113 protein-coding genes, 1 tRNA gene and 1 other RNA gene (2 of these 115 cut by a window edge) are annotated in these 111556 nt (G+C 62.3%); 59 read left to right on the forward strand and 56 right to left on the reverse strand.

The features are described from left to right. The 9 genes from BM151_RS03665 to ssrA all read right to left on the reverse strand — a co-directional run. On the reverse strand, window positions 1-91 hold the start of the coding sequence (locus tag BM151_RS03665) for a hypothetical protein (protein WP_090057474.1). 233 nt of this gene lie to the left of the window's left edge; the window shows 91 of its 324 coding nt (coding positions 1-91); its start codon is at window positions 89-91; its stop codon lies beyond the left edge, outside the window. Window positions 92-305: 214 nt separating this feature from the next. After that, window positions 306-1091 carry a hypothetical protein gene (locus BM151_RS03670; protein ID WP_143093028.1) on the reverse strand — a complete coding sequence of 262 codons (786 nt, stop codon included), beginning with the start codon at window positions 1089-1091 and terminating at the stop codon, window positions 306-308. A gap of 236 nt (window positions 1092-1327) precedes the next feature. After that, entirely contained in the window at window positions 1328-2719 is a 1392-nt protein-coding gene (gene fumC, locus BM151_RS03675; protein ID WP_090057479.1) for a class II fumarate hydratase, read from the reverse strand. 134 nt (window positions 2720-2853) lie between these two features. Continuing rightward, a complete protein-coding gene (locus BM151_RS03680; protein ID WP_090057483.1) occupies window positions 2854-3411 on the reverse strand; it encodes a class I SAM-dependent methyltransferase in 558 nt (185 codons plus the stop codon). Window positions 3412-3616: 205 nt separating this feature from the next. After that, a complete protein-coding gene (locus tag BM151_RS03685; protein WP_090057488.1) occupies window positions 3617-4273 on the reverse strand; it encodes a VPLPA-CTERM sorting domain-containing protein in 657 nt (218 codons plus the stop codon). Between the two features lie 94 nt (window positions 4274-4367). After that, a complete protein-coding gene (locus BM151_RS03690) occupies window positions 4368-4859 on the reverse strand; it encodes an SspB family protein (protein ID WP_090057491.1) in 492 nt (163 codons plus the stop codon). Between the two features lie 78 nt (window positions 4860-4937). After that, the gene (gene chrA / locus BM151_RS03695; protein ID WP_090057496.1) at window positions 4938-6188 is read right to left on the reverse strand and encodes a chromate efflux transporter; all 1251 of its coding nucleotides are present in this window, start codon (window positions 6186-6188) and stop codon (window positions 4938-4940) included. A gap of 80 nt (window positions 6189-6268) precedes the next feature. Continuing rightward, window positions 6269-6694: a nuclear transport factor 2 family protein gene (locus BM151_RS03700; RefSeq protein WP_177213014.1), complete on the reverse strand. Its 426-nt coding sequence runs from the start codon at window positions 6692-6694 to the stop codon at window positions 6269-6271. A gap of 338 nt (window positions 6695-7032) precedes the next feature. Continuing rightward, window positions 7033-7410: a transfer-messenger RNA gene (ssrA, locus tag BM151_RS03705) on the reverse strand. Between the two features lie 205 nt (window positions 7411-7615). Between ssrA and BM151_RS03710 the strand changes: the two genes are divergently transcribed. Together BM151_RS03710 and BM151_RS03715 are read left to right on the forward strand one after the other, a co-directional pair. Beyond that, the gene (locus BM151_RS03710) at window positions 7616-7867 is read left to right on the forward strand and encodes a hypothetical protein (RefSeq protein ID WP_090057505.1); all 252 of its coding nucleotides are present in this window, start codon (window positions 7616-7618) and stop codon (window positions 7865-7867) included. 39 nt (window positions 7868-7906) lie between these two features. Beyond that, window positions 7907-8995, forward strand: coding sequence for a radical SAM protein (locus BM151_RS03715; RefSeq protein ID WP_090057508.1), 1089 nt, complete (start codon window positions 7907-7909; stop codon window positions 8993-8995). Window positions 8996-9067: 72 nt separating this feature from the next. On the opposite strand, the gene BM151_RS03720 is transcribed toward BM151_RS03715, so the two are convergent. After that, complete coding sequence (locus BM151_RS03720) at window positions 9068-10108, reverse strand: extracellular solute-binding protein (RefSeq protein WP_090057510.1); 1041 nt, start codon at window positions 10106-10108, stop codon at window positions 9068-9070. A 203-nt stretch (window positions 10109-10311) separates the two neighbouring features. Beyond that, the gene (locus tag BM151_RS03725; protein WP_090057514.1) at window positions 10312-11070 is read right to left on the reverse strand and encodes a FadR/GntR family transcriptional regulator; all 759 of its coding nucleotides are present in this window, start codon (window positions 11068-11070) and stop codon (window positions 10312-10314) included. Between the two features lie 133 nt (window positions 11071-11203). On the opposite strand from BM151_RS03725, the gene BM151_RS03730 reads away from it, so the two are divergent. Continuing rightward, entirely contained in the window at window positions 11204-12196 is a 993-nt protein-coding gene (locus BM151_RS03730) for an oxidoreductase (protein WP_090057517.1), read from the forward strand. Between the two features lie 97 nt (window positions 12197-12293). Here the strand turns inward: BM151_RS03730 and BM151_RS03735 are convergent, their stop codons facing one another. Continuing rightward, window positions 12294-13490: a multidrug effflux MFS transporter gene (locus BM151_RS03735; protein WP_090057522.1), complete on the reverse strand. Its 1197-nt coding sequence runs from the start codon at window positions 13488-13490 to the stop codon at window positions 12294-12296. 172 nt (window positions 13491-13662) lie between these two features. Between BM151_RS03735 and BM151_RS03740 the strand changes: the two genes are divergently transcribed. Next, window positions 13663-14484 (forward strand): sulfite exporter TauE/SafE family protein, encoded by an 822-nt coding sequence (locus BM151_RS03740; protein ID WP_090057526.1) that lies wholly within the window; start codon window positions 13663-13665, stop codon window positions 14482-14484. 107 nt (window positions 14485-14591) lie between these two features. Here the strand turns inward: BM151_RS03740 and BM151_RS21385 are convergent, their stop codons facing one another. The 4 genes from BM151_RS21385 to ccmI form a co-directional block, all read right to left on the reverse strand. Further along, on the reverse strand, window positions 14592-15062 hold the full coding sequence (locus BM151_RS21385) for a hypothetical protein (protein WP_218151319.1): 471 nt from the start codon (window positions 15060-15062) through the stop codon (window positions 14592-14594). 146 nt (window positions 15063-15208) lie between these two features. Continuing rightward, complete coding sequence (locus BM151_RS03745) at window positions 15209-15478, reverse strand: DUF1289 domain-containing protein (RefSeq protein WP_090057531.1); 270 nt, start codon at window positions 15476-15478, stop codon at window positions 15209-15211. Window position 15479: 1 nt separating this feature from the next. Next, complete coding sequence (ruvX, locus tag BM151_RS03750; protein WP_090057536.1) at window positions 15480-15953, reverse strand: Holliday junction resolvase RuvX; 474 nt, start codon at window positions 15951-15953, stop codon at window positions 15480-15482. Next, entirely contained in the window at window positions 15953-17188 is a 1236-nt protein-coding gene (ccmI, locus tag BM151_RS03755; RefSeq protein ID WP_090057540.1) for a c-type cytochrome biogenesis protein CcmI, read from the reverse strand. Before ccmI ends, ruvX begins: the two co-directional genes overlap by 1 nt. A 304-nt stretch (window positions 17189-17492) precedes the next feature. Here ccmI and BM151_RS03760 point away from each other — a divergent pair, with 304 nt between their 5' ends. From BM151_RS03760 to rarD, 4 genes are all read left to right on the forward strand, one after another. Further along, window positions 17493-18092, forward strand: coding sequence for a superoxide dismutase (locus tag BM151_RS03760; protein ID WP_090057544.1), 600 nt, complete (start codon window positions 17493-17495; stop codon window positions 18090-18092). 280 nt (window positions 18093-18372) lie between these two features. Next, on the forward strand, window positions 18373-18828 hold the full coding sequence (locus BM151_RS03765; RefSeq protein ID WP_090057548.1) for a host attachment family protein: 456 nt from the start codon (window positions 18373-18375) through the stop codon (window positions 18826-18828). Between the two features lie 105 nt (window positions 18829-18933). Continuing rightward, window positions 18934-20160 carry an amidohydrolase gene (locus BM151_RS03770; RefSeq protein ID WP_090057552.1) on the forward strand — a complete coding sequence of 409 codons (1227 nt, stop codon included), beginning with the start codon at window positions 18934-18936 and terminating at the stop codon, window positions 20158-20160. Between the two features lie 66 nt (window positions 20161-20226). Next, window positions 20227-21141, forward strand: coding sequence for an EamA family transporter RarD (gene rarD, locus BM151_RS03775; RefSeq protein WP_090057557.1), 915 nt, complete (start codon window positions 20227-20229; stop codon window positions 21139-21141). Here rarD and BM151_RS03780 read toward each other — a convergent pair. Further along, on the reverse strand, window positions 21138-21779 hold the full coding sequence (locus tag BM151_RS03780) for a pentapeptide repeat-containing protein (protein ID WP_090057561.1): 642 nt from the start codon (window positions 21777-21779) through the stop codon (window positions 21138-21140). The genes rarD and BM151_RS03780 overlap by 4 nt on opposite strands. Window positions 21780-21820: 41 nt before the next feature. Continuing rightward, window positions 21821-22402: an LOG family protein gene (locus BM151_RS03785; RefSeq protein WP_090057565.1), complete on the reverse strand. Its 582-nt coding sequence runs from the start codon at window positions 22400-22402 to the stop codon at window positions 21821-21823. A 107-nt stretch (window positions 22403-22509) separates the two neighbouring features. On the opposite strand from BM151_RS03785, the gene BM151_RS21755 reads away from it, so the two are divergent. From BM151_RS21755 to BM151_RS03815, 6 genes are all read left to right on the forward strand, one after another. Continuing rightward, a complete protein-coding gene (locus BM151_RS21755; protein ID WP_090057569.1) occupies window positions 22510-23976 on the forward strand; it encodes a LysM peptidoglycan-binding domain-containing protein in 1467 nt (488 codons plus the stop codon). 261 nt (window positions 23977-24237) lie between these two features. Beyond that, entirely contained in the window at window positions 24238-26070 is a 1833-nt protein-coding gene (locus BM151_RS03795; RefSeq protein ID WP_425429528.1) for an ABCB family ABC transporter ATP-binding protein/permease, read from the forward strand. A gap of 23 nt (window positions 26071-26093) precedes the next feature. Next, complete coding sequence (locus BM151_RS03800; RefSeq protein WP_090057579.1) at window positions 26094-27494, forward strand: cryptochrome/photolyase family protein; 1401 nt, start codon at window positions 26094-26096, stop codon at window positions 27492-27494. Window positions 27495-27616: 122 nt separating this feature from the next. Further along, window positions 27617-28864 carry an SAM-dependent methyltransferase gene (locus BM151_RS03805; RefSeq protein ID WP_090057583.1) on the forward strand — a complete coding sequence of 416 codons (1248 nt, stop codon included), beginning with the start codon at window positions 27617-27619 and terminating at the stop codon, window positions 28862-28864. 5 nt (window positions 28865-28869) lie between these two features. Further along, window positions 28870-29310, forward strand: coding sequence for a TrgA family protein (locus BM151_RS03810; RefSeq protein ID WP_090057587.1), 441 nt, complete (start codon window positions 28870-28872; stop codon window positions 29308-29310). A 116-nt stretch (window positions 29311-29426) separates the two neighbouring features. Beyond that, complete coding sequence (locus tag BM151_RS03815) at window positions 29427-30290, forward strand: NUDIX domain-containing protein (protein WP_090057591.1); 864 nt, start codon at window positions 29427-29429, stop codon at window positions 30288-30290. A gap of 273 nt (window positions 30291-30563) precedes the next feature. On the opposite strand, the gene BM151_RS03820 is transcribed toward BM151_RS03815, so the two are convergent. Both BM151_RS03820 and cobA read right to left on the reverse strand, forming a co-directional pair. Further along, entirely contained in the window at window positions 30564-31778 is a 1215-nt protein-coding gene (locus tag BM151_RS03820) for an MFS transporter (RefSeq protein ID WP_090057596.1), read from the reverse strand. Between the two features lie 428 nt (window positions 31779-32206). Further along, window positions 32207-33064, reverse strand: a complete 858-nt coding sequence (gene cobA / locus BM151_RS03825; RefSeq protein ID WP_090057601.1) for a uroporphyrinogen-III C-methyltransferase — start codon at window positions 33062-33064, stop codon at window positions 32207-32209. Window positions 33065-33168: 104 nt separating this feature from the next. Between cobA and BM151_RS03830 the strand changes: the two genes are divergently transcribed. The 5 genes from BM151_RS03830 to BM151_RS03845 all read left to right on the forward strand — a co-directional run bounded on the left by BM151_RS03830 (window position 33169) and on the right by BM151_RS03845 (window position 37254). After that, the gene (locus BM151_RS03830) at window positions 33169-33792 is read left to right on the forward strand and encodes a DNA-3-methyladenine glycosylase family protein (protein WP_090057605.1); all 624 of its coding nucleotides are present in this window, start codon (window positions 33169-33171) and stop codon (window positions 33790-33792) included. Beyond that, on the forward strand, window positions 33792-34460 hold the full coding sequence (locus BM151_RS03835; protein ID WP_090057609.1) for an alpha/beta hydrolase: 669 nt from the start codon (window positions 33792-33794) through the stop codon (window positions 34458-34460). Before BM151_RS03830 ends, BM151_RS03835 begins: the two co-directional genes overlap by 1 nt. A gap of 252 nt (window positions 34461-34712) precedes the next feature. Then, on the forward strand, window positions 34713-34838 hold the full coding sequence (locus tag BM151_RS21925) for a hypothetical protein (protein ID WP_281245284.1): 126 nt from the start codon (window positions 34713-34715) through the stop codon (window positions 34836-34838). A gap of 112 nt (window positions 34839-34950) precedes the next feature. After that, on the forward strand, window positions 34951-36465 hold the full coding sequence (locus BM151_RS03840; protein ID WP_177213015.1) for an ATP-binding cassette domain-containing protein: 1515 nt from the start codon (window positions 34951-34953) through the stop codon (window positions 36463-36465). Window positions 36466-36669: 204 nt separating this feature from the next. After that, complete coding sequence (locus BM151_RS03845) at window positions 36670-37254, forward strand: HNH endonuclease (protein ID WP_090057617.1); 585 nt, start codon at window positions 36670-36672, stop codon at window positions 37252-37254. A gap of 272 nt (window positions 37255-37526) precedes the next feature. Here the strand turns inward: BM151_RS03845 and BM151_RS03850 are convergent, their stop codons facing one another. Continuing rightward, window positions 37527-38507: a radical SAM protein gene (locus tag BM151_RS03850; RefSeq protein ID WP_090057620.1), complete on the reverse strand. Its 981-nt coding sequence runs from the start codon at window positions 38505-38507 to the stop codon at window positions 37527-37529. A gap of 233 nt (window positions 38508-38740) precedes the next feature. Here BM151_RS03850 and zwf point away from each other — a divergent pair, with 233 nt between their 5' ends. From zwf to pgi, 3 genes are all read left to right on the forward strand, one after another. Further along, window positions 38741-40195 carry a glucose-6-phosphate dehydrogenase gene (gene zwf / locus BM151_RS03855; RefSeq protein ID WP_090057625.1) on the forward strand — a complete coding sequence of 485 codons (1455 nt, stop codon included), beginning with the start codon at window positions 38741-38743 and terminating at the stop codon, window positions 40193-40195. After that, entirely contained in the window at window positions 40192-40863 is a 672-nt protein-coding gene (pgl, locus tag BM151_RS03860; protein WP_090057629.1) for a 6-phosphogluconolactonase, read from the forward strand. The genes zwf and pgl overlap by 4 nt, the downstream gene beginning before the upstream one ends. Before the next feature lie 147 nt (window positions 40864-41010). Beyond that, window positions 41011-42633 carry a glucose-6-phosphate isomerase gene (gene pgi, locus BM151_RS03865; RefSeq protein WP_090057634.1) on the forward strand — a complete coding sequence of 541 codons (1623 nt, stop codon included), beginning with the start codon at window positions 41011-41013 and terminating at the stop codon, window positions 42631-42633. A 115-nt stretch (window positions 42634-42748) separates the two neighbouring features. Here pgi and BM151_RS03870 read toward each other — a convergent pair whose 3' ends face one another. Genes BM151_RS03870 through BM151_RS21565 form a run of 3 tightly spaced genes read right to left on the reverse strand, consistent with a single transcriptional unit; the run spans window position 42749 to window position 45400 of the window. Then, window positions 42749-43690 carry a site-specific tyrosine recombinase XerD gene (locus BM151_RS03870; protein ID WP_090057638.1) on the reverse strand — a complete coding sequence of 314 codons (942 nt, stop codon included), beginning with the start codon at window positions 43688-43690 and terminating at the stop codon, window positions 42749-42751. Continuing rightward, the gene (locus BM151_RS03875) at window positions 43687-45258 is read right to left on the reverse strand and encodes a hypothetical protein (protein ID WP_245781086.1); all 1572 of its coding nucleotides are present in this window, start codon (window positions 45256-45258) and stop codon (window positions 43687-43689) included. The genes BM151_RS03870 and BM151_RS03875 overlap by 4 nt, the downstream gene beginning before the upstream one ends. A 4-nt stretch (window positions 45259-45262) precedes the next feature. Next, a complete protein-coding gene (locus BM151_RS21565) occupies window positions 45263-45400 on the reverse strand; it encodes a hypothetical protein (protein WP_177212972.1) in 138 nt (45 codons plus the stop codon). Window positions 45401-45582: 182 nt separating this feature from the next. Here BM151_RS21565 and BM151_RS03880 point away from each other — a divergent pair, with 182 nt between their 5' ends. Both BM151_RS03880 and aroB read left to right on the forward strand, forming a co-directional pair. Further along, window positions 45583-46167: a shikimate kinase gene (locus BM151_RS03880; RefSeq protein ID WP_281245290.1), complete on the forward strand. Its 585-nt coding sequence runs from the start codon at window positions 45583-45585 to the stop codon at window positions 46165-46167. Beyond that, entirely contained in the window at window positions 46164-47294 is a 1131-nt protein-coding gene (gene aroB / locus BM151_RS03885; RefSeq protein WP_090057649.1) for a 3-dehydroquinate synthase, read from the forward strand. Before BM151_RS03880 ends, aroB begins: the two co-directional genes overlap by 4 nt. Before the next feature lie 120 nt (window positions 47295-47414). On the opposite strand, the gene BM151_RS03890 is transcribed toward aroB, so the two are convergent. Both BM151_RS03890 and ssb read right to left on the reverse strand, forming a co-directional pair. After that, complete coding sequence (locus BM151_RS03890) at window positions 47415-47642, reverse strand: hypothetical protein (protein ID WP_090057653.1); 228 nt, start codon at window positions 47640-47642, stop codon at window positions 47415-47417. Window positions 47643-47762: 120 nt separating this feature from the next. Beyond that, window positions 47763-48275 (reverse strand): single-stranded DNA-binding protein, encoded by a 513-nt coding sequence (ssb, locus tag BM151_RS03895; protein ID WP_090057657.1) that lies wholly within the window; start codon window positions 48273-48275, stop codon window positions 47763-47765. Window positions 48276-48533: 258 nt separating this feature from the next. Here ssb and BM151_RS03900 point away from each other — a divergent pair, with 258 nt between their 5' ends. Continuing rightward, the gene (locus BM151_RS03900) at window positions 48534-49136 is read left to right on the forward strand and encodes a lytic transglycosylase domain-containing protein (RefSeq protein WP_090059173.1); all 603 of its coding nucleotides are present in this window, start codon (window positions 48534-48536) and stop codon (window positions 49134-49136) included. Between the two features lie 119 nt (window positions 49137-49255). Next, window positions 49256-49831, forward strand: coding sequence for a hypothetical protein (locus BM151_RS03905; RefSeq protein ID WP_090057660.1), 576 nt, complete (start codon window positions 49256-49258; stop codon window positions 49829-49831). A gap of 26 nt (window positions 49832-49857) precedes the next feature. Here the strand turns inward: BM151_RS03905 and BM151_RS03910 are convergent, their stop codons facing one another. Continuing rightward, the gene (locus BM151_RS03910) at window positions 49858-50811 is read right to left on the reverse strand and encodes a helix-turn-helix domain-containing protein (RefSeq protein ID WP_090057664.1); all 954 of its coding nucleotides are present in this window, start codon (window positions 50809-50811) and stop codon (window positions 49858-49860) included. A gap of 124 nt (window positions 50812-50935) precedes the next feature. After that, on the reverse strand, window positions 50936-51835 hold the full coding sequence (gene miaA / locus BM151_RS03915) for a tRNA (adenosine(37)-N6)-dimethylallyltransferase MiaA (protein ID WP_090059174.1): 900 nt from the start codon (window positions 51833-51835) through the stop codon (window positions 50936-50938). Window positions 51836-51991: 156 nt separating this feature from the next. On the opposite strand from miaA, the gene pyrH reads away from it, so the two are divergent. The 14 genes from pyrH (at window position 51992) to BM151_RS03980 (ending at window position 65290) form a co-directional block, all read left to right on the forward strand. Beyond that, a complete protein-coding gene (gene pyrH / locus BM151_RS03920; protein ID WP_090057669.1) occupies window positions 51992-52729 on the forward strand; it encodes a UMP kinase in 738 nt (245 codons plus the stop codon). A gap of 73 nt (window positions 52730-52802) precedes the next feature. Then, the gene (gene frr / locus BM151_RS03925) at window positions 52803-53363 is read left to right on the forward strand and encodes a ribosome recycling factor (RefSeq protein ID WP_090057672.1); all 561 of its coding nucleotides are present in this window, start codon (window positions 52803-52805) and stop codon (window positions 53361-53363) included. Window positions 53364-53558: 195 nt separating this feature from the next. Beyond that, window positions 53559-54305: an undecaprenyl pyrophosphate synthase gene (locus BM151_RS03930; RefSeq protein WP_245781087.1), complete on the forward strand. Its 747-nt coding sequence runs from the start codon at window positions 53559-53561 to the stop codon at window positions 54303-54305. Further along, entirely contained in the window at window positions 54302-54991 is a 690-nt protein-coding gene (locus BM151_RS03935) for a phosphatidate cytidylyltransferase (RefSeq protein WP_177213016.1), read from the forward strand. The genes BM151_RS03930 and BM151_RS03935 overlap by 4 nt, the downstream gene beginning before the upstream one ends. A 7-nt stretch (window positions 54992-54998) precedes the next feature. Beyond that, complete coding sequence (gene dxr / locus BM151_RS03940; protein WP_090057679.1) at window positions 54999-56162, forward strand: 1-deoxy-D-xylulose-5-phosphate reductoisomerase; 1164 nt, start codon at window positions 54999-55001, stop codon at window positions 56160-56162. A gap of 59 nt (window positions 56163-56221) precedes the next feature. After that, complete coding sequence (rseP, locus tag BM151_RS03945) at window positions 56222-57568, forward strand: RIP metalloprotease RseP (protein WP_090057683.1); 1347 nt, start codon at window positions 56222-56224, stop codon at window positions 57566-57568. A gap of 195 nt (window positions 57569-57763) precedes the next feature. Further along, a complete protein-coding gene (locus BM151_RS21930; RefSeq protein ID WP_281245285.1) occupies window positions 57764-57895 on the forward strand; it encodes a hypothetical protein in 132 nt (43 codons plus the stop codon). Between the two features lie 328 nt (window positions 57896-58223). After that, on the forward strand, window positions 58224-60569 hold the full coding sequence (bamA, locus tag BM151_RS03950; protein ID WP_090057687.1) for an outer membrane protein assembly factor BamA: 2346 nt from the start codon (window positions 58224-58226) through the stop codon (window positions 60567-60569). A 1-nt stretch (window position 60570) separates the two neighbouring features. Further along, on the forward strand, window positions 60571-61272 hold the full coding sequence (locus BM151_RS03955) for an OmpH/Skp family outer membrane protein (RefSeq protein WP_090057690.1): 702 nt from the start codon (window positions 60571-60573) through the stop codon (window positions 61270-61272). A 279-nt stretch (window positions 61273-61551) separates the two neighbouring features. Continuing rightward, entirely contained in the window at window positions 61552-62019 is a 468-nt protein-coding gene (gene fabZ / locus BM151_RS03960) for a 3-hydroxyacyl-ACP dehydratase FabZ (RefSeq protein ID WP_090057695.1), read from the forward strand. Window positions 62020-62053: 34 nt separating this feature from the next. After that, window positions 62054-62866, forward strand: a complete 813-nt coding sequence (lpxA, locus tag BM151_RS03965; protein WP_090057699.1) for an acyl-ACP--UDP-N-acetylglucosamine O-acyltransferase — start codon at window positions 62054-62056, stop codon at window positions 62864-62866. 13 nt (window positions 62867-62879) lie between these two features. After that, on the forward strand, window positions 62880-63662 hold the full coding sequence (locus BM151_RS03970) for an LpxI family protein (RefSeq protein ID WP_090057702.1): 783 nt from the start codon (window positions 62880-62882) through the stop codon (window positions 63660-63662). Continuing rightward, complete coding sequence (lpxB, locus tag BM151_RS03975; RefSeq protein ID WP_245781088.1) at window positions 63659-64807, forward strand: lipid-A-disaccharide synthase; 1149 nt, start codon at window positions 63659-63661, stop codon at window positions 64805-64807. The genes BM151_RS03970 and lpxB overlap by 4 nt, the downstream gene beginning before the upstream one ends. A gap of 96 nt (window positions 64808-64903) precedes the next feature. Next, on the forward strand, window positions 64904-65290 hold the full coding sequence (locus BM151_RS03980) for a hypothetical protein (RefSeq protein ID WP_090057707.1): 387 nt from the start codon (window positions 64904-64906) through the stop codon (window positions 65288-65290). Window positions 65291-65318: 28 nt separating this feature from the next. Here BM151_RS03980 and BM151_RS03985 read toward each other — a convergent pair whose 3' ends face one another. Next, entirely contained in the window at window positions 65319-65693 is a 375-nt protein-coding gene (locus BM151_RS03985) for a lysozyme inhibitor LprI family protein (protein WP_090059179.1), read from the reverse strand. 1 nt (window position 65694) lies between these two features. Further along, window positions 65695-66840, reverse strand: coding sequence for a tRNA 2-thiouridine(34) synthase MnmA (gene mnmA / locus BM151_RS03990; protein ID WP_090057711.1), 1146 nt, complete (start codon window positions 66838-66840; stop codon window positions 65695-65697). 126 nt (window positions 66841-66966) lie between these two features. Between mnmA and sciP the strand changes: the two genes are divergently transcribed. From sciP to BM151_RS04015, 6 genes are all read left to right on the forward strand, one after another. Next, complete coding sequence (gene sciP / locus BM151_RS03995; protein WP_090057715.1) at window positions 66967-67245, forward strand: CtrA inhibitor SciP; 279 nt, start codon at window positions 66967-66969, stop codon at window positions 67243-67245. A 114-nt stretch (window positions 67246-67359) separates the two neighbouring features. Further along, window positions 67360-68079, forward strand: a complete 720-nt coding sequence (gene ctrA, locus BM151_RS04000) for a response regulator transcription factor CtrA (RefSeq protein ID WP_090057720.1) — start codon at window positions 67360-67362, stop codon at window positions 68077-68079. A gap of 205 nt (window positions 68080-68284) precedes the next feature. Further along, complete coding sequence (gene ligA / locus BM151_RS04005; protein WP_090057723.1) at window positions 68285-70429, forward strand: NAD-dependent DNA ligase LigA; 2145 nt, start codon at window positions 68285-68287, stop codon at window positions 70427-70429. A gap of 7 nt (window positions 70430-70436) precedes the next feature. Next, window positions 70437-72530, forward strand: coding sequence for an ATP-dependent DNA helicase RecG (recG, locus tag BM151_RS04010; RefSeq protein ID WP_090057728.1), 2094 nt, complete (start codon window positions 70437-70439; stop codon window positions 72528-72530). 128 nt (window positions 72531-72658) lie between these two features. After that, on the forward strand, window positions 72659-72781 hold the full coding sequence (locus BM151_RS21935; RefSeq protein WP_281245286.1) for a hypothetical protein: 123 nt from the start codon (window positions 72659-72661) through the stop codon (window positions 72779-72781). Between the two features lie 286 nt (window positions 72782-73067). Continuing rightward, window positions 73068-73511 carry a carboxymuconolactone decarboxylase family protein gene (locus BM151_RS04015; protein ID WP_090057735.1) on the forward strand — a complete coding sequence of 148 codons (444 nt, stop codon included), beginning with the start codon at window positions 73068-73070 and terminating at the stop codon, window positions 73509-73511. 133 nt (window positions 73512-73644) lie between these two features. On the opposite strand, the gene BM151_RS04020 is transcribed toward BM151_RS04015, so the two are convergent. Both BM151_RS04020 and BM151_RS04025 read right to left on the reverse strand, forming a co-directional pair. Continuing rightward, window positions 73645-75051: a methyl-accepting chemotaxis protein gene (locus tag BM151_RS04020; RefSeq protein WP_090057740.1), complete on the reverse strand. Its 1407-nt coding sequence runs from the start codon at window positions 75049-75051 to the stop codon at window positions 73645-73647. A gap of 105 nt (window positions 75052-75156) precedes the next feature. After that, window positions 75157-75615, reverse strand: coding sequence for an iron-sulfur cluster assembly scaffold protein (locus BM151_RS04025; RefSeq protein ID WP_245781089.1), 459 nt, complete (start codon window positions 75613-75615; stop codon window positions 75157-75159). A 65-nt stretch (window positions 75616-75680) separates the two neighbouring features. Here BM151_RS04025 and hisI point away from each other — a divergent pair, with 65 nt between their 5' ends. Then, window positions 75681-76040, forward strand: a complete 360-nt coding sequence (gene hisI / locus BM151_RS04030; protein ID WP_090057748.1) for a phosphoribosyl-AMP cyclohydrolase — start codon at window positions 75681-75683, stop codon at window positions 76038-76040. A 4-nt stretch (window positions 76041-76044) separates the two neighbouring features. Here the strand turns inward: hisI and gluQRS are convergent, their stop codons facing one another. The 3 genes from gluQRS to gyrA all read right to left on the reverse strand — a co-directional run bounded on the left by gluQRS (window position 76045) and on the right by gyrA (window position 81128). Next, a complete protein-coding gene (gene gluQRS, locus BM151_RS04035) occupies window positions 76045-76905 on the reverse strand; it encodes a tRNA glutamyl-Q(34) synthetase GluQRS (protein ID WP_090057753.1) in 861 nt (286 codons plus the stop codon). After that, window positions 76905-78251: a methylenetetrahydrofolate--tRNA-(uracil(54)-C(5))-methyltransferase (FADH(2)-oxidizing) TrmFO gene (gene trmFO, locus BM151_RS04040; RefSeq protein WP_090057757.1), complete on the reverse strand. Its 1347-nt coding sequence runs from the start codon at window positions 78249-78251 to the stop codon at window positions 76905-76907. The genes gluQRS and trmFO overlap by 1 nt, the downstream gene beginning before the upstream one ends. Window positions 78252-78371: 120 nt before the next feature. Next, on the reverse strand, window positions 78372-81128 hold the full coding sequence (gene gyrA / locus BM151_RS04045) for a DNA gyrase subunit A (protein WP_090057760.1): 2757 nt from the start codon (window positions 81126-81128) through the stop codon (window positions 78372-78374). Window positions 81129-81362: 234 nt separating this feature from the next. Here gyrA and BM151_RS04050 point away from each other — a divergent pair, with 234 nt between their 5' ends. Next, the gene (locus BM151_RS04050) at window positions 81363-81626 is read left to right on the forward strand and encodes an usg protein (protein WP_090059181.1); all 264 of its coding nucleotides are present in this window, start codon (window positions 81363-81365) and stop codon (window positions 81624-81626) included. Between the two features lie 243 nt (window positions 81627-81869). Here the strand turns inward: BM151_RS04050 and BM151_RS04055 are convergent, their stop codons facing one another. The 3 genes from BM151_RS04055 to BM151_RS04065 all read right to left on the reverse strand — a co-directional run bounded on the left by BM151_RS04055 (window position 81870) and on the right by BM151_RS04065 (window position 83225). Continuing rightward, window positions 81870-82058: a hypothetical protein gene (locus tag BM151_RS04055; RefSeq protein ID WP_090057764.1), complete on the reverse strand. Its 189-nt coding sequence runs from the start codon at window positions 82056-82058 to the stop codon at window positions 81870-81872. Window positions 82059-82143: 85 nt separating this feature from the next. After that, the gene (locus BM151_RS04060; protein ID WP_090057769.1) at window positions 82144-82650 is read right to left on the reverse strand and encodes a disulfide bond formation protein B; all 507 of its coding nucleotides are present in this window, start codon (window positions 82648-82650) and stop codon (window positions 82144-82146) included. Then, the gene (locus BM151_RS04065) at window positions 82647-83225 is read right to left on the reverse strand and encodes a YqaA family protein (protein ID WP_090059182.1); all 579 of its coding nucleotides are present in this window, start codon (window positions 83223-83225) and stop codon (window positions 82647-82649) included. Before BM151_RS04065 ends, BM151_RS04060 begins: the two co-directional genes overlap by 4 nt. A 154-nt stretch (window positions 83226-83379) precedes the next feature. Here BM151_RS04065 and ypfJ point away from each other — a divergent pair, with 154 nt between their 5' ends. Next, window positions 83380-84231, forward strand: coding sequence for a KPN_02809 family neutral zinc metallopeptidase (gene ypfJ / locus BM151_RS04070; RefSeq protein ID WP_090057773.1), 852 nt, complete (start codon window positions 83380-83382; stop codon window positions 84229-84231). A 110-nt stretch (window positions 84232-84341) separates the two neighbouring features. Here ypfJ and tpiA read toward each other — a convergent pair whose 3' ends face one another. From tpiA to BM151_RS04105, 7 genes are all read right to left on the reverse strand, one after another. Next, a complete protein-coding gene (gene tpiA / locus BM151_RS04075; protein WP_090057776.1) occupies window positions 84342-85091 on the reverse strand; it encodes a triose-phosphate isomerase in 750 nt (249 codons plus the stop codon). 190 nt (window positions 85092-85281) lie between these two features. Then, the gene (locus BM151_RS04080; RefSeq protein WP_090057781.1) at window positions 85282-85665 is read right to left on the reverse strand and encodes a GFA family protein; all 384 of its coding nucleotides are present in this window, start codon (window positions 85663-85665) and stop codon (window positions 85282-85284) included. A 53-nt stretch (window positions 85666-85718) separates the two neighbouring features. After that, entirely contained in the window at window positions 85719-86030 is a 312-nt protein-coding gene (locus BM151_RS04085; protein ID WP_090057784.1) for a TfoX/Sxy family protein, read from the reverse strand. Window positions 86031-86045: 15 nt separating this feature from the next. After that, window positions 86046-86408 carry a HesB/IscA family protein gene (locus BM151_RS04090; RefSeq protein WP_090057787.1) on the reverse strand — a complete coding sequence of 121 codons (363 nt, stop codon included), beginning with the start codon at window positions 86406-86408 and terminating at the stop codon, window positions 86046-86048. A 23-nt stretch (window positions 86409-86431) separates the two neighbouring features. Continuing rightward, window positions 86432-87148, reverse strand: coding sequence for a DUF3307 domain-containing protein (locus BM151_RS04095; protein WP_090057790.1), 717 nt, complete (start codon window positions 87146-87148; stop codon window positions 86432-86434). Then, a complete protein-coding gene (locus BM151_RS04100) occupies window positions 87141-87788 on the reverse strand; it encodes a MarR family transcriptional regulator (protein ID WP_090057794.1) in 648 nt (215 codons plus the stop codon). The genes BM151_RS04095 and BM151_RS04100 overlap by 8 nt, the downstream gene beginning before the upstream one ends. A gap of 92 nt (window positions 87789-87880) precedes the next feature. Next, window positions 87881-88738: a LysR family transcriptional regulator gene (locus BM151_RS04105; protein ID WP_090057799.1), complete on the reverse strand. Its 858-nt coding sequence runs from the start codon at window positions 88736-88738 to the stop codon at window positions 87881-87883. A gap of 123 nt (window positions 88739-88861) precedes the next feature. On the opposite strand from BM151_RS04105, the gene BM151_RS04110 reads away from it, so the two are divergent. Next, window positions 88862-89098, forward strand: a complete 237-nt coding sequence (locus tag BM151_RS04110) for a hypothetical protein (protein ID WP_090057803.1) — start codon at window positions 88862-88864, stop codon at window positions 89096-89098. 1 nt (window position 89099) lies between these two features. On the opposite strand, the gene BM151_RS04115 is transcribed toward BM151_RS04110, so the two are convergent. Then, window positions 89100-89474 (reverse strand): SUF system Fe-S cluster assembly protein, encoded by a 375-nt coding sequence (locus BM151_RS04115; RefSeq protein ID WP_090057806.1) that lies wholly within the window; start codon window positions 89472-89474, stop codon window positions 89100-89102. Between the two features lie 174 nt (window positions 89475-89648). Further along, entirely contained in the window at window positions 89649-91061 is a 1413-nt protein-coding gene (gene rimK / locus BM151_RS04120) for a 30S ribosomal protein S6--L-glutamate ligase (RefSeq protein WP_090057810.1), read from the reverse strand. A 283-nt stretch (window positions 91062-91344) separates the two neighbouring features. Between rimK and BM151_RS04125 the strand changes: the two genes are divergently transcribed. Both BM151_RS04125 and BM151_RS04130 read left to right on the forward strand, forming a co-directional pair. Then, window positions 91345-91431, forward strand: a tRNA-Leu gene (locus tag BM151_RS04125). An 844-nt stretch (window positions 91432-92275) separates the two neighbouring features. Then, on the forward strand, window positions 92276-95041 hold the full coding sequence (locus BM151_RS04130) for a Hint domain-containing protein (RefSeq protein ID WP_143093031.1): 2766 nt from the start codon (window positions 92276-92278) through the stop codon (window positions 95039-95041). Window positions 95042-95602: 561 nt separating this feature from the next. Here BM151_RS04130 and BM151_RS04135 read toward each other — a convergent pair. The 7 genes from BM151_RS04135 to BM151_RS04165 form a co-directional block, all read right to left on the reverse strand. Continuing rightward, entirely contained in the window at window positions 95603-96190 is a 588-nt protein-coding gene (locus BM151_RS04135; protein WP_090057815.1) for an NTP transferase domain-containing protein, read from the reverse strand. Window positions 96191-96367: 177 nt separating this feature from the next. Continuing rightward, complete coding sequence (locus BM151_RS04140; RefSeq protein ID WP_090057818.1) at window positions 96368-97696, reverse strand: branched-chain amino acid ABC transporter permease; 1329 nt, start codon at window positions 97694-97696, stop codon at window positions 96368-96370. Further along, a complete protein-coding gene (locus tag BM151_RS04145; protein ID WP_090057823.1) occupies window positions 97693-98703 on the reverse strand; it encodes a branched-chain amino acid ABC transporter permease in 1011 nt (336 codons plus the stop codon). Before BM151_RS04145 ends, BM151_RS04140 begins: the two co-directional genes overlap by 4 nt. After that, window positions 98703-99062 carry a hypothetical protein gene (locus BM151_RS04150; protein ID WP_143093032.1) on the reverse strand — a complete coding sequence of 120 codons (360 nt, stop codon included), beginning with the start codon at window positions 99060-99062 and terminating at the stop codon, window positions 98703-98705. Before BM151_RS04150 ends, BM151_RS04145 begins: the two co-directional genes overlap by 1 nt. 18 nt (window positions 99063-99080) lie before the next feature. Then, a complete protein-coding gene (locus BM151_RS04155) occupies window positions 99081-99788 on the reverse strand; it encodes an ABC transporter ATP-binding protein (protein WP_090057832.1) in 708 nt (235 codons plus the stop codon). Then, window positions 99785-100585, reverse strand: a complete 801-nt coding sequence (locus tag BM151_RS04160) for an ABC transporter ATP-binding protein (protein ID WP_090057837.1) — start codon at window positions 100583-100585, stop codon at window positions 99785-99787. The genes BM151_RS04155 and BM151_RS04160 overlap by 4 nt, the downstream gene beginning before the upstream one ends. A 209-nt stretch (window positions 100586-100794) precedes the next feature. Then, window positions 100795-101970, reverse strand: coding sequence for an ABC transporter substrate-binding protein (locus BM151_RS04165; RefSeq protein ID WP_090057840.1), 1176 nt, complete (start codon window positions 101968-101970; stop codon window positions 100795-100797). 397 nt (window positions 101971-102367) lie between these two features. On the opposite strand from BM151_RS04165, the gene BM151_RS04170 reads away from it, so the two are divergent. Beyond that, window positions 102368-103531 (forward strand): PQQ-dependent sugar dehydrogenase, encoded by a 1164-nt coding sequence (locus BM151_RS04170; protein ID WP_090057844.1) that lies wholly within the window; start codon window positions 102368-102370, stop codon window positions 103529-103531. Window positions 103532-103747: 216 nt separating this feature from the next. After that, window positions 103748-105118, forward strand: a complete 1371-nt coding sequence (locus BM151_RS04175; protein WP_090057849.1) for a class II 3-deoxy-7-phosphoheptulonate synthase — start codon at window positions 103748-103750, stop codon at window positions 105116-105118. A 271-nt stretch (window positions 105119-105389) separates the two neighbouring features. Here the strand turns inward: BM151_RS04175 and BM151_RS04180 are convergent, their stop codons facing one another. Then, the gene (locus tag BM151_RS04180; protein WP_245781090.1) at window positions 105390-106145 is read right to left on the reverse strand and encodes a PAS domain-containing protein; all 756 of its coding nucleotides are present in this window, start codon (window positions 106143-106145) and stop codon (window positions 105390-105392) included. Between the two features lie 757 nt (window positions 106146-106902). Here BM151_RS04180 and gmk point away from each other — a divergent pair. Both gmk and BM151_RS04190 read left to right on the forward strand, forming a co-directional pair. Further along, window positions 106903-107550, forward strand: a complete 648-nt coding sequence (gene gmk, locus BM151_RS04185; protein ID WP_090057853.1) for a guanylate kinase — start codon at window positions 106903-106905, stop codon at window positions 107548-107550. Beyond that, complete coding sequence (locus BM151_RS04190) at window positions 107547-108077, forward strand: gamma carbonic anhydrase family protein (protein ID WP_090057857.1); 531 nt, start codon at window positions 107547-107549, stop codon at window positions 108075-108077. The genes gmk and BM151_RS04190 overlap by 4 nt, the downstream gene beginning before the upstream one ends. A 36-nt stretch (window positions 108078-108113) precedes the next feature. Here BM151_RS04190 and BM151_RS04195 read toward each other — a convergent pair whose 3' ends face one another. Further along, on the reverse strand, window positions 108114-108527 hold the full coding sequence (locus tag BM151_RS04195; RefSeq protein ID WP_090057860.1) for a hypothetical protein: 414 nt from the start codon (window positions 108525-108527) through the stop codon (window positions 108114-108116). Window positions 108528-108761: 234 nt separating this feature from the next. Here BM151_RS04195 and BM151_RS04200 point away from each other — a divergent pair, with 234 nt between their 5' ends. From BM151_RS04200 to pstC, 3 genes are all read left to right on the forward strand, one after another. Continuing rightward, window positions 108762-109829 carry a sensor histidine kinase gene (locus BM151_RS04200; RefSeq protein ID WP_090057864.1) on the forward strand — a complete coding sequence of 356 codons (1068 nt, stop codon included), beginning with the start codon at window positions 108762-108764 and terminating at the stop codon, window positions 109827-109829. A 350-nt stretch (window positions 109830-110179) separates the two neighbouring features. After that, window positions 110180-111211 carry a substrate-binding domain-containing protein gene (locus BM151_RS04205; protein ID WP_090059185.1) on the forward strand — a complete coding sequence of 344 codons (1032 nt, stop codon included), beginning with the start codon at window positions 110180-110182 and terminating at the stop codon, window positions 111209-111211. Between the two features lie 128 nt (window positions 111212-111339). After that, window positions 111340-111556, forward strand: partial view of a phosphate ABC transporter permease subunit PstC gene (gene pstC / locus BM151_RS04210; protein ID WP_090057868.1) — the beginning only. It continues 1250 nt past the right edge of the window; the window shows 217 of its 1467 coding nt (coding positions 1-217); the start codon lies at window positions 111340-111342; its stop codon lies off the right edge, out of view.

The raw sequence follows: 111556 nt of genomic DNA on the forward strand, positions 1-111556 counted from the left end.
CGTCCACGTTGGGGCGCCCCTGAGCCACGGCGGGGACGGCGGTGCCAAGGGAGAGGGCGAAGAAGATCGGGGCTGCGAGATGAGATTTCATTGGGGTCTCCTGTTGTTGTGGAACCTCTCATACGCAAGTCCCGAGGGGCTTCTGTCGCCGTTCTCGCGTCACTTTAATGTGTCGGCTGTCCGGCGTAGGAAAATCGCCTTTTGGACGTAGATCCAAGGGAAGGAGAGGTGGGCAAAGCCGCCACCAAAGGAAAGGCGCCCTTGCGGGCGCCTTTGTTGCTTTACAGGTTTCCCGGATCTTGCGATCAGCCGTGGCCTGCCAGAATGGCAATGCGGATCGATTCCGCGGCCTCGGCCAGAAGATCGGCGTCATGACCGGTGATTGGATCACCGAGGATCGTCGTCACGGCGGTGACGGTCTCGTCGGTGATTTCCACGGTCTTGTCGGAGGCGGTGCCAAGGAAGACGGCCAGCAACGTGTCCAGATCATTGGTCACGCCGGCGTCTGCCAGAGGCGTTTCACCTTCGAGATAGGCGTCGAGCAGGGCAAGGTTCTGCAACGGGCTGTCGATATAGCTGAGATCGTCGAAATGGAGCGACAGCTCTTCGACCATTTCATCCACGCTCAGGTTGTAGAAATCGACGGCCGCGTCGGAGAGCTCGTTCAGGCTTTCCGCAAGTGCACGTTCGAGCACGTGATCGGGCGAGCGGGCGACATTGAGCCGACCGAGTTCGACCTCCGGAATGCCTTCGTTCGACCAGACAGGACCACCGGCGCCTGCGCGGGCATTGCCGCCGCCGGCACGCGGGCCTTGGCCTTCGCTGTCGTCATCGGGCGAGCCCTGACCGCCGCCGCTTTGGCCACCGGTCGAGCCATTATGGCCACTGCCGCCGCTGCCATTGCCTCCGTTACCATTTCCACCATTGCCGCCGTCACCGTTATGACCATCGGCGCCGGATGCGGCGTATGCGGGTGAGATCAGCCCCATGTCGAAATGGACCACCGCACTGCCGGCCAGACCAGCCACCAATGCGAGAACCGACAGGGTCGTGAAAACGTTCTTTCGTGTCAGTGCCGTAAAGTGTGACATTTTCCCCTCCCTTGTTTGAAATGCCAATAACAGAATATTAACCGGATTTTTCGCGGCGGACTTTGATATGGTCCCGGCCTGACAATCGAAAATATGAATTTTTACACGCAAAAGGCGACCCGAAGGCCGCCTTTCGAACTGATGTCTTGATCCGTCTCGGCGCACAGGCGCACAGGAGACCCATCGAAGGGCCAGAGCTTACCCGATGCCTTGATGGCTCTCGATCGGGGCTGGGATCAGTCTTTCGGGCCGATCATCTGCTCCGGGCGTACCACGGCGTCAAAGGTGGCTTCGTCGACAAAGCCCAGTTTGATCGCCTCTTCCTTCAGCGTGGTGCCGTTCTTATGCGCGGTCTTCGCCACTTTGGTGGCGTTGTCATAGCCGATGGTCGGCGCCAGCGCGGTCACCAGCATGAGAGATTCATGCAGAAGTTTCTCGATGCGCGGCTCATTGGCCTGAATGCCCGCCACCATGTTGTCGGTGAAGGCCGAGGCGCTGTTCCCCAGGAGCTGCATCGACTGCAGCACGTTGTAGGACATCATCGGGTTGTAGACGTTCAATTCGAAATGGCCTTGCGAGCCGGCGAAACCGACAGCGGCATCATTGCCCATGACATGGGCACAGACCATGGTCAGCGCTTCGGCCTGGGTCGGGTTGACCTTGCCCGGCATGATCGAGCTGCCCGGTTCGTTTTCCGGCAGGATCAGCTCACCCAGACCACAGCGCGGCCCCGAACCCAGAAGGCGGATGTCGTTGGCGATCTTGAACAGCGAGGCGGCCACGGTCTTCAAGGCGCCGGAGAACATCACCATGGCATCATGGCCGGCCAGAGCTTCGAATTTGTTCGGGGCGGTGACAAACGGCAGGCCGGTGATCTCGGCCATATTCGCGGCGACAGCTTCGGCCCAGCCGGTCTTGGTGTTGAGACCGGTGCCCACGGCCGTGCCGCCCTGGGCCAGCTCGTAGATCGCCGGCAGGCAGTCGTTCACACGTTTGATGCCCATGCGCACCTGATGCGCATAGCCGGAGAATTCCTGGCCGAGCGTGAGCGGCGTCGCGTCCTGGGTGTGGGTGCGGCCGATCTTGATGATGTCCTTGAAGGCCTCGGATTTTTCCTCGAGCTTGGCGGCGAGTTTCTCCAAACCCGGCAGGAGCACGTCGCGCGCCTGCATGGCGATGCCGACATGCATGGCGGTCGGGAAGGTGTCGTTCGAGCTTTGCCCCATGTTGCAGTGATCGTTCGGGTGCACCGGGTCTTTCGAGCCCATGGTGCCGCCGAGCATTTCGATCGCGCGGTTGGAGATCACCTCGTTGGCGTTCATGTTGGACTGGGTGCCGGAGCCGGTCTGCCAGACCACGAGCGGGAAGTTGTCGTCGAACTTGCCCTCGATCACCTCGGAGGCGGCGGCAACGATGGCGTCGCCCAGCTCTTTCGCCAGCTTGCCCTGCGCCATGTTTTCCATCGCACAGGCTTTTTTCACCACGCCCAGAGCGCGGATGATCGGCACCGGCTGACGTTCCCAGCCGATCGGGAAATTCATGATCGAGCGTTGGGTCTGGGCGCCCCAGTATTTGTCGGAGGGAACTTCGAGCGGGCCAAAGCTGTCGGTTTCGGTACGGGTGGTCATCGGGGCATTCTCCCTTGAAGCGGTGCCAAAGATTGCCTTTGGCTATAAGGGGTCAAAGGGGGGCTTGCAATGTATACCGAGGCATACACGGGACTGTTATCGCTAAAATATGCGGCGTGAGCCGGTGTTTCGGCTCAGGACAGCCGACGATGATATTGAAACACCCGCGCCGGTGGCAGATTGGCCCAGACCGAGCCGCGCTTGCGGCTGCTGAGCCCGAGTTCCCGCTGCATCTCCGGGGTGACCGGCGAGGTGTTGGCATAGGTGATCTGGGTAAAGAAACCCTCGGGGGCCATGACCTCGAAGGCGCGACCGACCACGGCGCGTTGCAGATCGGGGCGGGCCAGGACCGGCACGCCGGAGATCACCGCGCCGACAGCCTCGAGCCCGATGTCGCGGATCTCCTCGGCGGAGCGGTTGAGCACAGTCACCCCCGGGAATTTCGCGCGCAGGTCCGCGCAGAACCGCGGGTTCAGCTCCAGCAATGTCAGCCGTTCGGGGTTGATGCCGCGGGCCAGAATGGCCTTGGTGAAGGCGCCGGTGCCCGGGCCGATCTCGACGATGGGACCCGGCACGGTCTCCACCCCCTCGGTCATCAATCTCGCCGTGGCGGCGGAGGAGGGCGCAATCGCGCGCACCTCATCGGGGTTGCGGATCATCTCTCCGAGAAACACGGCGAAATCGCGGGGCATGGTATCCTCCTGTTGCGGCTGTTGCGATCTGGAATGGGCAGGAGAGTCCATGCAAGGGCCTGTCGTCCCGCGTTACCAAAACTTCATCGCACACACGCGAAACTGTTACGCGGACCGGGGTTTTGGGCGCTGCGTGGGCCGCGGCGGCAAAGCAAAAGCCCCGCTACGAGACCGGGGCTTGAAATCTGTCGCGATCCGTTTTGGCTTACGCCTTTTTCTTGCGCTTCAGCATGCCAAAGGCGGCGAGCCCACCGAGCAGAAGCGGGAAACTGGCCGGGAGCGGCACCGCCGGAAGCGACACCGCCGGGAGCGATCTGGCCACAACGATGCTGAGGTTCTCGCCGGAGACCGAGTCGGTGATCGAATAGGTGCCTTCGGTCATCCCGAGGCTGGCGAATGACGTGCCTGAGGCAAACCAGCTCTGATCCGTGCTCCAGACCGAGCCGACGAGATCGGAGGTGTGCAGCGAAAAGCCCGGCACGAGGTGGCCTCTCCCCCAGAGATAGGTCGCGAAAGAGCTGGAATCACCGCTTTGGGACCATGAGAAATGGCTCTGCGTGTAAGGCCGCCCTGCGCCGGTGAAGTCGGAGAAATCGGTGCCCGCGTGGAATTGATAGGTGGCATTCACGGCCCCGCCGGTCGTGTTGCCGAGAATGCTGGTGGCGTCGTAGCTCTGGATGCCGAGACCACCCCAGCCGTTGACGCGGTTGTTTCGAACCAGTCCGGAGACGTCAATCGAGCCGGAGGCGGTCATGGTGACGCCGCTCAGGTCTTCTGTAAATGTGAATGCGATGGCATTGGCGGCTGCGCCATAAACCAATCCGAGTGCGGTCATGACCGCGAATAAATTGCGTTTTTTCATCTGTCCCCTCGAAAATCAGGTTTGCCCCGTGCCCTCCTAGTGACACGGAATATTAACCATAATGGGGCAGATTGATGCGCGTTTTGGAAACAGACTATTTCCGGAACTTGTCCAGCGAGACGATCTCGGCCTCTTTCGGGGTGTCGGATTTCTCCGGCTCCTCCTTGGGCTCGAAGCTTTTCACCTCGGCATCATGCGGGATCTCGTCCTCGTCCAATTCCTCGACATCGTATTCCTGCGTCTCAAAGCGCAGGCCGAATTCGACCGAAGGGTCGACGAAGGTGCGGATCGCGTCATAGGGGATATAGAGCGGTTCGGGGCTGTCGCCGAAATTGAGCGTGATCGCGAACCCGTCCTCGGTGACGTCGAGATTGTCGAACCAGTGCTGGATGACGATGGTCATCTCTTCCGGGTAGCGGTCCGACAGCCAATCGGCCAGTTCCACATCCGGGTGCATGGTGTCGAACGTGATGAAGAAATGATGTTCCCCCGGCAGGCCGTCTTGCGCCACACCGTCGAGCACCTTGCGGATCAGACCGCGCATGGCGTCATGCATGAGGTTCCCGTAGTCGATGGTTTTCGCCATCCGAGCATCCTTTCCTTATCCCCTTGCGTGCAGCATAGGGGATTCTACGGCTATGAAAAGAGGCGATGGAACCTTACGTTAACCAAGCGTCGCCATTGCCAGTCCGGCCAGGACAACAAGGGCCAAACTGGTGAGCAACCCGCGTTTGAGCGGAAAGAGCAAGACAATCGCCAGACCTGTCAGGCCAAGGGCCTGCGGTTCGAGACTGGCGGGCTGCGGCACGGTGAGTCGCAGCGGACCTGCGGCGATTTCCGTCACATCCGCAAAGAGCACATGCAGGGCGAACCACCAGGAGAGCGAAGCGATGACACCGACGACGGCGGCGGTGATGGCTTTCAACGCGGCATCGAGGCGCGGACGGCTGGAGATCCAGTCGATGTAAGGCGCGCCGGCGAAAATCCAGAGATAGCAGGGGATGAACGTGACCCAGAGCGTCAGAGCCGCGCCGAGGAGCCCGCCGAATGGTCCAAGCGGCGTGGCGGCCATGAAGCCGACGAATTCGGTCACCAGAATGAGCGGCCCCGGTGTGGTCTCGGCCAGCCCCAGCCCGTCGAGCATGGCGTCGGGCGAGAGCCAGCCATGGTGCTGCACCACTTGCTGGCTCATATAGGCCAAGACCGCATAGGCGCCTCCGAATGTCACAACGGCCAGTTTCGAGAAGAACAACCCGATGGCCAGAAGCCGGTCCTGTCCCGTGGCCCAGAGCGCTGCGAGCGGTGCCGCCCAGAGGCTGCCCCAGATCAAAAGCGTGCGGGGCAGGTGGCCGGCTTTCGGCGCGGCGAGCTTCTGCGTCGTGCCTTGGCCCGTCAGCGCGCCGATGAAGGCCGCTCCCAGCACGATCAGCGGAAAGGGCACGGCAAAGCCCGCGATCAACAGGAAAGAGGCAAGCGCGAGGGCCCAACGTGCGGGGGTTCCGAGCGCCTTTTTGCCCAGCCGCAACAGCGCCTGGACCACGACCACCACGACGGTGGCCTTGACGCCGAGAAACAGCGCTTCTGCCGAGGGGAGATGTCCGAAGGCGGCATAGAGGCTGGCGAGCGCCAGCATGACAAGTGCTCCGGGCAGGACAAAGAACAGCCCGGCGATGATCCCGCCCGGCACGCCCTTGAGGCGCCAGCCGCAATAGGTCGAGAGCTGCATCGCCTCGGGGCCGGGCAGCATCATGCAAAAGGACAGGGCCGAGAGGAACCCGTCCTCGCTCATCCAGCGGCGCTCTTCCACCAGTTCGCGATGCATCACGGCGATCTGGGCGGCCGGGCCGCCAAAGGACAGCAAGCCAATGCGGGCGAAGCTGTGCAGAAAGTCGCGATGTGAGGGGGAGGGCGTCATCGGAGTGCTCGGGCTGGAACCGTTATGCCCTTGGTAACGGCTCCGCGTGATCGGTCAAGTGATCTGATTGTGACAGATTTTCAGCACAAAACTTCACCGGCCAGCATCAGCGCGATCGAATCCTGGGGCAGGTTGCCCATCTGTTCGAAATAGCTGATGAAATCAAAGTTGTTATGGGCCTCGACGATCTTGCCATTCTTGATCCGGATCATCACCTGGCCGGGGATATGGATCGGCGTCATGTCATGCGCCTTCTTGGCGTGAAGCGTCACCCGCGCCCAGACCCGGTCGTCCTGTTCCATGGAATCCTCGAAGGAGACGGAGACCTCGCGCACCGCTTGCAGAACCGCCGGCACCAGCGCCTGCATGTCCTCGAGATGGGCGGCGAAATCGGTCATGATCCCGGAGGCCAGCGCCTCGACATCGAAAAACTCTGCGACGGCCTCGATGTCAGCCTGTACCCATACTTTCTCGTACCATGCTTCAAGCAGTTCTAGCCCGGTCATATTCCTCTCCATGGATTGGGACCTTTTGACCTCGACAGTATTGCCCGGAAGTATAAACGATTGGTTTCCAAAATGGGTTAATTGCGCCATCTGCCCAATATTAATTGGGTTTTTCGTGAATTTCTGGCCTTTGCATGATGCGCAAAGCCCCGCCGCGCGTGTCATGATGCAAATCCCGGACAGAGACATTCATCCCATATCGGCGCCTGACTGGCGCGCGGGGCAGCCCGTCAGGGGGCGGTCTCGGGGCGCGTTCCCGTGGCGGTCGCGCCGCACAGGAGCCGGCAGCTGTGTGTCCGGTGGCAGGTTGCCGGAGCGCGCTTGTCGAAGATGGGGGAAGTGCAGGTTTCTGTTGCCAGGTACCTGCGAACCCCGCCTTACGCTGCTAGGCGAAAGGGCTTAGATTTCGATATTTCGCACAGCTTACGCTGCGAGAGCCATCGGAGCTTTGTTGTCGTTTGCAACTAGCTTAAGTGAACCGATAACGGTGGTATCTCACCGAGACAAAGCAAACCCCTTTAGACGTCCGTCGATCCTATTTCGTCCCCATGATCCAATCTCTTGCCGATCTCAAACGAAGATCGAAGAGGGGTATTTGGTGGAGACGCCGGGTACCGCCCCCGGGTCCGATCCGCTTATTACGAGCGCGTTTATGTCCATAGTCCGGCGAACCGGACAAAGCATATATAGGCAAGCGGGCCAGGGCGTTCAAGGGGGATCGGTCTGCGGACGAGAGCGCGGGGCCTGTCCCGCGACAGCGTCGCTATCGCGCTGAAAAACATGGGGTAAGGTTTTACGCAGGTAAGGTTTCCCTTAGGTAAGCGTTACCGGTATAGGCGAATCCCAGGACCCGTGTTTTGCTGATTGCGCAGCTTGCCGTTGCAAGTTGCAACTTTGTATCAGTAACCAGTGAGGTATAAAATGCCGCGTAAAATTTCCAACCCCTATGCCGCCGTGAAAACCACGATGATCGGTCTTCCGAAACTCGAGGACTCGGATCTTGACCTTCTGGCCGACGATCCGAATGCCTTTTTTGCGGAACCGGGCAATCGGGCCAAGCTGTTCGGCATGCCTGCCGACAAGCTGAAGCTGACGCTGGCCGAATACGGTCTGCGCAAAGGGGTCGATCAGGCCGCGATGATCAAGAGCGTCATCACCGAGATCGATTGGTAAGCCTCCGGGCTTGTCATCCTGTCTTTGTGATCCTGCAAAATGACTGTCTCTTGTGAGCAGGTCAGCAGATATGGCGAGCACATCGCCATATCTGTCACCAATTCCTGCCCCCTCCAATGTGCACATTGCATTTCCGGATCGGCCCCGGACACCGCCCGTGGGGCGTCGGGGCTGATCGAGGCCTTCGACGCGTTGCTGGCGCGCTGGCCGATCATCAACCATGTCACCTTCACCGGTGGCGAACCGTTTCATCATCCCGAGGAACTGGCCGAATTTGCCGCCCGCGCCAAGGCACGCGGCGTGCGCTACGGCGTGATCACCGGGGCGTTCTGGGGCAAATCCGAACGTTCCTGCGATCGCTATCTCAAGGCCGTGCCCGATCTCGCCACGATGACCGTGAGCACGGATCTCTATCACCAGCAATTCGTCACCCATCGCCATGTTCTCAATGTGGTGAAAGCCGCGCGCAAACGCGGCATCCATGTCAAGGTGCGCTTCACCCATGCCGATCCGATGCCGGAGGCCGAGCGCGCCGTCGAGGCGGCGCTGAAGGCCGATCTCCGGCCCGAGGAGCTGGAATACGCGCCCTTGCAGAAATACGGCCGGGCGGTGGAGCAGGGGATCGGGCGCAGCTATGACCGCTGGTCGCCGCAGCCGCGCGAGACCAAATACGGCATCTGCCCCTCGACCGGACCGCATATCTTCGAGAATGGCCGGGTCATGCCGTGCTGTAACACCATCGTTTCGCTGCGCGACACGGATATTCCGCTCGATTTCGGCAATGCGATCACGGAAGGCGTGCCAAAGGTACAGGCGAACCGGGCGCAGAACACCTTCTGGCTGGCGATCAAGGTGCTGGGGTTTGACTGGCTGAAAGACCGGCTGAGCGAACTCAACCCCGCCTATGCCGAGTATGCGCCGATCAACGCCTGCGATTTCTGTTTTGATGGCTGCAAGCCCGGCGGCATCCGCGACGATATCGCCCGGCTGATGGCGGATCCTTCGCTGGCGCTTTACGTCCATTCCGTGGCCGCCGAGGCCCTGGGAGAGATGCCGGATATTGCCCTGCTCAGTGGCTTTGCCGCGCAAATTCGCACTGGTCGGGCCGAGTCTGGGATCAGGCTCTGAAGGGGGCTCAAACGAGACTGCCGCCCCCGATCCGGGAGCGGCAGATCAAGTGTCTTCTTTAATCAGAGTGGCTTAGAAGCCGGCTTTGATCTTTTCGAACTCTTCGGATTGTTTGGTCCGGAGCTCCACCGACATCGGCAGCTGCGCCAGGATCGGGGCGTCGATCGGCTCGAGCCCGCCGGCGACCAGAGCCTCTTCGCCCAGGGTGGCGAGGCCTTCGGTGTTGGAAATGCCGTAGCCGGCATCCATCAGCACGGCGGCGTTGGAGGCATCGAGGAAGCCATTGATGTAATCATAGGCCTTGTCCTCGGAGCCGGGACCGTCTTTCAGGTTCACATAGCCGCAGAGCCAGAGCGAGGAGCCTTCGGTGGCCTGGCGCTCGAAGCCTATCGGGAAACCTTCGTCGGCGAGCGTCGGATAGGTCTCGTTCCAGGCCCAGGCGATCAGCACCTCACCGGTGGCCATCAGCTGCGCCAGCTCGGCCGGGTCGGTCCAATAGGTGCGCAGGTTCGGATGCACTTCGCGCAGCCAGTTGGACGCCGCTTCGAATTGCGCGTCGGTGGCGGTGGTCCAGTCGGTGGTGCCGGTGGCGAGATAGGCCAGCGCATAGGCATCGTCGACATTGTCGGGCAGGGTCATGCGGCCCGCGTATTTCGGGTCCTTGTAGACCTGCAGGGTCTTCACATCCTCGACCGGCACCTCATCGGCATTATAGGCCGTGGCGGTGGAGCCGAAGTCGGTGGGGATGAAATAGGCGCTGTCGGAACCGACGTCAGCCCCCAGAAGATTGCTGTCGAGCTTGGAATATTCGGTGATTTTCGAGGTATCCCAGGGCTCGATGATGCCGCTTTCTTCCCATTTCTTCACCGACCCGGCGCAGACGTGGCTGACATCGGCCTTGAAGCCGGAGACGAGTTTTTGCAGCGCCTCGTCCTCTTCGCCGAAAAAGGCAAAGGACGGCACATCACCGTTTTTCTCGGCATATTTGGTGTGGAAGGCCGGATCTTCGAAACCGGAATAATCGAACACCAGAAGCTCGGCGTCTTCGGCGAAAGCGGCGGCCGCCAGCACGGACAGCGCGGCGCCGCCCAAAAGGGTTTTAAGAGCGTTCATATAGGTCGTCTCCCTGAAATGGACCGTTTCAGTCGTCGACGCTAGCACGGGTTTTGCACCGCGCAAGAGGGCAGTTTGCGGCCTACGGCGATTTTTCGCCCCACTGCCTGAAATTTGATCAAATTTACGGGGTGATGGTCCGGACAATGGTTGGGGAGCAGCTTTTCACGCCCCGGAGCGGGGCGGTCCGGCGGGGGCAGCATTCACGCCTCGTGATCCTTCTGACAGGCGTCACGGGCGGCCAGAGCGGTGCGCAGGGTCTGGTCGCGCAGATAGTCGATCAGGATCTCGAGCCGTGCACCGATACGCGACTCGAGCGCCTCGAGAATGGCCTCGTGCAGCGCCACGACGGCTTCGCGATCCCGCTGTTTATATGTGATCATATTCATCAAGGGCTCGATCCCTTCGACCGCCGCGGCCAATTGCCAGGACAGGACCGGGTTGCCCGCCGCATCGACCAGCGCCCGGTGAAAGGCGACATCGGAGGCGCAGAACGCCTCGTCGCTGAGATCCGCTTGCTGTTGCCGGGCGATCTCCTGGCGCATGATGGCCAGATGCGCCTCATCGCGATGTTTGGCCGCCAGCCGCATACAGCCGCGTTCGAGCGCAAACCGTGCTTCACAGGCGGTGGCAAAGTCGACATCGTTGAGGCTCAGGAGCAAAGTGGCCGTGGTCGCCATCTGGCGATAGGCGTCTTCGAAGCTCTGGCGATTGACGAAGGCGCCGCCGGTTGCGCCGCGCCTTGTGCGGATCAGGCTCTGTGCCGCGAGCCGTTTGAGCGCCTCGCGCACGGTTGGACGGGACACGCCGTAAGATTCGGACAATTCTGCCTCCGACGGCAGTCGATCATCGGCCACGAGCTCTCCCCGAACGATGGAGGCGCGGATTTCGTCCGCAATTTGTGCTGAAAGATCATGGGGTTGATCTGTATGTTTTGGCTTTGAGATCGAATTGTCAGACATTTTACTTGCGCCTCATTCATTTGTCAGACAATTATGAAACAACGTCTCGTGAAAGGCAAGCCGGGGACGTGCGGTGAGGACGCGTGCGTGGGGTGCCGATTTGCAGGACAGGTTTGGAGAAGAGGAGAGACAGATGATCAAAGCATTGGTGATGGAGCAGGGGGAAGACGGCTTGGCCGCAGCTCAGATCAAGGAGATTTCCGAAGACAGCCTGCCGGCGGGCGACGTCACGGTGCGGGTCGAATACTCGACGCTCAATTACAAGGACGGTCTCTGTCTTTCGCCCAAGGGCGGCGGTCTGGTGCGCAGCTATCCGCATGTGCCGGGGATCGATTTTGCCGGCACTGTCGAAAGCTCCGACAGTCCGGAGTTCAAACCCGGCGACAAGGTGGTTCTGACCGGCTGGCGTGTCGGCGAAGTGCATTGGGGCGGCTATGCCGAGAAAGCGCGGGTGAAATCCGACTGGCTGGTGCCGCTGCCCGAGGGGCTGTCGACGCGCCAAGCCATGGCCGTCGGCACCGCTGGTTTCACGGCCATGCTGGCGGTGATGGCGCTCGAGGATCACGGATTGAGCCCGGATCAGGGTCCTGTCCTGGTCACCGGTGCTTCGGGCGGGGTCGGCTCCGTCGCCACCGCCATTCTGGCGCATCTGGGCTATGAGGTCGCCGCTGTCACCGGCCGGCCCGAGGGGGCGGGGTATCTCAAATCCCTGGGCGCCACGCAGATCGTGCCACGCGACGAGATCAACGAAGTGGTGAAACGCCCGCTCGAAAGCGAAAGCTGGGCCGGGTGCGTCGATGCCGTCGGCGGCGAGATGCTGGCGCGCCTTCTCGGGCAGATGAAATACGGTGCCTCGGTGGCCGCGGTCGGTCTGGCCGGCGGCGCGGCGCTGCCGGCGACGGTCATTCCCTTTCTGCTCCGGGGCGTGAACCTTTTGGGCATCGATTCCGTCATGCAGCCGAAAGCCAACCGTATCCGCTGCTGGCACCGCATCGCGACCGACCTGCCGATGGAAAAGCTCGAGGAGATGGTGCAACCCGCAAGGCTCGAGGATCTGCCGGAGCTTGGCGCGGCGATCCTCAAGGGTGGGGTGAAGGGCCGGGTGCTGGTCGATCTGGGCGCCTGAAGACGGGGAGAGAGCCCTGCGCCGACCCGTTGCGGCGGGCCGGGCCGGTGTGTGCCGATCACCGCGCCCCGTCGCCGCGGCTCAGATCTGTGGTGGCCTATTGCGGAGCAAAGGCCATGCGCGCCCGGGGCAGGACATAGATCAGAAGCGCCAGGGCCATCAGCGAACAGGCCAGCATGGCGCCGATCATCGGCGCGGGGCTGCCGTCGAAGAACAGCCCGGCCAGTGCGGTCATCAGCCCGCCCGCGATCATCTGCATCGTGCCCCCCATCGAAGAGGCCAGCCCGGCGATCTCGCCATGCGGATCGAGCGCGGCCACCATCGCGGTGGGAATGACCAGCCCGACAAAGGCAAAGCTGACGATCAGGCAGGCCACCGTGGTCCAGAGCCCGGCCAGGCCGCTCACCGTCAGGCCGAACAGGAGCGCAATCATCGCCACATAGCCCAGGACGCCGGTGGAGATCACCCGCAGCGCGCCGTAGCGGCGCAGGAAATTCGGGGCAACCTGCGAGGCGCCGATGAAGCCCATGGCATTGACCATGAAGGCCAGCGAGAATTGCGTCGGGCTCAACCCGAAGGTCTCGGCATAGACAAAGGAGGCCGAGGCGATGAAGACGAAGAACGCCCCCATGCAGAAGGCACCGATAAAGGTCAGCCCCATGAAAATCGGGTCCCGCAAAAGGGTTCTGGCGCCTTGTCCCATGCTCTTGAGGCTGATCGGCACGCGGTGCTCTTTCGCCAGCGTCTCCGGTTGCAGGAACATGGTGATCAGCGCGGCGATCACGCCGGCGATGGCCATGGTGACAAAGATTGCCCGCCAGCCGGTCACCAGGATGAGCCCGGCGCCAGAGAGCGGTGCGAACATTGGCGAGACGGAAAACACCAGCATGATCAGCGACATGAGTTTGGTCGCCTCATAGCCGGTATATTGATCGCGAATGATCGCACGGGTTACCACCATGAGGGCGGCGGCGCCGACGCCCTGAAGCATCCGCGCCCAGATCAGCGCGGTGATCGTCGGCGCGAGGGCGGAGGCGAGGGAGCCGGCGATGAACAGCGTCAGCCCGATATAGAGCGGCGCCTTGCGCCCGATCTGATCCGAGAGCGGGCCATAGATCAGCTGCGACAGGCCGAAGGCCATGAAATAGAAGGAAATCGTGCCCTGCGTGGTGGCGATATCGGCGCCGAGGCTCTCGGCGATTGCCGGCAGGGCGGGCAGGAACATGTCGATGGCAAAGGGGCCGACGGCCGACAAGAGGCCCAGGACCAGGGCGCTTTTGAACAGGGGGGACATGGCTCACGTCCTTGACTTTTTTTGAATGGGGGGAGACCAGCGCCCGGATGGCAAAATAGCGACCGGACTGCTCTCGTGCGTTTCTGCAAGTCTGTCCGACGAATGCGCTGACTGGTCAAGGGGAAAGCGACCGGATATGGCTGTGTGAAATGCCCAAAACGGATGTGTGAAAATGACCGACCTCGCCACGCTCTTGCCCTTTGTCGCCCTGATTGCCGGGATCGGCGCCTTTGCCGGTGTGCTCGCCGGGCTGTTGGGCGTGGGCGGCGGTATCGTGCTGGTGCCGGCGTTCTATTACGCCTTTGCCGGGCTGGGCTATGACAGTCCGCAACTGATGCAGATCTGTCTGGCCACCTCACTGGCGACGATCATCGTCACCTCGATCCGCTCGGTTTTGTCGCATCACAAGAAGGGCGCGGTGGAATGGCCGATCCTGAAAAGCTTCGCCCCCGGGATTGTCGTGGGCGCGGTGATCGGCGTTCTGGTCGCCTCGAGCCTGCGGTCTGCGACCTTGCAGATGATTTTCGGCGGGGTGGCGATTTTCATCGGGCTTTACATGGCCTTCGGCAATGCCGCCTGGCGCCTGGGCACGGAGATGCCGAAAGGCGTGATGCGCGCCGTGGTCTCGCCGATGATCGGCTTTCTCTCGGTGCTGATGGGGATCGGCGGCGGCTCCTTCGGGGTGCCGACCATGACGCTTTACGGTGTGCCGATCCACCGGGCCGTGGCCACCGCCGCAGGTTTCGGCGCGATCATTGCCATCCCGTCCGTGATCGGTTTTCTCTTTGTCGATCTGCCCGCCGAGGTGACGCCGCCCTTCACCGTCGGCGCGGTGAATATCGCGGCCTTTCTGGTGGTGATCTCGATGACGCTGATCACCGCGCCCTTGGGGGCGAAAATTGCCCATGCGATGGACCCGAAGCCATTGAAGCGGGTGTTCGGCGGTTTCCTGATCCTGGTGGCGCTCAACATGCTGCGCAAGGCGCTGATGTGAGTTGATAGAAGGGGGGGGAGCCCACTTTGACCGATTCTGCGTAGCGCAGCGACGGCTGCTCTGAGAGCCTTCGGGAACAGGAAGCCATCGGGAAAAATTTCTATTAGTTACCCGCCAAACCTCGTGCGCAGATCAGATACAGCCTTGGCATGTCGGCCATGAACGTAAACCCGAAAGCGTAAATCATCTGAGCCTCCGTAAGGAATCGAGTCTTCATAGTATGGGATTTGCATATTTGTCAGGCAGCCCTTCAGAACGTTCAATTCTTTTCTCTCTTTCACGAAACCAACCATATGACTCCATGCCCAGCCATCTGTTTTGATCTCGTGGTATGCAAAGGATACGGCGTCACGTTCATTGGCAAATCTTTCTATGACACGTTCCACTCCACGCTCCGTGTAAATCCAGTGGTAGGAAGACCCAACCGAGGCGAGAATATGACCCTCTGCTATGCTTGCGCTATCAACTTCGTATGAAAGAAAATTACAGCCGTTCTCTTCCATCCACGATTTCAGTTCTCGGATTGTCGTTGGTTCGGTAATCGGCTCTTTCGGACTGAAGTCAAAGCGGTGGGCCATAAATTTCTCCAAAAAAATTTGTCTTGTTTTGCCACAGGAGAAGGGCACGACAAACACTAATCATGTCTCTTACCTGTAATAGCCGCTGTTCGAGAAATCGAGTTCGGCGGCCGCTTCGTCCGCGTTGCTGACTTTGGTTGCGGGCTTTAAATCCCGGTCTCGTCGCGCCGTTTGAGACGCGCCGCCCGGCCACCGCGGCGTTTGTTCGGCGCCGGTTCGCGCGAGGGCAGCTCGGCCATGATGGCGCGACGCTCCTCCGGGCTCATCCGCGACCAGCTGGCGATCTCGTCGATCGAGCGGGCACAGCCAAGGCAGAGCCGGGTCTCCGGGTGGATCTGACAGATCTTGGAGCAGGGGCTTTCCACCTCGTCGCGTTTCCAGATCTCATCGGTCTTTTGCGGCGTGCCTTCGGTCATGTCACAGGTTCCTGAGCCGGTCGAGCGCGCCCTGCAGGATCACCCCGGCGGCCACCTGATCGATCTTTTCGGCGCGTTTGGCTCGCGACATATCGGCTTCCAGCATCGCCCGGTCCGCGGCGACCGTAGACAAGCGCTCGTCCCAGAAGGTGATCGGCAGATCGGTCAATTGTCCGAGATTGCGGGCAAAGGCGCGGGTCTTTTGACAGCGCGGACCTTCGGTGCCGTCCATATTGCGCGGCAGGCCGAGGACGATGCCTTTGACCTCGCGCTGGCTGAGCAATTTCAACAAAGCCTCGGCGTCCAGGGTGAATTTCTTGCGCCGGATCGTGTCGGTCGGTGTGGCGACGGAATGCAACCGGTCGGAAATCGCCACGCCGATGGTCTTGTCGCCGAAATCCAGCCCCGCGAGCGGTGACATCGGCGGCAGGCTGGCGGCGAATTCCGCCATGTCATCGGTGATCAGCGCCGCCATCACTCGACCAGCCCGGCCCGCTCGGCGCCGCCGCGCACCACGGCCAGCGCCTCCGGCTCGGCGCCGAAGATCACCTGCGCCTCATCCCAGATCGAGCTGGCGCGATCGGTGTCGCCCAGCATCGCCAGCGACGAGATCAGCCGCGCCCATTCCTCGGGCGAGCCGCCTTCATTAGCAAGCCGTGCAGACAGGCCTTCGACCATGCCGCGGATCATGTCCTGACGCTCTTCCGGGGTCATGTCGGCCGTGGCCTCGATATCCGCCTGGCTCGGTCCTCTGAGCCCGCCTGCGCCCGGCAGCGGCGGCAAGGTGTAGCGAATGCCCGCAGCCTGGGCGACCATTTCGATCTGGCCGCGGATCGGGGCGACCCAGGGCGCATCGGCCTCGGAGTTGCTCAGAAGCGGCTGCCAGAGCCGGAAGGTCATGTCGGGCCGCCCGGTCTGGGCGAACATCAGCCCGGAATAATAGATCGCGGTGCCATTGTTGGGATCGCGTTGCAGCGCTTTGGTGAGCGCATCCTCGGCCTCGGGCGAGACATAGCCACCGGCGGCGAGGATCATCAGATCGGCGAGATCGGCATAGTCTGTCGCCGTGGCGGCATTGCCCTTGATCCGGATCACCTCTTTCTGGGCGGCATAGGCGCGGTCGTAATTGCCGATCACCGCCTCGTTGCGGGCCAGAAGCACATGGCCCTGAAGATCGTCGGGACGGGATTTCAGCGCCTCGCGCAGCTGGCTGACCAGGGTCAGCAGCCGTTCATCGGGTTGCTGGATCGGCGGCGAGGAGGGGCGCTCTTTCTCGATCTCGGCCTGGGCTGGCCGTGTGGCGCGGGCCTCGTCGGCCAGAGCGATGCGATGCGCCAGCGGCAGATCCTCATAGCCCGGCGCGCCGGTGTAGTCATAGAGCCAGATGCCGCCGCCGATCACCAGAACGGGCAGGGCGATGACGGCCCAGATTGGCATGCGGGTCGAGGCTTTCTTTTCCGTGGCGCGGGCCTTGTCGGCTTCGAGAAGCCGGCGCGAGACCTCGAGCCGGGCACGTTTGGCATCCTCGGCTGACAGCACGCCGCGCGCCTCGTCGCGGTCGACCTCTTTGAGCTGGTCCCGATAGACCTTCATCTCGACCTCGGCGGTCGATCCCTCTACCTCGCTGATCCCGTGCGCCTTGCGCAGCGCCAATGCCAGAGGCAGGGCAGAGAGAGAGGCGATGGCGATGGCGATGATCCAGAAGGTCATGTCAGGGTCCGTCTAAAAAGAAATCTGGAGCACAGCTTTATCCGGCACGGGGGCTTCGGGGAACCCCCAATGACGCAGGTGTGACCGAATGGCTCTTCTCGCATCGTTCGCGGTGGCAGACCGGGGCGGCAGAAGCGCCGGGGGCCGGTATGACGGTCGAAAGAACACTTCTCAACCTCACTTCAGCTATTTTTTGTGCAAATCCCGATCCATGCTTGACCTCGGGGCCCGATCGGCACAGGTATAAGCCCGACAGAAACGCACAAGTTCTGCTGATAAATTTTCTGCTGACCAGGAGGCCCCAATGGCTTTTGAACTTCCCGATCTCCCGTACGCTCATGACGCTCTCGCCGATCTCGGCATGTCGAAAGAGACGCTCGAGTATCACCACGACCTGCACCACAATGCCTATGTGACCACCGGCAACACGCTGATTGCGGGCACCGAGTGGGAAGGCAAATCGGTCGAAGAGATCATCAAAGGCACCTATGACGCCGGCGCTGTCGCTCAAAACGGCATCTTCAACAACGCCTCGCAGCACTGGAACCACACCCAATTCTGGGAAATGATGGGCCCGGGCGAGAAAGCCATGCCCTCCGAGCTGGAAAAAGCGCTGGTTGAGAGCTTCGGCTCCGTCGACGAGTTCAAGAAACAGTTCGCCGCCGCGGGTGCCGGTCAGTTCGGCTCCGGCTGGGCCTGGCTCGTCAAGGACACCGACGGTGCGCTGAAAGTGACCAAGACCGAGAACGGCGTGAACCCGCTCTGCTTCGGCCAGACCGCGCTTCTGGGCTGTGACGTCTGGGAACATTCCTATTACATCGACTTCCGCAACAAACGCCCGGTCTACCTGTCGAACTTCCTCGACAAGCTGGTGAACTGGGAAAACGTCGCATCCCGTATGTGATCGGCGAGGGCGCTCTCCCAGTCACCTCCGCGCACCGCGTTCGCGGCACGCTTGGATGAACTGGGAAAACGTCGCATCCCGCATGTGATCTCTGACGATCTACTGAATTTGAAAGGGCGCCCCAAGGGGTGCCCTTTTTTCTTGGCCCGGGAATGATTATCTTGAGACATGCAGACCGGTGAAGAAACCCTCTGCGGCTCTTCATCGTCTCGCATGAATGCTTGCATGGCTAGAATGCTTGCATGGCTAGAATGCTTGCATGGCTAGAGAGGAGGAAGACATGTCCGTTCTTCAAAAAGGCACCTGGGTGCTCGTCGCCGATGGCGAGAAAGCCCTGTTCCTGCGCAATGATCTCGAGGCAATGAACCCGGATCTGAATGTGCTGCGTATCGAGACACAGGACAATCCTGCCGACCGCGATCAGGGGACGGCCCGCGCCGGGCGCAAGGCCGATGCCGGACCGGGGCAGAAAACCGCGCTCGAGGAAACCGATTGGCACGAGCTGGCCAAGGAACGCTTTGCCGAGGAGATCGCCGCGATCCTGTACCAACAGGCCCATGGTGGCGCTTTTGAGCGGATCGTTCTGGTGGCGCCGCCCGCCACCCTGGGCGAGCTGCGCAGCAAGCTCCACCCGGAGGTGCGCGCCAAGGTCGTCGGCGAGATCGCCAAAACCCTGACCAACCATCCGCTCGACAAGATCGAAAGCCTGTTGCTCAAGGAACTGGAAGCGGCCTGAGTGCAGCCCGACATCGCGGCCAGAAATCACGGCGTGACATCAGTGGGCGCCATTTTGCCCTTGCGGGACTGAGCGCGGGATGGGAGAGAAAGGGCAGGAGGCCCCATGACCCTTTCCCCGTTCCCGACAGCACCGGTTCCCAACGCCTGGACCCTTGATCCCGACACGCTGGCCGAGGCCGTGGCTTTGCGCCATGAGCTGCACCGTTTTCCCGAGGTTTCCGGGGCGGAGCATGAAACGGCGGCGCGGATTGCCGCACGGATGCGGGGACTTGGCGCCGAGGTCACCGAGGGGCTGGGCGGCACCGGTGTGGCGGCGGTCTTTGGCCCGAAAGAGGAACCGAAAGCCGGGCCTGAAAAGGGGCAGGGTGTCCGCACCCTGATGATCCGGGCGGAGCTCGACGCTCTGCCGATCCTCGAGGCCATGGGGCCGGACTACCGCTCCGAACATGAGGGCGTGGGCCATCTTTGCGGTCATGACGGCCATATGGCGATCCTGTTCACCGTGGCCAAGGCGCTGGCGCGCCATGCGCCCGCCTGCCGTGTGGTGCTGTTGTTCCAGCCGGCCGAGGAAACGGGCGCCGGGGCGCGGGCGGTTCTGGATGATCCGAAATTTGCGCCATTGCAGCCCGATCTGGCGATCTCGCTGCACAATCTGCCGAAATTGCCGATGGGGGCTGTGGCGTTGCAACAAGGCCCGGTGGCCTGCGCCTCGCGCGGCTTGCAGATCCGGCTTAGGGGCGCGACATCGCATGCGGCGCGGCCGGAGAACGGCCGATCCCCCGGTCTGGCGCTCGCAAATCTCATTCCGGCGCTTGGCGCGCTGTCGCGGGATCTGCCGACCGAAGACCCTGGCTTCCGGCTTTGCACCGTGACGCACGCGCGTCTCGGCGTGCCCTCCTTTGGCATCAGCCCGGGCGAGGCGGAGCTGCAAGTGACGCTGCGCACGCTGCTCAACGCGGAAATGGCGGCGCTCGAGGCGGAAGCGCGGGCGCTGATCGACCGGTTCGCCGCCGATTTCGCCCCCGCGATCACCCTGCATGACGCGTTCAGCCATTCGGTGAACGCGCCCGAGGCGACGGCGCTTCTGGAAGCCGCCTGCGCAAGGTTTCCCCGCGTTGAAGGCGCGATCCCGATGCGCCCGTCGGAGGATTTCGGCCTGTTCGGCACCGAGCAGAACGGCAAGGTGATCCCCGCCGCGATGCTGTTTCTCGGCTCGGGCGAGACCCAGCCGGAACTGCACAATCCGGATTTCGATTTCCCGGATGCGCTTGTTCCATTGGGGGCGGAGATCTTTCTCAACGCCATCCACCAGTTTTCAAACGGGGTCTAACCGCGCCGAGCCCCTGTGCGTTTTTCCGCCTTGTGAAACCGGCGCGCGCGGCGCTTTGTGCGCATCATGACCGAAACGCAAAAAGGGCTCGTGGCCCTCTTCATCGCACAGACATCCTGGGGCCTGTCGCCGCTCTATTACAAGGCCGTGGGCGCTGTCCCGGCCTTCGAAGTGGTGGCGCATCGCACGCTCTGGACCCTGGTCCTCTTCGGGCTCTGGATCGCCTTTCAGGGCCGTCTTGGGGAATTGCGGGCGCTCTTGACCGACCGGCGGTTGAAGAAGCTTATCCCGGCTGCACTTCTGGTGTCCGGCAACTGGGCCCTGTTCATCTATGCGATCCAGTCGGGACAGGCGCTCGAGGCCTCGTTCGGCTATTACATCTTTCCGCTGGTCGCCACGCTGATCGGCATGGTGTTCTTTGGAGAGCGCCTTCGCGGGCTGCAATTTGCGGCGCTGGCGCTGGCTGCGGTGGCTGTCGTGGTGCTGGGCGTCGGGCTTGGCCGGTTGCCGTGGATGGCGCTGGTGCTGGCATTGTCCTTTTCGGCCTATGGCGCGATCAAGAAGACGCTCGATGCAGGGCCGGTGCTCTCGGTCACCGGCGAGGTGGTGTTTCTCGCGCCGATTGCGCTGATCTGGCTGATCGGTGCCGAGGCCTGGGGCTGGGGCGGCACAGAGGCGCAACCGGCCGGGGCCTTCGGGCACAGTGTGAAAGACTCTGTGCTCCTGATTTTCGCGGGGATCGTCACCGGCGCGCCGCTGATTTTCTTTGCCGCTGCCGCCCGCCGTCTGCCGCTCACCGTGGTGGGCATGGGGCAATATTGGAATTCGACCATTCAATTCGGTCTCGCCGTTCTGGTCTTTGCCGAGCCTTTCACCCATTGGCATGCGATCGCCATGCCGCTCATTTGGCTGGCACTGGCGCTCTATTCCGCACAGGTGCTCCGAAGCGAGGCGCAGGCCCGCCGGTTGCGGCGGGTCTAAAGCACCGTCACCCCCAGCCCGTGCAGCAATTCGGTGGCCTGGCTTTTGGAAATGATCGCGCCCTTGAAACAGGTGGCGGTTGCAAAGCTGAGCGGGCCGAGATCGGCCAGCCGCAGATCGGCGCCGTCGAACCGCGCGGTGGCGAGATGCGCATCATTGAGACGGCAGCTGTCGAAACTCGCCTCGCGGAAATCGCACCCGGCGAGATCCGCCCCGGTAAAATCGATCTGCTCGAGCTGGCATTTCCGGAAATTCATCTGTCTCAGATCGGCCCCGGACAGGAGCGAGCCGTTGAACACGACGCCAAGGGCGCGGGCTTCCTTGAAATCGGCCCCGGTCAGTTTGCAATCGTGAAAGACCGCGCCGGAGACATCGGCGCCGGAAAAATTCGACAGCGACAGGTTGCAGGTTTCGAACCGGGCTTCGGACATGCGGGCATATCTGAAATCGGTCTTCAGGGCCTTGCATTTGGTAAAACTGCACTCTTCCAGAAGGGCGCTGGTGAAGCTGCAGTCCTGGAACCGGCAATCCTCGAACCGCATATGCGACAGATCCATGCCGTCAAAACTAAGCGCCCTGAAGTCGCAGGCGGCAAATTCTGTCGCATTGAAGTCTTTGAGATCGGAGATGATCTGCATCGCTGGCGCACCGTTTGCTCTGGTTTCTGCGTCGGATCGGGTCAGGATTCACGTCTTTCCCGCGCCGCCCTGAGCGCTGCCACCAGACCTTCGACCGTCTCGACCGTGTCGAAATAGGTGGCGGTGGACAATGGCGCGAAACCTTCTTCGGTGATATGTTCAATGAGCTCTTCGAGCGGCTGCCAATAGCCGTCGGTGGACAACAGGAAGATCGGCTTGTCATGCAATCCGATCTGTTTCCAGGTCAGCACTTCGAAAAACTCGTCGAGCGATCCGGCACCGCCCGGCAGCACCACGATGGCATCCGAGTTCATGAACATCACCTTTTTGCGCTCATGCATGTTCTCGGTGATGATGAACCGGGTGAGATCGCGCTTGCCAACCTCCTTGGGCAAAAGATGCGTCGGGATCACCCCGAAGGTCTCGGCGCCCTTGCTCTGCGCCGCACGCGCCACCGCACCCATCAGCCCCACGTCGCCCGCGCCATAGACCAGTCGCCAGCCCTCGGCGGCGATGCGCTCGCCGACCTGCCTGGCCGCGGCCTCGTATTTCTCGCCCTTGCCGGAGCGCGAACCGCAAAAGACACAGACGGAGAAGGGCGTTTGGACGGGCTGATCGGACATGGGGGATACTCTCAAAAAAGGAAGTCTTTGACCCTTGTTAGCCCCCTTGATAGGCTGTCTCAACCCTTGAAAATGGGCCGGGGGCAAACGGGGACGGAAGCTGGGATATGGCGAAGACAAACGCATGGATGATGCCTGCGGCGGGCGTTGGTGCCGCGGTGCTCGTGGTGATGATCGGGGCGGTGCTCTATCTGGCGCGACCGCTGCCGAATGAGGGCGGTGTCGTCCTCTCTGATCCGACCGCCGGACAGAGCGGTACGGTGGCTGTGGAGACGGGGGAGACTGCGCAGACGGGGGAGGCCGCTGTGACCTCCGAAACCGGGGCCGCGACTGGCGAGAACCTGAATGCCGCCCAGGAGACGGCGATGGCGATGGCGCCCGGGTTCGACGTGGTGCGTGTGCCGGCCGAGGGCTTTGCCACCGTGGCGGGCCACGCCGAACCGGGCAGTGAAGTCTCGGTGATCGTCGATGGCGAGGAAGTCGCCACAGCCACGGCCAATGAGCGGGGCGAATTCGTGGCGCTGTTCGACACGCCGGCGGGAGATACCCCGCGGGAAATGCGGCTTTCGACACAATCCGGAGAGGCTGGCGCGGCGCCGCTCGAAAGCTCGGAAAGCATCATCGTGGCGCCGGCGGCGAAATCGGCCGACGCGGAGGTGGAAATCGCGACGATCGATGTGGACGAGGCCCCCGAAGGCGCGGGATATGCGCAGACGTCCGGTGGCGCCATGCCCGACACGCCACGCGGTGCGGCGCAGTCCGTCGCCGAACAGGTGCTGAGCGCGCGCGATGGCGAGGCCGGAGCGGCGATCGAAGAGCACGCGGACGACGGCACGACAGATATGGCTGAGAGCACATCGCAAGACATGGTGCCGGCCGCGCCGGCGAACGGGGCGGAGCAATCCGCCACAGGGTCTGCGGTGCCCCTGACGGCTCCGACCGTGCTGATGGCCGATGATGACGGCCTCAAGGTGTTGCAGCAGGAGGGCACAGCCCCCGCCGAGCTGCGCATCGATACGGTGAGCTACGATCCCGAAGGGCGGGTCTTTGCTTCCGGTCGCGCCACACCCGGCGCCGATTTGCGGATCTATCTCGATCAGCTGTTTCTGACCGCCGCGACGGTCGGGGAAGACGGCTATTGGCGTCAGGAACTCGTCGATGTCTCCGCTGGCCGTTACACGCTCCGGGTGGACGAGGTCGATCCTTCGGGCAAGGTTCTGGCGCGCGCCGAGATCCCGTTCCAGCGCGAGGATGTGGCCAAACTGGCCAGGTTGGCGCGGATTTCCGGCGCCGGATCGGATCAACCGATGGGGGCATCGGCACCGCAAGACCCGGCGCAGAGCACACCGGCGGAAGAGAGCGGCGCGGCGGCTGCGCCCGGTGATACGGCGGGTGGTGCGGTGGGCGGGCGCATTGCCTCGGTCACCGTTCAGCCGGGCAATACGCTTTGGGGCATTGCCTCGAACCGCTATGGCGACGGTTTTCTCTATGTGCGGGTGTTCGATGCCAACCGCGATCAGATCCGCGACCCGGACCTGATCTATCCGGGGCAGATTTTCGCGCTGCCGGAGTGAGCCTGTCCAGATAGACCATGCGGATGGAGCGCTGCGGGGCCCGGTGACCGGCCCCGTGCGCATCTGCCGCCCCCGATCTGCGGGCTGAAAGCTTGTCCTCGGGGCCCGATTGCCCCATCTAGCCAGTGACAAACCTGTGACGAAGCTGTGATGAGCCGATGATGGCGCGGTGATCGCACGGTGATGGGACGGTGATGGGACGGTGATGTCCCTGATGAAGAAGAGCCACCGAAAGGCAGCGAGATGCGCGGCAGACCGACGATGACGACAACCAAAGGTCCGAAAAACGGCTGGGCGGTGATCCGCGCCGTGATCCCCTATTTCTGGCCTGAAAAATCGGTCGAGGGCGCGGGCCGGGTGAAGGCGCGGGTCGTGGTGGCGCTTCTGTTCCTTCTGGGCGCCAAGATAGTCACGGTGGGGACCCCCATGCTCTACAAGGCCGCCGTCGATGCGCTGGCGGGCGACGGGACATCGGCGGCCTGGATGCTGGGTGCCGGCGCGGTCGGGCTGACCGTTGCCTATGGCATGGCGCGGCTGATGACCAACGGGTTCAACCAGCTCCGCGATGTCGTGTTCTCGCCGGTGTCGCAATCGGCGCTGCGCCAGCTTGCCCTCGAGACCTTCAATCACATCCATGCGCTGTCCATGCGCTATCACATCACCCGCAAGACCGGCGGGCTTTCGAGGATCATCGAACGCGGGGTGAAAGGCGTGGCCTTCCTCTTGCGCTTCCTGGTGTTCTCGATCGGGCCTCTGGCGCTCGAGCTGCTGATGGTTCTGGTGGTGATCGCCTTTGCTTTCGGGCCCTCCTATATGCTGGTGCTTCTGGCCACCATCGCGATCTATGTCTGGTTCACCTTCACGGTCACCGAATGGCGGGTGAAACTGCGCAAGGAGATGAACGATCAGGACACCGACGCCAACCAGAAGGCGGTCGACAGCCTGTTGAACTTCGAGACGGTGAAATATTTCGTCGCCGAGAAACGCGAGGCCGCGCGCTATGACAAGGCCATGGCGCGCTATGAGATCGCCGCCAACAAGACCGCCTATTCGCTCGGGTTCCTGAATTTCGGCCAGAGTTTCTTCATCACCGGCGGGCTGGTGATCGTCATGGTCATGGCCGCCATCGGGGTCGAGAGAGGACAGATGACCGTCGGCGATTTCGTCATGGTCAATGCTTATATGATCCAGATCACCATGCCCTTGAACTTCCTCGGCTCGGTCTATCGCGAGATCCGTCAGGCGCTGGTCGATATGGAAGAGATGTTCGATCTGTTGCATCAACCGGCCGAGATCATCGACGCGCCGAACGCGCCCGATATCCATGTCACCGGCGGTACGGTGGCCCTCAAAAATGTCGAATTCCATTACGATCCGGCGCGCCCGATCTTGAAGGGCGTCGATCTCGAGGTGCCGGCGGGCAAGACCATGGCCATCGTCGGCCATTCCGGCTCGGGCAAATCCACCATCGGACGGCTGTTGTTCCGCTTCTACGATGTCACTGGCGGTCGTTTCGAGATCGACGGTCAGGACATTCGCGAGGTGACGCAGGAGAGCCTGCATCGCGCCATCGGCGTGGTGCCACAGGACACGGTGCTGTTCAACGATACGATCCGCTACAACATCGGCTATGGCCGCGACGGCGCCACCTATGACGAGATCGTCGCAGCGGCGAAACAGGCGCAGATCCACGAGTTCATCCTCGGGCTTCCCGAAGGCTACGAGACCCAGGTCGGCGAACGCGGCCTCAAACTCTCTGGCGGCGAGAAACAACGTGTCGGCATTGCCCGGACACTGTTGAAAGACCCGCCGATCCTGTTGCTGGACGAGGCCACCTCGGCCCTGGACACGCGGACCGAGAAAAGCATTCTCGGCGCGCTGAAGCTCGCGGGCGAGGGGCGCACGGTGATCACCATCGCGCACCGCCTCTCGACAATCGCGGATTCGGATGAGATCGTGGTGCTGGAAGCCGGTGTCGTGGTCGAGCGCGGCACCCATGAGGCGCTATTGAAAGCCGGCGGGCATTATGCCCAGATGTGGTCGGCCCAGGCCGAGGACCGCGAGGCCGCCGAAGGGGACGACGCGGCCGCGTAATCTGCAGCGACGGGGAGGGGCGCGTGACGACGATCTGGTGGATCCGGCGCGACATGCGCCTCGCCGACAATCCGGCGCTTGTTGCCGCCGCGCAGGCCGGGCAGGTCCTGCCGGTATTCATCCGGGACGACAGCGTCACTAGTTTGGGTGCCGCGCCGAAATGGCGTCTCGGCCTCGGGCTCGCGGATCTCATGGCGCGGATCGAGGGGCAGGGCGGCCGTGTCCTGTTGCGATCCGGCGATGCGAAAGAGGTCTTGCTGTCCTTGGCGCAGGAGACCGGCGCGACGGCGGTCTATTGGAACCGGCTTTATGACAAGGCGGCGATTGCCCGTGACACGGAGGTCAAAACAGCGCTGAAAGCGGCAGGGATCGCGGCGCAGTCCTCGAATGCCCATCTCTTGTTCGAACCCTGGACGGTTCAGACCAAGACCGGCGGGTTCTACAAGGTCTATACCCCCTATTGGAAGGCGGTGCGACAGATGCCGGTGGCGGGCGCCTTGCCGGTGCCCGAGATCTCTTGGGCGGAGGTGCAGGCCGCGAGTGAGCGCCTCGATGACTGGTCTGTCGCCCATGACATGCGGCGCGGCGCCGATGTGGTTTTGCCGTATTGCCGGATCGGTGAAGACGCGGCTCTGGCACGATTGACGCGCTTTCTCGAAGACCGGATTGCGCAGTACAAGGCTCGGCGCGATTTTCCGGCCGATCCGGCCTGTTCCGGCCTGTCCGAGAACCTGACCTATGGCGAGATCTCGCCGCGCACGATCTGGCATGCGGGCTGGCATGCGATCGAAGAGGGTGGGCAGGGGGCGGAGACCTTCCTGAAAGAGCTGGTCTGGCGCGAGTTTGCCTATCATCTGCTCTATCATTTGCCCGATTTGCCGCGCCGGAATTTTCGCCCCGAATGGGACGGGTTCGCCTGGCGCGCGGACAATGAGGATGCGGAGCGCTGGCGGCGGGGCCGAACCGGGGTGCGGCTCGTCGATGCGGCGATGCGCGAGCTTTTCGTCACCGGCACCATGCACAACCGCGCCCGGATGATCGCGGCCTCCTACCTGACCAAACATCTGCTGACCGACTGGCGCGTCGGGCTCGAATGGTTCGAGGACTGCCTGATCGACTGGGACCCGGCCTCGAATGCCATGGGCTGGCAATGGGTGGCGGGCTGCGGCCCTGACGCTGCGCCCTATTTCCGGATCTTCAACCCGGACGGGCAGGCGGAGAAATTCGACGGCGATGGCGCCTATCAAAAGCGCTGGCTCACCGAGGGCGCGCCGGTGCCGAGCGCCACTGCGCTGTCCTATTTTGAGGCGGTGCCGAGGTCCTGGGGGCTCTCATTCGAAGATGCGCCTGCGCCCCCTGCAATCAGTCTGAAAGACGGGCGCGACAGGGCTCTGGCGGCCTACCAAGGGTTCCGAACCCCGTAAAAGGGGTGACGGATCGGGTCTTTGCGCTACACTCTGAGGATATTGAGCGGGGATATCGGGCACGGATATCACGGCATATTGCGTCGAACCCGCTCGCAGATATCATCCTGTGAGGGGCCAAGATGCTTGATAAGAATAAGCAAGCGGCCGACCGAAAGGCCGTATTGACCAGCACCGAAGCGCAGGGCGACCTGCCGCGCTATTTCAGCAATGTGTTCGAGATCGCCCAGGCGATGGCGCGCGGGCGATTGGATTTCGTCCTGCCCGACGGGCGGGTGTTTCGCGCCGAAGGCAAGGCGCCCGGTCCGGTGGCGGAACTGCATGTCCATAGTGACGATGTCTTTGCCCGGCTGATCCGCGAGGGCGACTTGGGCTTTTGCGAGGATTACCTCGACGGCGGCTGGTCGACGCCGGATCTCATGGCCTTCATGGATCTTCTGCACGCCGGCAATGACGATCTTTATGACGGGTTTCCCGGCATGGCCTTCGTGCGCGCCTATGAGCGTCTGCGGCACTGGATGAATTCGAACAGCAAACGGCAGGCGAAAAAGAACATCTCGTATCATTACGATCTCGGCAATGATTTCTACCGACTCTGGCTCGACGAGACGATGACCTACAGTTCGGCATTGTTCGAGAGTGGTCAGGAGACTTTGGAAGCCGCTCAGACCGCGAAATACAAGAGCATGGTCGATGAGATGGGCGTGGAAGCCGGCGATCACGTGCTGGAGATCGGCTGTGGCTGGGGCGGCTTTGCCGAATATGCGGCGGGCCAGCGCGGGCTCAGGGTCACCGGTCTGACCATTTCCGAGGAACAGTTCAAATTTGCCAATGAACGGATCCGCAAAGCCGGGCTGTCGGAGCTTGTGAACTTCAAGCTGCAGGATTACCGCGATGAGCGTGGGCAATACGATGGCATCGCCTCGATCGAGATGTTCGAGGCGGTGGGCGAGAAATACTGGCCCACCTATTTCGGCAAGATCCGCGACTGTCTCAGCCCGGGCGCCAATGCCACCTTGCAGATCATCACGCTGCAGGACGCACGTTTCGAGAGCTATCGCAAAGGTGTGGATTTCATCCAGAAATACATCTTTCCCGGGGGTATGCTGCCGTCGCCGACGGCGCTCAGGCAGCAGATCGACAAGGCGGGGCTGGGCTTTGTCAAAAGCCGGGAATTCGGCGAGAGCTATTCGGCCACGCTCCGGCGCTGGTTCGAGACCTTCAACGCCAGATGGGATCAGGTCGAGGCGCAGGGGTTCGACGCGCGGTTCCAAAGGATGTGGAATTTCTATCTCACCTCTTGCGCCGCGACCTTTCACGGTGGAAACTGTGACGTAACACAGATCACAATGACTCATCCGAGCAGATAGAGCAGATGCCCACAGCCGCCAAACTCGTTGCCGCCCTCTGGTTTGCCATCCTGGCCTGGTTCGCCGCCGAACTCGTCAAGCCGCATATGGAAGAGGGCACGCAGTTTGGCCTCATGTCCTATATCGCCGGTGGTTTCGGCTTTCTCACGGGATGGATCTTCATGGGCAAACGCGCCGGCGACACCGTGGCGGCGGCGATGGCTTACGGGTTTTCCTCCTCGGTGATCCTGAGCTTCTGGTCGGTGTTCTATTTCGCTTTCGAGACGATGATCCACCGCTCGCTTGACCTGCGCTACAAGGGGCCGACCGAGGCGCTCATGGGCATGGTCGATCTGATGGGGGAATACGGGATCTACCTCCTGAAGCCGGACGTTCTGGTGACGCTGGTCGTCGGGGGCTTGTTCGGTGCCTGGATCGTGGAAAAAGCGGCCGGCAAATGGGCCTGAGAAATCGGTCTGCAGAATTTACCCTGAAAATTCGCCCGGAAAAATTCGCTCTGAAAATTTGTCTTGAAAATTTGTCCTGAGAAACTTGCCCAAAAATGGCCCTGACCGAGGTATGAATGTCCGATATTTTTGCGCCGTTGGCGTCCCGCTATTCCGCGAGCGAGCTCGACTTCCTGCGCGCCGTTCTGAGCGGCGATGAGCAGGTCCTGAGCGAAGAATTCGTCGCCACCGCCGCCGAAGAGGTGGTGCTCTACCATGGCAAGCGTGCGGTGGAGGAGCTCAGGCCGCTGCGACCGATGATCTTCACCCGCACCTGGGCACGTATGATGGCGCGTCGGGGCGGGCGGCCAAGGGGCGCGGGGCGCACGACCCTGTCTCGTGAGGACGTGACCCTGTTGCGCCAGGACATCCCCTACAGCCATTTCTTTGCCGTCGATGACAGTCATCTGAAACACCGCCGGTTCGGTGGCGGCGAGACCGATGTCATGACCCGCGCCGGGTTCCTGATGGCGGATGCGGTCACCGTCTTGCCCTATGATCCGCTGCGCGACCGGGTGCTGGTGATCGAACAATTCCGCTTTGGTCCCTATGCGCGCGGCGATCTCTTCCCATGGATGGTGGAGCCGATCGCGGGCCGCGTCGATGCCGGCGAGGGGCCGGAAGCCACGGCCCGGCGCGAGGCGGTCGAGGAGGCCGGGGTGACCCTGGGGGCGCTGCACAAGGTGGCGGAATATTACCCCTCGGCGGGGGCGATGACCGAATATATCACCTCCTATGTCGGGATTGCCGATCTGCCGCAGGGGCTCGAGGGCATCGGGGGCTTGGATCATGAGCACGAGGACATCGCCTCGACGCTGATGTCCTATGAGCGGCTGATGGAGATGTGCGATGCCGGGCAGCTCGACGTCGGCCCGCTCTACATGTCCGCCTTCTGGCTGGCACGGCACCGGGACAAGATTCGGGCGGAAGCGGGGGGCTAGTCTCCGGGGCGAGGGGCGGAGCAAATGTTCATCCGCTCAGAGCGCGAGCCGGGACAAGCCTGCCTGTAGGGGGGGGCGACCTGACGCATGTGCGCAGCGCTTTATGGCGCAAAATACATCTAAGATCCGCGGTTTGCGCGCCGGTGCAATGCGCCAGCCTGCGGGGACGGGGCATGGCTGAGGCCTGCTTTCAGCATGGCCGCAGGCGCGGCGGCTTCGCCTTGTTCCGCGCCGGATAGGCGAGCTGCTCTCCCCCCGTGCAGAGGCGGGCGCTTAGCTGCTTTTCGGCTGCATCCAGAGCCAGATCAGCGCACCGCCCGCCAGTGTCAGGAAGGGCACCATGGCGAGGTTCACCGCCTGCCAGCCGTCCTGGGCCGAACCGCCGGAACAGTTCATCAGCCCGCCCGAGGCCAGCGAGGCAAGGGTGACCCCGCCGAAGACGATCAGATCGTTCATGCCCTGCACCCGGCCACGCTCCGAGGCCTCATGCGCCGAGGACAGCATCGCGGTGGCGCCGATGAAACCGAAGTTCCAGCCCACGCCCAAAAGCACCAGCGCGACAAAGAAATTCTCCAGATCGACCCCGATCATGCCGATGACGCCGGCCAGGGCGAGGATCACCAGACCGGTGGCCATGATCCGTTCGACCCCGAATTTCGAGATCAGGAAACCGGTGAAGAACGACGGGATGAACATCGCCAGCACGTGGGCGGAGACCACATCGGCGGCGGTGTTCTGTTCGAACCCGCAGCCGACGACGGCGAGCGGAGTCGAGGTCATCACCAGGTTCATCAGCGCGTAGGACACCATGGCAACGATGATCGCCACGGCGACGCGCGGGGTTTTCAGAAGCTCCATGCGCGAGCGCCCGATCAGATGCGCATGGGTCGAGACCGGCGGTCTCGGGATGTCGAGAAACAGGAACAGGAGCGAGCCGATCAGATTGATCGCGATCACCGCCAGATAGGTGCCCAGGAAGGGCACGACCATCGCCTGAGAGGTGACTTTCACCAGTTGCGGCCCGATGATCGCAGAGGCCAGCCCGCCGGCCAGCACGTAGGAGATCGCCTTGGGTTTGAACGCCTCATCGGCGGTATCGGTGGCGGCAAAGCGGAAGAAGCCCTGCGAGGACTGATAGACCCCGGTGAACAGCCCGCCGATGACGAACATCCAGAAATTCTGTTGCATCAGCGCGACGGCACCAATGGCCGCACCGATCGTGCCCGATCCGGTGCCGATCCAGAAGCCGGTGCGACGGCCCCAGCGCTGCATCGCCGCCGACAAGGGCGTGGCGGCCAGCATCGAGCCCAGCACGGTTGCGGAGATCGGCAGGGTCGCGAAACACAGGTTCGAGGCCAGCGATTGCCCGGCGAGACCGGCGATGGTGAAGATCATCGACATCTGCGCGCCCAGAAAGGCCTGGGCCATGACGAGGATCATCACGTTGCGGCGGGCTTTGGAGGTATCCGTCAGGGGCAGGTCGGTCATCTCGGGTCTCGTATGATGTCTTGTGCGGAGTTTTGAATATGTAACTCAGAAGCGTTTAACGGCCCGGGCAGGCTCTGAGAACCCGTGTTTTGTCGCAGGGGAAAGAATGATCCTGTGCAAGGGGTGTGCGAAAACGTGAGCGGAGATCGGCAGAGATCTGGGATGCGAGACTTTTGTGCCGTTGGTTTCCGGCGCGGGGCAAGGCGAAGCCGCCGCGCCTGCGCTGGCCCGTGTCACGCCGGAGGCGTGCTTGCAGCACAGCCGGGCGAGCGCATTGTCACCCGTGTACAACGGATTGAAATTATACGGATTTGATGACGATAAAGGGCTGACCTCAAGAGGGAAAGCGCTCCCCCACGGGCCTGCGCAGTCGCTCAGCGCTTGAACGTCCGCAGAGGCTCTCTCCAGACTTTCGTGAAATCCGCCGCTCAGCCCTGTTCCGCCGGCTTTCCCCGTCCCAGAGGGTCAAGATCGCGCGGGGTCTCGCCGCGCATCAGCGCCTGCCAGTCGAGCACCTGCCGCATCAGCACCGCCCGGCCGACACAGATGATCGCCGGCGGCTCGAGCCCGGCCGCGGCGATATCCCCGACCATCGTGCCCAGCGTCGTTTCCAACACCGCCTGATCCGGTGTCGTGGCTTGCGAGACCACGGCGACCGGTTCGTCTTCGGGGCGGCCCGCGGCGAGAAGGCCCTCGCGGATCGATGGGGCATGTTTCATCCCCATGTAGATCACCAGGACGCCCGAGGCGCGGCCCATCGCGGCCCAGTCGACCTGGGTCGGCCCACCGGTCTTGTCATGGCCGGTGACAAAGGTCACCGCCTGATTGACATCGCGATGGGTGACCGGAATGCCGGCATAGGCCAGCCCGCCGATCCCCGCCGAAATCCCCGGCACGATCCTGACCGGTACGCCATGCTGGATGAGCGTCTGCGCCTCTTCGCCGCCCCGGCCAAACACGAAAGGATCGCCGCCCTTGAGCCGCAACACACGTTTGCCGGCTCTGGCCAGATCGACCAGGGTCAGCGAGATATCCACCTGTTTCGCCGAGGGCTTGCCGCCGCGTTTGCCGGCATAGACCAGCTCGGCGGCCGGGTTGGCCCAGGACAGGATCTCTTTTGACACGAGCGCATCATAGACGAGGACATCGGCCTGTCTGAGCGCATTCACCGCATGCAAAGTCATCAGCCCCGGATCGCCGGGCCCCGCGCCACAGAGCCAGACCCAGCCGGGGTCGATGGTGGGCCAGGTGCCGGAGGGCAGGGAGAGGGAATGGGAATCTGTCATAGTCTCGTTATGGCGAAATCCGTGCAACTTAGGAAGCCGGTTTGGGGTTGATGGCGGCGCCGTGCCGTCTATCGTCGGGACGGGAGAGAAGGAGCGCGGCGGACATGCGGATTATCACGAGTGTTGCGGATGTGGCCGAGGGGGCTGCGCATCTGGCGCGGATCGAACCGCGTTTTGCCCATGCGCTCGGCCAGACCGGGGATTTGCCGCTCAGGCGGCGCAAGGACGGGTTCGAGGAGCTTTTGGGCGCCATCGTCAGCCAACAGATCTCGGTGGCCGCGGCCAACGGCATCTGGAAACGGCTGAAAACGGCGCGGCTCACCGGACCGCGCAAGGTGCTCTGGGCCACGGAAGACGAGCTGCGCGCCTGCGGCTTGTCGCGCCAGAAGGTGCGCTATGCCAAGGCGCTCGCTGAGGCGCGGATCGATTTCAAGGCGCTGCGCAGCGCGCCCGCCGAGGAGATTGTCGCCACGCTGACCGAAGTCCCCGGCATCGGTGTCTGGACCGCCGAGATCTATGCCATGTTCTCGCTCGGCCATGCCGATGTCTTTGCCCCCGGCGATCTGGCGCTGCAGGAGGCAGCACGGCTTCTGTTCGATCTGCCGGAGCGCCCGAAAGAGCGCGCTTTCCGGGAGATGGCCGAAGCCTGGTCGCCATGGAGAGCGGTTGCAGCACGGCTGCTTTGGGCCTACTACCATGTCGAAAAGCAACGCGAAGGGGTGCGCTGATGGCCGATCTGACCAACCATAAACGGGATAGCCTGTCGGGCCGGACCAATTCCGCCGTGATTTTCCTGCATGGCTATGGCGCCGACGGCAATGACCTGTTGGGGCTGGCCGATCCGCTGGGCGAACACCTGCCGGACACGATGTTCTTTGCCCCCGACGCGCCGGAGCGCTGCACCGGCAATCCGATGGGCTATCAATGGTTTCCGATCCCCTGGATCGACGGTTCCTCGGAAGAGGAAAGCCGCGCCGGCATGATGCGCGCCGTCGATGAGCTCAACGATTATCTCGACAATGTCATGGTCGATTACGGCTTCGAGGCGGATCAGATCGCGCTTCTGGGCTTTTCCCAGGGCACGATGATGTCGCTGCATGTGGCGCCGCGCCGCGAGGAGGCGGTTTCCTGTGTCGTCGGTTTCTCGGGGCGGCTCCTGGAGCCGGAAATGCTCGAGGATGAGATGCGGGTGAAAATGCCGGTGTTGCTGATCCATGGCGACGAGGATGACGTGGTGCCGCCGCAATCTTTGCCCGAGGCGGGGCAGGCGCTGCAATCGGCAGGGTTCGAGACCTACGCCCATATCATGCGCGGCACGGGGCATGGGATCTCTCCCGACGGTCTGTCGGTGGCGCTGGCATTTCTGCGTGAAAAACTGGGCTACGAGGCCGGCTAAGCCCGGCCAGTTCGCCCGCCAGTTCACCGCCCAGTTCACCGGCAAACCCAGAGGTGAGGCCGGGCGGCTGTGAGGGCGATCGTGAAGGCGACCATGGGGCCGACCTCCCGTCGGATCGCGTTTCGGCGGGGGCGCCCGAAGTTTTAGCGCGAATTCATATTAATTTCATTTTTTCGCCGAAATCTGATCTGGCCCCTTGACCTTGCCCCGGTCGGTGTTACGGTTTTTATATCGAATATGGAGGGTTCTACCATGGACATGATCGTGATGACCGCAATCGTTTTTGCTGCAATCGGCGTCATGGTGAGCTATGGCCTTCGTCCGACTGAGGAACGTCTCCCTGTCCGCATCCGTGTTGAGGACCGTCGCAAACGCTGACGGCGCCGGGCTGCGTGAGGGGGCAGGGACCTCTCGAACATCATCAAAATCCAGCTTTGGGAAATCCAGCTTTGGCAAGGGTCGATCTGACGGGCGAAATGCGTCCGGCGGTGTGATCGATCTGACCCTTGGTCCCGGTGTGACCGGTCTGGTCGGACGCAATGGCTCCGGCAAATCCACGCTGTTGCAATTCATCGCCGGCCAGGCCGGGCCGCCGCGCATCTCCGGCGCGCTGGCCTGTTCCGGCCCGGTCAGGATGCTCGATCAATCGCCGGAGGTGTCGCAACGCGTGGTCGATCTGTTCGGGCGCGCGGCGGATTTGACGGACATGCGGCGGGCTCTGGCGGGGCAGCCGACGCTTGGTCCGTTCGAGGCGGTGGATTGGACGCTCGAGGAGCGGATCACAGCGCAGCTCACGCGCTTCGGGCTCGGGCAGGTTCCGCTCGATGCGCCGTTGCGTCAGCTGTCCGGCGGGCAGGTGTTGCGTGCGGCGCAGGCGGCGGCCTTCTTCGAGCCTCCCGAGATCCTGCTGATGGACGAGCCGAGCAATGCGCTGGATGCCGAGGCGCGGCAGATCCTGCGCGCTGCGCTCGATGGGTTTCAGGGCATCGCGCTGGTCGCCAGCCATGACCGGGCGCTTTTGGAACGGGTCGATCAGATTGCCGCGCTGGAACCGGATGGCAGCATGTCGCTGTTCGGTGGCGGCTGGAGCGCCTTTCAGGCCGCGCGGGAGGCGGAACGGGCGCGGCTCAGCACCCAGGCGGATCGGGCCGAACGCGCCGTGAAACACCATCGCGCGCAGGCACAGGAAGCGGCGGCGCGACAGGCCCGCCGGGCGCGTCAGGGCAAGCGTTTGCGCGACGGGTCGCAGTCGAAAATGCTGCTCGACAAGGCGAAGGAGGGCGCGGAAAGCGCCGCCGGCGGTCGTTTGAGGGCGACGGCACGGCGCGATGCGGCGGCGGAACAGGCGCGCCTCGACGTGCTGGCGCGGCTCGAACGGATCACCCCGGTGGCGATGCGCTTTCCCGAGGTGGATCTGCCCGCGAACAAGCTGTTGATCGAGCTGGACGAGGTTGTGCTGTCTTGTGGCGATCACGAGATCGGCCCGGTCTCGCTGTCTCTGCGTGGTCCGGCGCGGCTGCATGTCACCGGGCCGAACGGCGCCGGAAAATCGACGCTTTTGCGTGCCATGGCGGGGGAAATCCTCCCGGTGTCGGGGCAGGTGAAGCGCTTCTGCCGAGTGGCCCATCTCGATCAAAGCGGCGGGCTTGCCGGTGTCGGCACGCTTCTCGATGTGGCGCAGGCGGCGCATTCGGAGCTGTCGCGGGCAGAGATCCGCGAGAGCCTTGCCCGGGTCGGGTTTCGTGGCGAGGCGGTGCTGAAACCGGCGGCGTCCCTCTCGGGCGGCGAGCGGCTTCGCGCGGCCATCGCCCTTGTGAGCGCCAGCACAGACCCGCCGCCGCTGTTGCTGCTCGATGAACCGACCAATCATCTCGATCTCGAGGCGATCGAGGCGCTGGAAACCGGGCTGTCCGCGTGGCGCGGTGCCGTAGTTCTGGTCTCTCATGACCCGTATTTTTGCCGCAATCTCGGGAATTTTTCCGAGTTTTCGCTGCCATCTGCCTAAAGAGGCGTCATATCTCTGTCATCATGGACCTGTAATCACCAATGCGAAGGCTTCGCATATACTGGGGCTTGTCAGGTTCAAGCCGCGATATATAGTCGAAGTCACAGCGTCACGCCTTGCCGCTGACCGGGGCTTTGTGCGGGACGCTTTCACGGGCGGGAGCACCCGTCCGATCTGAGACCAGAGACGGAGCGGCGGAGCATCATGGACGGAGACTTCAGGACGGATTTTGTCAGGCAACCGAATGCGACACGGGCGCACCCGGCCTTGGTTCTGAATGCGGATTACCGGCCTCTGTCCTATTATCCGCTGTCCTTGTGGCCCTGGCAGGAGGCGGTCAAGGCGGTGTTTCTCGATCGGGTCGATATCGTCGCGGAATATGACGATTACGTCCATAGCCCGAGTTGCAAGATCAGGATCCCCTCGGTCGTCGTCCTCAAAGATTATGTCAAACCTCAAAAGCGCGTGGCCTTCACGCGCTTTAATTTGTTTTTGAGGGATGAATTCCGCTGCCAATATTGCGGTTCGCGCGGCGAGCTGACCTTTGATCACGTGATCCCGAGGGCGCGGGGCGGGGTGACGTCATGGGAAAACATCGTCGCGGCCTGCGTGCCCTGCAATCTGCGCAAGGGCTCGAAATCGCTGCGGCAGGTGGGGATGAACCTGCGCAAACCGCCGCGCGCGCCCGGCGCCGAAGAGCTCAAGAACATGGGTCGCAAATTCCCACCGCATCATCTGCACGAGAGCTGGATGGATTATCTCTATTGGGATAGCGAACTGGAGGCGTGAGACAGGGCCGCTTTGCGGGACGGAGGGGACGTTGGCGATTTGTCTGACATGAGGGCGTGTGCCGGACCGTGGGCTGGCGCAGCAACGACTGAACGTTGCGCTTTATGTCTGCCAAGTCCGATAAAGATCAATCTGTTGTACGGGGATGAAAAATGCGCCTGACCGCCGGGACGGTCCGGCGCACGCCCGGGCAACTGCGTTGCTGCTCCGGGCGGCTTCGCCTTGTCCCGCGCCGGAAGGCTCAATGTTCCCAAAGGGCTCATCGCCGCCTCTCACACCGAACAGGACGCGCCCCCCAAGACGCAGAATTTCGCGCAATGAGGATGGTTGAGCGCCACGTCGCGAGAGGCCTCTTCGAGCGTTGCGCCGAGATCGAATTCCGCCTCATAGGGCAGGAGCGTACAGGCCACGACCGAAGGGCGCTGGCCCTTGCGCTTCACCACCATGCGCGACGAGGCGCACATCACATCCTTGGGGTCCTTGCCGAGAATGCCCCAGCAGGCGGTGGTGATTTCCGGTACTTCGGCGCTGAGATCCATTTCCGGGAAGATCACCGTCATGCCCGGGTTCTCGGCGTCGATCTCATAGCGGCGCTCGGCGAAGAGCGCGGCGAACCCGGCGCGGGTTTCGGCCTCGCTGTCATGCCAGAGCGAGCGCGCCGCCACGGCCATCGGGATGCCATGATCGCGCAGCCAATCCATGCCGGCAAGTGTCACGCGATAGCTCCCGGCGCCGCGCATCTCGTCATGATGCGCCTCGGCAAAATGATCGAGCGAGACGCGGAGCGTCAGTTTTTCGGGGAAGTCACGGTTGAGCGCGATCAGCCCCTCCTGCACCTGCGGCCGCTGCATCGGGCGCATGGCATTGGTCAGGATCAGCAGCTCATAGCCGCGGGTCAGCGCGGCCCGGGCCATCTGAATCATCTCCGGGTTCATGAAGGGCTCGCCGCCGGTAAAGGCGATCTCGCGCGGTCGGTCTTTGCGGGTGTGCAACTCGTCGAGATAGGTCTCGACCTCGGCGGTGCTCAGATAGGTCAGCGCATCATTGCTGGGCGAGCTGTCGATATAGCAATTCACACAGGTGATGTTGCACAGTGTCCCGGTGTTGAACCAAAGCGTCTGCAGCCCGTTCAGCGCCACCGTCGCCCGTGTCTCGCCCTTGGCGGTCACCTCCGGGTGCTGAAATTTGCCCTGATTGGCCGGAGTGGTCTCGGCCCGGGCATGGGGAGCGGGAATCGCATCGTGGTCTTTCATCTCGGGCCATCTTTCGGAACGGGGCGGTTCTCCGCAGGCTAAATCTTTGTCAGCGTGGTGAAAAGGTCTCACTTGAGCGGCTCACAGGGGCGTGAGCGGAGATTTGAGGCCTGTTCGGCCACTGCGGGGTTGAGAGCGATCAAAGCGATGCTAGACTTTCGGGGGCCGTGGCGCTAGATCAGCATCAGTTAGCGCTAACGCCTCAAAGCCCCTCGGGCGGAAAGGAAGACTTCATGGCTTCGCGTGTCATTCCCGTAGATGATTTCGATCTGGTGATTTTCGGGGGCACGGGCGATCTGGCCCGGCGCAAGATCCTCCCCGGACTGTACCGCCGCTTTTGTGCCGGGCAGATGCCCGAAACGGCGCGGATCATCGGTGCGGCCCGATCCGAACATGACACGGAGGAATTCCGGCAAATCGTGCGGGCCGCCATCATCGAGTTCTCCGCCACGCACACCTGCGACGAAGGCCAGATCGGCGCCTTTCTCAAGCAGCTCGAATATGTTCAGGTCGATGCCAGGGGCGATCAGGGCTGGACGGATCTCAAGGCGCTGATGCGCGACGGGGTGATCAAATCCTATTATTTCTCGGTGGCGCCTTCGCTGTTCGGCGATCTCGCCGAACGTCTGATGAGCTTCGGCATTGCCGATCGCGAGGCAAGGATCGTGGTCGAGAAACCCTTTGGCCGCGATCTCGGGAGCGCCCGCAAGCTCAACGGCGATCTTGCCAAGCATTTCGACGAGACCCAGATCTACCGCATCGATCATTACCTCGGCAAAGAGACGGTGCAGAACCTGATGGCCGTGCGTTTCGGCAATATCCTGTTCGAACCGCTGTGGAACAGCCAATATGTCGATCACATCCAGATCACCGTGGCCGAGACCGTCGGGGTCGGCGGGCGTGGCGAATATTACGATAAATCCGGCGCCATGCGCGATATGGTCCAGAACCACCTGATGCAGCTTTTGTGCCTGATTGCGATGGAGCCGCCCTCGCGGTTTGACCCGGATGCGGTGCGCGACGAGAAGCTCAAGGTGATCCGGGCGCTGGAGCCGGTGGAGCACCACGATATCGTGCGTGGCCAATATGATTCGACCGAGGATGAACCGTCCTATCGCGAAGATTCCGGCGATCCGCGGTCGCATACTGAGAGTTTCATCGCGCTGCGCTGCAAGATTTCCAACTGGCGGTGGGCCGGCACGCCGTTCTACCTGCGCACCGGCAAGAAGCTCAAGGCCCGCGCCTCCGAGATCGCGGTGATGTTCAAGGACGCGCCGCATTCGATCTTTGGCGAAGAGGCCGGGCGGCATGCCAATGTGCTCTCGATCCGGCTGCAGCCCAACGAGGGCATGACGCTCAAGGTGACGATCAAGGAGCCGGGCCCGGGCGGCATGCGCCTGATCGATGTGCCGCTCGACATGTCCTTTGCCGAGGCTCTGGGCGAGGATGCCGAGGAAATCACCGATGCTTACGAGCGGCTGATCATGGACGTGATCCGGGGCAACCAGACGCTGTTCATGCGCGGCGATGAGGTCGAGGCAGCCTGGGCCTGGACCGATCCGCTGATCGAGAGCTGGGAGAAACGCGGAGACGTGCCGCAGCTCTATGATGCCTATTCCTCGGGGCCCGAAGATGCGGCGATGATGCTGCATCAGGAGGGGCGTCGCTGGCGGGAGATCAAGGAATGAACCTCATCGAATACCCCGACCGCGATGTGATGCTCCTGGATCTGGCCAACAAGATCGCCGGTGAATTGCGCGCCGGTTTGGAACAGCATGAGCGCGTCAGTTTCTGTGTCCCCGGCGGCACCACGCCCGGCCCGGTGTTCGACACGCTTTCGGGCGTGTCGCTGGATTGGGACCGGGTCGACGTGCTGCTGAATGACGAACGCTGGGTGCCGGAAACATCGGAGCGCTCGAATACGGCGCTGCTGAAACGCCGGCTTCTGGTCGGCAAGGCGGCAAGCGCCCGTCTGATCCCGCTGCATCGCGATGTGCCCACACCGGAAGACGGGCTCGAGGCGCTGATGCCGGCGGTGGAGGCGGTGTTGCCGCTCAATGTGCTTTTGCTCGGCATGGGCACGGATATGCACACGGCGAGCCTTTTCCCGGGCGCCGATCAGCTCGAGCTCGGTCTCTCGGATGCGGCGCCGACGCTTTTGGCGATGCGGGCACCGGGGGCGCCCGAGCCGCGCATCACGCTTTCGGCTGAGGCGCTCAAGACCGCGATCTCGACGCATATTCTGATCACCGGGCCGGAAAAGCGCGCGGCGCTGGAGCGCGCCCAGTCGCTGTCGCCGATGGAGGCGCCGGTGAGTGCCTTCCTGCCGGAGGCCAGCGTGCATTGGGCGCCCTGAGCCCGGTCATGGGATGTGCCCTGTCATTTTGCCGTCTGAAAATCGCGCGGCTTCGCGTAAGGCTTAGCGAGACTGTAATAAATCGCATATAGAGGAAAGTGGGGCGCATCGTGATCTGTCGCCCCGAACGGCCCTTAAGGAGACGATATGAGTGTTGATTTTGCCGCTTTGAAAGCCCTGAAGGCCGAGGCCGGGGACCGTCATATTCTGGATCTGTTTGCCGAGGACGAAGATCGCGCCAGCCGCTATTCGGCGATGGCCGATGGTCTCCTGTTCGATTATTCGAAAACCAATATCGACGATGCCACGCGCGCGGCGCTGTTCGGCCTGCTGGATCAGGCGGGCGTGGCGGCGAAGCGCGAGGCGATGTTCACCGGCGAAAAGATCAACGACACCGAGGGCCGCGCCGTGCTGCATACCGCGCTGCGCAATCTCGACGGTGGCCCGGTCATGGTCGAGGGCAAGGATGTCATGCCCTCTGTGCGTCATACGCTGGCGCGGATGGATGATTTCGCCGACCGGGTGCGACGCGGTCAGATCTCCGGCTATTCCGGCACGGCCTTTGAACATGTGGTGAATATCGGCATCGGCGGCTCCGATCTCGGGCCGGTCATGGCCTATATGGCGCTGCATCCTTTTGCCGACGGGCCGAAATGCCATTTCGTCTCCAATGTCGACGGCGCGCATATCCATGACGTGCTCTCGAAGCTCAATCCGCAGACCACGCTGATCGTGGTTTCTTCCAAGACCTTCACCACGATCGAGACCATGACCAATGCCCGGACCGCGCGCGACTGGCTGGTGTCCGCGGTGGGCGAAGAGGGGGTGTCGAAACATTTCGCCGCCGTCTCCACCGCGCGCGACAAGACCGCCGAATTCGGGATCGATCCCGATCTGGTCTTCGGTTTCGACGATTGGGTCGGCGGTCGCTATTCGGTCTGGGGGCCGATCGGCCTGTCGCTGATGCTGGCCATCGGGCCGCAACGCTTTGCCGAATTCCTGCGCGGCGGGCAGGCGATGGACCGGCATTTCCGCGAGGCCAAGGTGGAAGACAACCTGCCGATGCTTCTGGCGCTTGTGGGCGTCTGGCACAATCAGGTCTGCGGCTATGCCACGCGCGCGGTGCTGCCCTATGAGCAGCGGCTGCTACGGCTTCCGGCCTATCTCCAGCAGCTGGAGATGGAGAGCAATGGCAAGCGCGTCGCCATGGACGGCACGGACCTGCCTTTCGACAGCGGGCCCGTCGTTTGGGGCGAACCCGGCACCAACGGCCAGCACGCGTTTTACCAGTTGATCCATCAGGGCACCCGGGTCGTGCCCTGCGAATTCATGGTCGGCCGCCACGGGTTCGAACGCGGGTTGGCACATCAGCATGAGCTTCTGGTCGCCAATTGTCTGGCCCAGTCCGAAGCGCTTCTGCGTGGCAGGACCCTCGAAGAAGCTACGGAAATCATGACCAAAAAAGGTTTCGAAGGGGCGGAGCTCGAGCGTCAGGCGCGGCATCGTGTCTTCCCGGGCAACCGGCCCTCGACGACACTCGCCTATGACAAGCTGACGCCCTTTGTACTGGGGCAGGTCATCGCCCTTTACGAGCATCGCGTCTTTGTCGAAGGCGTGATCCTCGGGATAAACTCCTACGATCAATGGGGCGTCGAACTGGGCAAGGAGTTGGCGCTCGCCCTGCAACCGGTTCTGGCCGGGGAAAGCGATGGCGCGGGCAAGGACGGATCGACCCTGCAGCTCGTAAATTACCTGAAGATGAACCCGTAAGCCGCTGATAAGGCTACGCCTTGATGAGGTTTTGCGCGCCCTTTCGGGCGTTGCCCGGCGCGGGGCATCGACCGATGCTCAAGCCCGGCAAGCCGCACCCGCGGCGATTTGCGCCTCACTCCTTGGCCAGCGGATGATGGGTGAGCACCAGCTCTTTCAACCGTTCGTCGAGGACATGGGTGTAGATCTCGGTGGTTGACAGGTCGGCATGGCCGAGAAGCGTCTGGATCGCCCTGAGATCCGCCCCATGCGCCAGAAGATGGGTGGCAAACGCATGGCGCAGCGTGTGCGGCGTGACCTTGGCGGGCGAGACCCCGGCGGCGACCGCGATTTCCTTGATCAGCTTGTAGAACCCGTCGCGGGTGATATGGCCCTGTCTGGCGTGTGACGGAAAGAGAAAGAGCGAAGGCTTCTTGCCCTTCTCCCGCTTCTGGAGATCTTCTGCGCTGTCGCGGGTCTCGAGCCAATCTTTCAGCGCGGCGCGCGCGGGCTGCGACAGCGGCACCATCCGCTCCTTGCCGCCCTTGCCGAGCACCAGCAACATCCGCGGATCGCCACGACAGGCGGACACCGGCAGCGAGATCAGCTCCGAGACCCGCATGCCGGTGGCGTAGAGAATTTCCATCAGACAGGTGTTGCGCAGCCGGTCTTCCGCATGGCGCCCAACCGCCCGCGCGGCCTCCAAAAGCCGGCTCACCTCGTCTTCGGAGAGCGTCTTGGGCAGGCGCTTCACCCGCCCGGGCCCCTTGATCTGGATCGCCGGATTGTCGCCGCGCCAGCCCTCTTCGAAGGCAAAGCGGTAGAGCTGTTTGATCGAGGAGAGCCGGCGCGCCCGCGTCGATTGCGCCAGGCCTTCGGCCTCGCAGGCCACGAGATAGGCTTCGATATCGTCGCGCCCAGCGCTCTCGAAACTTCTGCCCCGTCGTGCGAGCCAGTCGGAAAAGCCGACAAGATCGCGGCCATAGGAGAGACGCGTGTTCTCGGCGGCGCCAAGCTCGGCCATCTGCGCCTCGGAAAAACTGGAAATCCAGCGGGCATCCTGCGGCGCGATACTCATCCGCGTCGTTCCAGCAACAAGAGTTCGAGCGCCGCCCGCCGCGCCGTGGCCTCGAGCCCGATGGCGCGGAAGAATTGCAGCGCGTCCGAGAGCTCGTCCTGATCGCCCATGGCGCCGCCTTCCAGAAGCTCGATCGCGCGCAGGATCGCCTCGCCCAGACGGCCCTCATCGACCAGCGTGGTCAGCCGCACCGGGATGCCGGAGGATTTGAAGCCCTCGGCAATGGCCCGGGCCTGCGCGCTGCCGGGCCGGCCGGTCGGCAGATCCCCCAGCGCGATGCCCTGCAAGAAGGCCTGCTCGCGGTCGAGTGCCGGTTTCCAGGTGAGCGCGATCTTCTCGTAATCCGGCGACAGGAGCGCCACGTCGAAGGCGATCTCCGAGGCCGCGCCGCTCAGGCTGAGTTTCGAGAGCGGCGTGGCGAAAAGCTCGGCGAAGACGTTCTGCAAACCTGCGGCGCGCATTTCGTTCCAGACCGGGGGCAGGGTGCGGGCGACCGCATCGGGGTCCTGCTCGTTGAGTGCGGTCTCGAAATTCTGCAGCGCGTCGATCCGGTCCCAGATGCCGCCGGAGGCCGCCGGCAGATGTTCGGACCAGATGCCGAGCCAGCGGTTGGGCGAGAGCGCGCCGACACGCGCCAGCCGCTCGGCCGCCGTGGCCCGTGCCTTCCAGCCGGAGGTGGCGCGCAGGTCGCTTTGTGCAAAGGCCAGCGGCAGGGATGTGGTCGGCAGTGGCTCGCCGATGGCTTCCATCAGGCGAAAGGTCAAAGGCGTCGGATGATCCGGGATCGGCAGCGGCGGCTCCCCCTCGAACAGGTCGGGGTCGAGAAAACGCGCCAGAAGCGTGCCCTGGTTTTCCGGGATCAGCCCCAGGGCCTCGCCGGTTTCAAGCGTCAGCGCCGCCGCGCTCCAATCGCCGCCGCGCGCGAGGCAGAAGATCCGAGCCTGCAGCGAAGGCGACAGGCCGGGCGTATGGGTGAGCCTTTGACAGGCCTCATCCTCGGTGCCCAAGAGCAGTTTCGTGTCGAACGCACGGCGGAAGATCGCCGGCGTGCTGAGACCGGCGAGATCGACCAGCGCATTGGCCTCGTCGAGAAGCCCCTGCGAGAGCAGCGCATCGACGCGGGTCAGAAACAGCCGCCCGTCGCGATCGGAGCGTATCGGCGGGTCCAGTTCGGCCAGAACCAGCGTGTTCAACAGCCGGCGCGAGGCCGGCAGAAGATCGGAGCGGGTCGAGATCACGCTGATCCGCCGGGCAATGTCGGTGGCGTCCGAGGCGCCCCAGAGCGCCCGCGGCAGGCCGGTGACCGATGGCGCCAAAAGTCCGGCGCTGTCCGGGTCCGGGGCATCCAGAGGCAGGACGGTGACCGTTTCCGGCAGGGCACTCTCGGCAATGTCGCTGGTGTCGGGGACCGGCGCCGGGCGCGGCGCGTCAAGCGTATCGGAGAGCCAGTCGATGGCGGAAATCGGCTTTTGTGCCGCGCTCTGTTCCTGTCCGGCGGCCGGCAGCGCCAATGCAAGCGCCAGCGGCAGGGCGTTCAACATCACGGGGAGGGAGGGACGCCGCCGCATGGCCTCACTTGAGCTCGATCGTGGCCGGCACCCGTTGTTCGGTGCGTTCCGGGGACAGGTCACCGACATAGGCAAAGCCGATGAAGCCGATCAGGCCGAGAAGGATCAATATGGCCAAAAGCCGGAACAGAAATTTGCGCAACGTCGACTGCCTCCGTTTGTGCCCGTGTTGCGGGCGGCATTTTTCCGGATTGCCGGGCTTTTTTCTGCCGGTTCCGGTTTTCTTGGTTTTATATATGGCATTTTCCGAGAGATCACGCCATTGAAGGAGCGAAATTTTTGTCGGCGGGAATTTGCCGCAAAGATTGAAGGCGGCATAGAAAGCTGTACCGAAAGAGGCGAGGGGAAGAAACGAGGCAGATGGCGAAGGGTTTGAGGAAGACGGTGGCCCTCGTGGGCATGATGGGGGCGGGAAAAACCGCCGTGGGCAAGGCTCTCGCGAGCCAGCTCGAGGTCCCGTTTCTGGATTCGGATGCCGAAATTGTGAAGGCGGCGGATCGCTCGATTGCCGAGATTTTCGAGGAACATGGCGAAGCGTTCTTTCGTAAACGCGAGAGCGAGGTGATCGGCCGGTTGCTGGATTCGCAGCGCGCCATCCTGTCCACGGGCGGTGGCGCCTATCTTTCGGCCGACAATCGCGCGATGATTTCCGAGCGCGGCGTCGCGGTCTGGCTCAAGGCCGATCTCGATCTTCTGTGGTCGCGGGTGCGGCACAAGACGACCCGGCCATTGCTGCGCACCGACACCCCCTATGAGACGCTCAAGGCGCTGGCACTGGCGCGCGAACCGTTCTATGCCCAGGCCGAGCTGATCGTCGAGGCGGAGCCGGGGCTGTCGATCGAGGCCATGGCCGAAAAGGTGGTCCGCGCGCTCGCAAAGAAGGGCGATATTCTGGAGGATGATCAATGAGCTATGGAGCTGGACAGTTTCAAACGGTGCATGTGCCGCTTGGGGATCGCGCCTATGATGTGCGGATCGGCGAGGGTCTTGTGGCCGAGGCCGGCGCCCATATCGCCCCGCTTCTGGGCAAAAAGAAAAAGGTCTTCGTGCTGACCGACGAGACGGTCGCGGGGCTGCATCTCGAGGCCCTGCGTGCGGGGCTTGCCGCTTCGGGCATCGACATGGTGTCGCTGGCGCTGCCGGCGGGCGAGGGTACGAAAGCCTGGCCAGAGTTCACCCGCGCGGTGGAATGGCTTCTGGCCGAGAAATGTGAGCGCAAGGACGTGGTCGTCGCCTTTGGCGGCGGGGTGATCGGCGATCTGGCCGGCTTTGCCGCTTCGGTGCTGCGCCGGGGCGTGCGCTTTGTGCAGATCCCGACGACGCTTCTGGCCCAGGTCGACAGTTCGGTCGGCGGCAAGACCGGGATCAACGCGCCCCAGGGCAAAAACCTGATCGGTGCCTTTCACCAGCCCTCGCTGGTCTTGGCCGACATTTCCATCCTCGGGACACTCAGCTTGCGCGATTTCCTGGCCGGCTATGGCGAGGTGCAGAAATACGGGCTCTTGGGCGATGAGAGCTTTTTCGAATGGCTCGAAGAGAACGGTCCAGCACTGGCGGCGGGTGACATGGCGCTTCGCGCCGAGGCGGTGCGGCATTCCGTGCAGATGAAAGCCGATATCGTGGTGCGCGACGAGACCGAACAGGGCGACCGCGCGCTTTTGAACCTTGGTCATACCTTCTGTCACGTGCTTGAGGCCGCGACCGGTTATGGCGACCGGCTGTTGCATGGCGAAGGCGTGGCGATCGGCTGTGCGTTGGCCTTTGAGCTGTCGTCCCGTCTGGGCCTCTGTTCGCAGGAGGCGCCGAGCCGCGTGCGCCAGCATCTCAAAGCCATGGGGATGAAATGCGACCTGTCGGATATCGAGGGCGATCTGCCCTCTGCCGAAGACCTGGTCGAGCTGATGGGGCAGGACAAAAAGGTGGTGGATGGCCAGCTCCGCTTCATCCTCGCCCGCGGCATTGGCGACGCTTTCGTCACCGCCGACGTGCCGCGCGAAGCGGTGGTGCAGGTGTTGAAGGACGCGTTGGCGCAGTAGTCGCGAAGACGCGTCGTTGTGACGACCCCCTAAGCGCTGCTTCGGGGTGGTTCAGCCGCGAGACACGGCCGACAAGCTCAAGCCTCGATCAAAGGCGCCAACTCAAAGCGCGCAGACGCGTCAGCCGTTGCGGCGCTGACCGCTTTTCAAAGGCGGCAGATCGCTCATGTCGACTTCCGCCTCGCGTGCCTCTTTTTCCTCTTTGCTGAGCGTGTTGCCCCACTGACCTTTCGACAGGCCGAGACCCATCGGCAGGGGCTTGGTCTTGCCCTTTTTCACTTCACCGCCCTTGGCGAGGAATGCGTCGATCAGGTCCTGATCTGTGGTGGGTTTGACGATATTGCTCATGGTCGTCTCCTATGTTGCGCGTCTGCCATGTTGCCATGACCATGTGACAGGGAGGTATCGCCTCGGTTTGCGATGGTTCCCCAAAGAAAAACCCCGCCGTTTGGCGGGGTTTCATCAATCTCAGAACGGGATCTCGTCGTCGTCGAGCGAGGGGCGTGAACCGCCACCTTGCGACGGGCCTTGATCATAGCCACCCGAGGGGCCCTGATCGTAGCCGCCGGACGGGCCCTGATCATAACCGCCGCCGTAGCCGCCGCCACCGCCGCCCTGGCCGCCTTCGCCGCGACCATCCAGGAGCGTCAGCTCCCCGCGATAGGGGCGCAGCACCACTTCGGTCGAATAACGGTCGTTGCCTTGCTGGTCCTGCCATTTGCGGGTCTCGAGCTGGCCCTCGATATAGACCTTGGAGCCTTTGCGCAGATATTGCTCGGCAATGCGCGCCAGCGGTTCGGAAAAGATCGCCACCGAATGCCATTCGGTGCGTTCGCGGCGCTCACCGGTGTTGCGGTCTTTCCAGTTCTCGGAGGTGGCAATGCGCAGGTTGCAGACCTTGCCGCCGTTCTGGAAGGTGCGGACTTCGGGGTCGCGGCCGAGATTGCCCACGATGATGACTTTGTTCACGGAACCGGCCATGCGAATTCTCCCTGAGTATTTATCGTCAGATTCTCTAAGTTGGAGGCACCTTACACCAAACCCGGCGCGGCAAGGAAAGGGCAAAACCACCAAACTCCATGGAAAATCCGCCATCTCCGCAGGCCTGCTGCGCTGGCTAAAAACCGCCTGCGTCACGGCAATGCTTTGAAATGTGACGTTTCGTGACTATATTGCCGGCAATTGAGTTAGGGACAGGGTATTTCCATGGGTCTGGTGTCTGTGCGACCGGCTGTGCGAATGTCTTCGCGGAACGGCCTCGGGATACGTGCGGCTTTAGTCATTGCGACGGCAGCGATTGCCTCCGCCGATATGGCCATGGCCGATGAGATTTTCTCCACCAGCAACCGCATGGCGATCTTTCGATCCCAGCTCGATGTCTTGGATGGCCGGGCCGCCGATCAGTATTCCAATTCGACGAGCCTGCAGCCCGAACGGTTTGGCGGCGACGATATTTCCCGCCCTTATACCGGCGGCTACAAGGGGCAATGGCTGCCCGTGGCCGAGGCGATGGCCCAAAAACACGGCATTCCGAAAGACCTGTTCTTCCGCCTCGTGCAGCAGGAAAGCGGCTGGAACCCGACCGCACGCAGCCCGAAAGGCGCCACCGGACTGGCCCAGCTGATGCCCGACACCGCCCGGCGTCTCGGCGTCAATATCAACGATCCGCATCAGAACCTCGAAGGTGGCGCGCGCTACCTGCGGCAGATGTACAACCGCTTCGGCAACTGGCGTCTGGCGCTTGCTGCGTACAATGCCGGGCCGCTGGCGGTCGAGAAATACGACGGCATCCCGCCCTATAAAGAGACGATGAATTACGTGCGGATCATCTACGGCTCGTGAGCGCCGCTCCGCGCAGGATTGCCGCTCACGGAGGGGTGATTTCGACTTGTCATCGTCGCGGGTATGATTGCTCCAGATCGAGGCGCCGAAGGGGGCGGACCTCGGAGAGAGGAGCGATCATGACCCGTCGTGACGGAAAACGCACCTTTATCTTTGCCCTTTTGACCTCGGCCTCGGTTGCGGCGCTGCCGCTGGCCGCGACGACGCGCGGCAGCCGTTCGGGAGACGATGTCGATCGGCTCGGCGAGGCGACCGAGGTCGAGATCTTCGAGGGGCGGGGCAACCTTCACGGCTCGGGCCTGTCGGCGCGGCTGGCCTCGGACCTGACCGTGGCGATCCGGGACCGGTTGCAATCCATGCTGGATGAGGCTGTGAGCGGGCCGTTGATCTGGGCCGAGGCCTATCATGTCCGCGTCGATGTCACGGGTATGCCGGATGATCCGGGGGGGCAGCAAGCGACGGTGGACCGTCTGCCGGACGGCTGGCTGCTGGAGGGCCAGGTCTATATCGATGCGCCGGAGACCGAGATGCCGATGCGAAAATACCGGATTGCGCTGCCGTCCGAGGGCCTGGCGCAGATCGCGCCGGGCGATTGCGAGGCCTGCTATGCGGCGCTGGTCGATGGGTTCGCGGCACAGGTCGTGCGCGACGCGATGCGCTTGCCACAGGCAGAGCAAGGGGGGTCTTCTGTCTGAACGCCGGTCTGAGAGCTGGCAGGGGCTCAGCGCATCTGCCGGAAGGCCCGTGGCGAGACGCCGGTGTGTTTGTGAAACGCCCGGGAAAAATACGCCGCCGAGTGGAAGCCGAGCTTTTCGGCCACCTGCTTGATCGGCAGATCCGTCTCCATCAGCAACCGCCGGGCTTCGAAATGCACCCGGTCTGCCAGAATGGCCGAGGCGGAGCGGCCGCAGGCGATGTTGCAGGCGCGGGTGAGATGCGTCGGCGTCACGCCCAGTTCGGCGGCAAAATGCGCCACCGTTCGGCCATCGCGCAGCTCGTTCTCGACCAGCGCGGTAAAGGCCGCGGCCAGACGGCGCGAGGCATCCGGGGTGAGATCGTAGTCGGGCATGATCGACATCTGCCGCTCCAGCCAGACCGCGATCATCCCGGCCTGGAACGCCATGGCGCGGTCGCGCCCGGGCTGATCGGTCTCGATCTCGCGTTGCAGCCCCTCGATCATTCCGGTGATCTCGTTTTGCTGCAACACTTCGCGAAACCGCATGTGCAGAGGCTCCTCGGGCAGCGCCAGAGACGGGTCCTCGGGCAGGTGCACGCGGTAGCCCATGACCTGACCGACCGGCTCGAACCCGTACATGGTGCGGGTCGGCAGGAACAACAGGTTGTGCGGTCCGAACCCGCGGGTGACGCCCGACACGGTGATCCGGCCCTGACCGCGGGTGAACCAGAGAAGCGTCGGCGTGCGATGGCTGCGCATCGCCTGCATCCGCCATTTCTCGGCGCCCGACAGCGTGCCGGAGCCACGCCCCAGCGGCAGGACGCGGTAGGACTCTTGTTCCGGGAGGTCCGGGATCTGCGGTGTGCGCGAGCGGCGGCGGCGCGCTTGTTTCGACAGCGGGATATCCGGCTGGCTGGCGGGCGGCGCGGCGTTCCCTTTCCTGCCGATTTCCCCCAGCGGCAGGGTTTGGAAAATTTTACGCGGTGTCTTCTCGGGCATGGCAGCGGGTCTTGTTCGGTTTGTACAATTCCCGCAGAGACTAACCCTGTTGCGCGACCTGTCAAAGAAAATCTTTTATTTTCAATGCGGTATGGGTTAATGTTAAGAATTCATCAACCATTACTCACGGCAGCGATATCTTGTGGTAGGCCTTCATGCGCGCCCTAAACCATGTGCGTTGCCGCTTGGCATATTGCCGTGTCGCCACGGTCGCGGCCTCTTTCGCCTCGGAAAGCGACATCTCTTCGCGCAGGTAGGCGATCAGCTCCGGTGCGCCGATGGCTTTCGACGAGGGCGCGGCCGGGTCCCAGGTCGGCAGATTGACCTCCGCCTCCGCCAGCGCGCCCTGAGCGAGCATCATTTCGAATCGCCGGGCGATGCGGGCGTTGAGCCAATCCTTGTCGGCCTGCATCACGAGCGGGGTGCAGTTGGCGAGCGGCAAAAGCGGCGGCGGCGTGTCGGCCTGCCAGTCCGCGAGCCCGCGTCCGGTGGCGCGCAGCACCTCCCAGGCGCGTTGCACCCGCATCGGGTTCAGTCGGTCGATCTTGCCGGCGGTCAGCGGGTCTTCGGCGTCGAGCTCCGCCAGCAACCCCTGATGCCCGCCGTCTTCGGCCCGTCTGCGATCGCCCTCGGCGCGAATGTTCGGGGGCGTTTCGGGGATCTCCACCAGCCCCTCGGTAAGCGCGCTGAAATAGAGCCCGGTGCCACCAACGATGATCGGCCGTACCGGCCCCGTGAGAAAAGGCGTGACATCGCGCAGCCAGTGACCGACGGAATAGCTGGCATCGCCCGGGACATGGCCATAGAGCACATGTTTGGCGCGCGCTTCATCCGCCTCGGACGGTCGCGCGGTCAGTACCCGCCAATTGGCGAAGACCTGCAACGCATCGGCATTGACGATCACGCCGCCCTGAGCCTCGGCAATCGCCAGCGCCAGCGCCGATTTGCCCGAGGCCGTGGGGCCGGCGATCAGCACCGGACGTTCGGGGGCGAGCAGGGGCGATATGTCAAAGGGCAGGGTCATGAGACTGCGGTGGCAAAGTGGCGCGGGTTTGTCCAGAGGGGAAAGAGGAAAAATTCCGGCCGAATCCCGGGTATATTTCGCGCGCTGCGCATTGATCCCGGGGGCGTTTTCGATCATTTTGCCCGCAATCAATCACATAGATCTCGGGGACTTCTGATGAGCGACGCGGAAAAGGATCATCCTGCCACGAAGTACAAACGTGTGCTGTTGAAAATCTCGGGCGAAGCGCTCATGGGCGATCAGGGGTTCGGCCTGCATCCGCCGACGGTGGAGCGCATCGCCAAGGAAGTGAAATCGGTGCACGATCTCGGGGTCGAGATCTGCATGGTCATCGGCGGCGGCAATATCTTCCGCGGGCTGCAGGGCTCGGCCCAGGGCATGGAACGCACCACCGCCGATTACATGGGCATGTTGGCGACCGTAATGAATGCGCTCGGCATGCAGGCGGCGCTTGAGGGGCTGGGCATCCACACCCGCGTGATCTCGGCGATCACCATGAACGAGGTGGCAGAGCCCTATATCCGCCGCCGCGCCGTGCGTCACCTCGAGAAGAAGCGGATCTGCATTTTTGCCGCCGGCACCGGCAACCCCTATTTCACCACCGACACCGCCGCGACGCTGCGCGCCAATGAAATGGCCTGCGAGGCGATCTTCATGGGCAAGAACGGGGTGGACGGGGTCTATGACAAAGACCCGAAGACCAACCCGGATGCGAAACGCTACGACCATGTCAGCTATGACGAGGTTCTGCGCAAGAATCTCAAGGTCATGGATGCCTCGGCGATTGCGCTGGCGCGCGACAATGCTCTGCCGCTGATCGTCTTTCCGCTGGATGCACCGGGCGGCTTCCGCTCCATCCTGGCGGGCGAAGGCACCTATACATTGGTGAACTGATCCGGCTATAAGCACCGGCGACGCGCCCCGCGGCAGGCTTGCGGGGCATTGAGAGATAAGACGGGAGAGACCCATGTCCGAAGAATTTGAACTCGACACAGCTGATCTGGCGAAACGTATGGACGGGGCGCTCTCGAACCTGCGCACGGAATTCGCCTCGCTGCGGACCGGCCGGGCGTCCGGTTCGATGCTCGAACCGATCATGGTGGATGCTTACGGCTCGATGACGCCGATCAACCAGGTCGGCACCGTGAACGTGCCGGAACCGCGCATGGTGACGATCAATGTCTGGGACAAGGGGCTGGTCAACAAGGTCGAGAAAGCAATCCGCGAAAGCGGTCTCGGCATCAACCCGCAGCTCAATGGCACGATCATCATGCTGCCGATCCCGGAGCTCAATGAAGAGCGCCGTCGCGAGCTCACCAAGGTGGCCGGCCAATATGCCGAACATGCCCGCGTCGCCGTGCGCAACGTGCGCCGTGACGGTATGGAACAGATCAAGAAGCACAAGGACGGCATGTCCGACGACGATCACAAGTTCTGGGAAGGCGAGGTTCAGGACCTCACCGACAAGCATATCAAGGGCATCGACGATCTTCTTGCGCATAAGCAAGAAGAGATCATGCAGGTCTGAGATCGGCGGAAGAGCGCAGACGCTTTTCTTCCTGTTTGCCCGGACCGCCTCTGGCGGGTATCACGGGGCATCACCGCCGCGTGTTGCGGATGTGCTGCAGATGTGGCGCAGATACGACTGGGGCGCTCCCATCGGGGGCGCTTCGAATTTTAAAGAGCCGCGGACAGGGACGTGGCCGGTAGTTGTGAGAACATGATGAGCGACAGTAGCCCGGCGAGTATGGAAACGGCTGGCGTCCCCGGCGGCCCGAAACATGTCGCGGTGATCATGGATGGCAACGGTCGCTGGGCCCAGTCGCGTGGCAAACCGCGCCTGTTCGGTCACCACGCTGGTGCCAAACGGGTCAAGGAAATCGTCCGCGCCTGTCCCGATTTCGGGGTGAAATACCTGACCATATTTGCCTTTTCGACCGAGAACTGGAAACGCACCCAGACCGAGGTCTCCGGCCTGATGTCGCTGTTTCGCCGTTATATCCAGAACGAGATGAAGGATCTGGTGGCCGAGGGCGTGCGGGTGCGGTTCATCGGCGACCGTCTCAGGCTGGACAAGAAGCTGCAAAAGCTGATGGACGATCTCGAAGAGGTCACCCGCGACAATGAAAAGGTCCATCTGACCATCGCCATCAATTATGGCGGGCGCGACGAGGTCTCGCGCGCGATCAAGGATCTCGCCTGTCAGGTCGCCAAGGGCGAGCTGGACCCGGAGACCGTCGACGAGACCACGCTCACCCGGTTTCTCGACACCAAGGTGCTGCCGGACCCGGATCTGGTCATTCGCACCTCCGGCGAGGCGCGAATCTCCAATTTCCTTTTGTGGCAATCGGCCTATGCCGAATATGAATTCATCGACACGCTCTGGCCGGATTTCACCGCCGAGGTGTTCGCCGAATGCGTGAACCGCTTTGCCCGCCGGGATCGCCGCTATGGCGGGGTGACAGCATGACAACGCCCCCGAGATCCGGCAAATGGCGCGATCTGATGCCACGGCTCCTGTCCGCCGTGGTCATGGTCGCCATCGGGCTGGGCGCGGTGTTCTCGGGTCATCGGGCCTTTTCCGCGTTGGTGCTTGTGGTCGGGGCGATCGGTGTTTGGGAACTCTGGCGGATGCGCGCGGCGAAACGCGCCGCCACCGGCCTCAATGCCGGCGATCGTCAGAGCCTCTGGGCCTATCTCCTGCTGTTGCTCCTGGGCTGCTATGGTCTCGTCATGCTCTCGGCCAAGGGCGGGCTGGCGCTTCTGCTTTTTGCCATCGGGCTCGTCGTGGTGACCGACAGCCTCGGCTATCTCGTCGGCAAGACCCTTGGCGGTCCGAAATTCTGGCCGCGCGTCAGCCCGAACAAGACCTGGTCGGGCATCATGGGCGGCTGGGCCGGGGCAGGGCTTCTGGCCTATGTCACCCATGGTTACATGCCCGAGGGCTTCGTGCGGCTGTGGTTCTTCGTGACCTCCTCGATGGTGCTGTCCTTCGCCTCGCAGCTGGGCGATATGGCCGAGAGCGCGCTCAAACGCCGCATGGGGGTCAAGGACAGTTCCAATATCATTCCCGGGCATGGCGGCGTGCTGGACCGGTTCGATGCGCTTCTGGCATTGGGCGCGCTCTATGCCGTGCTTGCGCTGATCTTTGGCTGAGGCAGATATGCGACGGATTTCCATTTTCGGCTCCACCGGTTCCATCGGGCAATCGACCATCGATCTGATCCGGCGTGACCGCGAGGCCTATGATGTCGTGGCGCTCACCGGCGGCGGCAATATCGATCTTCTGGCGAAAGACGCCATCGAGCTGGGCGCGAAGGTGGCGGTCACCGCCTATGAAGACCGTCTGGCGGATCTGAAAGCGGCGCTGGCCGGAAGTGGCGTTCAGGCCGCCGCCGGTGAACATGCCCTCATTGAAGCCGCCGACCGTGAGGCGGATTGGATCATGTCGGCCATCGTCGGCTCCGCCGGTCTGGCGCCGGGGCTGCATGCGCTGCGCCACGGCACCACGCTGGCGCTGGCCAACAAGGAGAGCTTGGTGACCGCCGGACCGCTGCTGATGCAATCGGCGCGGAGCCACGGCGCCCGCGTCCTGCCGGTCGACAGCGAACATTCGGCGGTGTTTCAGGGCCTCGTCGGTGAGGACCAAAGCGAGGTCGAGCGCGTCATCATCACCGCCTCCGGCGGGCCGTTCCGCGACTGGTCGCACGAGCAGCTCAAGGGCGCCACCCTGGCGCAGGCCTGCAAACACCCGTCCTGGGACATGGGGCAGCGGATCACCATCGATTCCGCCTCAATGTTCAACAAGTCGCTCGAGATCATCGAGACCAGGGAATATTTCGGCTTTGCCCCGGAGCAGATCGAAGTGCTGGTGCATCCCGGCTCCTATGTCCATGCGCTGGTCGGGTTTCGCGACGGGGCGCTGATGGCGCATCTCGGCGCGCCCGACATGCGCCATGCCATCGGCTATGCGCTCCATTGGCCGGAACGCCGCGATCTGCCGGTTGCACGGCTGGACCTGGCCAAGGTCGGTCAGCTCCGCTTCGAAGCCCCCGACGAGATCCGTTTCCCGGCGCTCAGGCTGGCGCGCGAGGTGATGGAACTGGGCGGTCTCGCGGGGGCGGTGTTCAACGCCGCGAAAGAGGCGGCGCTCGATCTGTTCATCGCCCAGAAGATCGGTTTTCTCGACATGGCACAGCTGGTCGAGCAGGTGCTGACGCAAATGTCAGCGGGCGGCATGCTCAAAGTGACCGCTCTGAGCTTGGATAATGTGCTGGCAGCCGATAAAGAGGCGAGAGCCCGTGTGCTGGCCCTCAAGGCCGCCTGACCACTTCATTGACCGACGACACAGATCGTAAAGACAGATCGTAGAGGAAGACCCTTTTCATGGATGTGAATACTCTCTTGAGCTCGCTCGGCGGCACCGCGTTTACGCTGGTGTTCTTCATCGTCGCCCTGTCGATCATCGTGACCGTCCATGAATATGGCCATTACATCGTCGGGCGCTGGTCCGGGATCAAGGCGGATGTGTTCTCGCTGGGATTCGGCAAGCCGATCTGGCAGCGCACCGACAAGCGCGGCACGGTCTGGCAGATCGCCTCCTTGCCCTTTGGCGGCTACGTGAAATTCGCGGGCGACGCCAATGCCGCCTCGGCGCCCGACGCGCATGCGGTCGAGGGGCTGAGCGCCGAAGAGGCCCGTCACACCATGCCCGGGGCGCCTTTGTGGGCGCGCACGCTCACGGTGGCCGCCGGTCCGGTGTTCAATTTCATCTTTTCCTTCCTGGTCTTCACCCTGTTCGTGCTGTTCGTCGGGCAGGCCAGCGACCGGATCATCGTCGATGAGGTGGCGCCGACGCCTTATGAAACCGGGCTGCAGACCGGCGATCAGATCCTCGCCATCAATGGCCAGGAGGCACCGGAAACCTCGGGGCTTCTGGGCTTTCTCGAGGCGCTGCCGCGTCAGGCTCAGATGAGCTACACCGTGCTGCGTGACGGGAATGAGGTCTCGGTCGACGGGCCGTATCCCTATCCGGTCGTCGTCGCCGCCGTGTCGCCGAAATCCGCGGCGCGTGATGCCGGCATCGAGACCGGCGATGTGATCACCCATCTCGATGGCACGCCGGTCAACACATTCTGGGATCTTCAGGATTATGTCATGGGGCATGACGGGGCGGAAATGACCCTCACCGTCTGGCGCGACAGCAAAGCCGGCGGCGAGACGTTTGAGACCACGCTCGAGCCGCGCCGCCGCGACATTCCGGCCGATGATGGCGGGTTCGAAACCCGCTGGCTGATCGGTATCACCGGTGGTTTGCTTTTCTCTGTGGGCACGGAGCCTGTGGGGCTGGGCGAGGCGATCCTGTCGGGGGCCGAAGGCGTCTGGCGCATCATCACCACCTCGCTGTCGGGGCTGTGGCACATGATCACCGGGGCGATCTCCGCGTGTAACCTGTCGGGGCCGGTGGGCATTGCCGAGGTTGTTTCCACCTCTGCGGCCGACGGGGCGATGAGCTTTGTCACCACCGTGGCCATGCTCTCCACCGCCATCGGGTTGATCAACCTGTTCCCGATTCCGGTTCTCGATGGTGGCCATCTGGTGTTCTACGCCTATGAGGCGGTGCGCGGCAAACCGCTGCCGGATCGTGCCGTCGGCATCATGATGACCGTCGGCCTTGCCGTGATCATGACCTTCATGGTGCTGGGGCTGGGCTCGGATCTGTTCTGCAAATAGGCGGTATCATCCGGGGCGCGCCGGCTTTTTCGCCCGCGCGCCGCGATTTTCGATCTGCCGGGGCTTTCGGTCCAAATCTCGCCACATTCCTTTTCTATCACCGGGGCAACGGGTGCCCGAAAGGGTGCCGAATTGGAATGTCTCCGGCGAAGCGAGACGCATTCCTGATGATCGATCACCGAGGAGGGCCTCACCATGACTGCAATCCGTGCCGGCTATCAAAGCCTTTCGCAACTGGCCGATCTGAACTGGGACCGCCTGTTCTACGCCGTGACCATCGCCGTGGCGCTGGTCGCCGGATCGTTTTTCGGTCACCTTTTTCTCTGAACTCATCCTCTGAGCCGTGCCGGCCCGAAGGCCGACTCGCATCACAGGTTCGCATGACAGATTGAACGGGATGCCCCATGGCGTCCCGTTTTTCGTTGTGGCAGCGGCCGCGCGGGGGATCCTGAGGCGGGCCTGGCGACGGGCCTTGCGCAGATCGGCAAAACACGGCTCTGAGCGCAACATCTGCTTTCTCTTTTGGCAGGTATGGTTATGATCACCCCAAAGCTGGGCATCCCTTGTGTGTGGCGCGGGTGATATCGCGTTTTGACAAGGGGCGGCAGAGCCGTTACTCAGCTAGATACTTGTGGGGAATTTCGAGAAAGCTGCCATGTTCGCAATTGATCATCGTTCGACCCGTGAAGCGTCGCGGATTGTCTCGCGCTCCTTTGCGCTCACCTTTGCAGCTTTCGCTGTCACAACCGTCTCTTACACGGCGTTTCCGACCCCGGCGGTGGCCCAGGCCTACCGCTTTACCAATGTCGAGGTCGAAGGCGCGGGGCGCGTCTCCACCGGCACGATCCTGTCCTATGCGGGAATCACGCGCGGTCAGGCGGTCTCGGCCGGCGAGTTGAACGACGCCTATCAGAAGGTCCTGGGCTCCGGTCTGTTCGAGACCGTCGAATTCATTCCCCGGGGCAATACGCTGGTGATCAAGGTCACGGAATTCCCCGTGGTCTCGCGCATTTCCATCGAGGGCAACCGCAAGGTGTCCGACGATGCGCTGATGCCGCTTCTGGCCACCAAGGTGCGCCGGGTCTATTCGCCCGCCGAAGTCGAGGCCGATGCCGCCGGCATCACCGAAGCCTATGCCGTCAAGGGCCAGCTGGTCGCCACGGTGACGCCGAAAATCATCCGCCGTCCGGACAACCGGGTCGATGTGGTCTTTGAAGTGACCGAAGGCAAGGGCGTGGAGATCGAGCGGCTGAGCTTTGTCGGCAACCGCAATTTCTCCGACAGCCGTCTGCGCCGGGTGCTGCAGACGAAACAGGCCGGCGCCCTGCGCTTCATCATCGGGCGTGACACCTATGCCGAGGACCGGATCCAGTTCGATCGTCAGGTGCTGACGGATTTCTATACCTCGCGCGGCTATGTCGATTTTCAGGTGCTGAATGTCGCGGCCGAGTTCTCGCGCGAGCGCAATGCCTATTTCCTGACCTTCGACGTGCGCGAAGGCCAGAAATACAGTTTCGGCAATATCTCCGTGTCGTCCGAGATCGCCGAGGCCACATCCGACGACTTCCTGCAGGTCAACAAAATCCGTTCCGGCCAAACCTATTCGCCGCTTGCGGTCGACAACACGGTCGAGCGGATGGAGCGGCTGGCGACCAAGAAGGGCATCGATTTCCTGCGGGTCGAACCGCGGGTGACCCGCAACGACCGGGCGCAGACGCTCGATATCGAATTCGTGCTGGTGCGCGGGCCGCGGGTCTTTGTCGAACGGATCGACATCGAGGGCAATGCCACCACGCTTGACCGGGTGATCCGGCAGAAATTCAAGACCGTCGAAGGCGACCCGTTCAACCCGCGGCAAATCCGCGAGGCTGCGGAACGTATCCGCGCCTTGGGCTTCTTCTCCAATGCCGATGTGAACGCGCGTCAGGGCTCCTCCGAAGAGCAGATGATCGTCGATGTCAACGTGACCGAGAAGCCGACCGGCTCCTTCACCTTCGGCGGCAACTATTCCGTCTCCGACGGCGCCAATCTGATCGCGTCCTTCAGTGAAAAGAACTTCCTGGGCCGTGGCCAGACCCTGTCGTTCAACCTGACCACAGATGTTGACAATGGCTCGCTGAGCTTCAACTTTGTCGAGCCGGCCTTTCTCGGCCGCGATGTCGCCTTTGGTCTCTCGGCCGGGCTCGGGACGTCGCAGCCCTCCTATGCCGAACACGAGCAGCGCCGCGCCTTTGTCTCACCGCGCCTGACTTTTCCGGTGTCCGCCAATGGCTCTCTGACCGTCAATTACCGCGGCGAGCTGCGCGAACTTGTCGATGCCAGCGAGGGCGCGATCACCTTGCCCGCCACGATCCAGACCGATATCGCGGCCGGGCGCGAGACGGTGCACAGTCTCGGCTATTCCTACAGCTTCGACACCCGTCGGTCGGGCTTGAACCCGAATGCCGGCTTCCTGTTCAAATTCGGTCAGGATTACGCCGGCCTCCTTGGCGGCGATGTCGAGTATGTCAAAACCTCTGCCGAGCTCACGGGCGAGATGAAAGTCCTCAACGAGGAAGTGACACTGCGCGCCACGGTCGAGGGTGGCGTGATCGATGCCGATGGCAATTCGAGCGTGGCCGATCGGTATTTCAACAGCCCTTCGATCATTCGCGGCTTTGAACCGGGCGGCATCGGCCCGCGCGATGACGCGTCGGGGTTGGCGCTTGGCGGCAATTACTATGCGGTTGCGCGTCTCGAGGCGAATTTCCCGCTCGGCCTGCCGGAGGAATACGGCCTCTCGGGCGGTCTGTTCTATGACTACGGCTCCGTCTGGGGGCTCGATGACGTGAGCGGAATCATTGCCGGGTCCGACGATCCGAACTGGCGGTCGGTGATCGGGGCGTCGATCTTCTGGACCACGCCGCTGGGGCCCTTGCGCTTCAACTTCACCCATGCGCTGGACAAGGAAACCTACGACGAGGAACAGACTTTCGATCTGACCATTTCGACGAGTTTCTGACATGCGTTTGCTCTGGGCCCTTGCCGCGATCTGTTGCCTGACGGGCACCGCGCTCACGGCGCAGGATGTGCCACAGGGCAATGCGCAGGGCGGTCCCCAAGACAGTCCCCAAGGCGAGGCGACAGATCCGGCATCCGCCGCCGGCTCCGTGCGCAACGGCAAACTGATCTTTCCGGTTCTGGTCTTCGATCGGGCGCGTGTCCTGTCGCAAAGTCAGGCCGGGCAGGATCTGGAGGCCCGGGCCGAGGCGGAACGCTCCGCACTCCTGGCGGAGAACGACAAGATCTATGCCGACTTGGAGGCCGAGGAGCAGGCGATCGCCGATATGCGCGACAGCCTGTCCGATGAGGATTTCAAAGCCCGCGCTCAGGCGTTTGATGCCAAAGTGACAGAGGTGCGCGCCGAGCAGGATGCCAAGGGCAAAGAGCTTCAGACCTTTTACGACACACGTCTGGCGCAGCTCGAACAGGATATGAATGGCGTGCTCACCGGCATCGCCCGCGACTATGGCGCGGTGCTGATGTTCGAGCGCGGCCAAGTCTATCTGATGAGCGGCGCCATCGATGTCTCTGCCATTGCCATTGACCGGCTCGATGCGCGCGACGATGACGAAGCCGCAGCCGAGGACACCACGGAGAGCACGGTGGAGGACACAGTTGAGGACAGTGGCGGGCCCAAGGAAGCGAACCCGGCGCAGGAATAGGGCGCAAGGAGACGGGTGCGCGCCGGTCAAGCCGGTCCCGTCCCGGTGCATCTGGCCGCAGCCTGTGGGTTTGACGACACTTCCGCATCGGCCATGCTTGTCACATGGGAGCGCTGTTGATAGGAGTGTACGACGAAAATTCGACCGGTTCCGCAAGGCGCGCGGTCGCTGCGTGGTTCTCTCGCTCCGCGACACGCGGAGATGACAGTGACGATCGACAGCAAACAAGAACGACCAAGAAAGACATAGGTCCAAGATCAGAAGGCCCGGGGAAGAGACATGACCGAGAGCACCACCATCAAAACCGCCGATATCGACCTGATCCAGCGCATCCTGCCGCATCGCTACCCGTTTTTGCTGGTGGATCGTGTGATCGAGATCGACGCCCCCAACAGCTGTATCGGCATCAAGAACGTCACGTTCAACGAGCCGCATTTCCAGGGCCACTTTCCGGGCGAGCCGGTGATGCCCGGTGTCACCATCGTCGAAGCCATGGCCCAGACCGCCGCCGTGATGGTCGGGGTCCACATGGATCTCGCCGACAAGGAATTCAACGTCTATTTCATGAATATCGACGGGGTGAAATTCCGCCGCAAGGTTGTGCCGGGCGATCAGGTGAAAATGCATGTCACGGTGAAACGCGGAGGCGGCAAGGTCTGGAAATTCGACGGCCGCGCCGAGGTCGATGGCGAATTGGCCTGCGAGGCCTCGTTTACCGCGATGATGGACCTGACCCCGAGATCGTGAGCCGGTCCCGTAGGTCATTCTGGAAGGACAGACGATGAGCACTATTCATCCCGGGATTGACCCGAGTGCAAAGATCCATTCCTCTTCGGTGATCGAAGAGGGCGCGGTGATCGGCGCAGATGTCGAGATCGGGCCATTTTGCCTGATCGGCCCCGAGGTGAGGTTGCACGACCGTGTGGTGATCAAATCCCACGCCGTGGTGACCGGCGACACCGAGATCGGCGAGGACACCACGGTGTTCCAATTCGCTTCGATCGGCGAGATCCCTCAGGATCTCAAGTTCAAGGGCGAAAAGACCAGGCTCGTGATCGGCAAGCGCAACCGCATTCGCGAATATGTCACCATGAACACCGGCACCGAAGGCGGCGGCGGCGTCACCCGGATCGGCGATGACTGCCTGGTGATGGCCTGCGCGCATGTCGCCCATGACGTGCAGATCGGCGACCGGGTCATTCTGGTGAATTCGGTGGCCGTCGCCGGCCATTGCGTGATCGAGGACGATGTCATCGTCGGCGGGCTCTCGGGCATCCACCAATTCGTGCGGATCGGGCAGGGCGCCATCATCGGCGCGCTGTCCATGGTCACCGCGGATGTGCTGCCGCATGCGCTGGTGCAGGGGCCGCGCGGTGAATTGGACGGGCTCAACCTCGTCGGGCTGAAACGCCGCGGGGTCGCCCGCGACGATATCAACCAGCTGCGCGCCGCCTTTCAGATGCTGAAACAGGGCGAGGGCTCGTTCAAGGATCGGGCTCAGCGGCTCGAGGAAGATTTCGACAGCGATTATGTCGCGCGCATGGTAGCCTTCGTCATGGGCGAAAGCGACCGTGGTTTCCTGACCCCGAAATGAGAGGAGCAAGGCCGTGACCCGGACCGCGATCATAGCCGGGGCGGGCTCTCTGCCGAAACTCCTGGCGGAGGCGCTGGTCTCCCCGGTCTATGTGACCTTCGATGACATCGAAGTGCCCGAGGGGCTCGACCGCCTTCCGGCGCGGATCGAGAAACTCGGCAAGCTGTTCAAGGAATTGAAAGCCATGGACGTGGGCGCGGTGACCTTTGCCGGCGCCATGGCGCGGCCGAAGGTGAACCCGGTGAAGCTCGACCGGCACGCGCTCAAACTCGCCATGTCGCTGGGCAAGGGCGATGACGCGCTGCTGCGCGAGGTGCTTGCCCTGTTCGAATCCCAGGGCTTTCTGGTCCGCTCGGCGACGGAAATCCGGCCTGATCTGTTGCTGGCACCCGGCACGCTCTGGGGCCGCAAACCGTCGAAACAGGACGAGGAAGACGCGACGCGCGCGCAGGCGGTTCTGGATGCGCTTTCGCCACTGGATGTCGGGCAGGGTGCGGTCTGTGCCGGTGGCCAGATGCTCGGCATCGAAACTGTGCAGGGCACGAATGCGATGCTGGGCTTTGTCGCCGAGACACCGGCCAAGCTACGCCGCGACAAGGGTGTTTTCGTCAAAACCCCGAAACGCGGTCAGGAGCTGCGCATCGACATGCCCACCATCGGCCCGGACACGGTCGAGGCGGTGATCGAGGCGGGGCTGGGCGGTATCGTCATCCCCGGCGGAAAGCTGATCGTGCTGGATCAGGATCGGGTAAAGACCCGTGTCGAGGAGGCAGGTCTCTTCCTGAAAGCCCGATGAGCATGCCGGCTCTGAAAGTCTTCGTCATCGCCGGTGAGGCCTCGGGCGACAAGCTCGGTGCCGCGGCGATGGAGGGGCTGCGGGCCCTGACCGAGGTGGAGTTTCGCGGCGTCGGCGGGGAGCGCATGACGGAGTTGGGACTGCAGAGCCAATTCCCCATGTCCGAACTGTCGCTCATGGGGATCGCCGAGATCCTGCCGAAATATTTCCATCTGAAACGTCGTATCCGCGAGGTGGCGCAGGCGATTCTCGACTGGCGCCCCGATGTCGTCCTGACCATCGACAGCCCGGATTTCTGTCTCCGTGTCGCCGATCTGGTCAAGGCCGAGAGCGATATCCGCATCTGTCATTACGTGGCGCCGACGGTCTGGGCCTGGCGCCCCGAACGCGCCGCCAAAATGGCCAGGCGCGTCGATCAGGTGCTGGCGCTTTTTCCCTTCGAGCCGCCCTATTTCGAAAAAGAGGGGCTGCGCTGCGATTTCGTCGGCCATCCGGTCGTCACGGAAACCCCCGCCGGCACCGATGAGGTGATGACGCTTTTGCACGATTGCGATCTCGATCGCGGGCCAGCCGTTCTGGTCCTGCCCGGGTCGCGCCGTGGTGAGGTCAGCCGGCTGGCGCCGATCTTTGGCGCGGCACTCGGTCACTTCGCCAAATCCCACCCGGATGCCGGCTATATGCTCGCCGTGGCGCCGGGTCTGATGGACCATGTCAAAGAGGCAACGAAAGATTGGCCGGTCAAGGTCGAGCTGTTCGAGAACAAGTACCTCAAACATGTCGCCTTTCGCGCCGCCGATGTGGCGCTCGCCGCCTCGGGCACGGTGTCGCTGGAACTGGCCGCCAATGACACGCCGATGGTGATCGCCTATCGGATGAACTGGCTGACCGAGCAGATCGTCAAACGAAAACTGCTGATCGACACCGTCACCTTGGTGAATCTCGTCTCGGAGAGCCGCGTCGTGCCGGAATTTTTGGGCCCGGAGTGCATTCCGCAGAAGATCGCGGCGAGCCTGTCGCATGTGCTCAACACCGGCGAAGACCAGCGTGCCGCGCTCGATCTCACGATGATGCGGCTGGGCCGTGGTGACGAAGCTCCGGGTCTCAGAGCGGCCCGCGCGATTCTCGACGGGCTCGGGCGAGGCTGACGCGCGGCCGCGACCTTGCCGGAAAATCCCTTGTTTTCGGCTCAGATCAAGGCGTCCTCGCCGAAACCTGTTAGGCTATCGGCGAGGAGGTGTGTGATGTCTGGGAAATTCCGGCGCCTCGCTACCGTGTTGTCGATCTCTCTGGTCACGTTGAGCCCGGGGGGGCTGTCCGCACAGGCGTTGGTGGAGCAGGGCGCGGAGGTTTCTGCGCCCGGGGATTCGCTGCTCGGAGACCTATTGCCCGGAGATCCGCAGCGTGGAGAAATGCTTTTTGTTCAAGGTTGTGGGCGCTGCCACCGCGATGTCACGGCCTTCAACATGACCGGATTTACTCCGGAGGGGCTGAGCCGTTTCCTGCAAGATCATCGGCTCCGCAGCGTCAGCGGGCGCAGCCCTGAGGATTGCGAGGATCTCGCCGCTTATCTTGCGCAAATCTATCCGCAGATCGTGCCTGAGACGGAAAACCCCGATTCGGATCGTTAATTCTTACACTTATCGAACATCTTGGCGCTCAGCGCCGCTGCAAGGCCGTGGTTCGCGCCCGGGTCATTTCCACCCGGCAGGATTGAATCGCGATGCCGGTGCCGGAGCCACCGCCATAGGTCGATCCGACAAAGGAACATTGCGCCTCGCGATAGCTCTCCCAGGCCGATTGGGCCGCATCAAGCGCCGGCAGCGCTACCGCCCGCCCGGTGACATCGCCCAATTCCTTGGCCGCGTCACGGGCAAAGCCCAGTTGCAGCTGCATCGCGCGTTCGGCCCGGGCGAAGATCTCGGTGACGCAGTTGGAGATTTCGACCTGAGAGCCGAGATCGAGCGAACATTCCAGCGATGGATCAGCCTGCGCCGCGACCGGCAGGATCAGGAGCAGCGCCAGCCCTCTCATCTCAATAGCCGCGCCAGATCCAGCCGCCGCCATAGATGCGCGGGCTTTCCGGATCGTAGAACACACAGGCCTGACCGGGGGAGACACCTTCTTCGGCGACCACGAGTTCGACCTCGGCCTCGGTTTCCGAAATCGGACGCACGATGGCTTCGCGCGGCGGGCGGGTGGAGCGCACCTTGACGTCGAGCACCCATTCCTTGCGCGACATGAATGGCTCATCGCCCAGCCAGTTGATCTCGCGCACCGGGATCTTGCGGGTGGCGAGCATCTCTTTCGGGCCGACGATCACCTGGCGATTGTCGACATCGAGCTTCACCACGTAGAGCGGCTCGGTCAGCCCGCCGATGCCGAGGCCGCGCCGCTGGCCGATCGTATAGTGAATCACGCCCTCATGTGTGCCCCGGACATTGCCTTCGTGATCGACGATCTCGCCGGGTTCGGCGGCGCCGGGGCGCAGCTTCTCGATCACCTGTGCATAATTGCCGTTGGGGACAAAGCAAATGTCCTGACTGTCGGGCTTGTCCGCCACCGACAGCCCGTATTTCGCGGCCAGCGCGCGGGTTGCGTCTTTGGACGGCAGATGGCCCAGCGGGAATCGCAGGTAGGACAATTGCTCCGGTGTGGTCGAGAACAGGAAGTAGCTCTGATCGCGATTGGGATCGGCTGCGGAATGCAGTTCCGGGCCGTTCGCCCCCATGACGCGCTGAATATAATGGCCCGTGGCCATGCAATCGGCGTCGAGATCCTTGGCGGTTTCCAGGAGATCCTTGAATTTCACGCGTTCGTTGCAGCGAATGCAGGGCACGGGCGTGGCACCGGCGAGATAGCTGTCGGCGAATTCATCGATCACCGCATCCTGAAAAATGTTCTCATAATCAAGCACATAATGCGGAAACCCCATCTCTTCGGCGACGCGGCGGGCATCATGAATGTCCCGCCCGGCGCAACAGGCGCCTTTCTTGGCCAGGGCGGCGCCATGATCGTAGAGCTGAAGCGTCACGCCGACGACATCATAGCCTTCTTCGGCCAGCTGTGCGGCCACGACAGAACTGTCCACGCCGCCGGACATCGCAACGACCACGCGGGTCTGCGAAGGCGGTTTGGCAAAGCCGAGTGAATTCAGCGGGGGCGCGCCGTCGTGAGTCATGAACAAATCCTTTATGGAACAGGCCCGCTATATAAGAAAATTCGAACTATTCTCAAGGGGGACCTTCATTCCCCATTAAGAGGATTGCGTCACAACGGGGGGCAATTCACGAAGAGGGTGAGACCGATGTATCTGAAAAAAGTCGATGGACCCCGTGCGGTGACACTTCCCGACGGTTCTATTATGACTCGTGCAGACTTGCCTCCCAAGGAAACGCGGCGCTGGGTGGCGTCGCGCAAGGCGGCAGTGGTCAAGGGGGTGGTGTTCGGTCTGATTCCCCAAACCGAGGCCTTGAAGACCTATGGTCTGTCGGAGGAAGAGTTCAATTCCTGGAAAAATGCCATTACGGAGCACGGCGAAGCGGCCTTGAAAGCAACGGCGGTTCAAAAATATAGACAACCCTGAGTTGAATGTGCTAAAAGGTTAAAATTGGTAACGTGCAGTTAACCATTTTTGACCATCTTCCATATGAACGAGCACGAAAAGAACAATTGGAAGATAGCAACGGAGACCCACGGTATGCGAATTTTGCTGGTCGAAGACGATCCCACCACCTCGAAAAGCATCGAAATGATGCTGTCCCACGCGAACCTGAACGTTTATTCGACGGATCTTGGGGAAGAGGGGATCGATCTTGCGAAACTTTATGATTACGATTTGATCCTTCTGGATCTTGGCCTGCCCGACATGAACGGCCATGACGTGCTGCGACAGCTGCGGCTCGCCCGCGTCGATACGCCGATTCTCATCCTGTCGGGCGCCGATGATACGGAGAACAAGATCAAGGGATTCGGCTTTGGCGCCGATGACTATCTGACCAAGCCGTTCCATCGCGAAGAGCTGGTCGCCCGGATCCATGCGATTATCCGTCGCTCCAAGGGCCATTCCCAATCCATCATCCGCACCGGCAAGATCGAGGTCAATCTCGATGCCAAGACCGTGTCCGTGGGTGGCAAGCCGGTGCACCTGACCGGCAAGGAATACCAGATGCTGGAGCTTCTGTCCCTGCGCAAGGGCACCACGCTCACCAAGGAAATGTTCCTCAACCACCTCTATGGCGGCATGGATGAGCCGGAGCTCAAGATCATTGACGTGTTCATCTGCAAGCTGCGCAAGAAACTCGCCAATGCCACCGATGGGGACAATTACATCGAGACCGTCTGGGGCCGCGGCTATGTGCTGCGCGATCCGGATCCGGCCGCGGGTGGCATGGACGAACAGTTCGCGATCGGCGCCTGATCCCCGGATCGGACATGATCCCTCTGTCTGTGATGGCTCGACCTTGTCGGGCTGTCAGCAGTCTATCGTGATGATCCACTGTTCCGGTGGGTCATTCTGACCGTATGAGTTCGGAACGGTTTTTTCGCTCGTGGAATTCTCTGACTAGACCTCCCCGTGTCCCTCTCCTAAACCATGGAGACGGCATCCGCGGGGAGGTATTTTTATGACGGACAGCAGCAGTATCGCAGATCTCCATGTGACGGATCTGTCCGAAGATCAGGCGCGCGCCGAATTGGCACGTCTGGCCGAACTGCTTGCGGGCGCCAATACGGCCTATCACACCGAAGACGCCCCGGTTATGTCCGACGCGGAATATGATGCGCTCAAACGCCGGAATGCCGAGATCGAGAGCCGCTTTCCAGCGCTGAAACGCGCCGACAGCCCGTCCGAACAGGTCGGTGCCCTGCCGTCCGAGGGCTTTGGCAAGATCACCCATGCCATTCGTATGATGTCGCTCGCCAACGCCTTCGACGATGAGGATGTGGTGGAATTCGACCGCTCCGTGCGCAAATATCTCGGCGCCCCCGGAGAGATCGGCTATACGGCGGAGCCGAAGATCGACGGGCTCTCGCTGTCGCTGCGCTATGAGCAGGGCCGGCTTGTCTCCGCCGCCACGCGGGGCGATGGCGAGGTCGGCGAGAATGTCACCGCCAATGCCCGTACCATCGATGATATCCCGCAGCAGCTGACCGGAGCGCCCGAGGTGCTCGAGGTGCGCGGCGAGGTCTATATGTCCCACGAAGATTTCGCGGCGCTGAACGCGCGTCATGCGGAGCGCGGTGGCAAGACATTTGCCAATCCCCGCAACGCCGCCGCCGGCTCTCTGCGTCAGCTCGATGCCGAGATCACCCGCGCACGGCCGCTCAGGTTTTTCGCTTACGCCTGGGGCGAGATTTCCGCCCCTCTGGCGGAGACCCAGCTGGGGGCCATCGAGCGGCTCAAGGCGCTCGGGTTTCAGACCAACCCGCTGACCCAACGTTTCACCGAGATTGCCGATCTGGTGGCGCATTACCACGTGATCGAGGCGCAGCGCGCCACTCTGGGCTATGACATCGACGGGGTGGTCTACAAGGTGGACAATCTCGAGCTGCAACGCCGTCTTGGCTTTCGCTCGACCACGCCGCGTTGGGCGATTGCGCATAAATTTCCGGCTGAGCTGGCCTGGACCCGGCTCGAGGCCATCGACATTCAGGTCGGCCGTACCGGCGCGCTGTCGCCGGTGGCGCGGCTGACGCCAGTCACCGTCGGCGGCGTCGTGGTCTCCAATGCCACGTTGCACAATGAGGATTATATCAAGGGGTTCGGCAGCAAAGGCGAGGTCATTCGCCCCGATGCGGCGGGCGAGGCCAAGGACATCCGGGTGGGCGACTGGGTGCAGGTCTATCGCGCCGGAGACGTGATCCCGAAAGTCGCCGATGTCGATCTCACGAAGCGCGAAGAGGGCGCCGCGCCCTATGACTTTCCGACCACCTGTCCCGAATGTGGGGCTGATGCGATCCGCGAAGAGGGCGACGCGGTACGGCGCTGTTCCGGCGGCATCGTCTGCCCGGCCCAGGCGGTGGAGAAGCTCAAACATCTGGTGTCGCGCGGCGCCTTCGATATCGAGGGGCTCGGCGCCAAACAGGTCGAACAATTCTATCAGGACGGGTGGATCAAGGAACCCGCGGATATCTTTGAACTGAAAGAAAAATATGGCCCTGGAAACCTGTCTCAACTGAAGAACCGCGAGGGCTGGGGCGACAAATCCGCCGCCAACCTGTTCGATGCCATCGACGCGCGGCGTGAGATTCCGCTCGCGCGCCTGATCTTCGGCCTCGGCATCCGCCATGTCGGCGACAGTTCGGCGGCGCTTCTGGCGACACATTACGGCACATGGGCGGCGTTTGAGGCGGCGATGAGCACGGCCAGTATCGGCACCGGCGAGGCCTGGGACGATCTGCTGTCGATCGACGGCGTGGGGGAGGTCATGGCGACCTCGCTCATCACCGCCTTCCATCAGGAGGGGGAGCGGGCCTCGATCGACCGGCTGGTGGCGCATCTCAGCCCGCAAGAGGCCGAAAAGCCGAAAAGTGACAGTCCGGTCAGCGGCAAGACGGTGGTATTCACCGGCACATTGGAGAAAATGACCCGATCCGAGGCCAAGGCCCGGGCCGAGGCGCTCGGCGCCAAAGTGTCGGGCTCGGTCTCGGCCAAGACCGATCTCGTGGTGGCCGGGCCGGGGGCTGGTTCGAAAGAGAAAAAGGCCCGCGATCTGGGGATCGAGCTTTTGGATGAGGACGGTTGGCTGGCGCTGATCGGCGAGGCATAGTCGTGCCATGAGTTCAGGCCGTCCGGATATCCTCTTTCCGCTCTTCGCAGGGCTGGAAACGCTCGCCGGTGTCGGGCCGAAAACCGCCAAGCTGCTGCCATCGCTCGGGGTGGAAAAGCCGCGCGATCTCCTGTTCACCCTGCCGAACTCGGTCGTGGACCGGCGGCGGCGCGACAGCCTGCGCGAGGTGGTGCCGGGCGCCATCGCCACGGTCGAGGTCACGGTGCTCCGGCATCAACCACCGGCGCGCAAGGGCCTGCCATATCGGGTCTATGTCGAGGACCGCGAGCTGGCCTTTCAGGTGGTGTTCTTCCGCGGTGCGCCGAACTGGATCGAAAGCCAGCTGCCCATCGGCGAGCGGCGTCTCCTGTCCGGCAAGGTCGAGATGTATGACGGGCAATTCCAGATGCCGCATCCGGATCACATCCTGACGCCCGATGAGGCGGGCAGCCTGCCGGGGTTCGAGCCGGTCTATCCGCTCACCGCCGGTGTGACGCAAAAGACCATGGCCAAGGCTGCGGATAGCGCGCTCGACCGCCTGCCGGAGCTGGCGGAATGGATCGACACGGCACTGAAATCCCGCGAGGGCTGGCCGGATTTCGATGTGGCGGTGAAAAACGCTCATCATCCGATCTCGCAGAACGAAATTGCGCCCGACAGCGCGGCGCGGCAACGCCTGGCCTATGACGAGCTGTTTGCCCATCAGGTGACCTTGGCGCTGGCCCGCGCGCGGGTCCGTCGCGGCAAGGGGCGGATCAATGAGGGCACTGGAGCTTTGCGTTCCAAAGTCCTGAAATCCCTTCCATATCTCCCGACCGGCGCGCAGAATCGCGCGATGGACGAGATCGCCACCGATATGGCGGATGGCAAGCGGATGAACCGGCTGCTGATGGGCGATGTCGGCTCCGGCAAGACGCTGGTGGCGCTGATGGCGCTGCTGGTTGCGGTGGAGGCCGGCGGGCAGGGCGTGATGATGGCGCCGACCGAGATTCTGGCCCGCCAGCATCTCGAAGGGCTGCGGCCTCTGGCGGAGGCGGCGGGGGTGGTGCTGGAATTGCTCACCGGTCGTGACAAGGGCAAGGCGCGCGCGGCGAAAATCGCGGCCTTGAAACGCGGTGACATTCATATCCTCGTCGGCACCCATGCGGTGTTCCAAGACGATGTGCATTTCCACGATCTGCGCCTGTCGATTATCGACGAACAACACCGGTTCGGCGTGACCCAGCGGCTGGCGCTGGCGCAAAAGGGCGAGGCGGTGGATGTCCTGGTGATGACCGCGACGCCGATCCCGCGCTCGCTTTCCTTGGCGCATTACGGCGATATGGATGTTTCGACCCTCGATGAAAAACCGCCCGGGCGGACGCCGATCAAGACCGCGCTGAGTTCGATCGAGCGGATCGACGAGGTCGTCGATCACCTGCGCAAGGCGATTGCCGACGGCAAACAGGCCTATTGGGTCTGTCCGCTGGTCGAGGAAAGCGAAGTGGTCGACATGATGGCCGCCGAGGAACGGTTCAAGGCGCTGCGCGCCGCGCTCGGCGAGGGCCATGTCGGGCTCGTGCACGGTCAGATGCCACCGGAGGAGAAAGACCGCACCATGGAGGCCTTTGCCGCCGGCACGCTCGCCGTGCTGGTCGCCACGACGGTGATCGAGGTCGGGGTCAACGTGCCCAATGCCTCGATCATGGTGATCGAACGCGCGGAGCATTTCGGTCTGGCGCAGCTGCACCAGCTCAGGGGCCGGGTGGGGCGCGGCGATGTCGCCTCGACCTGTCTGTTGATGTACAAACCACCGCTGACCGAAACCGGGCGGCGGCGGCTCGAGATCCTGCGCGAGACCGAGGATGGGTTCCGCATTGCCGAGGAAGACCTGTCGATGCGCGGTGCCGGCGATGTGCTGGGCACGGCACAATCCGGCCTGCCGCGATTCCGCGTGGCGGATCTGGAGCGGCAATCGGCGCTGATGGCGCTGGCGCAAAGCGATGCCCGCAAGCTGCTCCATGACGACTCGGAGCTCACGTCCGAGCGCGGCGCGGCGGTGCGTGTTCTCCTTTGGCTCATGGGGAAGGATGAAGCGATCCGTTTGATTTCAGTGGGTTAGGCGGATTTTTGCTCTTTTGTTCACGAATGTTCTCAAAAAGTTCTTTACAGACGTTCCGCAATATGAGAACAAATTAGCAACAAGAGATTAACCCTAACGCTCGAACCCTGATGCTTCCGGAGGATACCATGATCCAAGAACTGAAGTCCGTTGTTGCCCGTTCTCAGTCGACCCTGTTCGAAGACATGATTGGCGCCGTGGCGCTTCTGGTCATCCTGGTTGGCGGGTTGTCGCTTCCGGCGCTGGTCTGAGCCGCGTCCCCTGTTTCTGCCTAAGATCTGAATCCCAATGCCCGTACGGCGGCTTTGACTGACCCCTACCTGTTCCTGTCAGAGGTGGTTCCTCAAGCCACCAAATCATCCCTCAGCCCCCTGTGCGGGCTTCAGATCACACTACCGCCGCCTTCTGTCCCAGAGCGCGGCGGTTTTTTTCTTGCTTCGGATGAGACATACCAACTGTGGCACCGCCCGGAAGACAAAGGATCAGGCTTTCGGGCGATGAGCCATGCGAATTTCAGCCAAAATCATGGAGAGAATGATGATTGAACGTCTCGACTATGCTGCCATCAACGGCGGCGCCATTGCGAACATGGCGAAGTGCAAAAAGGACATGCCGTCGATCGACAGGAAACTGCGCGCGCTCATTGAACTCCGCGTGTCGCAGATCAATGGCTGTTCCTATTGCGTCGACCTTCATACAATGGAGGCGCGGCAGGCCGGGGAGGTGGCGCAGCGACTGGATTGTATGACCGTCTGGCGCGAGGTGCCGTTTTTTGACCCGGGGGAGAAGGCCGCGCTCGCATGGGCGGAGAGCCTGACCAAGGTGGCGGATCAGGGCGCGCCGGAAGATCTCTATGCGGCTCTGAGCGATCATTTCACCGAGGTGCAAATCGTTGATCTGACCTTGATCATCGCCCAAATGAACGCCTGGAACCGGCTGGCCATCGGTTTCGAGCAGCTTCCCGACGCGAGGGCAGAATAACCCCGGCCATACGGGCACGCGTCAAGCGAGATTGGCGTGACCGGTTCTGTCAGCGGGGAATATCCGCGGACAGAGGGCGGGAGCTGCGCACCGTCTCTCTGGCGGCAGACCCTGAGCCCCGCTGTTCGGGCTTTCAGAACGTATAGCCGAGCCGCAACCCGCCCCAATGTTCGCCGTTGACGAAAATCGGAGCCGACAGGTCCTTCATCATCACGAACTTGCCGCCGCCCATGTCGCGGCGATAGACCTGCAACAGGAAGGGGTTCTTGTTGCGCCCGGCCTTGAGGCCGACACGGTCGTTGAACATCCGGCGGTTGCGCGCATTGGCGGCGTTCCAGTCCGGATCATTGCCCTGCGGCTGCGAGAATTTGCGATTGTGCGTCGGCAGATAGCCATTCGGATCGATCGCGGCGCAGAAGACGACCTTGGGATCGAACTCGAGCATCGGCTCCTGGACCCGCGGCAGGACTTCGTCGGTGAAATTGGTGAACCGGGCCATAAATTGCTCGGGATTTGTGCCGGCCAGCGAGGTATAGTTGCGATCGAACAGATCGCTGCGCGAAATGCGCAGGCTGGCCAGACCTTCGGCGAAAAGTTCGGAGATCTCTTCGGCATTCTCTTTCATCTTATTGATGAATTTCAGATCCTCACTGGCGCCGCCAAGCGCGACCGAGGTCTGGAAAATTGTCTCTGACGTGTCGATGAGCTTTTCGACCCGTGTATGCGCGACATGGATGCCCTCGGCGGTGTCTTTCGCGGATTGGCCGATCTGATCGAAGGCGGGCTGGAATTTTTCCACCGCCGATTGCACCCGCTCGGCCTCTGTGGCCATGCTTTGGGTGGCATCATGGGTCTGTTGCACGCCCTGGGCGATCTCGCTGAGCGCGCGATCGGCCTCGCTGGCGGAGTTGATGACATGGCTAGCGTCGTTGGAGACCCCGGTGGCCTCCTCACGCAGGCGTCCGACCCAGCTTGAGAGGGTCTCGATATTCTCCTCGATCCCTTCGGCGGCCTTGGCGGTCTTTTGCGACAGCTCGTTGATCGCCTCGGCGACAACGCCAAAGCCGCGACCGCTTTCGCCGGCCCGCGCCGCCTCGATCTTGGCGTTGATGGCGAGAATGTTCACCTGACGGGCGATGTCGGCAATCGTGGCGTTGTTGTCCTCGACCGCTTCGAGAGAGGCGGCGACCCGTTCCATCCGCTCCGCAAGCTCCTTGACCCAGGAGGCGACGGTCTGCGATTTCTGGCCGCTCTCGCGCACGAAGGCCACCGACCCCTCGACCCGTTGCAGGGTCTGATCGGTCACTTTGGTAACACTGCCGAGCGCGTTGCGCACCGCGCTATTGGCGCTGATCACCTCGGAGGCCGAACTTTGCACCTCGCGGAGAATATTGATCTGATGTTGGGATTGCTCGTCGACCTGGTCGAGAAAACCGGCGATATCCACCACCTCGAACCCCAGGCGACCGGCGTATTCCGCCAGCTGGGTCATGCGATGATCCGCCGATTGGTCTGCGTCAAACTCGTGTTTTGGAATCATGGGCTCCTCCGAACTGTTTCGGAGAATGGCCGATGCGCCTTTCAAACAGGTTAAACTGTTCTCGCTCTCAGAGCGGTATGGAATACGACCTTGGTGGCAATCGCCTCAGGACCCGGCGGCGCCGTCTTCGAGTTGCTCGAAGGCGTGGCAGGCCGCGGTCAGCGTCAGCAGGATCGAGCCATGACGGTTCTTATAATCCCGCGCCGGCAGCAGGGCCTCGAAGCCGTCGAAAGGCGCGGAGGGCACGGGACCGCCGTCTTTGAGAAAGGCGCTCAGCTCGTCGCGGGCGCGCGCGAGCTCCGCATGGCTGCGCCCGATCACATGCTGGCCGAGAATGGCCGCGGCGGCCTGACCCAGCGCACAGGCTTTCACATCCTGAGCAAACCGGCTGACGCGTCCGTCCTCGACATCCATATCCACGGTCACGGTCGAACCGCACAGGGGCGCGCGTTCGCGGATCGTCACCTGCGGTGCGTCGAGCCGCCCGACCAACGGAATATCGGCGGCCAGGGCCAGCAATTTGCCGGAATAGAGCTTTGCAAGATCGGTGGCGGATGTGGACATGGTTTGCCTTTCTCGGACGCGCCTCATAGATAGGTCATGGTCACGCTCAAGGAAAGGACGAACGGATGTCTTTCGACCCCGCCACGCTGAAATACGACGACAAGGGGCTGATCCCCGCCATTGCCCAGGATGCCGCCAGCGGCGAGGTGCTGATGATGGCCTGGATGAACCATGAGGCGGTGGCAAAGACGCTCGAGACCGGGCGTGTGACCTATTGGTCGCGCTCGCGGCAGGCGTTCTGGATCAAGGGCGAGAGCTCCGGCCATGTGCAGGAACTGGTCGATTTTCGCTACGATTGCGACGCCGATTGTGTGCTCGTGACGGTGCACCAGACGGGCCCGGCCTGTCACACCAACCGCCGCTCGTGCTTCTACCGCGCTGTCCGTGAGGGCGAGGTGGTCGAGCTGATGGCCCCGATGCTGTGACGGCTCAAAGCCCGATCATCGCGCGCAGATCTTCGGGGCTGTAGCCCTCTTCGCGGAATTTCGAGATCGCCTTGGCATCCGAGCGCTTGGCCAGCCGTTTGCCATGTTCGTCGCGGATCAGCCGGTGATGATGATAGGCAATCTCCGGCAGGTCCAGAAGCGCCTGGAGCAGCCGGTGGATCTGGGTCGCCTGCATCAGATCGGCGCCGCGCACCGCTTCAGAGATGCCTTGGGCCGCATCGTCCAGAACGACCGAGAGGTGATAGGCCGCCGTGCCGATCTCCTTGCGGGCCAGAACGATATCGCCGACGCCATGGATCAGTTGATCGGCGTCGAGCCGATGCGTACCGGTTTCAAACGGGCCTGTTTCATTCCATGAAAAACGGCTGACATCTCCCAGATATTCCAGGGCATTTGCCATATTGAGGCGAATGGCCTCGCCGAGGCGAAAATCGCGCATAGTGCGATGCCGACAGGTGCCGGGATAGATCCAGCCGTCCGGGCCCATCGGAGGTTCTGCGCCCTCCTGTGGCGCGGACATGGCCGTCTGGATGTCACGACGGGTGCAGGAACAGGGGTATATCAATCCCAATTCATGCAGCCTGTTCAAAGCATTTGCGTAAATATCTTCACGTGCGGTGACATGCAGGACCGGCTCCGGCCAGTGCAGGCCGAGCCATCGCAGATCGGCATAGATCAAGGCTTCCCATTCCGGGCGGCAGCGCGATGTGTCGCCATCCTCGATGCGCAGCAGGAACATGCCAGTATGCGCCTTGGCGCGCTCATAGGCCGTGAGGGCGGAATAGGCGTGACCCAGATGCAACGGCCCTGTGGGGCTTGGTGCGAACCGGGTCACGTAATGCATCAGGATTGCCCCTCAAGCCACTGAGAAAAATCTTCTTTGGCGCGATCCGTATATCCTTTGTAGCGTTCTTTGCGGCCCTTGCGACCGCCGCGGATGCCGTCCAGAGGCGGGAACAGGCCGAAGTTCACATTCATCGGCTGGAAGGTCTTGGCCTCGGCGCCGCCGGTGATGTGATGGATCAGCGCGCCCATGGCGGTGCTGCCCGGGGGCGGTCCCATATCGCGGCCCGAAAGCTCGGCGGCGGCCAGACGCCCGGCCAGAAGCCCCATGGCGGCGCTTTCGACATAGCCCTCGACCCCCGTCACCTGACCGGCAAAGCGGATATTGGGTCGGGATTTCAGCCGCATCTGATCATCGAGCAAGGTCGGCGAATTCAGGAACGTGTTGCGATGAATGCCGCCCAGACGCGCGAAAGAGGCGTTCTCCAACCCGGGAATCATTTTGAAAACCTCGGCTTGCGCGCCGTACTTCATCTTGGTCTGAAAGCCGACGATATTGTAGAGCGTGCCGAGCTTGTTGTCGCGGCGCAGCTGCACAACGGCATAGGCCTTTTCCTCGGGTCTATGCGCATTGGTCAGCCCGATGGGCTTCATCGGCCCGTGGCGCAACGTCTCGCGCCCGCGTTCCGCCATCACCTCGATCGGCAGGCATCCGTCGAAATAACCGGCGGTCTCGCCCTCGTGGAACTCGGTCTTGTCGGCGGCCAGGAGTGCGTCGATGAAAGCCTCGTACTGATCCTTGGTCATCGGACAGTTGAGATAGGCTTTCTGCTCTTCCTCGGTCTCGCCCTTATCATAGCGCGATTGCAGCCAGGCGACATCCATATCGATGCTCTCGGCATAGACGATGGGGGCGATGGCGTCGAAAAAGGCCAGACGATCCGTGCCGGTTTCCTTGGCGATGGCTTCGCCCAGAGCCGGTGAGGTCAGCGGTCCGGTGGCGAAAATCCACATGCCTTCGGAGGGCAGCTCGGCGATCTCGCCATAGTCTGTCGAGATGTTCGGATGCGATTTGAGCGCCGCCGTGACGGCTTCGGCAAAGGGTTCGCGATCCACGGCCAGCGCACCGCCGGCGGGCAGGCGATGCTGGTCCGCGGTCTGCATGATCAAGCCGTTTGCGGCGCGCATTTCCCAATGCAACAGCCCGACGGCATTCTGTTCGCTGTCATCGGAGCGAAACGAGTTGGAACAGACCATCTCGCCGAAATTGCCGGTCTGATGCGCGAAGGTGCCGGTCTCGGGCCGCATCTCGTGCAGCACGACTTTAATGCCCATGTTGGCGGCCTGCCAGGCAGCCTCGGAACCGGCCATGCCGCCACCGACGATGTGAAGTGTTTTCTCTGTCATGGTTCGCGATGTAGTGGAGCGATAGCAAAAAGAAAAGAGGCGGTGTCGCTGCGGCCTGCCCAGAAATGCAAAAGGCCCCGCAAGGGGCCTTTCGATCTTCATGTAAGGGCGATGAAGCCTTCAGGTCTCGCCGTTGGTTTCGGTCGTGGCGTCTTCCTCATCGCTTTCGGCGATCCAGGCGACGGAGACGACCTCTTCGCCCTTGCCGGTGTTGAAGACCTTCACGCCGCCGGCGCCGCGCGAGCGGAATGAGATGCCATCGACCGGGCAGCGGATCGACTGGCCTTTCGAGGTGGCGAGCATGATCTGATCCTCGAGCCCGACCGGGAAGGAGGCCACGATCGGACCGCCGCGCATGGATTTTTCCATCGCGGTGACGCCCTGGCCGCCACGGCCGCGCACCGGATAGTCATGCGAGGAGCTGAGCTTGCCGATGCCGCCCTTGGTGATGGTCACCAGCAGTTCCTCGGCGGCTTTCATCTCCTCGAACCGCTCCATCGAGATCGAGCCTTCGGCGGCATCCTCGTCGTCATCCGTGCCTTCGACCTCATCGGCGCCGGCCATCTGGCGGCGCATTTTGAGATAGGCCTGACGCTCAAAGCTCTCGGCCTCGAAATGCCGGATCACCGACATGGAGACGACTTCATCGCCCTCATTCACGAGCCGGATGCCGCGCACACCGGTGGAAGAGCGCGAGTTGAACACGCGCACGTCCGGCACCGGGAAACGGATCGCGCGACCACTTGAAGTTACGAGCATAACGTCATCATTTTCATCGCAAATCCGGGCGTTGATCAGGCGCGTGCCCTCATCGTCGCCTTCGAATTTCATCGCGATCTTGCCGTTCGATTTCACATTGGTGAAATCCGAGAGACGGTTGCGGCGCACTGAGCCTTTGGACGTGGCGAAGACGATCTGCAGCCCGTCCCAGTCTTTTTCGTCACGATCCACCGGCAGGATCGCCGCAATCGAGACGCCCTGCGGGATCGGCAGGATCTGCAACAGCGGCTTGCCCTTGGCGGTGCGGCCACCCAGCGGCAGGCGCCAGGTCTTGAGCTTGTAAGCCATGCCGTCGTCGGTGAAGATCAGCAGCTGGGTATGGGTGTTGGCCACAAACAGCGTGGTGATCACATCCTCATCCTTGGTGGACATGCCCGAGAGGCCTTTGCCACCGCGTTTTTGGGCGCGATAATCGGCCAGAGGCGTGCGTTTGGCCCAACCGGATTGGGTCACGGTCACCACCATGTCCTCTTTCTCGATCAGGTCCTCGTCGTCCATGTCGCCGGACCAGTCGGCAATCTCGGTGCGACGCGGCACGGCAAAGAGTTCTTTCACCTCGATCAGTTCGTTCGAGATGATCTCCATGATCCGCTCACGCGAGGCCAGGATCGCCAGGTAATCCTTGATCTTGGCGGCCAGTTCGACCAACTCGTCGGTGACTTCCTTCACCCCGATCTGGGTCAGGCGTTGCAGACGCAGCTCGAGAATGGCGCGGGCCTGCACCTCGGAGAGGTTATAGGTGCCGTCGTCATTCATCTTGTGCAGCGGGTCGTCGATCAGCCGGATGTAATCGGCGATCTCATGCGCCGGCCAGCGCCGGGTCATCAGCTTTTCGCGGGCCTCGGCGGCATCGGCGGAGGAGCGGATCGTCGCCACGACCTCGTCGACATTGGAGACGGCCACGGCCAGACCGCAGAGGATATGGGCGCGATCGCGGGCTTTGCGCAGCTCGAACGCCGTACGGCGCGCCACAACTTCCTCGCGGAAGGTGATGAAATGCGTGAGAAAATCGCGCAGGGTGAGCTGCTCCGGACGACCGCCATTGAGCGCCAGCATGTTACAGCCGAAAGAGGTCTGCATCGGCGTGTAGCGGAACAGCTGATTGAGCACCACCTCGGCGGTGGCGTCACGTTTCAGCTCCACCACCACGCGCACGCCGTTGCGGTCGCTTTCGTCCTGAACGTGCGAAATGCCCTCGATCCGCTTGTCGCGCACCATCTCGGCGATCTTCTCGATCATCGAGGCCTTGTTCACCTGATAGGGGATCTCGTCGATGACGATGGCGTATCGGTCCTTGCGGATCTCTTCGACCCGGGTCTTGGAGCGGATCACCACCGAACCGCGGCCTTCGAGATAGGCTTTGCGCGCGCCGGAGCGGCCGAGGATCATGCCGCCGGTCGGGAAATCCGGGGCAGGGACGATCTCCATCAACCGTTCGGTCGAGACATCGGGGTTCTCGATCAGCGCCAGCGTGGCATCGACCACCTCGCCAAGGTTGTGCGGCGGGATATTCGTGGCCATGCCGACCGCGATGCCGCCCGCGCCATTGACCAGCATATTCGGGAAACGTGCCGGCAGAACCGTCGGTTCGCGGTCCTTGCCGTCATAGTTCAGTTCGAAATCGACCGTGTCCTTGTCGATATCGGCGAGGAGATAGGCGGCGGGCTTGTCCATCCGCACCTCGGTGTAGCGCATCGCCGCGGCGGCATCGCCATCCATCGAGCCGAAGTTGCCCTGACCGTCCAGGAGCGGCAGCGACATGGAGAAATCCTGCGCCATGCGCACGAGGGCGTCATAGATCGCCGAGTCGCCATGCGGGTGGTATTTCCCCATCGTATCGCCCACCGGACGCGCCGATTTGCGGTAAGGCTTGTCATGGGTGTTGCCCGCCTCGTTCATCGCAAACAGGATGCGGCGGTGCACCGGTTTCAACCCGTCGCGCAGATCGGGAATGGCGCGGGACACGATCACGGACATGGCGTAATCGAGATAGGAGGTCTTCATCTCATCGGAGATGGAGATTTTCGGACCGTCCCAAGCCATCGGCTCGCGTGGGGTTTCTTCTTCGTTTTCAGGGGTTTCGGGTGTGTCGCTCACGTTGTCCGCCTGTTGTCTTTATAAGATGGGAATGCGATCTGTATATCGTTGTGTCACACTCTACCCCATACCGGATATGGGGTGCAATGGCGGATAAGAGCTGCCGGTGGCAGCCAGGGGCGAAGGGTGACAACATATTGTTTTCATTGACAGTTAACCGAAAGGGCGCAGAGTTTTTAAAAGGGAGGCGAAAAAGGCCCGCCACAACAGGAGAAAACGCAGATGCAAAACACCATGAACGACACGGAAATGATGCTGGCCGGCTATGGGCTGACGCTGGTGGAATTCACCTATCGGATGCCGGATCATCGAAGCGTGCTGAACACATTTTCATGGCAGCTCTTCGATCTCGCGCCGGATTATCCGAAACTGTTCAAATTCATCGAATTCTGGCACGAGAATATCGAGGGGCCGCTGCACCATGTGCGCTTCACCCATCGCAAACTCATCGCCCCGGGCGAATGGCGCAATTGCGTGGGCGAGTTCACGCTGCATTGAGGGTGGCATTGCGGGCGGAGGGGAATTGGCCTCGTTGGCGTTGAGCCGCGACAAGCCTGCCCGTGGGGTGGCGCTTTGACAGCAGATGTCTGCTCTTTATCCCTGCCAAATTCTCAAGATTTCAATCTCTTGTGCGCGGCCCCAAATGCGCCAGCCCGCAGGGACGGGCAGGCGCAGGCGCGGCGGCCTCCGGCCTTGTTCCGCCCCGAAAGGGAATGTCCGCAAAGGCCTCGAACCTGCCGCTCAAAGCCGCTTGAGCAATCTCTTGAGCGGGGTGGAGGCATCGCCGGTCTTCGAGGCTTCGGAGACTTTGCTGAACCTTGTGCGCAGGGCGTCGGCCCGGGCATCGGCCAAGGCGCCTCCGACCCGTTTGCGGCTGCGCCGTGCGGTCGGAAAGGGGATGACGGTTTTGCTTTTGCGGGCTTTGTTCATAGCTCAAAGATGGGCGCTTTCCACGCCGATCTCAAGCCCGTTTCACGTCGAATTTATGCTTTCTGCCCGGCCGTCGGCCGACGCCTTATGCCGGTTGCGCGGCCGCTTTGCGCCAGGCGATGAACCACAGCGCGGCAAACACCAGCGAGAAGAGGAAGTTCCAGCCCGCCATGGTGATGCCCAGCCCCCATGTGTCCCAGACGATCTCGTCGCAGAGCACCAGCCCGGTATCGCCGCCGGCGCCGGGCAGGAGATCCATGCCCGACATGCCGGAGAAGGCATCGGTGGAACCGGTGCAGGAGCTGGGGCCGGGCCACCATTTCTGTTCGACGCCCGCGTGATACAGGCCGAGACCGGAGGACACGAGCATGGTCAGAAAGCCCAGGATCGTCAGGGGGCGGAACCGGCTCACGAAGAACAGCAGGCCGATGACCACGGCAATGCCATGCGGCCAGCGCTGCCAGATGCACATCGGACAGGGCGGGTAGCCCAGCGCCTGAAAGATGAAGGCGCCGCAGAGGATCGCCAGAGAGCCCAGGGCGGCGGCGATGGCGGGTTGCAGGGCTGCGAAATCGGAGGCTGGTTTGGTCATAGGTATTTCACGGCGTAGAAGCCGCCCAGAAAGAGGATGACGAGGAGGGTGAAGACGAGGCCCAGACGGCGCTCGATGAAGTCGCGGATCGGATCGCCGAATTTCCACAGCAGGGCGGCGACGACGAAAAACCGGATCGCACGGGCCGTGATCGAGGCGACGATGAAGATCGGCAGCGAGAGCTGGGTCACCCCCGACAGGATGGTGATCACCTTGTAGGGGAAGGGGGTCACCCCCGCGATCAGCACCGCCCAGGCGCCGTAATCGTTATATTTCGCGGCGAATTCGTCGAAATAGGCGTCCTTGCCGTAGAATTCCAGAACCGGCTTGCCGATGGTCTCGAAGGCGCCATAGCCGATCCAATAGCCGAGCATGCCGCCCAGTACCGAGGCCACGGTGGCGATACCGGCGATCTTGAAGGCCTCGCGCGGGCGGGCGACGATCAGCGGGATCATCAGGATGTCCGGCGGGATCGGAAAGACCGAGCTCTCGATAAAGGCGACGAGCGCCAGCGCCCAGAGCGCGTGCGGGCTCTCGGCCAATGACATCGTCCAAGTGTAGAGCCTCTTGATCATATGCGCGCCCATCTGTCCCGTTTCGCGCTCCTTTAGGCCCCATTCCGCCGGGAGGGTCAAGCGAGCTGACGCGGTTTGATCTTGTCCGCCCGGCCGCTGACGGTATTGTGAGCAGGGTATTGGAAAATGGTTTTGGAAACCGGGGGCAGCTACGATGAAATGGCAGGGACGGCGCGGCTCGCGCAATATCGAGGATCGGCGGCGGATGAGCGGCGGCAAAGCCGTCGGTGGTGTCGGCGGCGTGGGGCTTTTGGCCATTGTCGTCATTGGCTATTTCCTCGGCATCGATGTCACGCCGCTCCTCGAAGGCGGGGGACAGATCAGCACCGGTTCTCAGAGCACCGAGATCACCAGGGCCGACCAGCAGGCCGCCGAATTCGTTTCCGTGACGCTCGCGGATACCGAGGAAATCTGGACCGAGGTCTTCTCGGAGCAATTGGGCGGCGAATATATTCCGCCGATTCTGGTGCTTTACAAGGGCGTGACCCAGAGCCCCTGTGGCTCGGCCTCCGGCGCCACTGGGCCGTTCTATTGCCCGCAGGATCAGAAGGTCTATCTCGACACGGATTTCTTCACCACCATGTCACGGCAACTGGGCGCGAGCGGCGATTTTGCTCAGGCCTATGTGGTCGCCCATGAGGTGGCGCATCATGTGCAGAACGAGCTCGGCACGCTGAGCCAAGCCAATGCCTATCGCGCCCAGGCCTCAAAGGCCGAAAGCAATGCCGTTTCGGTGATGATCGAGCTGCAGGCCGATTGCTATTCCGGGATCTGGGCGAAGATGGCGGATGAGAAATTCGGCTCGATCGAGCATGGCGATATCCGCGAGGCGTTGAATGCCGCCAAGCAGATCGGCGATGACACATTGCAGAGAAATGCCGGACGGGTGCCGCAGCCGCACACCTTCACCCATGGCACGTCGGAGCAGCGCCAGCGCTGGTTCGCCACCGGCTACAAGACCGGCGATCTGGCGAGCTGCGATACGTTTTCGACCAGTGCGCTGTGACTGAGGGGCTGGTGCCCGGCTGAGCGCGATCCCGATGAAAAAACGTCCGCACTCCGGAAAGGGTGCGGACGTTCTGTTTGATTAGGGCCGGTTCCGATCGGGCGGAAGGATTATGCCTCTTCCAGCGCCTTGACGATCCCGGCAAAATCGGCGGCTTTCAGCGAGGCGCCGCCGACCAGCGCACCGTCGACATTGGACGTGGCGAAAATCTCGGGTGCGTTGCCGGGTTTCACCGAACCGCCGTAGAGCAGGGGAATCTTGCCCGCCTCGTCGTCGCCATAGCGGGCGCTGAGCGTTTCGCGCATGTCGTCATGCACCTCGGCGATTTGCGCCAGCGTCGGGATCTTGCCGGTGCCGATGGCCCAGACCGGCTCATAGGCGATCACCAGCTTGTCGAAATCCACCGCATCGGGCAGCGAGGCCGAGAGCTGATGCCGGATCACCTCGAGCGTCTTGCCGCTTTCGCGCTCATCGAGCGTTTCACCGACACAGACCACGGGCGCCAGCCCGGCCATGGTGGCCGCGATGGTCTTTTGCGCGATGAGCGCGTTGCTCTCGCCGTGATCGGCGCGGCGTTCCGAATGGCCGAGGATGACGTAGTCACAGCCGGCATCGACGAGCATTTCCGCGGAAATGTCGCCGGTATGGGCGCCGGAGCTGCGGGGGTGGCAATCCTGTCCTCCGACATCCACCTTCGTGCCGTCAAGCGCGGCGGCCATGGCGGCCACGAGCGTCGCGGGCGGGCACAGGAGGATGTCGACCTTGGGGGCGGGGAACATTTCGGCCAGCGCCGTTGCCTCGCTGAGGCTGGCTTTCAGCCCGTTCATTTTCCAATTGCCTGCGGCCAGCTTGCGTGCCATCTCTGTCACCTCCTTTGACGGTTTGGCTGCATCATTGCAGCCTCTGGCGGGCAGTCAAGCACCACAATGCAAATCACACTGCGCCGGGATGCAAATCCGGCTGTGTTTTCGTAGAGATGCGGCGGGAGGCCGGAGCATTCGCCCTTGCCGGATCGGTTGCAGGATCGGTCGCCGGGTCAGCGCTCTGCGATCACCATTTTTCGATGGCTGGCGCGTCCGTGGGGCGTTCGTAATAGGCGCCCTTGTCCTCGACGAAGATATGTTTACCGATATGCAGCCCTGTCGTATCATCGAGGCAACCGGCGGCGATGCCGATCCCGTCCTCGTCGTTCATCCGGTAGAACAGGCTCGATCCGCAGGTGCGGCAAAAGCCGCGTTTGGCGAAATCCGAGGAGGCATACCAAGTGAGGCCTTCGTCTCGGGTAAAGGTGAGGCTGTTGAATGGCGCATGGGTCGAGGCCCAGAGATGGCCGCTCGAGCGGCGGCATTGGCTGCAATGGCAGACCGTGACGCTGTCGCGGACCTTGGGGAGTTCAAAGGCGACCTTGCCGCATTCGCACCGTCCTGTGATCATGGTTTCCCTTCCTGTCTTCGCCTGCGCCATCCGTGCATCTGGGATCTACGCCGTCAAATGGCCGCCAGCGCCCGGCGGGCCCAGTCGCAGGCCTGTTCCGGGTCGTCCAGCGCCGCCTCGGGCAGGGTCCAGTAATGCATGCCGCGGCCATCGCCCATCTCGAACTTTTCGCTGCCCTCGGCGGCCAGCTCTTCGGCAAAGCCGCCTCTGGCCTTGAGATAGACGCGCCCGTCGGAAGACAGGATCGCGAAAATCTGCCCATCGCGGTAGATCGAGAGGCCACCCATCATCTTTCGGTGGCTGATCCCGCCCAGGGGGCCGAACAGATCGTGGATAAAAGCGACGTCTTCGTCCGAGACCGCCATCACTTTCCGCCCTGCTTATTTATCGGCAAGGCTCTCGTCGAATTTAATCGACTCGCCGCAGCCGCATTCATCGACCACGTTCGGATTCTTGAACTTGAAGCCGGATTCCAGGAGCGAGACCTGATAATCGATCTCGGTGCCGAACAGGAACATCTGCGCCATCGGCGCGATCATCACCCGGGCGCCGTCCTGTTCCACGGTCTCGTCCATCGGATCGATCTCGGAGACATAGTCCATGGTATATTCCATACCGGCGCAGCCGCCCTTCTTGACGCCGATGCGCAGGCCTTTGGAGCCGTCTTTCTCCATCAGCTTGGCGATCTGTGTCGCTGCTGCCGGGGTGATCGTCACAGCCTGTTTTCCGGGAATGCCGAACATATGATGTCTCCTTTGGGAGTAATCTAGTCGTTCAGCGCCGGAATTCCAAGCGGGGGCAGCTGTGCGGCAATGAACATCACGGCCAGCGTCACCGCGATGGCCCAACCGAAAGAGGCCAATGTGCCGATGATCACCCATTCCGCCTTTTTGCCGTCCTGGGCGGCCTCGAACCGCAGCACGGATTTCGCCGCCACCAGAAAGCCGATACCGCCGGGCATCTGACCCAAGAGCAACAAAAAGATCAGCCCGCGCTCCAACAGCCCGATCCAGAACCCGCCCTTGTCGAGGCTCTCCTCGATGGGGTTGGGGCCGAAGCGTTCCATCAGCTTGCCGACGGCAAAGCCGCCGGCGCGGGTGGCGTAGATCGCCCCGCCGGTGAACAGCAGAACCTGCGGCAACCAGAGGAGCCCGGTATAGGCGCCGGTGGCGAAAAGATCGGGAGCAGAGAGCGCGATGAGCACAAGCGTCACCAGATGCAGCACCTGATCGGTGAGATGCGCGGCAAACCCGTCGGAAAAGGCTTTCACCTTCACCGTGTCGATCACGATGTGAAGGAGCGCCAAAAGGTAAATCAGCGGCGAGGCCACTTGCCCGGTGGTGGCCATGGCGGTCAGAAGCACGATCAGGAAATGCAGAAACAGCGTCTCGGCGCGGGCCTTGTCCTCGACCATCCAGGAGGTCTGGAAGACATAGTCGGCCAGCACATGGGCAAGGAACAGGGCTGCGAGGGTTTCAGGCATTAAATCTCACGTCTCGGTCGATTGTTTCAAGGATCAGCTCAATGTGCGCCAAGCCAGCAGCTCGTAGTGACTTTGAGACTGCTTGGCGTGACTTACCTAACTTTTCTGCAATCTCTGTGAATATTAAGTCGTTGCCTGGAGATAGAGTGTGAATAATAGCCTGAGCTTGTGAAGGGGTCCATTTGTTTGATATGTAATCCAAACTTATGGTGAGTGCATCGTAAATTCCGGGATCAATATAGCACATACTGACTTCTGGTGTCGTTTTGAGGTCTTCTAGGGCTTCTCCCGATTTGATGAAAACTGAAACGGTTTCCGCATTCAAATCCGGTCCAATCTCTCCCTCAGTCTCCCCCTCGGCCATCCCGATATAGCTGTCGAATTCCTCGCCCAGCGCGCGCAGGGCGGCGCGGAAGCAGAGTGCTGAGCGCAGGGCGTATTTCGGCTCCATCAGAGCCACTTGCCAGCCGTCGCCACGGTGGCGGGTGAAATGCAGGCTCTGGCCGCCCATCCACTCGGCTTGCATCTCGGCGCAGTCTTCGAGTGCGCGGAAGGCGCGTTCCACCTTTTCAGGCCCAAGCCCGGTGGAATTGACCAGATCGCCGGTGAGAACGGCTATTTTGCGGGTGTTTTGGCTCATAATGCAACCAATATAGGGTGCAAAGTTAAATATGCAACCATTTTAGGTTGCGTATAGCGTTTCGCATCCCAAAGTGGATGCGCATATGTCGCTCACTCCTCGCCGAACCGCTCGGGCGACATCAGCAGCTCTGCCAGTGCGTCGAGCGCGGCGCGGACCGGTGGGTCAAAGCGGGCATCGTGATGGCTGACCAGCCATTCGTCATGGGTGAGCGCCTCGATCAGCGGGGAGACTTGCATCAGCCCGCCGATCTCGCGCCCGGCGAAACAGGGCAGAAGCGCCCGGCCCACGCCGGCCACGGCCATATCGGCGGCGGAGCGGGCGTCGGAGGCGGTGGCCACGATCTCATCCGCATGTTCGGTGCGAAGCCAGCGCTCCGACGGGGTCGTCGGTTGGTCGTGATGCAAGGTGACATAGCCCGTCACCTCGGGGCCCGTGGCATATTCCGCATAGTGCAGGGTGCCCAGCTTGCGCCCGGCGAGCCAGCTTTGCTCCGGACGACGGTTGCGGATGCCGATATCGGCCTCGCGCCGGGCGATGTCGACATTGGAATTCGAGGCCAGAAGCGCCGGGCGCCAGGGGCTTTCCCGCGACCAGATCTCCGAGAGGTGGCGCGCCACGTAACGCGTGGTCCAGCGGCCGGCGGTGATCCGCACCTCGGGCGCGCTCTCACGAATCTGAAAACGACAGAGGCGGGTGGCGGCTTCGCGCAGGGCCTCGGCTTCCTGCAACAGCGCGCGGCCCTCGGAGGTCAGGCTGTAGCCGCGCCCACCGCGCTCGAACAACCGCTTGCCCAGAAGCCGCTCCAGCGTCGCCATGCGGCGCGACAGGGTTGGTTGCGGTGTGCCGGTGGCCAGCGAGGCGCCTGCCAGCCCGCCGGCATCTGCGACGGCGAGAAACAGGTAGTAATCATCCAGTTTCGGCATCTCCCGGCCACTTGGATCTTTCATCGTGAGGCCTTCATCGCTGCTCTTTCATTTTTGAAACCATTCTTCCGATCTCCGGCGCTGTTTCCGCAAATTTTCGAAGGTTAGTCTGAAGGTGTCTTCCAAAAATGCAAGCCAGGAGGCGTGATGGTGCCGTTTTTTCCGATCAATCTGCCCAAGATCGACCCGCAGGTCAAAAGCCTCTATCGCGCGGAGCGGGAGGCCTTCGAGGCGGAGTTGCAGCGGCTTGAGGCGGCGCGGCCGCGCTGGTGGCGGCGGGTGGGGCGGTGGCTCAGACCGGAGCCTGGGGCGGATGAACAAAGAAAAACGGCCCACAGTCCCGAGACCGAAGGCCGTTTGCAAATCCGCTGTGCCGAGAGGTGACTTACATGAAGCCGAGCTCGAGCCGGGCTTCGTCCGACATCATTTCCATGCCCCAGGGCGGGTTCCAGGTCAGTTCCACGTCGACCTGTTTGACGCCCGGGAGCGGTTCGATCGCATCGGCGACCCAGCCCGGCATTTCACCCGCCACCGGGCAGCCCGGCGCGGTGAGCGTCATCAGCACCACCACCTCGTTCTCGTCATTGATGTCGATCGTGTAGACAAGGCCGAGATCATAGATATTCACCGGGATTTCCGGGTCATAGACCGTGCGGCAGGCCTCGACCACCGCCTCGTGCAGCGGGTGATCGGTGCTCGACGGTTTGATCAGCGGCGTGCCCTCGACGGGGCTTTCCTGCGGTTGTGCATTTTCGGTCATGCGCGAGATCCCTTGGGTTTGGCCAATGTCCGGCCTCTATTTCCGACTGATCATATAAGGAATAGCGCGGCGAAGGTCCAGAGCAAGCCGCCCGGGAATGTCTTCTGGCGCGAGGTGTTTCTGAGCCCCGTGCGCCGCGCACAGCTCAATCGACGTCTGATCGGTGTCCGAATGTCATCTGCCCGGGTGGGTCTTCTTGGTCACGGATTTCTTTGCCGGTGCCGGACGGACGCGTTTCTCGATCATGTCGAACAGGGCGCCGGCGAGGTTCTTGCCGGTCGTGGTCTCGGCGCCTTCGAAGCCGGGCGAGGAGTTGACCTCGAGCACTTTCGGCCCGTCCTCGGCGCGCAAAAGATCCACTCCGGCCATCCTGAGCCCGAAGGCCTTGGCCGAGCGCAGCGCGGTTTCCCGCTCTTCCTTGCTGATCCGGACCGTCGAGGCGGTGCCGCCCAGATGCAGGTTGGAGCGGAAATCCCCGCCCGAGGACGAGCGTTTGATCGCCGCCACCACCTTGCCATCGATGACGACACAGCGGATATCGACGCCGGCGGCCTCGCGCACGAAATGCTGCACCAGGAAATTGGCCTTGAGGCCCCGGAAGGCGGAAATCACCGATTGTGCGGCTTTCTTGGTCTCGGCCAGAACCACGCCGCGGCCCTGGGTGCTTTCCAGCAGCTTGACGATCAAGGGCGCCTGACCGGCCAGAGCGATCAGGTTATCGGTGTCCTTGGGCGAGGCGGCAAAGGCGGTGGTCGGCATGCCGATGCGGTGACGCGCCAGCACCTGATGCGCTTGCAGCTTGTCGCGGGATTTGGCAATGCCTTCGGAGCCATTCACACAGAATGTCCCGATGGTCTCGAATTGCCGGATCACTGCCGTGCCGTAAGAGGTGATCGAAGCGCCGATCCGCGGGATCACCGCGTCATAGCGGGGCAGGCGGGCGCCATCGTAATAGATCTCGGGTGCCATGGCATTGATCGCCATGTAACAGCGTGTGGTGTCGATCACCTCGACCACATGGCCGCGGGCCTCGCCCTCGGCCACCAGTCTCTGGGTGGAGTAATTGTCGGGCTCGCGCGACAGCACGGCAATGCGCAGGGCGCGCGCGGGCCCGGTGTCGCGGATGGCGGTGCTGAAATAGACGCTGTCATCGCGTTTCGGCTGACAGAAGCTCTCGGACGGCTGCACGATCATGTCGTCGCCGATGGCCTGACGCCCGAGAAGCATGCGGTAGGCCATATTGGTGCGGTTGGTGAGCGTGATCTCGATCGGCCAGCTGCGGTCCCCGATGGTGATCTCGGTGGCGATGACATAGCGCAGCTCGGTCTCGCCATTCGACGAGGTCACCTCGCGTCGGTCCACCACATCGGCGGAACACGAGATGGTGATATCCTCGCGCCCGGGCACTGGATGGATATTGAACCGCACCTTGGGGGTGTCCGCCTTGCCAAAGGGTTCGATGTCAAAGGCATGCAGCGCCGAGGTCTTGGCGCCTGTGTCCACCTTGATCTTCAGGGCGGGCAGGCCGAGCGCGGGCAGGGCGGCCCATTCTTCCCAGCCCAAAGCGAAAGCAGCTTTGTCAGTCATGTCCCAGGTCTCACAATTTACGGGAAAGCACAGCGCCCGGACACCCGTTTTCGGGTCCCCGGCATCTGGCTGCTGCGCCCAATGTCATTCTTATGCGAGTCTGACAAGAGGCTTTGTCGCTTTTGTGACAGCGGGCCTACGCGCCCGGACAAGGCGCCGGGGCGCCCGGACGGACCGGCAACCCGCGCGCGGGTCATTTTTCTTGTGGCGCGCGGCTGATCCCTCTGGACGCCGGTCGCGCGCTTCGCTAAATGCCTTGTACTGCGCCGCGCACCGGCGCTTTGCCCGTGTGGTGGAATTGGTAGACACAGGGGATTCAAAATCCCCCGGCTTAACGGCCTTGCCGGTTCGAGTCCGGCCACGGGTACCAATTATTTCAAGAGGTTATCCACCAGACTTCTTGACAGGCCGCGACTGCGGATGGGCGGGCTTTGCCATCGCCGGTTTCAGGATATTCTCATATTTCCGGACATCCGTACCGCGGCGTGCCTCTCGCGGCTCAGCGTGTGGCGTCGTTAACCATTTTCACTCCTGAAATGCAGCCCCCGAGAACGATTCGCCTTCGATTCGTCACAAACGGCGCTACGGACGGGGGGATTGTTCCGGTTTCCTCGCAAGTCAGCCTCGTTTTGTCGGATTGGTTCAGAATTGGATGAAGTGCCACTTTTTTTGACATATTGGCATCTGGCGGCGTTAACCAAGCTTTTTGATTGGTTTTTCCTAGGGTTAACGCCGCTTTTGAGGCCCTCGAGGGGCTCTGCGTTGGGGTGGTAACCATTTGTTAATAAATGAATATCGATGAATTTTCAGGGGAAAAATCGGTGAGATTCGCGGGCTGACCATGTGGCCGAAATGGGAAGTTTTGGCCTTTTATTCGCCATATTTGAGCACAGTTGTGCCTTTTTCCCGGTTGCGAAAACGCATTTTTGCCATATCCATTAGACGTGCCCAACTGGGGGGCAAACATGGCCACGGGGGCGGCCACGTCTGATCGATGTCCGGAAAGGCATCGGCTTCGCGTGACCGATGTGGGTTCGAGACGGGAAACCGATCTCTGCTGCGTTGGGTTTGAGTATGCGAGTAACCGACGACGTTATGTCGTTCTGCCTTTCCAAATGCTTGTGATCGAACGTGTGTCGACGGCCTTGACCGATATCGGGGCTGGCCCTGTTTGTAGTGTCCGCTCAGCGCGGCTCGTGTGATGGAGAGAGACGATGACCACTAGCTATTACGATCCCTACAGGGATTACGATTCTTCCTGCGATCCGACGACGCCGACCACCGATGGAATTGTCGAAGGCACGGCGGGCGACGATCTGATCGACGTCGCCTATACCGGTGACCCGGAAGGCGACATGATCGATGGCGCTGATGGTCTCAATGACATTGTCTATGCCGGTGACGGCGACGACACCGTGCTGGGCGGTGAAGGCAATGACACGATCTACGGCGACACTGGTGCGACCGAAACCACCTCGACCGAGACCTTCTCCTGGTCCTCTCTCGCGGACACGGATTACTGCGGCTATGGCACCGTCGACAATGGCGAAGACCTGACCGGGGACACGCTGGTACAAAACACCGGTTCGGTCATCGTGACCGTTACCACGCCGGAGCTCGACTGCAGCTGGTGGGATGGTGATGACACGGTCACCTCGTCGTTCTCCACCAGCACGATGAACACCGATGGTGTCGACGGCGCTTCCGCGAGCTCGTCTCTCTCTTCTCTTGCGGATGCTGGTGAAACGGGCACTTACGACGTCGCGTTTTCCGACGAAGTGGAAAACGTCACCTTCAATATCTCCGACATCGATGCCAACCTCGGCCAGGTGACCGTGATCGCCTATGATGCCGATGGCAACGAGATCCCGGTGACCTTCGAGATCGGCTCCGATCTCACGCTCTCGGGCAACACCGTGACCGCGGCCGATACCGACAACGTGACCCCGGCGGATGACAGCAACACCGTGACGGTCTCCATTGCCGGTCCGGTGGCGTCTTTCGAAGTGATCCACACCAACCCGGGCACCGGCACCTCCGGCATCAACATCTCGGATGTGTCCTTCTCGGTCACCACCGTGGATGAGACCGGTGAGGGCGAGGGCGACGATACGCTGATCGGCGGCGCCGGCGACGACACGATCTTTGGCCAGGGCGGCAATGACACGCTTCAGGGCGATGCCGGCACCAACTATCTCGATGGCGGCGATGGCGATGACACGTTCATCGGCGGCGAGGGCGCAGACACGTTCCGCGGTGGCCGGGGTCAGGACAATATCGATTATTCCGGCTCCGATGCGGCGGTGAATGTCGATCTCTCGACCTCGACCCTGTCGGGCGGCGACGCCGACAATGACACGATCGAAAGCGGTATCGACGGGGTGATCGGCTCCGAATATGACGATGTGCTCACCGGTTTCGACCATCAGGGCACCACGCCGGAAGACACCTATACCAACGAATTCTGGGGTATGGGCGGCGATGACACCATCTCCGGTGGCGGCGGCGACGATTATCTCGACGGCGGCGACGGCAATGACGTGATCGAAGGCGGCGACGGCGATGACATCATCATTGGTGGCCCGGACGGCACCCCGGATCGCGGCTACGGCCCCTATCTGGCGGACGATGCCGACCCGTATAACGACCGCGACATCCTCATGGGCGGTGCCGGCAACGACACGATCTATGGCGGTGACGACAATGACATCATCGACGGTGGCGCCGATGACGACCATCTCGATGGCGGCTATGACGATGACACGATCACCGGCGGCACCGGCAATGACACGATCATCGGTGGCGAAGGCTCCGACACGATCGACGGCGGTGATGGCGACGACATCATCTATGGCGGTCTCGACCCGGCCTATCCGGACAGCCTGAACGTCCCCGATGATGCGGGCGATCTCGAGGTCGAGAATGGCAAGGACGTGATCGACGGCGGCGCCGGCAATGACACGATCTATGGCCAGGACGATGACGACCTGATCTATGGCGGCGACGGCGACGATTACATCGACGGCGGCATCGACGACGATACCATCTATGCCGGTGCCGGCACGGACATGGTGTTCGGTGGCGAAGACGAGGATACGATCTACGGCGGCGGTGACAATGACGTGCTCGACGGCGGCGACGATCAGGACACGATCTACGTGACCTTCTCCGATGTGACCACCGGCGTTTACAACACCACGGTGCACGGTGGCGACGGCGGGATCGACTGGGATACGCTCGATCTCGGTGCGCTGATCTCCGATGGCTGGGTCATCACCCACCATGTCCAGAACCCGGACAGCGACGGCAACGGCTTCGACGGTCAGATCCAGCTCTACAATGCTGGCACCGACGAATATGCCAATATCAACTACACCAATATCGAGGAAGTCATTCCTTGCTTCACCCCGGGCACGCTGATCGCGACGCCGAAAGGGGAGATGAAGGTCGAGACCCTCTCGGTGGGCGATCGTGTGATCACCCGAGACAACGGCATTCAGGCGATCCGCTGGATCGGCAAGAAGATCCTGTCCGGGGCCGAGCTGGCCGCCCGTGGGGCGCTGAACCCGGTGATGATCCGTCAGGGCGCGCTTGGCGCCGGCCTGCCGGAGCGTGACATGCTGGTGTCGCCGAACCACCGGATGCTGGTGTCGAACGAGAAAGCCGCGCTTCTGTTCGAAGAGCACGAGGTTCTGGTCGCCGCGAAACACCTGACCCGCATGGAGGGTGTCGATGTGGTCGAGGCGTCCGAGGTCACCTATATCCATGTGATGTTCGACCGTCACGAGGTGGTGCTCTCCGACGGCACCTGGTCCGAGAGCTTCCAGCCGGGCGATTATACCCTGGCCGGCATCGACGACGCGGCCCGCGACGAGCTCTTTACGCTCTTCCCGGAGCTGGAAGACGTCACCGCGCGTGGTGGTTTCTCGGCGGCCCGCCGGATCCTGCGCAAGCACGAGGCGGAACTGCTGGTCAACTGATCCCATTGACGGATCTGAGCCGATGCGCCGCTCTCGCTTTTGGCGCATCGGATAGTCTCCCGGAAGACCACAGGGGCTGGGTCTTTCGGGATGGCGCTTTTGACCGATTGCCATGGGCGCTTGGCAAAGATGATCATGAGCTGCCGCGATCCGCACAGTGATCCACTCTGTGATCGCCTGTGTTTCGTCCCGCAGGGGTGCCGATTTTCTGTCTCCAATATGTGATCAATCTTCGCATTTTCTTATGGCTGTCGAGAAAAGCTCCGAAAGCGCGCGTTATTGTTCTGAATTCGGAGGCAAAATCTGCACAGCATCGTGATTGATGCGCCATGGATTGGTCTTTGAGGGCGTCAAAGCCGCGCTCCGACGCCGCTTTTCTGACAGGTCGGGGATCACCATGACGTGCCCATGACTTCCAGCACGGAACTTACAGCACGATTTATGCGGCGCGGCTGCTTCTGAGCGGTTGAGAGCGTCTCGCAGCCCATGGCAAAGGGCGGCACCCGGTCCGGGGCCGCCCTTTTGGCTGTCTCCAGTCACCTTGTCCTGCGCGGTCGCGCCTCACATCTGTTGCCAGTCCTCGGGCGTGTTGACCTGCATGCAGGGGGCCTCGCTGGGCATCAGAACGCGTTTCACACCATGGATCTCGATCAGCTTCTGGAGCCCGTCCTCACCGCTCAGGCGCTCGAACTCCGGCAGCACGGCGGATGGGACGATCACCGGATAGCCTTCGCGGCCGCTCGGACATTCGGCCCGCACGATGCGACTGCCACCGAAGGTCTCGAACAGATTCACCACCGTGTCGAGATGGCTGGCGGTGACAAAGGGCATATCGGCCATCAGGATTGCCAGCCCGTCGCAGTTCTTCTGGATCGCGTGGCGCGCCAGAGTCTTGAGCGTGTTGGCGATGCCCTGATCCGCATCTTCGACGCTGAGATAGGGATCATGCGGCCGCAGGAGCGCGCGGCGGCCGAGGAAATAGGGATGGGTCTCGGCGGGCAGGGCGACGATGGTGTCGCGCCCATGAGCCGCGGTGACCGCGCGCGACAGCAAAGTGTCGGGCGAATGCAGCGAGGGTGGGGTCGCCAGCTTGTCGAACCCCATACGTCGCGATTTCCCGGCAGCACAAATGCCAATCAGTAGTTTCATGCTTATGGTCCCAATCTGCTCTCAGCCATGCGCCCACGCGCAGGGTCTGTCATGCCAATATCGTGAGGGCTTTTGCCCGGATCACTCATTTACCCAGAAATACTTTTATCACCGCCGCCCTTGGAAAGAAGGGCGCGAAACAGAAAGGGGCGATTCAGAAAAGCGCCCCTCGCTGGGTCATTTCTCCGGCAGAAGCCCGCGCGGAGAGAAGCGCAGCACCACCAAGAGGATGATGCCCATGGTCAGGTAGCGCATATAGGCGACGCGTTCGATCAGCCCGGCCTTGAGCGCGGAACCGTCGTCCAAGCCGGCGGTCAGCAGATTGACGACCCAGCCGCCGATCGGTTCGACCTCGACCCACAAAAACCAGATCAGCATGCCGCCCAGCACCGCGCCCCAGTTGTTGCCGGAGCCGCCGACGATCACCATCACCCAGACCAGAAACGTATAGCGCAGCGGCTGATAGGTGGTCGGTGTGAGCTGACCGTCAAGCGTGGTCATCATCGCGCCGGCAAAGCCAATGATGGCTGCACCGAGCACAAAGATCTGCAGGTGCCGCCCGGTGACATCCTTGCCCATGGCCTCGGCGGCCACCTCATTGTCGCGAATGGCACGCATCATCCGGCCCCAGGGGCTCTTGAGCGCCAGTTCCATGGCGGTGACGATGAGCACGATCACGGCGAGGAAGAAGCCGGCGTAGAGCAGCTTGACGAAGATCGAGGAGCCGGTGACCGGGTCCATGCCGATCTTGTTCATCAGCTCCAGAAACCACGTCGCCTGTTGCAGGTCGATCTCATAGGGCACGGGCCGCGGCAACCCGTTGACGTTCTTGACGCCCCTTGAGAGCCAGTCCTCGTTCTTCAGCACCGCGATGATGATCTCGGCAATGCCCAGGGTGGCGATGGCGAGATAGTCAGAGCGCAGACCCAGAGCGGTCTTGGCGACGAGCCAGGCGGCTCCTGCGGCCAGGACACCGCCCACGGCCCAACTGAGGATCACCGGCAGGCCAAGCCCGCCCAGATAGCCGGAAACCGACGGGTCCACCGCCTCGATCGCCTCGACCGCCGGGTCGAACAACCCGCGATAGACGAAAAAGGCGACGATGAGAAAGCCGGTGAGCAAGAGCCCGCGGGCACGTCCTTTCGGCAGGCGCGGCCAGGCTAGAACGGCGGCGATGATGGCCCCGGAGCCAAGGATGAGGGCGAGCCCCATGCGCAGCCCGCCGGCGGCCCAGGCGGCCGGCACCGGCGGCATCGAGGTCAGCACCACGGCCAGACCGCCAAGCGCGGTAAAGCCCATGACGCCGACGTTAAAGAGCCCGGCGTAGCCCCATTGCAGGTTCACGCCCAGGGCCATGATCGCCGAGATCAGCCCCATGTTGAGAATGGCCAGCGCCGAGTTCCAGGATTGCAGCAGACCCACGGCCAGAATGAGCGCCGCCATGAGGGCGAAATAGAGCGGCGCGCGCGCGGCGCCGGTCTGCGGTTGGATGCGTGTCTGGGTCATATCGATTGCCCCTTGAACAGGCCGGTCGGCTTAAACAGCAGCACGATGATCAGGATCGCGAAGGACACGGCGAATTTATAGTCGGTGGACAGGAGCTGTACCAACCCGTCCGGCGCCCAGGAGTCGGGTCCGAGATAGGTCACCACCTTCTTGAAGGCGTAGGTCAGCGTCACTTCGGAGAAGGCGATGACAAAGCCACCGGCGATGGCGCCCAGCGGGTTGCCGATGCCACCGACGATGGCGGCGGCGAAGACCGGCAACAGGAGTTGCTGGAAGATGAAGGGTTTGAAGCTCTTGTCGAGCCCGTAGAGCGCGCCGGCGATGGTGGCAAGGGCTGCCACCAGGAGCCAGGTGATGGTCACCACACGCTCCGGGTTGATGCCCGACAAGAGCGCCAGATCCTCATTGTCCGAATAGGCGCGCATGGATTTGCCGGTGCGGGTCTTGTTCAGGAACCAGAACAGCACCGCCACGGTGATCATCGCGACGACCACGGTGATCACCTGTGTCGTGCGGATCGCGAGCCCTTCGGACAGGCCGGACCAGGCCTTGAACTCGCGGGCATTGACGACGAACCGTGCGCCGTCGGCAAAGCGGCGATCATCGGTGCCGACGATCATCCGCACCACGCCGTTCATCACGAACATCACGCCGGTCGAGACGATCACCAGCATCACCGGTGCGGCTTTCACCTTGCGATAGAACTTGTAGACCGCCTTGTCGGTCGCCAGCAGTAGAAGCGCCGTGGCGAGAATGCCGAAGGGCAGGGCCAAAAGCGCCGTCGGCAGCGGCCCGAGGGAGAGACCCCAGCTCTGGAACAGGGCGGTGACCAGCACCACCACCATGGCGCCGAAGGACATGGTCTCGCCATGGGCAAAGTTCGAAAAGCGCAAGACGCCGTAGATCAGCGTGACGCCCAAGGCGCCGAGCGCCAGCTGCGCACCATAGGCCGTGGCCGGGACCACGACGAAGTTGGTAAAGGCCACGAGGGCATTGAGAAGGTCCATCAGACCACCTCCTGGCAAGTGCCACCAAAGGGAACCATCTTGATCCCTGTCGTTTCTGTCGTCGGAACCTCGACATAGCCGGTCATCAGACCGTCCGCGCGCAGGTCCCAGAAGCTTTTGCTGTCTTCGTTCTGATAGCGATGGGTCTCGGGGGCCTCGGCCGTGGTCTCGGTGAGACAGGTCGGGCTCTGTTCGCCTTCGTTGCGGATCAGCTTGGCACAGGTCAGCCCGTCGCCTTCTTCGAAGGCGAAACGCCAGGGCGCGCCGCCGCCATAGACGATGACCTCGCAATAGACCTGTGCCTGTGCCGCCAGCGGCGCGGTGAGGGGCAGGCTGGCAATGAGGGCGCTATAAAACATCTGTCGCAGACCCATGTCTCAGCCCCCCAAAAACGTCCGGCGCACGTCCGGATCGGCCAGAAGGTTGGCGCCGGTGTCGGTATAGGCATTCGCGCCTTGCACCAGCACATAGCCTTTGTCGGCGATCTCCAGCGCCTGACGCGCGTTCTGTTCCACCATCAGGATCGAGATACCGGTCTTGGCGACCTCGATGATCCGGTCAAAGAGCTCGTCCATGACGATGGGCGAGACGCCGGCGGTGGGCTCGTCCAGCATCAAAAGCTTCGGCTGGGTCATCAAGGCGCGCCCCACGGCAACCTGTTGCCGCTGCCCGCCCGAGAGCTCGCCGGCGTTCTGGTTGCGCTTTTCATAGACCGCCGGGAACAGTTCGTAGACCTGTTCGATCGTCGGCTCGATATCGTCGGAACGGATGAAGGCGCCCATCTCGAGGTTCTCGCGTACCGTCATGGTCGGGAAGATGTTATGGGTCTGCGGCACAAAGCCCATGCCCTTGTGTACGCGCTCCTGCGGCGAGAGCTTGGTGATGTCTTCTCCGTCGAGATGGACATGGCCCTCGCGCAGGTTGAGCATGCCGAAAACGGCCTTCATCGCGGTGGATTTGCCGGCGCCGTTGGGGCCGACAATGACCGCGATCTCGCCCTTTTGCACGGTGAGAGTACAGCCGTGCAGGATATCCGCGCCGCTGCCATAGCCGCCGCGCATTTCATTGGCGTGGAGGAAGGTCATGCGCTTGCCTCCCCATTCTCTGTGTCTGTCTTCTTGTTCTTCACACCGGTGCCCAGGTAAGCCTCGATCACCGCTTCGTTCTGCATGATGTCCTCGGCGGAGCCGGTGGCCATGACCTTGCCCTGCGCCATGACGATCACCGGATCGCAGAGCTGTTTGATGAAATCCATGTCATGCTCGATCATGCAGAAAGTGTAGCCGCGCTCGACGTTCAGGCGCTTGATCGCGTCGCCGATGGTGTAGAGCAGGGTGCGGTTCACCCCGGCGCCGACCTCGTCCAAAAACACCATCTTGGCATCGACCATCATCGTGCGGCCAAGCTCCAACAGCTTTTTCTGACCGCCGGAAATCTCCCCGGCTTTCAGATCGGCAATATGGGAAATCGTCAGGAATTCCAGCACCTCGTCCGCCTTGGCACGGAGCGCTCGTTCCTCGTCGGCGATGCGTTTGCGGCCGAACCAGGTGTTCCACAGCGTCTCGCCCGACTGACCGGCGGGCACCATCATCAGGTTCTCGCGACATGTCATCGAATGAAACTCATGGGCGATCTGGAAGGTCCTGAGAATGCCCTTGTGAAACAGCTCATGCGGTTTCAGCCCGGTGATTTCCTCACCGTTGAACAGCACCTGTCCCGAGGTCGGGGTGAGAACCCCGGCGATACAGTTGAAAAGCGACGTTTTCCCCGCGCCATTGGGGCCGATGAGCCCCGTGATCGAGCCTTCCCTGAGTGTCAAGGAAGCGCCGTCGACTGCGCGAAATCCGCCGAAATGCATGTGAAGATCACGCACTTCGATCATATGTTTCTATCCCCTCGTTCGGTGCCGTTTTATGAGCCTGTCCCAGTGTGGCTGCGGCATAAGCGATTGCGTGAGCGACCGAAAGGCCATGTCGCGCAATTTTCGTCGTTTCAGCGCCTGATCTGGCGTGAAAATGGGCGTTTTACGCCTCTTTTGAATGGCAAAGGGCCCCGAACTGTGCCGGAGCCCTGCCGTTGTCATGGTCGAGCTCAGCGGATATCGACCGTCTCGAAAGCGCCGTCGGTGACGGTGTAGTAACGGTAGGTGCCGGCGGCTTCGCCCGGGCCGATCAGCTCGACATTGGTGGCGCCGACATAGTCGATGTCGCCACCTTCGGCGAGGATCTTGAGCGCCTTGTCGAGTTCCCCCGGCAGGATCGGCTCGCCGGGTGCGTTGGCCACGTCGAGCACATTGGCGGCCACGGCTTCTTTCGTGGCGGCACCGCCCTTGGCCATGGCCAGCGCGATCAGCGCACCGGCGTCATAGCTTTCACGGGTGTAGGCGGAAGAGACGTTGATGCCGGCGGCTTCGCCCAGCGCGTTGAACGCGTCGGTGCCTTCGCCTTCGGCCCAGGGCACGATACCCATGGAACCTTCGACGATGTCGCCGAGATCGGCGATCAGGCTGTCGCCATACATGCCGTCACCCATCAGGAAGGTGTCGAACGCGCCGGTGTCGCCGGCGGCCTGGATGATGCCCTTGCCGCCCTGGTCCACGTAGCCGAGCACCACGAGCACTTCGCCACCGGCGGCGGCGAGTGCGCCGATCTCGGCGGAGTAGTCGGCCTTGCCGTCCTCATGCGAGGCGTTGATAGTGATTTCACCGTCATAGGCGGCGGCAAATGCGTCCGAGAGACCCTTGCCATAATCGGAATTGGTGTAGGTCACCGCCACCGATTTGATGCCTTTTTCCTCGAGCACATCGGCCAGAACCTCACCCTGACGGGCGTCGGACGGCGAGGTGCGGAAGAACAGACCGTTGTCTTCGACGGTGGAGAGGCCCGGCGAGGTCGCCGACGGCGAAATCATCACCACGCCATTGGGTACGGCCACGTTCGACAGGACCGCGCCGGTCACGCCGGAACAGTCGGCGCCCATGATCGCCACGACACCGTCGGAGGTGATCAGGCGCTCGGCGGCGGCAGAGGCCGCAGCGGCGTCGACACAGGTGCTGTCGGCGCGCACGGGCGTGATGGTGCTGCCACCGAGGAAAGCACCGCTGTCGCTGATTTCCTTCATGGCGAGTTCGGCGCTTGCCGCCATATCCGGGGTCAGCGATTCAATCGGACCGGTGAAGCCGAGGATCACACCGACCTTGACCTCTTCAGCGACGGCGGCACCGGCCAGAAGGGTTGCGGCGGTGGAAGCCAGAAGCAGCTTTTTCATATGAGAATTCTCCCTGTTTGGATCTTATCCTGCGGCGGAGCCTAGAACGGCTTTGACCGATTGGAAAGAGAACGGCGAGAGAACGTGCCCGGATTTGGAGCATTCGCTTAAAAAACGAGGCGTCAACCTGCCGGGCGGGGATGAATTTTTCATCTTTTACGTGTGTTCGGGGCGAAGCCGGGGGAAAACGTCACGCAACAGGCGGTGGAAACACCGCCGCGAGGGCCCGACTCGCGGCGGCGGCTCGCGGCGGCTGGCCAGGCACCAAACGTTGAAACGCCGGCAAGTTGCCTTAGCTCAAAGAGACGGCCTCGCCGGAGCAGCCCACCACAGGAGCAGCAGTCAGGAGCAACCGTATTGCGCCGACAGATATTGCCGACACATATTGGAGACCCGCATGACCGCATCTCAGTTTCAACCTCGCACGGCTCTGCTGCTTGCGGCCACGCTTAGTCCCCTGTCGCTCATCGCACAACCGGCTCTGGCGGCAGAACGGCGGGCGGGATCGGTCGCGGTGCAGGTGACGCAGATGATCGCCGGTCTCGAGGAGCCCTGGGCGATCGAGTTCCTGCCCGATGGGCAAATCCTCGTCAGCGAGATCGACGGGCGGCTGTTGCGGATCTCCGAAGGCGAGGCCATGATCGTTCCCGGCACCCCGGAGGTCTGGGAAAGCGGGCAGGGCGGTCTGCTCGACATCATGATCCCGCGCGATTTTGCCGAGAGCCGCGAGGTGTTTCTCAGCTACTCAAAGCCGATGCGGGGCGGGGCCGGCACGGCGCTCGGCGTCGGTCGGCTGATCGATGGTGCGCTGGTCGGGTTTCGGGATCTTTTCACCATGGCGAACGGATCGCGCCGGAGCCACCATTTCGGCTCCCGGATCGTCGAGGCGCCGGATGGCACGCTGTTTCTGACCGTGGGAGAACGGGGGGAGCGCGACGCCGCCCAGGATCTGTCGCGCGCCAATGGCAAGGTGCTGCGGCTAAACCGCGACGGGTCCATTCCGGCGGACAATCCTTTTACCGGCAGCTCCAGTTCCGACACCTCCATTGCAGATAGCGAAGAAGCGCTCTCGGCGATCTGGTCCTATGGGCATCGCAATCCGCAAGGTGCAGCCCTCGATGCCGACGGCCAGCTCTGGATCAACGAACACGGGCCACAGGGCGGTGACGAGATCAATCGTGTGGAGAAAGGCGGCAATTACGGCTGGCCGCTCACCAGCTTTGGCGAAAACTACGGTGGAGGCCGCTTCGCTCCGACGGCGCTCTCGGGCACCGTCGCGCCGAGCTTTCAATGGACCCCGTCGATCGCGCCCTCGGGCCATGCGATCTATCAGGGCGAGTTGTTCCCCGCCTTGAAAGGCGCACATCTGATCGGCTCGCTGAAGTTCGACTATATCGCGGTGATGGCGCCTGAGACATGGGAGCAGCAGACGTGGGATCAGCAGACATGGCAATGGCCGGAGACCGGACGGGTGCGCGACATCAAGGAAGCCCCCGACGGATCGATCTGGTTTCTCTCGGTGATCGAGGGCGCGGCCTACCGGATCAGCCCGGCACAGTAAGCCGGCTTGCACGGGATCGGGCGTTTCCGCCGCAGTCAAATTGCGTAACGGTTTCATGACGCGCAGGAATTGGGCATCTGCCCTCGAATTCTGCGATATTTCCTGACTCTTTTGGGTTTTCTCACCCGTGTCCTGCCTCTATAAGTCATGGACCGACCGAGAGCAGGCTTGCCCTCGGCGGGAGGAGAACGAAAAACCATCTTTGGAGTGAAGACGATGACGGATTGGGTGAAAACCGCATGGCGCAACAAACCGCGTGTGCAGATGCCCGAGTATACGGACGAGGCCGCGCTGAACGCTGTTGAGGCTCAGCTTGCCAAATATCCGCCGCTCGTCTTTGCCGGCGAGGCCCGTCGTCTGCGCTCCGATCTGGCGAAAGCCGGGCGCGGTGAGGCCTTCCTGTTGCAGGGCGGCGATTGCGCCGAGAGCTTTGCCGAATTCGGTGGCGATCAGATCCGCGACACGTTCAAGGTGATGCTGCAAATGGCCATGGTGCTGACCTTCGGCGCCAAGGTGCCGGTGATCAAGGTCGGTCGCATGGCCGGGCAATTCGCCAAACCGCGTTCGGCCCCGACCGAGACCGCGGGTGGGGTGGAGCTGCCGTCCTACCGTGGCGATATCATCAACGGGTTTGATTTTACCCCGGAAGCCCGCATTCCCGATCCGCAGCGGATGTTGCAGGCCTATACCCAGGCCGCCGCGTCGCTCAACCTGCTGCGCGCCTTCTCCAAGGGCGGCTTTGCCGATATCCACCGGGTGCATGCCTGGACGCTCGGCTTTACCGAGGCCGATGAGGCGGAGAAATACCGCGACATGGCGAACCGCATTCAGGATTCCCTGGATTTCATGAAAGCGGCGGGGATCACCTCCGAGAACAACCACGATCTGCACACCGTGGATTTCTACACCTCGCATGAGGCGTTGCTGCTCGAGTATGAAGAGGCGCTGACCCGTGTCGACAGCACCACCGGCGCCACCATTGCCGGCTCCGGCCATATGGTCTGGATCGGCGACCGCACCCGTCAGCCGGACGGGGCGCATGTGGAATTCTGCCGTGGCATCCAGAACCCGATCGGGCTGAAATGCGGCCCGTCCACCACCGCCGAAGATCTCAAGGTGCTGATGGCCAAGCTGAACCCGAACAACGACATGGGGCGTCTGACCCTGATCGCACGGTTCGGCGCCGGCAATGTCGGGGACAACCTGCCGCGCCTGATCGAGACGGTGAAGGCCGAGGGCGCCAATGTCGTCTGGTCCTGCGACCCGATGCATGGCAACACGATCAAATCCGAGAGCGGCTACAAGACCCGCCCGTTCGAGCGGGTGCTCACCGAGGTACAGGAATTCTTTGCCGTGCATCGCGAAAACGGCACCGTCCCCGGCGGCGTGCATTTCGAGATGACCGGCAAGGATGTCACCGAATGCACCGGCGGTCTGCGCGCGGTCTCCGATGAGAACCTGTCGGATCGCTACCACACCGCCTGCGACCCGCGGCTCAACGCCAGCCAGGCGCTGGAACTGGCCTTCCTCGTCGCCGAAGAGCTGCAAAAAGGCCAGACGCCGCAGAACATCGCCGCCTCCGCCTGAGAGGTCGCAGATTAGAGCGTTGGAAGCCGGGCCGGAGCGATCTGGGCCCGGCTTTTCTATGCCGCACGGTTTTATGCCGGATCGGTGGTGGCGAGGCGTCTGTCGTGTTTCGCCTTGCCATGAAGACCGGGGCACCAAAGAACACGGGAACAACAAAAAGGCGCGACCCCACCACCGGGTCGCGCCTTTCATGGTGCCGTCGGCCCGATGTCCCGGGCGCGGCACGAGCGTTTGTGCGTGAATTCTTTCTGGATCAGCTGTCGGTTTTCACTCAGCTGTCGGTTTTCACCAGGCGCAGCACCGGTTTGCTCCGGCGCGCTGCGGCCATCGGGTCCTGACGCGGGGCAGGGCGCTCTGCGCTGGCTTCATCGCCGGCGCCGGCCTTGCGGGTCTCGTCGAAGGCGCGTTTGGCTTCGGCAAATCCGGCCGGGATCGGGGTGCCTTTGGCGGTGGTGTCAAAGGTCTGATCCGTCGGGTTGTCCGAGAGCAGCGGGCGGGAAGCCACATCCACCACTTCGAAGCGGCGCGGCTGACGGCCAATTTCGCCTTTCGACTGCAGGCAGCCGAGGATGCGATTGACATCGCCGAGGTCGGATTTCAACGGGCAGAGCAGAAGCTGGGCATCCATGGCGCCGCGACCGATGCCACGTTCGGCCTTGAGCGTCACCACGGTGATCTGCGGCGTCTCGAACACGGCTTCCAGCGCTTCGGAGATCTTGGCGCGGCTCTCCGGCACGAACATGGCGGTGAGCGGCATGCCGCGGACTTCCATGCCCATCAGATCGGTGAGGTGCATGCCGGCGAGACGGAAACGGGCCACGCCCGGTGCGATGCGTTCGAGGATGAAGGCGAATTCCAGAGCGGATTGCATGCCGCGCGGATCGATCTCGGCCCGTGCCGGAACCGGGCGACCGTTGCGAAGACCGTCCCAATAGGCCTCGACCGTTTTGAGCGCCGGGAAATGCATCTCGTTGCGACGGGGCATGAGAGAAACGACGTTTGAGCCACTGACATATTCAATTTTCATCTCATCACCTATCGTCTTGCGGTTGGCCCGTCGGGGCATGTTCTAACTTGATCTGATGTGCTGCAGTTGATCACCGCGGCGTTGACCTGAATATGACACGACTTTGCCCAATTTGGAGGGAAAACCTAACCAATGGTTAACAGCTTGCGTAAGATTGACGGGAAACCGGTGAGGATTTGGTAAGCAATTTCTCAAGAAAATATCGTGGCTGTTTTTCCAAATGCTGTTTTATCAAATACTTACAGATATTCCTTCCCCGCGTTCGAAATAGGAATTGCGAAAATATTTCATGATCGGGATCAAAATGCGGAATTCGATAAATTTGTACATATCTGCCTCTTAACGTTGCTGAACCGTTAAAATCGGGTGAAATGAGGCGGGAATGTGACGAATGCGGCCGGCAGGTGAGTCTCAATTCAGGACACTGCCACCATAATCCGGTCACAATTGACCGCATCTATGCGCCTTAATTCGGCGCGCTCGCCTTTGTTTCGCCCCGGTTCCGACTCCGGCGCGCGGGGCGAGGCCGGGAATTGCGCCGAAATCGGCCTGATATGCCAGGCGAAGGTCGGGTAGGGCGATGCTGGATGATAGCCGGGCGGTTCTGGGCGATGCTGGTCAAGCGGCATCCGGGCCGCTATAGAACAGGACGATATGAACAGGATGCGGCGCCTTCGCCCATTCGCTCCTTGATCGGGCGAAGACGCAGGCGCGGCCAATCCCCGGGCCCACCCGGCAGCGTCAAAGGAAAGACGATATGGCAACTGAGCGGCGCGGTCTTCTGATCATCCTCTCTTCTCCCTCCGGCGCGGGCAAATCCACGCTGGCACGCAAATTGATGGGCTGGGACGAGACGCTGAGCTTTTCGGTCTCCGCCACCACCCGGGCTGCGCGCCCGGGCGAGGTCGATGGCCAGGATTATCATTTTGTCGGCGAGCCGGAGTTCAAGGAGATGGTGACCAAGGGCGAGATGCTCGAACATGCCCATGTCTTCGGCAATTTCTACGGCTCTCCCGCCGCGCCGGTGCGCACCGCGATCGAGGCCGGGCGCGATGTGCTTTTCGATGTCGATTGGCAGGGCGCGCAGCAGATCGCCAATTCCGTGCTGCGCGACCATGTGCTGTCGATCTTCGTGCTGCCGCCTTCGATCCGCGAGCTGCGCCGCCGTCTCGAAGAGCGCGGTCAGGACGCGCCCGAGGTGATCGCCAAGCGGATGCAGAAGAGCTGGGACGAGATCAGCCATTGGGACGGCTATGACTATGTGCTGGTCAATGACGATCTTGAGACCTCGTTCGCGCGGCTCAAGACCATCATCGAGGCCGAACGCCTACGCCGGGCCCAGCAGCCCGGGCTTTTGAGTTTCGTGCGCGATCTTCAGTCTGAATTCGAGGAGGTGGAAGGATGACGCTTTACGCTTTGGACGGCCATGCGCCGGTGCTGCCGGAAAACGGCGACTATTGGGTGGCCGAGGATGCCAATGTCATCGGCAAGGTGGTGCTCGAAGAGGCGGCGAGCATCTGGTTCGGGGTGACGATCCGCGGCGACAATGAGACGATCTATGTCGGCGCCGGCACGAATATCCAGGAAAATTCCGTGCTGCACACCGATATCGGCTATCCGCTCAGCATCGGCGCCGGCTGTACCATCGGCCACAAGGCGATGCTGCACGGCTGTAGCATCGGCGAGAACAGCCTGATCGGCATGGGGGCGACCGTGCTCAACGGCGCCAAGATTGGTAAGAATTGTCTGATCGGCGCCTGTGCGCTCATCACCGAAGGCAAGGAGATCCCCGACGGTTCGCTGGTCATGGGCAGCCCAGGCAAGGTGGTGCGTCAGCTCACCGAGACCCAGATCCAGGGGCTCAGGGCCTCGGCGCTGCATTACCAGCAGAATGCGCGACGCTATCGCGACGGGCTGGAAAAAATCGGCTAAAGGCCGCGCCCCCGGCGGCGGTCCGGGCGCGCGCGCTCAGTGCAGCGCGTCCACCTGCATCGGCGCCGGCAGCAAAAGATCGCAGCTGAGCTGTGGATAGAGCGTGCGCAGCTCGGCCCGGATGATGTCCGGGCGGGGCAGGTCGCCGGCCAGAATCCGATAGGCGCCTTTGAATTCCGCCGCCTGCAACAGACGCGCCAGATCCAGACAATCGAAAGTGTTCCCCATGGCCGGGGCGATGACGCTGTCGGGGGCCATTTTCCGCAGAAGCTCCGGCGTGAGATCACCGAATGCGAGGCAAAACAACTGTGCGGTTTTGGGGAAATGGCATTTCAGCCCCTGCATGTCCTGCGGTTCCCCGACCATCAGGATCACATGGTTCTGTCGCAGCTGTCTGCTGTCGAGAGGGCTGATCAGCTCCCCGAAGATGGCCTGTCGAATGGTTCCCATGAGCCATGAACCTCAGAATGTGTCGCAGTTGTACCTGTGAGAAAAGTCGCTATGTGTCGAAAATGCAATAGTTTTCTTGCCAAACTCGCAATCTTTTGCAAAATGCGAAATCAATTACGCACGATGTGACGTGCTCAAGGGGAATGAAATCGCACGTTCGCCCCTTGGAGCCGCCCGCTTGTCATGAAAATGTTACATGCGCGCAGTACCCCAAGCGCCCAGACAGGACGGTCCATGCAATATCCCCGACACAAGATCACCCACGGCGAAGAAATGATGAGCGCGATGGCCGATGCCATGCCGCTGCCCGTCGTGGTGATCGCGCGCGACGAGCGGATCATGGCCGCCAATGCGCCGGCCCGGGCCCTGTTCAACGAATCCATGGTCGGGCGGCATTACATCACCGTGCTGCGGCAACCGATCCTGCTCGATGCGATCGAGAACGTGCTGCGGCTCTCGGAACCGGCCGATGCCACCTACAGGATCACCGAAAGCCAGCGCGATCTGGTCTATGACGTGGCGCTCCGACCGGTGATCGTCGAGGATTTCGCCTGTGTCACGATCGCCTTCGAGGACAAGACCGAGGTGCAGGAAGCCGGACAGATGCGGCGCGATTTCGTTGCCAATGTCTCGCACGAGCTGCGCACGCCGTTAACGGCGGTGCTGGGCTTCATCGAAACACTGTTGGGCCCGGCGGCCGAGGATGCCAATGCGCGGGAGCGGTTCCTGACGATCATGGATCGCGAAGCCAAGCGGATGAATCGCATCGTCGGCGATCTTCTGTCCCTGAGCCGGGTCGAATCCGAGCGCCGGGTGCGACCGACGGCAGAGGTGGATATCCCCGCCGTGCTGCGCTCCGTCGTGCTGAGCCTGCAACCGGTGGCCGAGAAGCAGAATGTGAAACTGATCGTCGAGGGGGCCGAGACCTCCGAGATGGTGCCGGGCGATCATGACCAGCTGACCCAGGTGTTCACCAATCTGATCGAGAATGCGATCAAATATGGCGGCCGCGACAAGGAGGTCCATATCTGCATGACCTCGCACACGGTGGAGCCGACCATGCGCAGTTCGGCGATCCGGGTCGATATCTCTGATCAGGGTGAGGGGATCGCCTCGCAACACATCCCGCGCCTGACCGAGCGATTCTACCGGGTGGATTCGCACCGCTCGCGTGAAATGGGCGGCACCGGGCTCGGCCTGGCGATCGTGAAACATATTCTCAATCGCCACCGCGGGCGTCTCAGGATCGAGAGCCACAAAGGGCAGGGCAGCTGTTTCTCGGTGATCCTGCCTTACGAATAAGGGTTCGACAGCCCGCGCTTGGGCTGCGTTTGGCTTTGGTCGGAACACGCTTGGGTCGTGTCACGTTTGGTCGCGTCACATCGTGTCATATTTCCCGTCGCAATCGGCGGAACAAGGGGCTCGGGACGATCCTCGCGACAAAAGCGACTGTCACATTTCTTAAATTGTCGTCACAGATCCCTATGAAAATCCGGGTTTTTCTGGGGTAATCGGCAAGATGTCTAGGAAAATCGCCCCGGTTGTCATGAAACTGTTACATTAGTTTCACAAAAGCATTGCAACGCCATCCTAAACCGCCGATCGAGAGGGCAATGATGCTCTCGGACACAAGCAAATTTCAGGAGCATATGATGTCCTTTGTGAAACTGACCGCTTCCGCGCTCGCGATTGCCGCCGTTTCGGCCACCGCCGCCGCCGCCCGTGACCAGGTGCAGGTCGCCGGTTCTTCCACCGTTCTGCCCTACGCTTCCATCGTCGCTGAAGCTTTCGGTGAAAACTTCGACTTCCCGACCCCGGTCGTGGAATCCGGTGGCTCCTCCGCTGGTCTGAAACGCTTCTGCGAAGGTGTTGGCGAAAACACCATCGACGTGGCCAACGCGTCCCGCAAGATCAAGGACAAAGAGATCGCAGCCTGTGCCGAAGCCGGCGTGACCGACATCATCGAGGTTCGCATCGGCTATGACGGCATCGTCTTCGCCTCCCAGCTGAACGGCCCGGCCTTCACCGCATTCGAACCGGCTGACATCTTCAACGCTCTGGGCGCCAAAGTCCTGAAAGACGGCGAAATCGTTGACAACACCTACGCTCAGTGGGCTGACTTCAACGCCGATCTGCCGGCTGCCGACATCATGGCTTTCATCCCGGGCACCAAGCACGGCACCCGCGAAGTCTTCGAAGAAAAAGTGCTCGTCGCTGGTTGTGAAGCCACCGGCGCCTACGACGCCATGGTTGCTTCCGGCATGTCCGAAGACGACGCGGAAGACGCTTGTATGTCTGTTCGCACCGATGGCAAATCCGTGGACATCGACGGCGACTACACCGAGACGCTGGCCTCCATCGACGCCAACCCGAACGGCATCGGCGTGTTCGGTCTCGCCTTCTACGAGAACAACACCGACAAGCTGAAAACCGCGACCATGTCCGGCGTTGAAGCCACCACCGCGACCATCGCCTCCGGCGACTACCCGGTCTCCCGCCCGCTGTTCTTCTACGTGAAGAAAGCCCACATCGGCGTGATCCCGGGTCTGAAAGAATACGCTGAGTTCTTCATCTCCGACGACATGGCTGGCCCGGACGGCCCGCTTGCCGAATACGGCCTCGTCTCCGATCCGGAACTGGCCTCGACCCAGGCTGCGATCGAAGCCGAAGACACCATGCAGTAAGCCGCCTTGGCTTTCTGAAGACACTGGCGGCGGCGCGGGGATCCCCCTGCGCCGCTTCCCATCCGGGCTCCCCGGTTCATGACAATCCTGCAACGGACGTATTCTCCGTCCCGCACAAGGAGCGGCACATGCCCATATTGTGGCTCATTCTCCTCGTTCTGGCCCTTGGCCTCATTGGTTTTGTTCTTGGGCGCAGCCGTGCGCTGAGCAACGCCGGCGGCGATATCCGTCAGCTTCATTCCCTGCCGAGCTATTATGGCTCGAACGTCTTGCTTGCGACGCTGATCCCGGGCTTAGCCGTGCTGCTGCTCTGGCTGATCGCGCAACCGATGGTGATCCACGGCC

It is taken from the genome of Celeribacter neptunius (assembly GCF_900113955.1).
GTDB classification, from domain to species: domain Bacteria; phylum Pseudomonadota; class Alphaproteobacteria; order Rhodobacterales; family Rhodobacteraceae; genus Celeribacter; species Celeribacter neptunius.

What these genes read in the sequence shown, in the direction of transcription:
- BM151_RS03670 (WP_143093028.1), bottom strand. Translation starts at nt 1,091, where the DNA reads ATGTCACACTTTACGGCACTGACACGAAAGAACGTTTTCACGACCCTG.
- fumC (WP_090057479.1), bottom strand. Translation starts at nt 2,719, where the DNA reads ATGACCACCCGTACCGAAACCGACAGCTTTGGCCCGCTCGAAGTTCCC.
- BM151_RS03680 (WP_090057483.1), bottom strand. Translation starts at nt 3,411, where the DNA reads ATGCCCCGCGATTTCGCCGTGTTTCTCGGAGAGATGATCCGCAACCCC.
- BM151_RS03685 (WP_090057488.1), bottom strand. Translation starts at nt 4,273, where the DNA reads ATGAAAAAACGCAATTTATTCGCGGTCATGACCGCACTCGGATTGGTT.
- BM151_RS03690 (WP_090057491.1), bottom strand. Translation starts at nt 4,859, where the DNA reads ATGGCGAAAACCATCGACTACGGGAACCTCATGCATGACGCCATGCGC.
- chrA (WP_090057496.1), bottom strand. Translation starts at nt 6,188, where the DNA reads ATGACGCCCTCCCCCTCACATCGCGACTTTCTGCACAGCTTCGCCCGC.
- BM151_RS03700 (WP_177213014.1), bottom strand. Translation starts at nt 6,694, where the DNA reads ATGACCGGGCTAGAACTGCTTGAAGCATGGTACGAGAAAGTATGGGTA.
- BM151_RS03710 (WP_090057505.1), top strand. Translation starts at nt 7,616, where the DNA reads ATGCCGCGTAAAATTTCCAACCCCTATGCCGCCGTGAAAACCACGATG.
- BM151_RS03715 (WP_090057508.1), top strand. Translation starts at nt 7,907, where the DNA reads ATGACTGTCTCTTGTGAGCAGGTCAGCAGATATGGCGAGCACATCGCC.
- BM151_RS03720 (WP_090057510.1), bottom strand. Translation starts at nt 10,108, where the DNA reads ATGAACGCTCTTAAAACCCTTTTGGGCGGCGCCGCGCTGTCCGTGCTG.
- BM151_RS03725 (WP_090057514.1), bottom strand. Translation starts at nt 11,070, where the DNA reads ATGTCTGACAATTCGATCTCAAAGCCAAAACATACAGATCAACCCCAT.
- BM151_RS03730 (WP_090057517.1), top strand. Translation starts at nt 11,204, where the DNA reads ATGATCAAAGCATTGGTGATGGAGCAGGGGGAAGACGGCTTGGCCGCA.
- BM151_RS03735 (WP_090057522.1), bottom strand. Translation starts at nt 13,490, where the DNA reads ATGTCCCCCCTGTTCAAAAGCGCCCTGGTCCTGGGCCTCTTGTCGGCC.
- BM151_RS03740 (WP_090057526.1), top strand. Translation starts at nt 13,663, where the DNA reads ATGACCGACCTCGCCACGCTCTTGCCCTTTGTCGCCCTGATTGCCGGG.
- BM151_RS21385 (WP_218151319.1), bottom strand. Translation starts at nt 15,062, where the DNA reads ATGGCCCACCGCTTTGACTTCAGTCCGAAAGAGCCGATTACCGAACCA.
- BM151_RS03745 (WP_090057531.1), bottom strand. Translation starts at nt 15,478, where the DNA reads ATGACCGAAGGCACGCCGCAAAAGACCGATGAGATCTGGAAACGCGAC.
- ruvX (WP_090057536.1), bottom strand. Translation starts at nt 15,953, where the DNA reads ATGGCGGCGCTGATCACCGATGACATGGCGGAATTCGCCGCCAGCCTG.
- ccmI (WP_090057540.1), bottom strand. Translation starts at nt 17,188, where the DNA reads ATGACCTTCTGGATCATCGCCATCGCCATCGCCTCTCTCTCTGCCCTG.
- BM151_RS03760 (WP_090057544.1), top strand. Translation starts at nt 17,493, where the DNA reads ATGGCTTTTGAACTTCCCGATCTCCCGTACGCTCATGACGCTCTCGCC.
- BM151_RS03765 (WP_090057548.1), top strand. Translation starts at nt 18,373, where the DNA reads ATGTCCGTTCTTCAAAAAGGCACCTGGGTGCTCGTCGCCGATGGCGAG.
- BM151_RS03770 (WP_090057552.1), top strand. Translation starts at nt 18,934, where the DNA reads ATGACCCTTTCCCCGTTCCCGACAGCACCGGTTCCCAACGCCTGGACC.
- rarD (WP_090057557.1), top strand. Translation starts at nt 20,227, where the DNA reads ATGACCGAAACGCAAAAAGGGCTCGTGGCCCTCTTCATCGCACAGACA.
- BM151_RS03780 (WP_090057561.1), bottom strand. Translation starts at nt 21,779, where the DNA reads ATGCAGATCATCTCCGATCTCAAAGACTTCAATGCGACAGAATTTGCC.
- BM151_RS03785 (WP_090057565.1), bottom strand. Translation starts at nt 22,402, where the DNA reads ATGTCCGATCAGCCCGTCCAAACGCCCTTCTCCGTCTGTGTCTTTTGC.
- BM151_RS21755 (WP_090057569.1), top strand. Translation starts at nt 22,510, where the DNA reads ATGGCGAAGACAAACGCATGGATGATGCCTGCGGCGGGCGTTGGTGCC.
- BM151_RS03795 (WP_425429528.1), top strand. Translation starts at nt 24,238, where the DNA reads ATGACGACAACCAAAGGTCCGAAAAACGGCTGGGCGGTGATCCGCGCC.
- BM151_RS03805 (WP_090057583.1), top strand. Translation starts at nt 27,617, where the DNA reads ATGCTTGATAAGAATAAGCAAGCGGCCGACCGAAAGGCCGTATTGACC.
- BM151_RS03810 (WP_090057587.1), top strand. Translation starts at nt 28,870, where the DNA reads ATGCCCACAGCCGCCAAACTCGTTGCCGCCCTCTGGTTTGCCATCCTG.
- BM151_RS03815 (WP_090057591.1), top strand. Translation starts at nt 29,427, where the DNA reads ATGTCCGATATTTTTGCGCCGTTGGCGTCCCGCTATTCCGCGAGCGAG.
- BM151_RS03820 (WP_090057596.1), bottom strand. Translation starts at nt 31,778, where the DNA reads ATGACCGACCTGCCCCTGACGGATACCTCCAAAGCCCGCCGCAACGTG.
- cobA (WP_090057601.1), bottom strand. Translation starts at nt 33,064, where the DNA reads ATGACAGATTCCCATTCCCTCTCCCTGCCCTCCGGCACCTGGCCCACC.
- BM151_RS03830 (WP_090057605.1), top strand. Translation starts at nt 33,169, where the DNA reads ATGCGGATTATCACGAGTGTTGCGGATGTGGCCGAGGGGGCTGCGCAT.
- BM151_RS03835 (WP_090057609.1), top strand. Translation starts at nt 33,792, where the DNA reads ATGGCCGATCTGACCAACCATAAACGGGATAGCCTGTCGGGCCGGACC.
- BM151_RS21925 (WP_281245284.1), top strand. Translation starts at nt 34,713, where the DNA reads ATGGACATGATCGTGATGACCGCAATCGTTTTTGCTGCAATCGGCGTC.
- BM151_RS03845 (WP_090057617.1), top strand. Translation starts at nt 36,670, where the DNA reads ATGGACGGAGACTTCAGGACGGATTTTGTCAGGCAACCGAATGCGACA.
- BM151_RS03850 (WP_090057620.1), bottom strand. Translation starts at nt 38,507, where the DNA reads ATGAAAGACCACGATGCGATTCCCGCTCCCCATGCCCGGGCCGAGACC.
- zwf (WP_090057625.1), top strand. Translation starts at nt 38,741, where the DNA reads ATGGCTTCGCGTGTCATTCCCGTAGATGATTTCGATCTGGTGATTTTC.
- pgl (WP_090057629.1), top strand. Translation starts at nt 40,192, where the DNA reads ATGAACCTCATCGAATACCCCGACCGCGATGTGATGCTCCTGGATCTG.
- pgi (WP_090057634.1), top strand. Translation starts at nt 41,011, where the DNA reads ATGAGTGTTGATTTTGCCGCTTTGAAAGCCCTGAAGGCCGAGGCCGGG.
- BM151_RS03870 (WP_090057638.1), bottom strand. Translation starts at nt 43,690, where the DNA reads ATGAGTATCGCGCCGCAGGATGCCCGCTGGATTTCCAGTTTTTCCGAG.
- BM151_RS03875 (WP_245781086.1), bottom strand. Translation starts at nt 45,258, where the DNA reads ATGCGGCGGCGTCCCTCCCTCCCCGTGATGTTGAACGCCCTGCCGCTG.
- aroB (WP_090057649.1), top strand. Translation starts at nt 46,164, where the DNA reads ATGAGCTATGGAGCTGGACAGTTTCAAACGGTGCATGTGCCGCTTGGG.
- BM151_RS03890 (WP_090057653.1), bottom strand. Translation starts at nt 47,642, where the DNA reads ATGAGCAATATCGTCAAACCCACCACAGATCAGGACCTGATCGACGCA.
- ssb (WP_090057657.1), bottom strand. Translation starts at nt 48,275, where the DNA reads ATGGCCGGTTCCGTGAACAAAGTCATCATCGTGGGCAATCTCGGCCGC.
- BM151_RS03900 (WP_090059173.1), top strand. Translation starts at nt 48,534, where the DNA reads ATGTCTTCGCGGAACGGCCTCGGGATACGTGCGGCTTTAGTCATTGCG.
- BM151_RS03905 (WP_090057660.1), top strand. Translation starts at nt 49,256, where the DNA reads ATGACCCGTCGTGACGGAAAACGCACCTTTATCTTTGCCCTTTTGACC.
- BM151_RS03910 (WP_090057664.1), bottom strand. Translation starts at nt 50,811, where the DNA reads ATGCCCGAGAAGACACCGCGTAAAATTTTCCAAACCCTGCCGCTGGGG.
- miaA (WP_090059174.1), bottom strand. Translation starts at nt 51,835, where the DNA reads ATGACCCTGCCCTTTGACATATCGCCCCTGCTCGCCCCCGAACGTCCG.
- pyrH (WP_090057669.1), top strand. Translation starts at nt 51,992, where the DNA reads ATGAGCGACGCGGAAAAGGATCATCCTGCCACGAAGTACAAACGTGTG.
- frr (WP_090057672.1), top strand. Translation starts at nt 52,803, where the DNA reads ATGTCCGAAGAATTTGAACTCGACACAGCTGATCTGGCGAAACGTATG.
- BM151_RS03930 (WP_245781087.1), top strand. Translation starts at nt 53,559, where the DNA reads ATGAGCGACAGTAGCCCGGCGAGTATGGAAACGGCTGGCGTCCCCGGC.
- BM151_RS03935 (WP_177213016.1), top strand. Translation starts at nt 54,302, where the DNA reads ATGACAACGCCCCCGAGATCCGGCAAATGGCGCGATCTGATGCCACGG.
- dxr (WP_090057679.1), top strand. Translation starts at nt 54,999, where the DNA reads ATGCGACGGATTTCCATTTTCGGCTCCACCGGTTCCATCGGGCAATCG.
- rseP (WP_090057683.1), top strand. Translation starts at nt 56,222, where the DNA reads ATGGATGTGAATACTCTCTTGAGCTCGCTCGGCGGCACCGCGTTTACG.
- BM151_RS21930 (WP_281245285.1), top strand. Translation starts at nt 57,764, where the DNA reads ATGACTGCAATCCGTGCCGGCTATCAAAGCCTTTCGCAACTGGCCGAT.
- bamA (WP_090057687.1), top strand. Translation starts at nt 58,224, where the DNA reads ATGTTCGCAATTGATCATCGTTCGACCCGTGAAGCGTCGCGGATTGTC.
- BM151_RS03955 (WP_090057690.1), top strand. Translation starts at nt 60,571, where the DNA reads ATGCGTTTGCTCTGGGCCCTTGCCGCGATCTGTTGCCTGACGGGCACC.
- fabZ (WP_090057695.1), top strand. Translation starts at nt 61,552, where the DNA reads ATGACCGAGAGCACCACCATCAAAACCGCCGATATCGACCTGATCCAG.
- lpxA (WP_090057699.1), top strand. Translation starts at nt 62,054, where the DNA reads ATGAGCACTATTCATCCCGGGATTGACCCGAGTGCAAAGATCCATTCC.
- lpxB (WP_245781088.1), top strand. Translation starts at nt 63,659, where the DNA reads ATGAGCATGCCGGCTCTGAAAGTCTTCGTCATCGCCGGTGAGGCCTCG.
- BM151_RS03980 (WP_090057707.1), top strand. Translation starts at nt 64,904, where the DNA reads ATGTCTGGGAAATTCCGGCGCCTCGCTACCGTGTTGTCGATCTCTCTG.
- BM151_RS03985 (WP_090059179.1), bottom strand. Translation starts at nt 65,693, where the DNA reads ATGAGAGGGCTGGCGCTGCTCCTGATCCTGCCGGTCGCGGCGCAGGCT.
- mnmA (WP_090057711.1), bottom strand. Translation starts at nt 66,840, where the DNA reads ATGACTCACGACGGCGCGCCCCCGCTGAATTCACTCGGCTTTGCCAAA.
- sciP (WP_090057715.1), top strand. Translation starts at nt 66,967, where the DNA reads ATGTATCTGAAAAAAGTCGATGGACCCCGTGCGGTGACACTTCCCGAC.
- ctrA (WP_090057720.1), top strand. Translation starts at nt 67,360, where the DNA reads ATGCGAATTTTGCTGGTCGAAGACGATCCCACCACCTCGAAAAGCATC.
- ligA (WP_090057723.1), top strand. Translation starts at nt 68,285, where the DNA reads ATGACGGACAGCAGCAGTATCGCAGATCTCCATGTGACGGATCTGTCC.
- recG (WP_090057728.1), top strand. Translation starts at nt 70,437, where the DNA reads ATGAGTTCAGGCCGTCCGGATATCCTCTTTCCGCTCTTCGCAGGGCTG.
- BM151_RS21935 (WP_281245286.1), top strand. Translation starts at nt 72,659, where the DNA reads ATGATCCAAGAACTGAAGTCCGTTGTTGCCCGTTCTCAGTCGACCCTG.
- BM151_RS04015 (WP_090057735.1), top strand. Translation starts at nt 73,068, where the DNA reads ATGATTGAACGTCTCGACTATGCTGCCATCAACGGCGGCGCCATTGCG.
- BM151_RS04020 (WP_090057740.1), bottom strand. Translation starts at nt 75,051, where the DNA reads ATGATTCCAAAACACGAGTTTGACGCAGACCAATCGGCGGATCATCGC.
- BM151_RS04025 (WP_245781089.1), bottom strand. Translation starts at nt 75,615, where the DNA reads ATGTCCACATCCGCCACCGATCTTGCAAAGCTCTATTCCGGCAAATTG.
- hisI (WP_090057748.1), top strand. Translation starts at nt 75,681, where the DNA reads ATGTCTTTCGACCCCGCCACGCTGAAATACGACGACAAGGGGCTGATC.
- gluQRS (WP_090057753.1), bottom strand. Translation starts at nt 76,905, where the DNA reads ATGCATTACGTGACCCGGTTCGCACCAAGCCCCACAGGGCCGTTGCAT.
- trmFO (WP_090057757.1), bottom strand. Translation starts at nt 78,251, where the DNA reads ATGACAGAGAAAACACTTCACATCGTCGGTGGCGGCATGGCCGGTTCC.
- BM151_RS04050 (WP_090059181.1), top strand. Translation starts at nt 81,363, where the DNA reads ATGAACGACACGGAAATGATGCTGGCCGGCTATGGGCTGACGCTGGTG.
- BM151_RS04055 (WP_090057764.1), bottom strand. Translation starts at nt 82,058, where the DNA reads ATGAACAAAGCCCGCAAAAGCAAAACCGTCATCCCCTTTCCGACCGCA.
- BM151_RS04060 (WP_090057769.1), bottom strand. Translation starts at nt 82,650, where the DNA reads ATGACCAAACCAGCCTCCGATTTCGCAGCCCTGCAACCCGCCATCGCC.
- BM151_RS04065 (WP_090059182.1), bottom strand. Translation starts at nt 83,225, where the DNA reads ATGATCAAGAGGCTCTACACTTGGACGATGTCATTGGCCGAGAGCCCG.
- ypfJ (WP_090057773.1), top strand. Translation starts at nt 83,380, where the DNA reads ATGAAATGGCAGGGACGGCGCGGCTCGCGCAATATCGAGGATCGGCGG.
- tpiA (WP_090057776.1), bottom strand. Translation starts at nt 85,091, where the DNA reads ATGGCACGCAAGCTGGCCGCAGGCAATTGGAAAATGAACGGGCTGAAA.
- BM151_RS04080 (WP_090057781.1), bottom strand. Translation starts at nt 85,665, where the DNA reads ATGATCACAGGACGGTGCGAATGCGGCAAGGTCGCCTTTGAACTCCCC.
- BM151_RS04085 (WP_090057784.1), bottom strand. Translation starts at nt 86,030, where the DNA reads ATGGCGGTCTCGGACGAAGACGTCGCTTTTATCCACGATCTGTTCGGC.
- BM151_RS04090 (WP_090057787.1), bottom strand. Translation starts at nt 86,408, where the DNA reads ATGTTCGGCATTCCCGGAAAACAGGCTGTGACGATCACCCCGGCAGCA.
- BM151_RS04095 (WP_090057790.1), bottom strand. Translation starts at nt 87,148, where the DNA reads ATGCCTGAAACCCTCGCAGCCCTGTTCCTTGCCCATGTGCTGGCCGAC.
- BM151_RS04100 (WP_090057794.1), bottom strand. Translation starts at nt 87,788, where the DNA reads ATGAGCCAAAACACCCGCAAAATAGCCGTTCTCACCGGCGATCTGGTC.
- BM151_RS04105 (WP_090057799.1), bottom strand. Translation starts at nt 88,738, where the DNA reads ATGAAAGATCCAAGTGGCCGGGAGATGCCGAAACTGGATGATTACTAC.
- BM151_RS04110 (WP_090057803.1), top strand. Translation starts at nt 88,862, where the DNA reads ATGGTGCCGTTTTTTCCGATCAATCTGCCCAAGATCGACCCGCAGGTC.
- BM151_RS04115 (WP_090057806.1), bottom strand. Translation starts at nt 89,474, where the DNA reads ATGACCGAAAATGCACAACCGCAGGAAAGCCCCGTCGAGGGCACGCCG.
- rimK (WP_090057810.1), bottom strand. Translation starts at nt 91,061, where the DNA reads ATGACTGACAAAGCTGCTTTCGCTTTGGGCTGGGAAGAATGGGCCGCC.
- BM151_RS04130 (WP_143093031.1), top strand. Translation starts at nt 92,276, where the DNA reads ATGACCACTAGCTATTACGATCCCTACAGGGATTACGATTCTTCCTGC.
- BM151_RS04135 (WP_090057815.1), bottom strand. Translation starts at nt 96,190, where the DNA reads ATGAAACTACTGATTGGCATTTGTGCTGCCGGGAAATCGCGACGTATG.
- BM151_RS04140 (WP_090057818.1), bottom strand. Translation starts at nt 97,696, where the DNA reads ATGACCCAGACACGCATCCAACCGCAGACCGGCGCCGCGCGCGCGCCG.
- BM151_RS04145 (WP_090057823.1), bottom strand. Translation starts at nt 98,703, where the DNA reads ATGGACCTTCTCAATGCCCTCGTGGCCTTTACCAACTTCGTCGTGGTC.
- BM151_RS04150 (WP_143093032.1), bottom strand. Translation starts at nt 99,062, where the DNA reads ATGTTTTATAGCGCCCTCATTGCCAGCCTGCCCCTCACCGCGCCGCTG.
- BM151_RS04155 (WP_090057832.1), bottom strand. Translation starts at nt 99,788, where the DNA reads ATGACCTTCCTCCACGCCAATGAAATGCGCGGCGGCTATGGCAGCGGC.
- BM151_RS04160 (WP_090057837.1), bottom strand. Translation starts at nt 100,585, where the DNA reads ATGATCGAAGTGCGTGATCTTCACATGCATTTCGGCGGATTTCGCGCA.
- BM151_RS04165 (WP_090057840.1), bottom strand. Translation starts at nt 101,970, where the DNA reads ATGAAAAAGCTGCTTCTGGCTTCCACCGCCGCAACCCTTCTGGCCGGT.
- BM151_RS04170 (WP_090057844.1), top strand. Translation starts at nt 102,368, where the DNA reads ATGACCGCATCTCAGTTTCAACCTCGCACGGCTCTGCTGCTTGCGGCC.
- BM151_RS04175 (WP_090057849.1), top strand. Translation starts at nt 103,748, where the DNA reads ATGACGGATTGGGTGAAAACCGCATGGCGCAACAAACCGCGTGTGCAG.
- BM151_RS04180 (WP_245781090.1), bottom strand. Translation starts at nt 106,145, where the DNA reads ATGAAAATTGAATATGTCAGTGGCTCAAACGTCGTTTCTCTCATGCCC.
- gmk (WP_090057853.1), top strand. Translation starts at nt 106,903, where the DNA reads ATGGCAACTGAGCGGCGCGGTCTTCTGATCATCCTCTCTTCTCCCTCC.
- BM151_RS04190 (WP_090057857.1), top strand. Translation starts at nt 107,547, where the DNA reads ATGACGCTTTACGCTTTGGACGGCCATGCGCCGGTGCTGCCGGAAAAC.
- BM151_RS04195 (WP_090057860.1), bottom strand. Translation starts at nt 108,527, where the DNA reads ATGGGAACCATTCGACAGGCCATCTTCGGGGAGCTGATCAGCCCTCTC.
- BM151_RS04200 (WP_090057864.1), top strand. Translation starts at nt 108,762, where the DNA reads ATGCAATATCCCCGACACAAGATCACCCACGGCGAAGAAATGATGAGC.
- BM151_RS04205 (WP_090059185.1), top strand. Translation starts at nt 110,180, where the DNA reads ATGTCCTTTGTGAAACTGACCGCTTCCGCGCTCGCGATTGCCGCCGTT.